Genomic DNA, 115,343 nt, shown 5'->3' with positions numbered 1-115,343 from the left:
TGTAGCGCCATCTAATAAGTGGAGCAAGCAGTACGTGAAATTATCTCAGTTTAGATTGCAGTAAAAAAACAGCAAATTGATAGGCAAAATAATGAAACCCGTTCTAGACTTAATTTGAACTGTTAAGTTCGACAAAGGCAAACTCAGCGAAAGCTGATGACGCAAAGCTATCGGTCTAAGGGAGCACTCCTATGATTGCGAAGCTGCCACGATAACAGGTCGGGGGCTATGTAGGCTGCTTCGAAACCATCTCACGAATATAAGAATCATGGGACTTTGGAGCAGCCTTTATTTTAGCAATTCACCCTTACGCTTTTTTCGCCGTTTCGATGTATGCGTCAATCTGTGCTTCGAGTAAATTCAGAGGAAGTGAACCGTTTTTCAAAATTTGAAAGTGGAACTCTCTAATATCAAACTCAGCTCCTAACGCTTGCTCTGTCTTTTTACGTAAGCGCTTAATAGTTAACTCACCAATTTTGTATGATAACGCTTGGCCAGGCCACGAAATATAACGATCTGTTTCAGTTTTAATATTGTGTAGCGACAGCGCAGAGTTATCCTGCATAAAGGTCATTGCGCGCTCACGACTCCAACCAAACATATGCATACCTGTGTCGACAACTAAACGTGCCGCACGCCACATTTCATAGGTTAAACGGCCAAAATCACTGTAGGCATCTTGGTAAAAACCCATTTCTTTGCCGAGGTATTCAGAGTATAAGCCCCACCCCTCGCCAAATGCTGAAATATAGTGACTACGACGATAACCCGGCACATTTTCTAGTTCTTTATTGAGTGATATTTGTAAATGGTGACCCGGCACAGCTTCGTGCAATGTTAATGCTTCTAACACATAAAGCGGACGCTTATCTAAGCCATATGTATTTACCCAATAATACCCGGGCGCAGTGTCTTTATTCGCACCGACATAACGACCCGTTGTATATTTAGGCGCGATTGAGTCTGGTACTGGCGCTACACCATACGGTGTGCGAGGTAGCAGTTTAAAAAACTTAGGTAACTGCGCATCTGCTTTTTTCGCTATAAACGACGCTTCTTTTAATAGTTGCTCAGCCGATTTAGCGTAAAACTGCGGATCAGTTCGTAAAAATTGCACAAATTCAGCAAAACTGCCGGTAAAACCAGTTTTCGCAATTACTTGCTGCATTTCATCTCGAATCCGCTTCACCTCAGCTAAACCCAACTGGTGTACCTGCTCGGCGGTCATATCAGTTGTGGTGTAATGCTTAACACGATTTTGATAAAACTCACTGCCATTCGGCGTGGTTGAAATACCAATTTCGGCACGTGCATTCGGCGCATATTCGGTTTCAAAGAACGATAAATAGCTTTGGTACGATGGAATCACGCTGTTGCTTATAATCGATTGCGCTTGCGTTTTAAGTTTTGCAAAATCAGCGTCAGAAATGTGCTCTGGCTTGTTTTTAAATGGCTTATAGAACTCCGACTGTTCTGGGCTTTTTACAATAAACGCATTAATTGAGTCCTCATAACCTAACAGCACTGGTTTTGGCTGAGTTAGCCCTATCGCAATCCCCTTTTTCATCCACGCTATATTCTGCTCAAAATAACGCGGTACACCTGCAAGACGTTTTAAGTAAAGCTGATAATCTTCAACGGTTTTAAAGCTGCTGCGCGACACCATAAATGACAATGCAGAGTGAAAACCAAACTCAGAGGTTAACGGCATGTAGTGTGCATTAAAGTCATACTCATCTACCGAGTTTTGCACTTGAGAAAATATAATCGCGTGGTTAATCCGGTTTTGCTCATCCAACGCGCTCACATCAACAGCGTTTAATCGCGCTAAAAACGCAACATTCTTGGCATGATTATTAGCTAGAAACTCAGGTGATAAATCTGGTAAAAAATAACCGTTAACACCTTCTTTTTGTTGATACGGGTCAACACTTTTACGATATGCCACAATGTCATTCGCAACACTTTCAAAGACACTCACGCTCTGCGCTTGCACACTCGTTGAAGTAGCTGCGGTGATATCTTGAGTAGATTGGCAACCTACCAATAAAGTACTAGATAATGTTAACGCAACTAGGGATAAATTGAACGGTTTCATAAATAATAACCAAAATAGAAAATTGACCCAGCATACGCAAATTCAATTTTTAATCTCAACTTATTTGCGACCAAGTAAGTAAATAATTGCAAAAAATCATAAATTACTTAATTCAAAAACACTTAAACCCAATAAAATCAAAACAGTAAATACAGCAATCATACATTTTTTTCATATTTCACTGAAATCACATCGTGTCACCGGTTAAATTTAAGCTAAATAAAAGGGAGTTTTTTTAATAATTAATAGACTTTTCCTATTCCCAAAAGATAAAAATTGTTTTCTAATTACTTTGGACTTCAATGGATGAAGGTTGCTAGTAATTTAGGGTGAATATTTAAGCAGTAATTAACCACTGAGGTTGGGGTTTTATGAAGTACCATGATTCCATGGCACAGGCGCAGCAAAAAATGACGGAGGTTTGCTGGTTTTTAGAAAGGTATAACTTACCACCAATTCCGATCAACTATCATACGATCTATAGCTATATCTCAAAATCTCATGATGCGCTGTGCGAAGAAATTGAAGCACTGCTTGCTGCCGACGAAAAATTAGATAGTTACACCCTAGAAAACCTATTTAATCGCTACTTATCTGAACACGATTCAAGCCAAAAGAAGCTTGTTAAAGGTGTGTCAGAAACAATTGATATTATGGATAATTCAGTTGACCAGAGCAGTGATAGCGTAAACAAGTATATTGCCACATTAGATAGCAGTTTAGTTGCCATTGACGATGCAGATATCAGTGAAGCAAAACAGCTTATTGCTGACCTAATTGATGCGAGCTATGAACTAAAAGGTTCGCAACAACACGTGCATGAATCATTATTACAAGCTAGACAAGAGCTTAAAAATTGCCAGCAGCAACTGCAACAAATTGAAAAGCATCGCCATGTTGACCCACTAACCGGCCTATATAAAGAAACCTACATGGTGGATAAAGCTGCGGTTTGGGTAGAGCAAGGTAAATCCTTGTGTGCTATAGCCATTGATATTGATGACTTTAATGACTTTAATGAGAAGTATGGTCAAGCGGTAGGCGATGTTGTCATTGGTAAAGTCGCCAAAAAAATTCGTTCGTACGTGCAAGACAGTGGTCTGCCCGTGCGTACTAAAGGCAAAGAGTTTATGATTTTACTGCCTGACGTTAGCGTACAAACAGCAAAAGAAATTGCAGAACGCATGCGCTCTGGTGTAGAAAAGCTAAAATTTATAAGCTCTCGCAGTGGTAAGCGCTTACCAACACTAACCGTTTCGTTAGGTATTAGCGAGATGAAAGAAAAAGAGCAAGATCTTAAGCAGCTAACTGCAGGCGCCAGACACTCTGTCGCAAGAGCCAAACTTCAAGGTAAAAATAACGTATTTTTTAATACGCATTAGGTTTTATGGCGATAAGGCTATTTAACCTAAAATCGGCGTAAAATTTAATACAATTGTTACCCAATCGCGTGAGGTAGTGCGAGCTTAAAGCCCTGAAAGCCATCGCTACCTAACTGCTGCGCCCATTTGACCTGTTCTTCAGATTCAAGCTGCTCGCATACCACAACAACACCCAAACTGTGCGCTAATTTAATAATATTCTCAAGAAAGTACCAAGAATCTTGTTTTTGTTCTAACTCACGAATAAAGCTACCATCGAGCTTAACAATATCAACTGGCCACTTCCGCAATGCGAATAATGTATTGTCTCCGGTACCAAAGTGGTCAATCGCTACTTTAGAACCCAATTTATGTAACTTAGAAATAACCTGCGGCGCGAGCTGACTTTGCGACAACATTTGTTCATCGAACTCCCAAATTATAGAAGCAAAAAAGTCTGCAAACTGATGCGCCTGTCCAATCAACCAAGTATAGAAGGTATCGTCTAAGATACTGTGGACCGACACATTAATACTCACAGGCAAATCCAGCTGCCCTTTTACATACCAACTTCTAATCAAATTAAAAATACGCTTATCGAGTTCGCCACTTGCTGAAAATTGCTCGGCTTTTGATTGCAGTAATAAAGTAGGGATCACTTCGTCCTGGTGGGTGATTTTCGTGAGCACTTCTGAAAACATTAAACTAACTTGGTCTGACATCATTACGCTATGTTGCGATAAGCCCAGTGTTGATTCACTAATCGCCATTAAAACACGCTCACGTGTCGCTAGCATATCTGATACTTTTTTAATATGTTGAGACGGTTCATATAGATGATATTTTCTGCGTTCTTTCGCAGCAATTAAAACGGCTTCATCTGCCGCTTTCATAACCTTCGACATTGCCTCACCGCTTTGCCACAACACAGCGCCTACTAATACTTCTTTCTTTTGCTGGTATTGCCCTTGCAAACGAGCCAAGTGCGACGCCATGTCACTCAAAACTTTAACTAGCTCATCTCGCGTAACATGCTGTAACACACACGCAAATTCATTGTCGTTTAAGCGAAAAATTCGTGCATTAACACCTTGCTTTGAATGTGTTTGCAAGGTGTATATCACATCTTCTAAAAAGGACCGCGCTACCGAAAACCCCTCTTTACGACGAACCGTTTCCCACTCACTTAAGCGCACTAATATTAGTGCTCCGCTTTGGTTTTTCTCATCACTTAGCAATTGATCAAATTGCGCGCAAAACAAACGGCGATTACCAAGTTGCGTAAGTTCATCTCTGTATAACGCGTTTTTAGCATGTCCCAAGCGCTGAGTTAGCTCGTTGACTAGCTCTTTTACTTGATTTGTCATGCGATTGTGGCTCGACATTAACGCGTTCATTTCAGCCACACTTTGTATCTCAGGTGCCTCGGTAAACTCTTTATTTGCAAGTTTATTGGTGTGTTGATGCAAAGCATCGATCGGGGCTTTAAGCGCGCGAATTGCAATATGTAAAATAAACCAAGCAAAACAGATGAAAAAAGCAAATACCGCACACACATCTTTAAATGAGTCATAGATATAGTTATTCGCGGGCGAAGACTGTAGCTGCAATTGCACCATGTACTCTTGCTCTGCAAGTGCGAAACTTTGTTGAAATAATGGACTAGAAACAGACAGGTAATTTGCAAGCCACTTTGGCATAGTCGAGGGCTGTGTAACACGCTTTTCAATTAAAGTTTTATCAAGGTGCTGCACTCTAATATAAGCATATTGATGTAAACGGCTAAACTGCGAAACATGCTCCGTCAATAACTGGTGATTAGCATTTGCAGACTGCGAAATACTTTGCACTAACGTTAACCCCAACAATTCAGTTTGCTCAGCGAGCTGATGCTTCATAAATGCCTTGCTATTGCTCACGGTAAAACTGGTAATCACAATAAAAAGTGAGACCATAATGAAAGCAACAATCACATTAAAATAGGTTTTCAGGGTCATCGATTGTTTTGACTAATTTTTATTCCATTATTCCAGTTTAGTGTGAGATCAATAAAAGTGCCCAATTTAAGCACTAAGGCACGCTGATGATTGTCATTTGTTATTCCATTCGAGTAAACTATGGGCGTTAATAATCATAGGATTGAAAATGAAACCACACGACGAGCAAACTGACTTTGGTTACAAATCTGTTGCACGAGAAGAAAAGCAGGGCCTAGTCGCCGATGTATTCCATTCTGTTGCAACTAAATATGATGTAATGAACGATTTAATGTCGTTTGGTATTCACCGTTTATGGAAACGCCACACAATTGCTTGCTCGGGCGCCCGCGCTGGCCAAACAATTCTTGACTTAGCCGGTGGCACAGGTGATTTAACGGCACGTTTTAGCGATATCGTTGGCCCTGAGGGGCAAGTAGTATTAGGCGATATTAACGACTCAATGCTTAAAGTCGGTCGCGAAAAACTACGTAATTTAGGTAAAGTAGGTAACATTGAATACGTACAAATGAACGCCGAAGCGTTACCATTCCCAGACAACACCTTTGACCTTATTACAATTGCGTTTGGCCTTCGCAACGTAACCGATAAAGGTAAAGCTCTGGCGTCAATGCAGCGTGTATTAAAGCCAGGTGGTCGTTTACTGGTGTTAGAGTTTTCAAAACCTATTCACCAACCACTGAGTAAAGCCTACGATTTCTACTCGTTTAACCTGTTACCGAATATGGGCAAGTTAGTTGCGAATGACGCTGAATCATATCGTTATTTAGCGGAATCAATTCGCATGCACCCAGATCAAGAAACGCTCAAGCAAATGATGGAAGATGTGGGTTTTGAAATGACTAGCTACGAAAACCTAACTGGTGGCATTGTGGCACTTCATAAAGGGTTTAAATTCTAAGCTTATGGTGTCGAGCCTAATTTCTGCCGCAATAGAACAACTGCTTAATCAACTAATCAAGCTTGATGGGCAGTTTGTCTCTGGGTTACATGCAGCTACGCGAAAACAGCTTACCATTGATGTTACCGATATTTCGTTGTTTATTACGCTGTTATTTGATGGTCAACGCTTTCATGCTTTACCAAAAGGCGATAGCCAAAGCGACTGCCTCATTCGCGCAGATTTAAGTACCTTGCTTGAACTCAAGCAACCAGAAAAAGTAACCCAACTAATTCGCAGCGGTAAACTCGACCTTGAAGGTGATTTAAATCTTGCCCAACAATATAGCAAGGCATTTAACGCGCTGAACATCGACTGGGCTGATAATTTGTCATCGTATTTAGGTGATGGCCCGGCATACACGCTAGTTAATGGCATTAAACACGCGGTTAGTAACGCAAAAAAACAAAGTGCGGTATCACAGACAACGTTTACCAGCTTACTGCAAGACGAGTTAAAAGTGTCTATTCACCCACTGGAAGCGCAATTATTTAAACAGCAGTGTCGCTCATTACAGCAAGGCTTAGCGCAATTAGAGCAGCGCGTAGATAAGCTTTGTAACGCAATTTAAGGGCTCAATTAGTGCATTTTTCACGTGCTTATAAAATTATTAAAACCTTTCTTAACTATGGTTTAGATGAACTAATTCCGGCACACCTGTTTCCTTGGTATGGCAAACTCGCGCGCAGTTGTTTTTTTTGGCTTGGCAATAAACATAAAGATAAAAGTGTCGGTCAGCGTTTGCGTTTAGCCCTTGAGTCATTGGGGCCTGTATGGGTTAAATTTGGCCAAATGCTATCAACTCGCCGTGATCTATTACCCCCTGATATCGCGAAAGAACTTAGTTTATTACAAGATAATGTCGCACCATTTGACGGCAACAAAGCTAAGCAGCTAATTGAACAAGCACTAGAACTCGATGATATTCATCAGCTATTTGAACAGTTTGAACAAACACCGCTAGCTTCCGCATCTATTGCACAAGTTCATACTGCACAACTAAAACACGCAGGCGAGCTACACGAAGTTGTGATTAAAGTTATTCGTCCTGACATTGAAGACGCTATTTACTCTGATCTCAAGCTAATGGCACAACTGGCCAAATTAGTTAGTCAATTTATGCCAGATGGCAAACGGTTACGCCCTGTCGAAGTCATTAACGAGTATCGCAAAACCCTGTTAGATGAACTCGACTTACAGCGTGAAGGTGCTAATGCAATTCAGCTTAAACGTAATTTTGAAGATTCAGATAGTCTTTATATTCCGTACGTTTATAGCGATTTAAGCCGCAAAAACGTGCTTGTTATGGAACGCATATATGGCATTCCGGTATCAGATCTTGAAGCACTAGAAGCACAAAACACCAACCTACAGCTGCTTGCCGAACGCGGTGTTGAAGTCTTCTTTACTCAGGTATTCCGCGACAGCTTTTTTCATGCTGATATGCACCCTGGTAATATTTTTGTATCGCGAGAGCACCCTGAAAACCCAATGTATATTGGTATAGACTGCGGTATCGTCGGTACGCTCAATAAAGAAGATAAACGCTATCTAGCGGAAAACTTTATTGCATTCTTTAACCGCGACTATCGCAAAGTTGCAGAGCTTCATGTTGATTCAGGTTGGGTGCCAGCCGATACAAGTGTTGAAGAGTTTGAGTTTGCAATTCGCACAGTATGCGAACCTATATTCCAAAAACCACTAGCCGAAATATCATTTGGCCAAGTGCTGGTAAACCTGTTTAATACCGCTAGACGCTTTAATATGGAAGTACAGCCGCAGCTTGTGTTACTGCAAAAAACCTTACTTTATATTGAAGGGCTGGGCCGTCAGCTTTATCCGCAACTTGATCTTTGGAAAACCGCTAAACCATTCTTAGAAGAATGGGTAAAACAGCAAATTGGCCCGAAAGCGGTATTATCACAAATTAAAGAAAATCTGCCATTTTGGGGTGAAAAACTGCCTGAAATGCCAGATTTACTCTACAAAGCACTTAAACAACACTCTAATTCGAGTGCAAACGTCACAATACAACAATCTAATCGTGCTATAGTCTGGGCAATATTTGCCATGACATTCACATTAACTGGCACAGTATTTTTTGTTACTAACTTCATTATTCCTGCTGCTGCACTGTTTACGGCTGCAACAGTGAGCGCTTGGCGAGCTTTGCGACATTCAAGCAATCATTAGGTATAATTTAACCATCTACTGATTTGGAGAACATATTATGGGTATTGGTGGTATTAGCATTTGGCAGCTACTTATTATCTTGGCAATTATCGTATTACTGTTTGGTACTAAAAAACTGCGCGGTATTGGTAGTGATTTGGGTGGCGCTGTTAAAGGGTTTAAAAAAGCAGTTTCAGATGAAGACAAACAATCTGACGCAATTCAAAACAAAAGCGAAAGCGATAAAGTTACCGACAGCGAAAAAAAGCACGATAAGGTTTAAATAATGGGCTTTTGGGAGCTATTTGTTGTTTTAGTTGTAGGCCTAATTGTACTCGGCCCTGAACGCTTACCTACTGCGGTACGCTCAGTAGCGCGCTGGATAAAAACGGTCAAACAAATGGCAACAAATGTACAAGCTGAAATTAATGAAGAACTGCGCGTTCATGAATTGCACCAAAACTTAAAGAAAGCAGAACAACAAGGTATGGATAACCTGTCGCCAGAGCTAAAACGCTCGGTTACTGAACTTTCAGAAGCGGCGCAATCGGTAACTCACAGTTACAAAAATACCGAAAAAAATACAGAGCAAGCGCAGAACAGCAATAATGACCAACAACCAAAGTAACGCTGAACCAGCGCCAACCTTTATTAGTCACCTAGTAGAATTACGCAACCGACTAATGCGAGCACTCGCATCCATTTTGTTAATATTTTTAGCATTGGTTTATTTTGCTAATGATATTTATGAATTCGTTGCGACACCGCTTATTTCGCACTTACCCGAAAATGCGAGCATGATTGCAACCGATGTTACGGCGCCGTTTTTTGCGCCATTCAAACTCACATTATTCGCTGCGTTGTTTTTAGCCTTCCCGTTTATTTTGCATCAAATTTGGGGGTTTATTGCGCCCGGCTTGTATCAAAATGAAAAGCGCGCGCTAATTCCAGTTCTGGCAGCCTCAGTAATTTTATTTTATGGCGGCATTGCCTTTTGTTATTACCTTGTAATGCCAATTGTACTGGGATTCTTCACTGGCATTGGTCCTGAAGTAATGACCATTACACCCGATATCAGCAGTTATTTAAGCTTTGTCTTAAAGCTATTCTTCGCGTTTGGTATTGCGTTTGAAATTCCTGTCGCAATTATGCTGCTGTGTTGGAGCGGCGCGACAACTAAAGAAAAACTAAAAGAAAAGCGACCTTATGTTGTCGTTGGCGCATTTGTTATTGCGATGTTCTTAACGCCACCAGATGTTTTATCACAAACATTGTTGGCTATTCCCATGCTAGCCCTTTTTGAGTTAGGCTTATTGCTAGCAGGATTTTATCAAAAGAACACAGACCCTGAAGAGGCTAAAAACTAAAATGAAAAAGTTATCTATTGTTTTATTCTCACTACTTACTTTGCCGCTAAGTGCGCAAGAAATTAATACACAGGCATTAAAAGCATGTAGTTTTATCGAAAATGATTTTCAGCGCTTGCAGTGTTATGACCAAGTTGTTGCAGGAAAAGAGCTTACAGCAGCAAAAGCGAACAACAATAAAAAAGCTAAGCCTGACTCAAAACGTACATCAACTAACAACGAAAACCAGGCCAAACCGAAAAAAGACAACTTTGGCCTTGAACACAAAAAGCTTGATAAAGAAACAGATGAAATTACTTCGGTTGTGGTTAGCGTTAAGAAAAAACCACATGGCGAACTTATGGTGACGTTAGAGAATGGTCATGTTTGGCATCAAACAGGTACAGAATACTTCTCAGTTAAAGAAGGCGAGACTGTTATCATTTCTCGAGGTCTTTTTAATTCATTTACGATGAAAGTTGAGGGTAGAAACAGAGGCATTAAAGTAAAACGTAAATAGTCGTATGCGTTACTTTGATATCGGTGTAAACCTCAGCAGCGAGCAATTTGCCAAAGACAGAGCAGATGTAATTCGCCGTGCCCAATCGGCAGGCATTGAGGATATGCTACTAATTGGTTCAAACATTCATGATAGCCGCCAAGCTATTGCGCTCGCCCACACCTTTAATCTAACAGCCAGTGCGGGCATTCACCCGCATGATGCGAAAACAGCACAAGGCAATTATTGCGAAACCATCGCGTCACTGGCAAGTGATAACGCCGTAGTTGCAATTGGTGAGTGCGGCCTCGATTATAATCGAGACTTTTCACCACGCGACAAACAGCGCGAAGTATTTGCCGCGCAAGTAGCACTGGCAAATAAACTTAATAAACCGCTTTATATGCATCAGCGTGACGCGCACCAAGACTTTTTAGCAATAGTAAAAGAAGCTAAAGTGCCTGGCGTTGTGCATTGTTTTACTGACAGTGAGCAAGCTCTAGAGGCTTACTTAGAACTCGGTTTTTATATTGGCATCACGGGTTGGCTATGCGATGAACGCCGCGGAGATACGTTGCGTCAATTATTGCCACAAATTCCGCTCGACAAGCTGTTGTTTGAAACCGATGCACCGTATTTGTTACCACGCAATATTAAACCTAAGCCAAAATCTCGCCGCTGTGAACCAATGCATATTACACATGTTGTTGTCCAAGCCGCTGAGTTGTATGAGTTACCTGTAGAAGAAGTCGCTGATGCAGCATTTAACAATGCGCATAAACTCTTTGCTTTGGAAGTGAATGCATGCGACTGATCTTGTTTATTTGCCTGTTATTCTCATGTGCACTGCAAGCAAATACCTTAAATACTAAATTAAACGGATACACGCAGTTAGTATTTGACTACAGCCTAGTACCAAGTGACTCTCCTGAGAAAATCCCAGTAAATACCTGGCAACGTGTTGAATCAGGGCAAGTCAATCTTGGCTTGGGTAATTCACCTGTTTGGCTGAAATTTAAGATAAATAATAATACACAGATACAGCAAGAGCTCTTTTTGTTTAACGCATTTGTTCATATCGATAAGCTCACGTTATATCAAAAAGGCAACAACTTAGCGCAAACCCAGCTTACACTTGGTGATAGCATGCCGATTAAAACGCGCTATTTAAAAGATGCTGATCAGATATTTAAACTCAGCCTGTCACCAAATACACACTATGAATATTATATAAAAGCTGAAACAGCAGGTGTAATGAAGCTTAACTTATCGCTTTGGCAGCACGATAAGTACATTGAGAAGAAAGCCAAGTTCAACCTCATTATGGGGCTGATATTAGGAGTGATGTTTGCATCATCGCTGATTTTATCTGTGCTGTTTTTAATTACTAAAAAGCAAAGCTTTGCTCTTGCGGCAGTGTTTAATATTTGCGTTTGGTTTTTATTTGCGTGGTTACTCGGCTATGTTTATCGCTATATTTCTGACCAAAGCTTTTGGTTAATTCATACCATTGTTCCGGCGTTAACAATCTTTGTACTCGTCCCACTAAACATTCTTACCGAACGAATTTTAGGGCTACATAGCCTCGCTAAGCCACACGTTGCCTGTTTGCGCATTACGCTAGGGATCAGCTTAGCTTTAGTAGTTATAACACCTTTTTTAAGCTACACCATCGCGCTTACTGTAGCGGTTATTTTTGCGCTTATTCATGTACTTATTTTGTTACTGGTAACCGGCATTCGCGCGCAGAAAAAAGACACCAAGGCACAATTACTTGTAGTGTGCATTTTACCGCTGCTAATCACCCTTTTGTATAAAGGCGCATTGCTCTTTTCTTACAGCATCTACTTTAGCCAACTTATGGTAGTGTTTGGTGTAAGTTATCTGATTAGCTGTATAGCCCTAACCCTGATTGCAATTAGCCAATATATTCAACAGCGCGATATTAAAGTCAGTCAGCAACAAAAACGCCTTGCAGAAGCGGAAGCTAACGAAGCCATTCAGAGTGAAACAATTCGCTTACAAGAATTACACCAAGAAGAATTGGAAAGTAAAATACAACAGCGCACCTTTGAGCTAGAAGTGACCCTTAGAGAACTACAAGAAAAGAACCTTGAGCTCGAAGAACTAAATACACTTGATGCATTAACTGGGCTGCGTAATCGCCGTCATTTTGATAAGAAAATCACCATGGAGTTTCGTCGCTCTCGTCGTGAGCAAACACCTTTGGCTGTAGTGATGTTGGATATCGACCATTTCAAACCAATCAATGACGAATATGGTCATTTAGCGGGTGATGAAGCGATTAAGTATGTTGCAGCGAGTATCAAAGGGGCATTGCGTCGTCCATCGGATATCGCATGTCGCTATGGCGGTGAAGAGTTTGCCCTAATTTTACCAAATACCGATAGCCAAGGTGCTAAGTTAGTATCTGAAACCATTCGTCAAAATATTGCAAAACATGCGATAAAAACCAGCTCTGGTGATGTAAAACTGACTATTAGCGCCGGCATATTTAGCAAGACTGCGGATACAAGCTTAGATCCAAATCAATATACCGACTGGGCAGATAAGGCACTCTATAGCGCCAAGCAGCAAGGTCGTAATCGTGTTTTTATTGCCGATTCAACCCAGTCACCCAAAGACCCCGAGGAGTTATAATGGCCCAATCAGGTTTAGATTTATTCCCATATTCACGCATGCGTCGTATGCGTAAAGACCCTTTTTCACGCAAATTAATGCAAGAAAACGTACTTACAACGGCCGATTTAATTTATCCAGTATTTGTATTAGAGGGTAAAAGTCGTCGTGAAAAAATTGATTCTATGCCAGGAATTGAACGCCTTTCGATAGATTTACTTATTGAAGAGGCAAAAGAACTTGCGGCACTTGGTGTACCTGCGATCGCAATCTTTCCAGTGACACCAGCAGATAAAAAATCACTTGAAGCAGAAGAAGCGTACAACCCTGAAGGTCTTGCACAGCGTACCGTTAAAGCACTCAAGCAAGCAGTGCCAGAAATGGGCGTCATTACTGATGTTGCACTCGACCCATTTACGGTACACGGTCAAGACGGCATTATTGATGAAGACGGTTACGTACTTAACGACATCACAACAGACATTCTAGTTAAGCAAGCACTATCTCACTCCGAGGCTGGAGCAGATGTTGTTGCCCCATCAGACATGATGGACGGCCGCATTGGTGCGATTCGTGAAGCATTAGAAGATGCCGGTTTTATCAACACGCGCATTATGGCTTATTCGGCAAAATATGCTTCGAGCTACTATGGTCCATTTAGAGATGCCGTCGGTTCTGCCGGTAATTTAAAAGGTGCTGACAAAAAGACCTATCAAATGGATCCTGCCAATTCAGACGAGGCGCTACGCGAAGTCGCATTAGATCTGCAAGAAGGTGCAGACATGGTGATGGTAAAACCTGGCATGCCTTACCTTGACGTGGTACGCCGCGTAAAAGATGAATTTGGCGTACCAACCTTTGCATACCAAGTAAGCGGTGAATACGCAATGCACATGGCGGCAATCGAAAATGGTTGGTTAGCCGAGAAACCAATCGTTATGGAGTCATTACTTGCTTTTAAACGCGCTGGCGCCGATGGTATTTTGACTTACTTCGCTAAAAAAGCTGCGATTTGGTTAAACGAGAAAGACTGAAATAAAACATGAAAAAAGAGCGCCAGCGCTCTTTTTTCATTCTAATGCAGTAATAGAATTGCACCATAGCAGAGTATCGCAAGTACAAGGCCTGCGCCTGCGCGCTGCAAGTAAACCAATTTCATTTCTCGCTTAATCCAATAAAAATACATAAACTGCAAAAAACAGGTTGCCGTTGCGCCAAAACAGGCAAATAGGCATAAATAAATCACTTGCAACATCACTGTCTCAGCTCAAAATAAAAATTTATATCTAATAACTATAATGGCTAATCGACACTAAACACAACGTTTTTAATTAAACCCCTTGTTTTTGCTTGCTTAAACCAAAATCAAAGTCGATATATAACTAAAAAGAATATAGCTAGATTTAAAGTTATTTTTTTCTTTCCATGCTCTTCTCTATGCTCCATGCTAAATCTTTGCCTGTAATGCAATCAGCCTGATAACACAGCGCAAAATTATCGCTTTCTTAGGGGACAACTCGTGGACTATTTTCCAATTTTTACCAAGCTTGAAAATAAGCCTGTATTAATTGTTGGTGGTGGTGATGTAGCGCATCGCAAATGCCAAGCTATGCTGCAAGCTAACGCCAGCATTACCCTTGTTGCACCCGAATTTTGCGCTGAATTAATCGCACTTAACAATGCCAATAAAGTAATTCTCATTCAGGATTACTTTTCAGAACAACATATTACCAACCAGAGCTTAGTGATTGCGGCGACAGATCTTGAATCCGTTAACAAAGCTGTATTTGATGCCGCAGAAGCAAAGAATATTTTCGTAAATGTGGTTGATGACCAACCTAAGTGCAGCTTTATTTTTCCATCAATTGTCGATCGCAGCCCTATTACGATTGCGATTTCGAGCGCAGGCAAAGCGCCGGTGCTTGCGCGTCGCTTACGTGAAAAGCTTGAAACCATAATTCCACAACATATCGGCCCATTGGCGCAGCTTGCAGGTAACTTTCGCGATAAAGTGAAAAGCCAACTAGATAGTTTTAGCAAACGTCGCATGTTTTGGGAAAAAGCATTTACTTCAGATGCCGTAGCACAAGTAGCTAAAGGTGATCTTGCTGCTGCAGAACAAACCTTTGAAAACATCTTAGCTGGTGACAACCAGTTAAGCGGCGAAGTGTTTGTGGTTGGTGCGGGCCCTGGTGATCCTGAGCTTTTAACGATTAAAGCACTGCAAGCAATGCAAACTGCAGATGTTATCGTATACGACTATTTAGTGTCTGACGAAATTATGGCACTGGTGCGTAAAGACGCAGAGCTGGTGTGTGTTGGTAAACGCTTAGGTAATCACAGCGTGCCGCAAGATGAAATCAACCAAATCTTGGTTGAGCTTGCTAAGCAAGGTAAAAAAGTATGCCGTTTAAAAGGCGGTGACCCGTTTATCTATGGTCGCGGCGGTGAAGAAGTACAAGAGCTGGCAAAGCACCATATTGCGTTTCAAATTGTACCAGGCATTACTGCCGCAGCAGGCTGCTCGGCATATGCGGGTATTCCGCTAACGCACCGCGATCATGCACAGGCAATTCAATTTGTCACAGGCCATTGTAAAAAAGATGGTCAAGAACTTGATTGGCAATCTCTGGCAAAAGCAAATCAAACTCTCGCTGTTTACATGGGTGTGATAAAATCGCCGCATATTCAAGCAAAATTGCTTGAATATGGGCGCGCACCCGAGACACCTGTTGCAATTATTGAAAATGGCACACGTAAAGAACAACGTGTTGTAACAGGTGAACTCAATGACTTGGCTGATTTAATCGCAAGAGAGCAAATTAAGTCACCAGCATTATTAATTATTGGTGAAGTTGCCAACCTAAGCAAAGAGCTTGCTTGGTTTGGTAATTCACAACAGCCACATTTGTCGAGCAGCCAGCTGCTCACCAATGCGGCATAAAGAATTTAGAATTAACTTTACGTTTTAGGACAAAATCATGGCATTAACCCATCTTCAGCAACTCGAAGCTGAAAGTATTCAAATTATCCGCGAGGTTGCGGCTGAGTTTGAAAACCCTGTGATGCTTTACTCAATTGGTAAAGACTCATCGGTGTTATTGCACTTAGCGCGCAAGGCTTTTTACCCAGGCAAAATTCCTTTTCCACTGCTGCATGTAGATACTGATTGGAAATTTCGCGAAATGATCGAGTTTCGTGACCGCTTAGCAAAAGAATACGATTTTGAACTAATTGTGCATAAAAACCCTGAAGGGATTGCTATGGGTGTTGGCCCATTTACCCATGGTTCATCTAAGCATACTGACATTATGAAGACTCAAGGCTTAAAGCAAGCGCTTGATAAGTATGGCTTTGATGCGGCATTTGGTGGTGCACGTCGTGATGAAGAAAAATCACGTGCAAAAGAGCGTGTATATTCGTTCCGTGATAAGAACCACCGCTGGGACCCGAAGAACCAACGTCCAGAGCTGTGGAGCAACTATAACGGCCAAGTAAACCCTGGTGAAAGCATTCGTGTATTCCCACTATCAAACTGGACTGAGCTTGATATTTGGCAGTATATCTATCAAGAAAACATCGAAATTGTGCCACTTTACTTATCGGACAAGCGCCCTGTTGTTGAACGCGATGGTTTACTTATCATGGTTGATGACGAACGCATGCCATTACGTGAAGGCGAAGAGCCAGAACTACGCTCTGTACGTTTCCGTACCTTAGGCTGTTACCCACTAACAGGTGCTGTTGAGTCTGAAGCAAATACCTTAACCGGCATCATTGAAGAAATGTTGTTATCAACATCATCTGAACGAGAGGGCCGTGCAATTGACCACGATTCGTCTGGTTCTATGGAAAAGAAAAAACGTGAGGGCTATTTCTAATGTCGACAGCAAATGAAGTAAGAGAATTAGGTATTGAGCAGTACCTATCACGTCAACAAGACAAAAGCTTATTACGTTTATTAACCTGCGGTAGCGTTGATGACGGTAAATCAACACTAATTGGCCGTTTGTTACACGATAGCCATCAAATTTATGAAGATCAGCTAGCAGCACTTCATAAAGATAACGAAAAAGTAGGTAATGCGGGTGAAGAACTAGACCTTGCACTGCTCGTCGATGGCCTGCAAGCAGAGCGCGAGCAAGGTATCACAATTGACGTTGCTTACCGTTATTTCTCAACCAATAAGCGCAAGTTTATTATTGCTGATACACCGGGACACGAACAGTACACGCGCAACATGGTAACAGGTGCATCTACGGCTGATTTAGCAATTATTCTGGTAGACGCCCGTTACGGTGTGCAAGTGCAAACTAAGCGTCATAGCTTTATTTGTGACTCATTAGGCATCAAGCAGTTTGTGGTTGCGATCAACAAAATGGATATCGTGGATTTTGATGAAGCCGTTTACAACAAAATTCAGCAAGACTATTTAGCGTTTGCTGAGCAACTTAATGTTGAAGACATTCGTTTTATTCCAATGTCTGCCTTAAAAGGTGATAACGTAGTTACACGCTCCGAAAAAACACCTTATTACACCGGCGCACCATTACTTGAGTTACTTGAAGACTCGCCTGCGGCAGCGGCTAATACCGAGTTTGAAGCGCGTTTACCAGTACAACTAGTTACACGCCCCAACCTCAATTTCCGAGGCTTCCAAGGCACTTTAGTAGCCGGTGCATTAACAGTAGGCGCAGCAGTTAAAGCACTACCTTCAGGTAAAGCTTCAACGGTAAAAGAAATCGTAACCTTTGATGGCAATTTAGAGCGCGCGGAAGCTGGACAAGCTATCACTTTAACACTTAACGATGAAATTGATATCAGTCGTGGTGATGTAATTGTACCAGCAAATAGTACGGCTAAAATTTCAAACCGTCTGCAAGCAAAATTAGTATGGATGCACGAAGCACCGTTAGTGTTAGGCAAAGAATACAATGTTAAGTTGGCAACCAAGAAAACAACTGCGAAAGTAGTTGCGATTGACCACACTATCGACGTAAACACCCTAGCACACGGTCAGGCAGACACCTTACAGCTGAACGAAATCGCGATTGTTACTATTGAAATCGATGAGCAAGTGCTCGCTGATGCCTATGTAGCAAACCGTGAAACAGGCTCATTTATCTTAATCGATCGTCTGTCAAACTTAACCGTTGCGGCTGGCATGATTGAACAAGTACTTGACAGTGCCGATGCACAACAAGCACCATCTAACTTCAGTGCCTTTGAAGTAGAGTTTAATGCGCTTGTGCGTAAACACTTCCCTCACTGGCAAGCAATTGATATTTCAAAGCTATAAGTATGTATCAACAAGTCAGCCTTAGTCTTATTATGATTGTTTTAGTCGCGTGTCTATTTGGCACGCGACTAAAGCCTGCGTGGGCTTTTGCTGGCGCGATTAGTGTAAGTTATTTAGCCGGTCTTATTGATTTAGAAGGCGTGCTTATTAACTTCACTAATCCTTCCTTAATCACACTCATATTGTTGATTTTGATAAGTATTGGCATCGAAAAAACGGCATTTGTTCGTAAACTGTCAACTTCCTTAGCAAAAGGAAGCTTATCAAAATCAGTAACAAAACTAGGTTTATCAACTGCCTTTTTATCTTCATTCACTAATAACACTGCTGTAGTTGCAAGCCTCATCTCTGCGGTGAAAGAAAATAAAACGCATGCACCATCCAAGTTGTTATTACCTTTGTCGTATACCGCGATTCTCGGGGGCACACTCACTTTAATTGGCACATCGACCAATCTCATTGTCAATGGTTTTGCTGTGGACGCTGGCATGGCACCGCTTGGCTTTTTTGACTTCACCTTGGTTGGTCTGGCGGTTTTAAGTGCCGGATTAATTGCAATTTTGCTGCTATTAAAGTTTTTACCCAATTATCAAGAAGCCGACGATGAAGTCACGCCGTTTTACCTCGAAGGCAAAGTAAAGGCGAGTTCTAAATTAATTGGCAAAACGGTTGAAGAGAACGGTTTACGTGAATTAAAAGATATTTTCTTAGCCGAGATTATACGTGGTGAAAAGCGTATTGCCGCAGTAACACCAAAACAAGTAATTAAAGCTGGCGATATTTTATTATTTTCTGGCGATTTAAAATCAGTGCCTTTATTAAAACAATTTGATGGTTTAGAGGTTATCCACGATAAACACGAAATGGCTGTTGAACACTTTGTTGAAGTAGTTATCAGTCACAGTAGTTCATTAGTAGGTCAAACGCTCAAAGATGCGAATTTTCGTAAAGAATTTAAAGCTGCGGTAGTCGCGATCCGTCGCGGCCATAGTCGGTTAGAAGGTAGCTTTGCCAATATTCAATTACAAGCTGGCGACAGCCTTATTTTAGCGCCGAGCAGCGATTTCCAATCAAACAAAAAACTTAAGCGCGAATTTGTTTATATCTCAGGCCTCGACTTGCAGAGTCACCTTGATGAAAAACAGTCTCACTGTGTATTCGCGGGTTTTATTGCAGTAATTGGCCTGAGTATTTTTGATGTTGTGCCACTTGTTAAAGGTTTAATCGTTTTACTAATTGCCTTTATGTTATGGGGTGTCGTCTCAGTCAGCGAGGTAAAGCGTCGATTTCCTCTGGAACTGTTTGTCATAGTTGGTAGCGCAATTGGCCTTGCTAAATTGATGATCGATACCGGTGTGGCAACGCAAATCTCGGAGTTTGTGTTAAGTCTAGTTGGTCAGTTTGGTCCCTACACCGCACTTGTGGTTATTTTCTTTTTGACCTTACTTTGTACAGAATTAATTACTAATAACGCGGCAGCTGCACTCTCATTCCCTATCGCCTATTCATTAGCGATTGGCTTTGGCGTCAGCCCTCTACCCTTTATTATGGCGGTAGCATTTGGTGCATCTGCCAGCTTTATTTCGCCATTTGGCTATCAAACCAACCTGATGGTGTATAGCGCAGGCAATTACCAGATAAAAGATTACATCAAAGTGGGTGTGCCCATGTCGTTAGTATATTCAATTACTGCGTTGATCTTTATACCTATTGTTTTTCCATTTTAATTAACGGATTGTAGAACCCATTATGAGTGACGAAAATATCGTTTGGCACAACTACCATGTTGAAAAATCAGCTCGCGTAGCGCAAAAAGGCCATAAGCCATGCATTTTATGGTTCACAGGTCTTTCAGGCTCAGGCAAAAGCACCGTTGCTAACGCCCTTGAAACGGCACTTCATGAAATGGGAGTACACACATATTTGCTCGATGGCGACAATGTGCGTCATGGTCTTTGTGGTGATTTAGGATTTAGCGATGAAGATCGCCAAGAAAACATTCGCCGCGTGGGTGAAGTTGCTAAGTTAATGGTCGATGCAGGGCTTGTAGTACTGAGTGCGTTTATCTCACCATTTCAGGCCGAACGCAAAATGGTACGTGAGCTAGTAGATGACGGTGAGTTTATTGAAGTATTCCTAGATACCCCGTTAGCAGTGTGTGAAACGCGTGATCCGAAAGGTCTATACAAAAAAGCGCGTGCAGGTGAGATTAAAAACTTCACCGGTATCGATTCAACCTATGAAGCATCACAATCACCTGAAATATCACTGGATACAGGCGCAAATACAGTTGCTGATTCAGTTAACCAAATCATTGCTGCTTTGAAGCAACGCCAAATCATCTAAGTTACTTTTTCTCGACTTGTTGTAGCAAGTCGAGAAACTTCTTCTCTACAAAGTCTTTTTCTTTTACTAGATGTGTTAATCGCTCTTCTGCTTGCAGTAATTTTTGCTGTAATTTTTTCGCTTCACCTGCATCAGTATTATCCGCACCTTGCGCCATTAATTGCTGAATAACTTGATCTTGCTCGGCCATTTGCTTTTTGTATTGCTGTAGCGCTCTTTTTAAATTGTTGTTTTCGTCACTACTAGAAGTTGTGGAGGCGTTTGATGTTAATTGCACATATTCTCGTTCTAACTGTTCAAACTGCTCGCTAATTTTTTTGTTTTCCTTGGTTAAACGCTCAACTGTGTCGTATTGAGAGTAAAGTTTTTCACGGGTAATTCTGAGTTTTTTCACACTGGAGTCTAAATCACCTTTCAGCTTATGAATTAATTTATGGGCTTTTTTTAAACGCGCATTCAAATCATCCATAGACGCCTTTTCTTCTTTGCTTATATGATCAGACGTGGAAGCTTTGATATTGGCAAGTTGACTCTCAAGCCCTTGTTGCACTCGAATTAACGCATCGAGTGTATCACGGTTTTCTGCGCTGTAATTAAGCGCCATCTCGATTGAATCTTGATATTCTGCGATCAATTTATCGTCAATATGCGAGCCATTGCCACCCGCTTGATAGGCGAATTTTCTAAACTCTCGAAGGATCAACCATAAAATAACAAACCAACCCAAAAGAATAAGCAAACCTAGGTCGAGTGCTAATATTTCCAAAACTTTGAATGAGGTTAAACCTGGGATATTCATAACTTCTCCAGTAAGACAGTGAGTTAAGTATAGTCTTGATTATTTTTTGCGACTATACTGAATAAATTATCTACAACTACAGATGTTAATTTTGAGAATACTTGTTGTAGACGATAGCAAAGCGACCCTTGAAATTGTAAGACGCTCGCTTGAAGGTTTTGGTTATCGTCACCTTTCAATAAAAAAAACAAATAATCCGATTGATGCCCTTTCCATCATTGGGCAGTGGCAACCTCATATTTTACTGACTGATTGGAATATGCCCGAGCTCAGCGGAATTGCTTTAATTAAGGCGATTCGTAAAAAGCAGCTAAAAACGCAAATCGGTATGATCACTACCATCGACGATGCAAAGCAACTCGAACAAGCGCAAAAGGCGGGGGCTGACTTTGTACTCAGCAAACCATTTGATGACCAGGAGCTTTACGAAAAACTATTGCCTTTGGTGCAAGGCGCGGAGCAAAGCGAAATTATACTCGACGAGATAGAAGAGCTCTCAGAGGGATTGGCACTGCCTAATCTAGCTCAACTCGAAAAAAGCTTAGTAAAGCTCACCTCAAACGAGCTAACAATTAACACTATCAAAGCACAAGTATTTGATGAATCTAAGCTGCCCTGTATTATGGCGGTGTTTGAAGACTGTGAAACACAAAAAATACGTTCCGTGACATTACTCGATATTTATGCCGCGTGTACCTTGGCAAAAAGCAACCCAAACGTAACAAATGGACATATTCAACGCGTTATTAAAACCAAACGCCCAAGTAAGTATGTGATGGAAACCAGTCAACAGATACTGCAAAAGGTCGCTGTGGCATTTCTTGATCACCAAAGCCGAAAAAGTTTACGCTTAAAAAATACTAACTTTATCGACCAATCCTTTCCCAAATTAGAAAATCTCTACAAGACGCCCGCTAATAGGCGGCTTGATATCTCGATACAAATTCCCCCTTTGGCTCAGGGGCGAGTCACTATCATAGGCTTCTAAACCGCTAGAAAAACAAAAAGGGCGCCGTAAGGCGCCCTTCTACATATCGAATCAGCGGATTAGAACATCCAAGATGTTGGATTCTCGATTGGCTCGTTTTTGTCCAGCGCTTTAAGCCCTTTAACACAACGTACAATTAGCCAAACAAGGTAAAATAGAATGATTGCGAAACCGATTACAACAACAGAAAGAATTGTTCCAATCACAACATACAATAAACCAATCCAGAACGTACGGATTTGATACTGATAATGTGTTTGTAGCCATTCTGGTGCATCTTTTTTATTAACATATGCCATGATCACGCCGATCAAACCTGTAATACCTAAAATAATGCTCGCTAGGTAAAGTACATAGTTAATCTTAGCGCCATTTTTTGCCGACGCATCTTGCTTTTCGTTAGTTTCAACTACCTGGTCAGTCACCTTTTATCTCCTTATGATGAACTTATTTGTTGCCAGAATGCTTAATTTACAAGCATCTGAAATTATTGCAATAAGAGAATCACTGGGCGGAGCTGTTAAGATAAAAAACTATCTGAAAAACAGTAAACTATAAATATACTGCTTACTTGTATTGATATACAGACCGACTCATAATTTAGATTTATTGCAACAACTAAAAACAACACAACAACCTGCCTCAGTCTTAACTTAAATCAAGCTTGCCTTGTAAGTGCTCACATCAGAAAAATTTATTTATCAAATCAACAGCGCGTATTAACCCAAATGGTCTTTTTTATGCTTGTTCTCGCTATACATGTGTAACAAATTGTTTGTTATGACTCAGCACTAAAAAATTAACCTTTTTGCTCCTTTTTACATTTTTAACTAAATAACCTAAGACAGTCGGATTGATTTAAATGGCGAACGGAATTTAATTGCAAAATAAGCAATAATATTAATGTGAATACCTGTGTTTTACTATGCAACTTGTTAATCGAACACTTTTTAAACAGAAAATTCCTACATACTTGGTTACAGCGCATCATAATTTTCAAACACTCTTATGAAAATTTTAAGTTACCTTTTCAGTGCACTTTACCCAACGCCACATTAAAGGACACGAAAATGAAAACACTATTAATTACAGCAGGAATCGCACTACTCTCATTAACTAGCGCACCATCTTCAGCACATAACAAGCAAGTAGTTACAACAGACTCTTCTGCAGACTCAAGCCTTTGCGCTGCAATTATTAAAGATAAACCAGTGGTTATTACAAAACGCTTAAAGCAAGCGAGATTACGTAAACATCAAGCTAAAGAGGTGCTATTTTGTAATGGTCTTTCGCTTTCTGAATTTGCACAAAAGCACAATTCATACAAAGCAATTGCGCACTTAAGACTTGAGCCAAGCCAAGAACAACTTGCAAACAACAATATTGTAAAATAAATGTTAAAAAGCTTCTTGCTTTTGTAAAGCAACATAACTAATCTTAGTTATGACATCCCAATCCAATAACTAAAAGGCGAGCAATTAATGTTTGCCTTTTGCTTTTTTAGCCACCGTTAAGATAGCATAGCTAAATACAGCTTACAGAAGTCTTGATATGCTTGATTTAAATACCCTTTACATTGTTAGTGGCGTTGTTCTATTACTCTCGTGGTTTATTAGTTTTCAAGTTTGGCGAGAAAATAAAAGCGTCGATGGGGCGTTTACTAATCTGCTTTTACCGAGCTTAATGTTACTGGCTCTGTTTAGTTACTCTCTTTATTTATATCGCGTTATCGATATTAAAGCGGGTATTGCAAGTTTAATCATTCTTAGTTGCTCGATATTAAGTATTCATTGCCTACAGCGTTTTTTTGCGATTAACAGTATCGCGATAAAACTATTTAACCTGGTGACTGTCTGCTGCATCATCATGTTTTCTTGGTATACCTATGGCGAATCAAATGCACACAATCGGTTACTAATATTTAACCTTCAGCGGTTTCTTGAAGGCGTTATGATCCTTTGGATTATGTTCACAATGGATACGTCAAATCACCGCTTCTCTAAACATATCTATTTATGCCACGCGCTTATTTTCATAACCGTATACCCAATTCGTACTTACTATCTTATGCCGCTAGGCACACCCGAATTATTTAAACATGAATGGTTTGCGATAGGTGCTATGGTTACGGGCATTGTCAGCCCATTACTTTACGCACTAGGTATGGCCTATTTATGCAGTGAACGAAAAGCTCTTCACTTTTCAGTCCTAAAAGATAAAGCCCAGCAAGATGCGGAGCTACGTGGTTTATTCTTAAGTACCATGAGCCATGAAATAAGAACCCCACTTAACGGCATTATGGGTAGTGCTCAATTAATTTTAAACCAATCACCTAGCGCCAAAGTGAAACCTTATTGCGAAGCAATCATCAATTCATCAGAATCACTCAACTTACTAATTGGCAAAGTACTTGATTACGCACGTTTAGAACAAAATGCTGAAACAGGAACAGAGGAAGACATAGAGCTAACACCTTGGTTAGAAAATTTATGTTTATTATATCGCCCTCTCGCCCAACAAAAACGCATAGATTTCAAACTCAACAATAACTTACCGAAAAAAGCGTGCTATTACTTTGACCAACAAAGCGTGCGCCAAGTACTGATTAATTTACTCGGTAACGCGATTAAATTTACCGACACAGGCCAAGTTACACTGTCGGTTGAAGTTCTTTCTAAAGCGCCTCTAGAGCATATAGTAAGATTTACCGTAACAGATTCAGGCCCAGGCATTGCAGCATCAGAAATTGAACAATTAAAAGAACCTTATGTACAAAGTGATGCTGGAAAAATCAAAGGTGGAACTGGCTTAGGATTAGCAATAAGTGAGCGATTACTTAATAAAATGCAGAGCGAGCTCAATATTGAAAGTGCACTCGATTTAGGTAGCCGTTTTAGTTTTGATATTCGCTTTAGTCTTGGTGAGCTAAGCCTTGTTGAACAAACCAAAGAAAAAGCCGATACACTAACTGGGTTATCTGTATTACTAGTTGAAGATCTTCCGTTAAATCAAAAGCTCGCAATTGAGTTTATGGCGATGGATCAACACCAAGTCACACTGGCAAGTTCCGGCGAAGAAGCAATTCAAATACTACAACAACAAGCATTTGACCTAGTGTTACTCGATATGAATTTACCTGATTTCTCAGGTCAGGAGGTTGTAAAGAAACTAAACGACATTGACCATATCAATTCTCACACGCCAATTTTAGCGTTTACCGCTAGCTTAAGCCCGGACGAGGTAAAAGAGTATTTAACGCTCGGCATCAAAGATATTGTCGGCAAGCCAATTAAACTCGAAAAGCTGCGCCAAGCCATTTTTAACTCGCAACAACAGTCTTTTTCGCAAACCAGCCAGAATGTCGAAGACATATTATTTGATGCAAGCGCAGCACAAAGCCTGAGTGCATCTTTTGCACAAGAAGAGTTTAACGCCATTTACGATGAATTTATTATGTCGCTACGCGACAAACTGGCACGCTGCGAAACCGGTTTTGAAAAGCAAACTGATGAAACAATTCGCACCTTACATCGCTTAGCAAGTACAGCATTGCAACTAGGCTTTAACCGTTTCGGATTGGCACTAAAACAAAGTGAACGAGACTTACTAAATAACAAGTTAGTATTTGATAACGAGTATCTAAAACAGCTTTGGCAACAAAGCCTAACAAGTTATTTAAAATATGCACGTGAGCAACTATAAACAGTAAAATCATTTAAGTTCAAAGAGTTAAAATTACTTAAATATAAAATAGATATAAAAACGAGCAATAAAGAGTTGCGTGTTCGTCACGGCTTCGCCACGCTAGGCATCGACTAATAACCATATAAGAAAATGTTATGACTCAATCTTGGTTTGCTGTTTCTGCACTTATCAGCATCGCCTTTTCAGGCGCACTCAGTGCGTCCACGCTATACAACGATGGCCCTTATCTGTTTTATAACAATAATAAAGTTGAACGCATTGATATCGTTGCCAATAAAAAAACGGTGTCAGAGTACAATGGCCCACTCACAATAACGCCAATCTTCAACGCAAATCACATCGACAACTTTCAGGGCGTCGAAAAGATTGCGGCAATCAGTGATATCCATGGGCAGTTTGATATTTTCAAAACCTTATTAGTGAATAACAAGGTTATCGATCAATCTCTAAATTGGTCTTTCGGTAAAGGGCATTTGGTGATTACCGGTGATATTTTTGACCGTGGCGACACAGTTACTGAAGCACTGTGGTTAGTTTATAAATTAGAACAACAGGCATTAGCGGCGGGCGGAAAGCTTCATTACCTGCTAGGTAATCACGAATACATGGTACTACGTGATGATCAACGATATTTGCACCCGAAATATGTGCATTCAGTATCGCACTTTAATAACGACTTACGTCAGCAATACAGTAACAACAGCGTATTAGGCCGCTGGCTGCGCAGCAAGTCGACGATCATTAATATCAATGGTTTTATTTTTCTACACGGCGGCATTCACCAAGACTTCTTAGACCTTAAACTGAGCTTAGAGCAAGCTAATAGTGAGTTTCGTAAAACTATTGGTTTAGGCAAAAAAGCGTTAAAAGAAAACCCAACGTGGCTAACACTACATGGCAGTAACGGCCCTATTTGGTACCGCGGCTACTTTAGAGATGACACGCTCAACGCTACACAAGTCGATGCCGTTTTATCACAACTTAATGCTAAAAAGGTTATTGTAGGTCATACCTCAATGCCAACCATTGAAACACGCTTTGACAGCAAAATCATCGCGATTGATAGCTCAATCAAGCGAGGAGAAAAAGGCGAAATATTACTTTGGCAAAATGGCGAATTCAAACGTGGTTTAATGTCGGGCGAGCAAAAGCCATTGCAATAAGCTTGCGCGAATCTATAAATATGGCAAGATGTTAAGTCATCCCAAGCCTTAAGGCTTTTTATTTGAGTTCAGGTATTTACAAACATACTCAAGTGTTAAGAGTGGCAAAATGAATTTAGCGAACACCAACAAAACAAAAAAATGGCTCACACTATCCAGCACTTTGTTGCTAGCGCTAAATTCATCATTTTTAACAGCCAGTGAGGACAATGACTTATTTAGCCTCTCATTAGAACAACTGCTCAATGTCGAGGTCTCTTCTGCGTCTCTAACAAAAGAGACACTGAGTGAGGCGCCTGTTCCGGTCACCGTAATTACCGCAAATATGATTTCGCAATCAGGTGCTCGCAACATTAAAGATTTGCTCGTCACCTATGTACCAAACATCACCCATGTTGAAGATCAAAATGAACCTAACATTGCAGCTCGCGGGGTATTTACGTCTTCACAACAAAAAATATTATTCTTGATTGATGGCCACAGGCTAAACAGCCGAAGCTACTCAATGGCATCACCCGACTACGCCATTAGCCTCGACAAAATAAAACAAATAGAAGTGCTAAGAGGGCCGTCGAGTTCAATTTATGGCAATGTGGCACTCACAGCCACCGTTAATATCATTTTAAAATCAGCTACAGAGCTCGAAAACTCCAAACTAGCTGTAACTGTCGGGAATCAAGGGCATAAACAAGCCAGTGTAACCTATGATAAACAAGGTGATAGCTGGGATTTACTGGCATGGGCACAAGTGTTTTCTGCAGAAGGTGAAACACACGCAATCTCCCCACAAGACAATTACTCACCCAACCCGATTGTTGATGCAGAAGCGAACCTAGGAGCTTATCAAGACATCAATACATATGATATTGGCGCTAAACTTAACTACCAAGATTGGCGCATTTTCGCCAACACTAGACGCTCACATTATGTTGAACCCTTTACAACGGGCGGCCTTAGTGGCGAAGGTTATGTGTATGACAAAATCCGTAAATACCAAGGTACGGGACCAGGCTTTAGTTACACCGCATCACACTTCAATGTAAATCACAGCGATACTTTATTTGATTGGCAGTGGCATCAAGAGCTTTATTTTGATCAAAATGAAGTAGATACGGTTGTGGTAACACAGCCAACAACCAATAATGCCCTTCGCGTTTATTGGCAGGAACGCTCTTCAGGGCTACTAACTCACCTCAGTAAACGTATTGGTAAATGGGATTATTTGGTCGGTTTACAGCTAGATCATATGAAAGTAACCGATTCTGATTTCAAAGCATCGCTAAATGGTGAAGATTACCTTCCGGCTGATCAGCAAACACCACTGTTAAAAGAAAGCAGCGAATCGATTTATTCAGTATTTGCACAAGTTAAATACAGATTGTCAGAACGTTGGCTGGCAAACGCAGGTGCAAGGTACGATCAAAAAAATCGGATTGGCAGCGATAATATTGACGATTTTAGCCCACGTTTGGCGATTATTTACCAAGGGGAAAACGGCTATAATTTTAAAGCGTCTTATGCCACTTCGTTTGTCGACGCAACCTATTGGAACCGCTTTAGTACATTAAGCTCATTTCGTGGCGCGCAAACACTTAAACCCGAAAAGCTCGCCTCATTACAACTAACACCTAGCATAAAGCTACCTGAACATCAGTTTTATGGCGCCGTTAATGTATTTTACAATCAGCTCGATGACTTTATCTTTCGCGATAATTACGCTGGTGCAAATGAGCCTAATTATTCTAATGCCGGTGACTTAACCACTTGGGGTGTAGAGTTAGAATCTCGTATTACCAAGCGTAATATTACATGGCATGCCACTTTGGGTTATCAAGCGGTTATTGACTCTGAACGCTTTGCCACGAGCGGTGATGATATTAATAATGTACCTAGCATCACGGCAAACTTAGTTACCAGCTGGCCAATTTTTGAAGATGCAAATGCAAGCCTCACTGTGCGCTACATTGGTGAGCAAACATCACCCATTCATATTATTTCGAATGGCCAAGAAATTAGCGATCCTTATCCAAATCAAGGTGCTAATTTTAATGCGCCTAATTATAAAGTCGATGACGTTATATTACTCAACGCAGCCCTTGATTATCAGTTAAGTAACAGCTTAAACCTAGCATTAACTGCGCATAACTTACTGGATGCCGAGTATCAGCAAGGGGGCACAACATTACACCCATACCCACAGGCAGGACGCAATGTTCGGGCAACATTGAGTTATGAGTTTTAGCTCACCAAAATTTAGATGATAGCCATTAGCCACCATCAGATACACTGCCCGACGCCGCAATAGCTGCTGTTGTCGCTGCCGTGGTTGCTGCAATAGCTGCATTACCCGCAACCGTTCCGCTTACAGACGCTGCGTGATTACCGACATCGATAATACATGTGCCGTAACCCAAGCCTTTTAGCGAATTAGTCCATATCTGTTCGCCTGTAGCTTTATCTAAACAAAATAAATGGCCAGAGGAAGATGCGTACACCTTGGTATTATCGCTACTTACTACAGTGATTACTCCTGATTTTAACTTTTTACGCCAAAGCTCACTGCCATCGTCTTTATTAATTGCAACAACATTTCCATTAATACCCAAAATAAGATAATTCATAAACCCTCCTTTTAGTGTCAATACCAGCTTGCGCGATTTCATTGAAAAAGCAAAGACCATTCAACACTGCCATTCCCCACTCATCATTAAATCTGTTATTTCATGTTAAAAAACGTTAGATTGAAGCCTGTTAAACAGGAGATGCAATTATGGAACAGTTTGATATTACGATAATAATTGGCTTAGCCGTCGTATTTATTATTTTAGCCCTAGGGGTAAAAATGGTGCCGCAAGGCTACACCTATACGGTAGAGCGTTTTGGTAAATACACCCGAACTTTACCGCCAGGCCTACAGTTAATTATCCCATTGGTAGATACCATTGGCCGTAAACAAAATATGATGGAACAAGTACTTGATGTACCACCACAAGTAGTCATTTCATCAGACAACGCACAAGTTACTACCGATGCAGTATGTTTCTATCAAGTACTTGACCCAGTTAAAGCATCGTATGAAGTAAATGACTTAGAACGCGCTATGCGTAACCTAGTAATGACCAACATCCGTGCAGTACTTGGTTCGATGGAGCTTGATGAAATGCTTTCGAACCGCGATCGGATTAATGGTTCACTGCTGGTAAAGGTAGATGAAGCAACCGATCCTTGGGGTGTAAAAGTAACCCGAATCGAAATCAAAGATATAGCACCACCAATGGACTTAGTGGATGCCATGGCTCGTCAGATGAAAGCCGAACGTGAAAAGCGTGCCAATATTTTAGAAGCTGAAGGTGAGCGTGAAGCAGCAATTAAGGTTGCCGAAGGTCAAAAACAAGCTGAAATTTTAAAAGCCGAAGGTCAATTAGAAGCAGCTAAACGCGAAGCTGAAGCACGTGAACGTTTAGCGGCAGCAGAAGCCGAAGCAACTCGCTTAGTGTCTGATTCAATTCAAAATGGTGACTCGCGTGCAATTAATTATTTCATCGCACAAAAGTACATGGAATCACTAGGTAAATTAGCCGAATCAGATAACAACAAGGTAATGATGATCCCACTAGAAGCAAGCAATATGCTCGGCTCGATTGCTGGTGTTGCTGAAATTGCAAAAGAAGCGTTTGGCAAGAAATAAACATTACAAACATGTATACTTAACAACAGCACAGCTTGCCGCTGTGCTGTGTTTTAGGAGCAGTTATGATTTCGGAACTATTAAATAATTTAGAACCATGGCACTGGTTATCACTCGGCTTATTGCTGCTTGGTGCCGAAGCATTAGGTGCATCTGGTTTTTTACTCGGTACGGCCATTGCTGCTTTTTTGCTTGCGATTATTAACGCGTTATTTGCAGAACTAAGCTGGCAAACACAAATTGTTTTGTTTGCACTGTCTGCGCTTGGCTTTTCTATCGCATACTGGAAATACTTTAAAGAATTTAACAACCGTTCTGACCACGGCCCACTGAATCAACGCGCAGCCAGCCTGATAGGCCGCGAACTGGTAGTTGAGCACGACTTAAGCGGTGGACATGGCCGTATTCAAATAGGCGATACGTTTTGGAAAGTGACATTTGAAGGTCAGATAAATAAAGGCAGCCGTATCAAGGTTGTCGATGCTGATAGCATGTGCCTGCAAATTACTACAATTAACTAAACTAACCTGCACTCGGGATAAATTACATTTCGTGAACAAAATACGATTGGCAAAATTTATTGCCGATGCTGGCGTGTGTTCAAGACGCCAAGCTTCTCGCTTAATTGACGATAAATGCGTGCTCGTCAATGGTCGCCCAGCAAATCATATTGACCATGTTGATGCCAGTGATGTTATTGAGGTCAACGGTCAGCAGATTAAACCGGTTACAACAAAGTCCTATTACGCGATCTATAAGCCGATTGGCGTTGACTGCAAGCTTATTGAGAGCGATCCCACTAGCCTAGTGCATTTACTGCCAAAACAAATCAGGCTGTTTCCAATCGGACGCTTAGATAAAGATTCTCACGGCTTATTACTGCTTACAAATGACGGAGAGCTGTGCCAACAACTCAATCATCCTGACTTTGATAAAGAAAAAGAGTATATCGTCACCACGAGTAAACCTATTACCGATGAGTTTTGTCAGCAAATGATGAGTGGCGTGCCTGTAAAAGGCGTTATTACCCGCCGCTGTGAAGTTGAGCAAATCAGCGAAACGCAATTTCGTATTATATTAACGCAAGGGCTAAACCGTCAGATCCGCCGCATGACAAAATATTGTGGTAATTATGTGATTGATTTAAAGAGAGTAAGAATAGCAAGTTTATCTCTTGCCGAGCTTAATCTTACACCCGGCAAGTACTGTGAAATAGCAAAAGCCCAAATTACTTCCTGAATCGAACATACATATAAAGACTTGCTATCAAACCACCCGGTAGTAACGCTTTTTCCATACCATTCATCGCTAGATAAGCCATAGTGCCAATAAAAAATACTGTCGTTACAATTACGTCTAAGTATTCCCAAGAAAGCTCTAAAAATTTATTGGTATTCATAACAATTCCTTGCTGTTGTGCTAAACCAAATCAGGGGTTGATTCAAACATTAATAAAAAAGAGTAAGCTTTATATAAGCTGGGTGTAGCTTAGATTTTTTGACCGAAAAAACTTTGATCTAGAATAAAAAAATAGACGAGCTAAGAAAAAATAAGCCGCAAAACTTGCGGCAAATCAACAATAGCATTGTGTGGAAAATATGTAGCAATGAGCGAGCTACAAAACAGAGTATAAAACAGTTATAAAAACCTGCCTGCGACATAATGTCGCACTTTTAATGAATTTTTTTCACATCCATGGCAATTCACCGACCTAGCCTAGCAATACCTGTTAATATGCTATTTTGTTGATTAAGGTACTTATTAATGCTTTGGGTCTTCTTTACTGTGTTAGCAGCATTTATGCAAACGTTTCGCAATGGCCTGCAAAGTAAGTTAAGTAAAGATGTCAGCACGCTCGGTGTAACCTCAGCGCGTTTTTTATTTGCCACTCCGATAGCGCTTACCTACCTTGTTTTGCTCTATCAATTTGAGCCAATCGCCTACCCCGAGTTTAACCGTCAGTTCATAAGTTATGTTGCCATTGCTGCAGGCATGCAAATCCTTGCGACAGCACTTATGGTGGTTTTATTTAAACAACAAAATTTCGCAATTGGTGCTGGGCTGGCAAAAAGTGAGGCGCTTGTTGCCGCTATTTTAGGTGCATTATTTTTTGGTAGTGCACTTACACCGCTCGGTTGGTTTGGCGTGTTGATTGGCGCTTTGGCAGTATTTGTTTTAAGTGGATTAAAGTTCAATCAAGGCTTTCAATTAAAAACCGTGCTGATTGGTTTGGGCTGCGGCAGCGCATTTGCTTTAACCTCTCTTTCAGTACGTGAAGCCAGTATTGCCCTTGATTTACCATTCCCACACAGTGCTGCATGGGTATTACTCTGGGTATTAACACTGCAAAGTATCATTTTAATTGCGCACATTGCGATAAAAGAAAGGCATACATTTAGCAAATTAAAACAGCACTTGCCCACCACATTCGCCATTAGTGTAACGAGTTGTATTGGTTCAATCGGCTGGTTTAGTGCAATGAGTTTACAGTACGTCGCGTATGTTAAAACGCTGGGGCAAATAGAAGTACTGTTTACTATTTTACTTGCGATATTTTGGCTAAAACAAAAACCAAGCAAAAATGAGTTGCTCGGTTTAATACTCATTGCACTCGCTGCTATTTTAGTAATGTGGCAATAGCAAGTTAGAGGGCAGCTAAATCAATAAGCTAAATAACCAATTTTTCGCCAGCAGATAAACCCGAGATAATAATCACCAGATTATTATCAAGCTGCTGACCTAAACGCACAAATCGCTCGCTTACTTGATTGTTTTCCAATACCGACACTTTTGATAACTGACCAAATTGCTGAATATATCGCTTATCAATTGCGATAACATCGCGTGTGGCCTTATCAATACCCACCTTGGCATACATCCCAGGCATCAAACCCGAACCATCAAGATTATCACCCGCTAAATCGAGTTTAACTTCAAAGCTGCGAGCTGCGCTGTCAGCAAGCGGCACAATTTCACTGATCCGCGCAGTTCTTACTTGCTGCAATGCCGATAGTTCCACTTGCAACGCTTGACCTAAGGCTAGGGTTACCGCTTGGCTTTCAGGAATATAACTACTAATTTGAATACTGCTCGGATTGTAAAGCGCTACAACGGCTTGCCCCGGATTCACTAAATCCCCCGGTTCAACCATACGATCAACCACTTTACCTGCTATCGGTGCTATGATCTTGCTGTAAGCTAGCGTTACATTAGCTTGATCACGCTGCTGCTCGTAACTTAGTTTGGTTGCTCGTAATTGATCAAATGTAGACTGCACAGAATCCAGATCATTAACAGAGATCAACCCCTGCTCACGAAGCGCCTTATTACGTTTTAGTTGTAAAGACGCTTGCGTTAACTGAGCCGAAACGGCTTCAACCTGCGCTTCAATTTGACGCACTTGCGCTTTGAGATCTTGGTTGTCTAACTCAGCAATCACATCACCTGCTTGCACCATATCGCCAGCACGAACATTTACTGAGGTCACATTTGCTAAAATACGACTCGCTACTTGTGTGTTTTGCTTTGCAATAAGGTTGGCTGGCAACCAAAGCCTATCGGTATAAGCGTAGGGTTCAATAGTGATAGTTTGCACATTTTGTAATTGAGGCGATGCTGTACTCGGCGCAATTTTGTCGCTGAAACCACCCGCCATCATAATGATCATTGCCACTAACGCGAGAATCGCAACAACCGGAATTAATAACGTTTTTTTTGTCATGATTTATTGCTCCTGAGCGTCTTGCGCACTGTTTTTTGTGTCGTCGAAAACCAGATAGTAAACGGCGGGCACAATGATCAAACTGAATAAGGTAGAGGAAATAATGCCAAAGATAATCGCGAGCGCTAAACCACTAAATACGGGGTCAAGAATAATCACTAAATTACCAAGTAATGTGGTACCAGCGGTGAGCAATACTGGGCGCATGCGCACACTGCCTGCCATTAATAGCGCTTCTTTTATCGCAGCACCTTGTGCACGTGCAGCACTTATAAATTCAACCAAAATAAGTGAATTGCGAACCACAATACCGGCCAACGCTATCATGCCAATCATCGCAGTTGCGGTAAACAAAACAGGTTCAGGGCTCGCTGCAATCTCTCGCTCACCAAACTGATTCATTAACCAAAAGCCCGGCATAATACCAATTACAGTCAGCGGAATAGCCGACATAATAATACCCGACAACGCATAAGAACCGGTTTGTAAGCGTAAAATAAAGAAGATCCCCGTGAGCGCAAAAGCAAACGCGATACCCATATCTCTAAATACGCGCGCGGTTATTCTTAGCTCGCCTTCACCACTCCACGTAAGCCAGGTGCCTTGTGGAATTGACCATAACTCACCACCACCGTTATTAAGATAATGACGTTCTTGCCAAGCAACATGGCTTGTTTGCTGATCGTTAAGTTGTTCACGTTGATCAGCATTAATATCTGCGACTACTTCCGCAGGCGCGCGGCCATTTAACTCGGCGGTGACATAAATCACTGACTGTAAGTCTTTACGATAAATAGGCTGAGTAACGTTCAACGTTTGGTACTGGCCTAATTCACTTAAGGCAACTAATGGTTGCGGCGCAGCTTCTAAACCAAGCCCTAAATCGGTTTGCGCAATGCCCTCTCGGCCACGAATATACAGACCATCAAGCTCACTAGCTTGGTTGCGCGTTTGATAAGGTATGCGTAATTTTATTGCCAGCGGCTCAGCTTCATATTGATTGGCGATACTGCCAGCCTCTACGCCGAATCCTGCAATCATTAATGTGCGTTTAATATCTTCCGTTGCGATACCAGAAAGTGCGGCTTTTTCTTTATCTACCACAAAACGATTAATCTGTTGCTTTGCCTGCATTGTGGTATCAACCTCCACTACATGTGGCTCACTTGCCAAACGCACCGCGATATTGCGTGCCGCTAATTGTTGCTGTTCGAGTGCAACAAATGGGTCACGGTATACCTCGGCAACTAACGTTGATAACACCGGTGGGCCAGGTGGTACTTCAACAACTTTTACATTCACGCCATCTTTATTAAATGGCGCAAGTAATTCTCGTAAGCGTAAGACGACACCATGAGATTGATGTTCTCGTTCACTTTTATCTACCAGCAATACGCGTATTTCCGCGAGATTTTCTCTCGTACGCATATAGTATTGGCGAACCATGCCGTTGAAGTCGATTGCACTGGGCTCACCGACATAAACGGCAACCGCTTTAACTTCCGCAACACGCTTAACTTGTTGGGCAATTTCGCCAGAGAGCGCTGCACTTTGCTCTAGACTGGCTGACTCAGGTAAGTCGATAAGTATTTGCACTTCATTTTTATTATCGAAAGGCAACAATTTGAGCGGCACAGTGCGAAAAACAGGTAGTAATGCACTGGCAATGAAAAGCCCCAGCGTTAGCCATAACGCTGTTTTAGCACGCGATTTCGACGCTAGAATTGGCGTTAAAATTTTATGGTATAGGTCGCCACTATTACTGCTTTCTTGTTGTTTAGTAGAATCTTTAAGTAATTTACTTGCTAACCAAGGAGTGACGAATAACGCAACCAAAGTAGACACAATCACACTAACTGGCACATTAAACGCCATCGGTGCCATATAAGGCCCCATCATGCCGGTAATAAAGGCCATTGGCACAAACGCCAAAACAATGGTTACGGTAGACATAATTAGAGCTGGGCGAATTTCGCTCATAGCGGCCACTATCTGACTCGTTTTACCGTCGCCTTTTAGCATAAAACGTTTAATGTTATCGATGCCGGTAATTGGGTCATCTACCAGTAAACCCAGTGATAAAATCAGCGCAAATAAGGTGACTCGGTTAATGGTGTAACCAAAGGCCATGTCCAAAATAAGTGTTAAGCCATAACAAATCGGCACAGCTAAACCAACAACAATGGCAGGTCGCCAACCTAAAAAGACACCGATAAATACCACCACGGTAAATACTGCGAATGCTAATGACGAAACAAGGTTATTAACTTTTTCATTTGCCGTTTCGCCATAGTTTCTCAGTACTGCAACATTGACATGTTTGGGTATCAGCTGCCCTTTTAACGCATTAATACTTTCTAGTACTTTGTTGGCAAGGTTAACAGCATTGCTGCCTGCTTGTTTCGCAATACTAATCGTCACCATAGGGTGATCGGCTGAATTGGCACTTGCCTCGCTATACCACTGATAACTTGTTGCTTCGCTTGGTCCATCTTGAATTGTTGCAACATCCGATAAATACACGGGCTTACCATTTATTACGTTAACTACTAAATGATTTAATTCATCGCTTTGTCTAAATACATCACCCACCTCAAGCACTACAGATTCACTATTCGATACCTGCACACCAACCGCTGCTAATTGGTTTGACACATTAATCGCGTTATAAACATCCATTACGGTTGTATTAAATGCAGCAAGATTAGTGGTATTTAAGTAAACTTGCATGCTGCGCTGGCGACCACCAATAACCTTTACTTCAGAGGTATCGTCTATCGCTTGTAAGTGAGTTGAAACTTCTTGTGCAATGCGGCGTAATTCATAATCATCATAAAGTTGCGGCTGCTCACTCCATAAGCCGAGCATCATAATAGCTACATCATCAACTTCAATTGGCTTTACTTGCCAATTCGCCACTATATTCGGCATAGAATTTTGATTGGCATACAATTTATTGTAAGTGTTTAAAATCGCTTTTTCGCGGTCTTCGCCTACATAAAAGCGTAACGTAACGGTTGTTCCACCGGTTTGTGTTACTGAGTAAACATGTTCAACACCTGGCACTTGCGCCAACAGTTTTTCAAGGGGAATAGTTACTTGTCGTTCCACTTGATTGGCATTGATATTTGGCACCGATACCAGAATATCCAACATAGGTACCACTATCTGTGGTTCTTCTTCTCGCGCGGTGAATTTAAGCGCTAACACGCCACTTAACAAAGCGAAAATAAAAATCACCAGTGGAACACGCCCTTGCAGTGAACTTGCTACTAAACGATCAATCGGGTGTGATGTACTCATGACACCGTCCTTGCTATTCAGGCTGACAAAACATATCGTAAAGCGCGCTTAACATGGCGCTCACTCGCGGATCGACGATACGATAATAAATAGTCTGCGCTTCACGACGCGTCTCTACTAAGCCCGAGTTACGTAAACTCGCTAAATGCTGTGACAATGCAGATTGCGCCAATGGTACAGCTTGGTTCAACTCGCTAACACTTAGCTCACCTTGATTTAATGTACACAAGATCATTAAACGATTTTTGTTTGCCATCAATTTTAAAAACTGCTCGGCTTCTGCTGCATTTTCAAGCATTTTGTCCATATCTAAATTCATAGGCGTCAATTCTTTATTCTCAAATTTGAGCAAAGTATAAGCTGTTATATTAGAAAAGTCTAATATTAAAATTTACTAATTTAGGTTTTTCTAATATATTTAAATGCAACTCCACTTTTAAGTAGGTTATTCGAATGAAAGTAAATGATGCACTACGATTAATTGCCGGTGTGATGCTGATAGTGTCACTGTTACTAACGCACTTTGTGCACCCCAACTGGATCTTTTTCACGCTATTTATCGCTGTTAATTTATTACAGTCAGCGTTTACTAAGTGGTGCCCAATGATGACGATACTTCGTAAATTTGGCTTGGAGGATTGACCGTGCTGAAAACTATTCCAGATCTTATTAAACTTGCATCTGAACATGTAGTAAAAATGGATGCTGCACAAGCAAAAAGTGAAATTGCCAAGAACAATGGCTTACTTATTGATGTGCGTGAACCCGCTGAGCACGCAATTAAAAATGCAGTAGGTGCTATTAATATTCCCCGTGGCGTGCTCGAAATGAAGTTGGTTGAAATTGAAAAAGACGCAGAACGCCCAATTTACTTGCATTGTGCAACGGGCGGACGTGCTACTTTAGCGGCAGAACAACTGCAACGTATTGGTTATAACAAGGTAACAGTGATCAGCTGCAAAGCTGAAAATGTATGTGATACCTTTTGCTAAAGCACAAAAAAGGCTTCCGATTGGAAGCCTTAATTTAGCTGATAAGGTACGGCTTTAATTACGCTTGGTTAGGTACAATTTGTACTTCAACACGGCGGTTTTTGGCTTTACCAGAAGCGGTTTCATTGCTCGCAACTGGACGCATTTCACCGTAGCCAACAACAGATAAACGCGCTTGCATAATTGACTGGTTAACTAAGTATTGCTGCACACTGCGTGCTCGACGCTCTGATAACGTTTGGTTATAGCTTTCGCTACCGCTGCTATCAGTATGCCCTTCAATGCTCAAAAACGTTTTATCATAATGGCTCAATACATTCGCAATTGAGTTTAAGGTGTCGTGAAATTGCGGCGTAATGGTTGATTGATTGCTCGCAAAAGTGATATTTGATGGCATCACTAAGCGTAAGTTATCGCCTTCCCTGACTACTTCAACACCTGAACCTGAAAGCTGCTCACGCATTTCTGCTTCTTGACGATCCATGTAATCACCAATCGCGGCACCTGCAATAGCACCTACAGCAGCACCAATCACCGCGCGTTTATTTTTGTGGTTAGAGGTAGATTTACCGATTACTGCACCAGTTACAGCACCTATCATCGCACCTTTTTCCGCATTGGTTGTAGCACAACCTGACGCTGCAACAGCCGCAGCCAAAATAGAAACACTCAGTAATTTACGTGACGAGAAGTAAGTCATTGTCTCTCTCTTTATCTTTGGAGTTTTATAAAAATGTAGTGTGGTATGTCTGAATAAACGCTGAATTGCGAAGTTATTTCACATCAACTGGTGGTAAGTCATACAGATCAACGATTTGTGACAACTCTCCACTTTTTGCTAATTCCTGTAGGGCAACTTGCACTTGCTCGATCAACTTCTGCTTTTCTGAACGCTTTGAAGCCACTGCGTAACCGAGAATCGGCTCATCATGGCGGTAGGTTAGTTTTTTAAGCCTGTGTGAAGGCTGGTTTAAGACACTCAACGAATGGTCAGCGGTTTGCTCAACAGCAATAACCACATCTAAACGACCTTTCAAAAGTAAATCCATCGCTACTTTTTCACTTTGCACCGCGATTTTCATTAACTTTTGGTCATTGTCAAAACGAGCAAAATGCGCAGCACCGCGCACAATACCAATACGCTTTCCGTAAAGGTCACCAAATGTATTAACCACTGTTTTGCTTTCGGTTTGTGCATAAAATACAAATGGTGAGTTCAATACCATGTAGGCCGGTTCAAGAAATGCCATATCACGTTGACGTTCTAGCGTTTTGATAAACGCCCCACCAATATCGGCTTGGCCTGATTTAATTAACTGAACACAGCGCGAAATAGGACATGGAATAAGCTGTAAAGATACATTAAGCTGCTTAGAAATGCGCATCATAATGTCGATTAATAAACCTCGGGGGCGGGTTTCACCTTGGGTGTAACTGTATGGAGGTGCATGGTCAACAGCAACCACCAAACGACTGCTAGCAGAGCTTGGCGCTGCCATTAGAAGCGAAACAAAGATGATAAAAGGTGCTACGTATTTTATTTTCACAATTCTGCCTTAACTACAGAGTGGCAAAAAATCCTTGTTCTGCGGTTGCATACCTAGAGTCTATTGTAATTTAAGCAATTATATTGCGCTACACACTGCCCAATAAAACCAAATAAAACAACAAATTTTAATAGACCTTCGTGATTCTAGCCAAAAAGCCACCCCAAAAAAACCCTAGGCTACAATATTTAAACAAATGTAAATACTTATTAATCTATCAGTAGTACAACGGTATAGCTGTATTTGGCGCGGATTAAAACAAAACTTAGCGCTCAGTTCAGCAACTATTATTAATTATGGCATAGCCCTATAAGCAATCAATTATTGCCATTTATTTTAAAAAGCTATATTTTGCAAACAGTTTTTCCCTCACATTAGGTGACACTTGCATTGGCTGACAAAACATAAAGTAGTTATAGGTATAAACTTACTGCTGTTTTCACTTATTCTTCTTGTCAGTTTTATCTGGGAGTTTGGCCCATTGCGTGTTGAGGGTGTTGATTCTGAACGCCTTACTCACTACACCATACACATTATTTTGCTACCACTGCTGATTATCTATCTGCCACTAAAACTTATTAGGCAAAGATCAAACAGTGGCAAAAAAGCCTATTTTGCGGGTTTAATTTTATGCGTATTAGCAGGTCTTGCCAGCGCGACTTACACGCATACAGCTTCTGTGCCTGGTAGCTTTTTATTTAAAATAGAAGGTGGCACAAAGCAAGTAACCGACCCCGATTATGATCATACGGGCGAAAATAACTCTTATATGACCTTCACTATTAGCACCAGTATTAAGGGGTACGACAAACCACTTGCTCCGGCATATTTTTACGTTGAAGCGTTTCTACACAGCATTTTTTACTGCTTTTACATGCTGTGTTATCTGCAAGCTTACGGCATTATGCATAAGCACAAATTAAAAGAAAAACTAAAGCAGCAACAACTCGATGTGCTGCAATATCAACTTAACCCACACTTTTTATTTAATTCATTAAATAGCATTCGCGGGATGCTGTACGAGGACGTTAGCGAAGCTAAAAAGCTGTTACTAGAGTTCCGCCAGCTGTTTAAGCACCATTTCGATAATAAACAACACTGTATTGCTCTTAAACAAGAGCTGTTGCTTTGTCGCCATTACTTAAAGCTTGAAAAAGTGCGCTTTGAAGAGCGCCTCAATGTCGACTTAAAGGTGCCTAGCGAATGTGAAATTATGCTTGTGCCAAGTATGAGTATATTTACCTTGATCGAAAATGCGATTAAACATGGCATCGGGCAAATTCCTTCAGGCGGTACCATCGCCATTTCGGTTGCCAAGCAAGATAAAAAACTGTCAATCACCGTAAGTAATCCAATTAATAAAACCGCACGTCAAGCTGATGGCACTCGCACTGGGTTAGCTAATCTTGAAGCGCGCTTAGCATTACTTTATCGTGATAATTTCACAATTAATTCAGAACGCAGTGATGACCAGTTCAGCGTTGAATTACAGATCCCGTTGAAAAAGGACAAGGCAGGTGAATAAGTCGTACGATTATTACGTTGCACAAGGCATTATCACGGTATTAATCTTGTTTTTCCCGTTAGTTGCAGTGACTTTTTTTGCGCCAGAAAAACTATTTAAATATGCTCACGAATGGTTGCTGTATACCCTTTTATTGGTATCTGTTTGGCACTTTGTTACCCGCAGCTTTATCAAGCGCATGCTGCAGAAGCAGCGGTTTTATCGTGCGTTAGTGGTATTGAGTGCAGTAATTATTACGGTCGCTATTTTATATTTGCCAAGCACTTTGCTTAGTTATATTTGGTATATCGAGGCCAGTGACAGACAGCAGTTAGTAAAATTACTCACCAAATTTAACCTATTTTTAAGCCTTGTTTGGACTATTGGTTATGTCAGTGCACAGGCCATTCGAGAAAAAGCCAGTATCGAAAAACGCATTAAAAGCCATTCACTTAAAATGCTATCGCAGCAAGTTCAACCCGCATTTCTCTATCAATGTTTAGACAACATAGAAGCGTTAATGGATAAAGATGCCGATAAGGCAAGCGAGTCTATTACCGATTTAGCTGAGCTGCTGCGTTACAAACTACAAGCCGGAAAACAAGATCTAGTTGAATTACAACAAGAGCTAAGTGCATTATCATATATGCAACGGCTAGCGAATGCAGGCGATTTAACGGTAAAGGTCGCGCCAGAATTAGCACAGCAATCGGTCACTGTGCCGCCATTGTTAGTCTACAACTTGCTGTATATGCTAAATTTGAAAGTATCTCAACCGCTGCACGTAAACGTTACATTTGAACAGCAAAATTGTGTTGTGAGCGTTACAGGCTTTAGTTATCAACCACGCCTTATTATTTCGCGAATTAAAAGCCACTACATTGAATTTTTTGCCAGCCAACAAGCGAGCATTCAATATCACAATAAGGTATTAAGCCTGATTATTAGCCTGTAAGCTGGCCTGTAACGTGCTGATAAGGGCGTAAACCAAACATGTTTAAACTTGCTAGCAAGTGATCCATAATATCGGCTTGTAAGTGCTCATATGGGATCCAGCGCTTATCTGCACTAAAACAATAAAGCTCTACCGGTAAACCTTCTGCGCTCGGCGCAAGCTCGCGTACCATTAAAGTTAAATTATGATTAAGCGCCTCATGCTGGCGCAAATACTCTTCTGCATAAGCGCGGAATAACTTCACATTACTCTGTGCTTTTGCGTTATCTAACTCTTCATTGCTGAGCACTTGGGTGATAAATTCATTACTTTTCAGGGTTTCTAAGAAGTCACTATCGATAAGACGAATACTATTAAGGTCAAGGTGAATTGCACGCTTAATGCGTCTGCCGCCAGACTCTTGCATGCCGCGCCAGTTTTTAAATGACTGAGAAATAAGAGCATAGGTTGGCACAGTAGTAATGGTTTTATCCCAGTTACGTACTTTAACCGTATTTAACCCTAACTCTTCAATTTCACCGTCAGCTCCGTATTGGTCAAACTGGATCCAATCGCCATCTTTTACTAGTCGGTTTGCGGCAATTTGAATGCTCGCAACAAACCCCAAAATAGTATCTTTAAATACCAATAATAGCACCGCCGCTAGCGCACCAAAGCCCGATAGAATATAAGCCGGAGATTCGTCAATTAACACACTAATGATGAGAATAGACGTTACGATAAAGGTAATAAGCTTAGCTACTTGGATAATGCCCAAGATTGGCACTTCTTTCGCAAAACTCAGCTGATTATATGCAGCCCCTGCAATGCTAATAACCGAGCTAAAAATAAAGCCACTGTAGATAATGGCAATAATTTGGCCAATTGAGCGGTAAAACACCTCGCCTTCATCACCAGGTAAGTAAAAATAACGAAAGCCAGATACAAACACCACACTACATATAAACCCCGCTAGGCGCCTATTAAGTTTGCTAAATAGCGGCTTAAGTTGACCTAATCGATGTGGCGAAATATAAACGGTTAGTTTTTCAAAGCCCGGTAATACCAAGCAGCGTGCAACATAATAAATAATGACTAGCAGCAATACGCCAGAGCAAATAGAAAGCACTTGTGGCAGCCAATCTAAATGTGGAAATGCCTCTTTAACCCAAAGGGATATTAGCTTTTCTACCTTGCTCATATAAATCCTTTTTAACTCGAATGCGCTGGTTTAATCGTTGGTAACTGCTCGTTTTCTTGCATTAAACTAATTTGCAGATCTTTATCTTGCCAAATTACATTTAGTTTTTGTTGAAACTCAACCCTAAACTCTCGGTCATGCTGATAATTACCAATTAGCTCTGCAGAGATGGGTTGTACTTTTATATCGACATGTATTTTAGTGAGCTTGCCAAACAGCATATCTTTACAAATTGTCTCGGATGTTCCGTGATACACAATACTGGTATTTAACAAGCCATCCATTTTTTCACCAAGTACTTCAAGGGCAAAGGCAATGCCCCCAGCTTTAGGTTTAAGTAAATATTTAAATGGACTGCGCTGCTTTTTGTGTTTCGCTTCGGTGTAGCGTGAGCCTTCAACAAAATTAATAATGGTTGTAGGGTTTAATCTAAAATGACGACAAGCGCGTTTAGTACGCTCTACATCCATGCCTTTAAGTTTTGGGTTTTTAGCCACTTTAGCTTTGCTTACGCGCTTCATAAACGGCATGTCCATGGCCCATGCGCCAGCACCAACAAAAGGCACCCATTTTAATTCATCTTTTAAAAAGAACTTAGGTGCAGGTAAACGCCCTAAGCCACTCAATACCATAATATCAAGCCAGCTTTGGTGGTTTGCGATAAGCAAATACCACGCTTTCTCGTCGAGCTCACCTTCAATGTCAACTTGCCAGTTGTCACACGCCAACCACACGCCTAAATAGTTGCCCTTGCACCAGGCCGCGTAAGCAATGTGTAAAATATCTCGGATAATTTGTAGTGGTAATACAATTTTAAGTAAACCAATAACAAAAATAACACCGCCCCACAGTACGACGTTACCGACTAAAATGGTAAAAATAATCGGTGCTAACAGCACTCCTGGCAGGAATCTCGATAACATTAGAACTCCTCAGTTTGCTGTTGTTTTAGCTCAACAAGCTGCTGATCTTTACCTTGCCAAAGCGCATTTAATTCGTTTTGAAATTGCACCCGAAACTCTGAGTCACTCGAGTAATTACCTACCCAGCTTGCTGAAACAGGCTTTACCTCAATGTGCACACGAATCTCTGGCACTTTACCCGCTAAGTAATCAAAGAAGCTTGGTGTGCCGTTTGGATAGCAAATAGTCACATCAACAAGTTTATTAAGTTGTTCGCCCATTGCTTCCATTACAAACGCAACACCACCCGCTTTAGGTTTTAGCAAGTTATCAAACTGGCTTTTTTGGCGTGTATGCTTATCTTTTGTAAAGCGCGTACCTTCTACAAAATTCACAATGCTTACAGGAACATGCTTGAACTTTGCACACGCTTTTTTGGTCGTTTCCATATCTTTGGTGCGCAGTGATGGGTTCTTTTTTAGCTGACTTTTACTCGCGCGCTTCATAAATGGAAAATCAAGCGCCCACCAAGCTAAACCCAAAAATGGCACGTAAATAAGCTCTTTTTTCAAAAAAAAGTTTAAAAATGGAATTTTCTTATGCAGAACGCGCTGCATCACTAAAATATCAACCCAAGATTGATGGTTGGCAACCACTAGGTACCAATCTTTATAGGTAAAATCGTGATCGCCCGTTACCACCATTTTAGTTGGCGTGAAAATGTATTGAATAATACTGTTAGTACCAACCCAACGACTCGCGCACCACTTAGCAACGGCACTCCACATTGCTTGCCATGGCTTGATCGGTAAAAGTTTTAATACCCCAGAAATAAAAATTGGCACAAACCAAAATAAGGTATTAACGGTATAAAACAGTAGTGAAATAACGGCTCTTATATAATACAACATCACGCAACTTATCGAATTTACTGGATGAACAAGCTAAAAAAGGCCATATTTTAGCCTTTTTTCACTCAGCAATAAATAGCCTAACCAACAGGTCAGTCTTCGAAGTAAGTGTAACCACTTAAGCCTGCGGCCAATTCATCGAAATACGCTTGCTGGGTGTCGCTTGATAAATTGCTCGCAGCAAGGCGACTTTGATAGTTCGCTTTTAATGCGCCCTCATTGTAATGCACGTATTTCAGTACATCTTCAACGCTATCGCCTTTCAGCGCATTAGTGGTAGTAAAGCCGTCTTCGGTTAGCTCGATATGCACTGAATCTGTATCACCAAATAAGTTATGTAGGTCACCTAAAATCTCTTGGTACGCGCCAACCATAAACATTGCTAGGTGATACTGTTCACCCGGACGGTAAGGCGGAATCGGTAAACTTGCTTCAACACCTGCACCATCAACGTATTCACGAATTTGACCATCCGAATCACAAGTAATATCTTGAATAATTGCACGCTGTGAACATGACTCATCGAGGCGCTCAATTGGCATAACCGGGAACAGCTGCTCAATACCCCATACATCTGGCAATGATTGGAATAAAGAGAAGTTAACAAAGAGTTTATCTGCTAACTTTTCATTTAAATCATCAATTACTTCTCGGTGTGAACGGGCGCTGGCATTAAGCTGGCCTCGTACTGCACGCAAAATATCAAAATACAAGGTTTCAATCTGTGACCAATCGGTCATCGATAATAAACCGTGTACATATTGTTCATGCGCTTCACTGAACAAGTGCATTGCATCGTGATAAATTTCAAGCGCTAGGCGCGGTGTTAAACGCTGTTTGGCTTGCCACATTTCTTGTAATACTTGCGGCGAATTATCTGAAAGTACAATATCGCTGTGTAACTTTGGCGCTTCTTCAACATCGATCACATCGGTAATCAATACTGCGTGGTGCGCCGTAAGTGCGCGCCCTGATTCAGTAATAATATCTGGCTGCGGTAAGTTAAGTGCTTCGCAGGTATCGGCAAAGGTATTCACTACGTTACGTGCATATTCGGCAACCGTGTAGTTCATTGAACATGAATTACGCGAGCCTGAACCTTCATAATCCACACCTAGGCCACCACCCACGTCAATGGTTTTTAGAGCTACGCCCATTTGGCACAACTCTGCGTAATGGCGCGCACATTCTTTTAAGGCGCGATGAATATCACGAATATTGGCAATTTGAGAGCCAATATGAAAATGCACTAAATTTAATAAATGCCCTTTGCCCGCTTTGTTTAAGCGTTCGATTGCACTTAGTACCTGACTAGCAGTTAAGCCAAACTTCCCTTTTTCACCACCGGTATTTTGCCACTTGCCTTTGCCTACTGAATTTAAGCGAATGCGAATACCAATTCCCGGCTCGATACCTAACTTTTCAATTTCTTGCAGCAGTACATCAAGCTCCGAAAGTTTCTCAACCACAATATTTACATCGTGTCCCATTGCTTGGCCAATACACGCTAAACGTAAAAATTCACTGTCTTTGTAGCCATTACATACAATGCGAATAGGCTTATCCGCTACACCCAAAATAGCCATTAGTTCAGGTTTAGAACCTGCCTCTAACCCTACTTTATTACTTTGGTGGGCGAGTAACTTTTTAACTACAGATGATTGCTGATTCACTTTAATCGGGTAGACACAGGTGTAATTACCTTGGTAATTACGATTACTTTTAGCATCAGAAAATGCATTAACTAGCGTATCAACACGCGATTGCAAAATATCGGTAAAACGCACAAGCACAGGTAACGTTAACCCCTGCTCTTTAAATTGCTCTGTTAAGGTTGCCAGCGAAACACCCTGTTTGCTGTGATCTTTATCTGGAAATGCTACCACTTCACCTTGCTCATTAATATCAAAGTAGCCTTCACTCCAATGAGCGATATTGTATGTTTCACGTGCGTTAGTTATAGCCAATGTAAGGTCTTCATAAAGTCAGATAGTTAGCGATATTTTAATTTGCTTTTTACACACTAGCCATAAAAATTAATTTGTTCGGCTATAATTTTATTTTCTAATTGAGTAACACGCATTTCGCTGGCAAAATTGCCGCAATTTTTAAACACATAAATGGTAAGTGAAAACTACTATGTCTAATTTAGATGCTAATACTTGGTTCACTGAAATAAGTGATCGTGATGGCAGTGCTTTTTCACTGCGCATTAATAAAAAACTAGAGTCAAAACAATCGCCTTTTCAACTTGTTGAAATGTACGAAACAACAGACTTTGGTAATTTAATGATTATTGATGGCTGTACTATGGTAAGTACACGCGAGAACTTTTTCTATCATGAAATGATGAGCCATCCTGCGCTGTTTTCACACCCTGCACCAAAAAATGTTGTGATCATTGGCGGTGGTGATTGCGGCACATTACGTGAAGTACTAAAACACCCGGACATCGAAACCGTTCATCAAATTGATATTGATGAAGTAGTAACTGAAATGTCGTTAAAGTACTTCCCTGAATTATGTGAATCAAACGATGACCCACGCGCATCGGTAATGTTTGATGATGGCATTAAATTTATGGCTGAAGCAGCGCCAGAATCAATTGATGTCATTATTGTTGATGGCACCGATCCAGTAGGCCCAGGCGAGGGGTTATTTAACCATGCATTTTATACTAGCTGTTTAAAAGCATTGCGTACTGGCGGCATTTTGATTCAACAAAGCGAATCACCATTAATGCACCAACAATTACTGCGTGAAACCCGCGCAGCAATGTTAGACGTTGGTTTTGCCGATTTACAAACACTGCCATTCCCGCAACCAATTTATCCATCGGGTTTATGGTCAGCAACGATGGCGCGCAAAGGCGAAAACTTCACAGCGTTTAGAGTACAAGATGTTGAAAATGCAGCATTTGACACTGAATACTACAACGTAGGTATTCATCAAGGCGCACTAGCAACACCCAACTTCTTAAAGCGTGCATTAGCTAAGTAAGCGTTACAGAGGCGATAACTTCATTCGTGTTCGCCTCTATCTTTTATTAAAACCGATACAATTCCCTGTTACTTCTGCAGTTATTGTTTACAATACATACACGGCTTCACTAGCGAAATTCGTAATGAAATATTTATTCCTGCTCTGTCTCGTCTTGCCTTTAAAAATGCTTGCACACGTTAAGTTTGACCAATCTTATCAACAAGCTCCTCAAAGCCAAGGAGTTGCCCAACTAGCATCGCAAAACAATGCAAGTAACCTTAAAATTAAAGAATTATTAGATGATGACGCTCCGTTTACAGGGCTTTATCTTAGAGTTGAAGGCAAAAAAAGCTTAGACAGTGATTATTTCGATAAAAGAGTTGGGATAGACTTCGAAATTTTTGAAAACGGTTACTACGAATCTTATCGAGAAAACTTAAAAAAGCGCCAAGAAAGTCAGCTAGAGAACTTACAACAGCAAAACAATATTCAACTTAAAGCCCTCGATGCAACATTTCATCGCCTAAATTTGATGAAAAACCTAGTTAATCGTAAGTTACAACGAAAACAAACGGCACTTCTATACGCTTTAAAAGAAAACAACAAACGTCAGCTTGAACAATCCTTAATTACAAAATCGCAATTCTCTGAGATTGAACTCGCATTAAAGCAATCTATTTTATTAGAGCAATATACACAGAAGGCCGCTATCGAAAAAATACCTGAAGACTGGTTAATATGGCTCAATAATATTGAAAATCTAGAACTAAAAGCTTCCTCTAAACTCATCGAGATGGCGCTAGAACGTTCAGTAGATGCAAAGATACAAGACCTAATGATCGCGCGCTCAGATAATCACCCTGGTTATCTTGATAACCTTAAAGTAAAAGTATTTTACGAACAACGAGACGACAGCAGACTCAATGTAGATAAAGAATCAGTGATAGGTTTACAAGCTCGCATACCTATCGATTTTAATACCTCTCGCGACGAACTCGTAACACTGAAAAAAAATAGCTATCGCCTGCAGAAACGAGTGATTACAGAACGTTTAATGCAAAAAGTTGATAGCTTAAAAAACCAGTTTTTCTATCAGCAAAGTAAATTACAACATTTACTAAACCAGCACCAAGCGCTTGAAGTTCAAAGGCTAGAAGCTGTGCAGCAGCTCCAGGTTGATTTAACGGGGTTACGTTATACACCTGAAAATACACTCAACCGCTTAGCGCTTGAAAAAGTAAAGTCACAACAAGCAATACTTTTAGCACGTCTGGATAATTTAGCGCTGCTTAAACACATACAAAGTACTGTAGGATCATCACAATTAGATCAACTTTTGCAATAACGGTTCATCTCTTTTATTGATCTACTTTGTTGCCAGGCCCATCAGGTGGCGCCCAATGCGCATCGTTAGGCGTGCGATACACCGCTGGCCAAGGATGCTGCTCAGGAAGCGTAAAATAAACCTTAGAGACACGATTATGGTGGCTGTAACCACCATGGAAGTTAATATCAACCGCTGTGTTCAAATTGCTTATCTGGTTATAACTAGCGCCCCACTGAAAAACAATGTGGCGAATTCCAGATACGGTGAAGCTAGTCAACTGACAATGGTGCGAGCGCGCCAAGCGCACATAAGCGCGGCCGCCAACGCCTTTATTCCACGCATTTTTAATGCGTGCATTATCAACAACACACGCCAAACTATCATCTATTTTTAACGGATGATTGCCAGCATCAAACAAATTGATGCTTTCCATCGTGATGCGGTCTGTCCACTTTAAGCTAACTAAGTTTACGAGATGATTGTTATGTACGTTTTCGTACTTATAAGCCACATCTGTGATATTTTGCTGCGGTACGTTGTAGCGCACTGTTAAGCCTGAGAGATGAGTATTAGACACCATATCTAACGGATAAATTTGAATTTTACTGCTATCCAATAACACCTCGTCCAGCGGATAGGCTAAAGTCACAGTATTACCCTCAATACTCTCTATTCGATTAATTTGCCGCCTTAGTTTCGGGTATTTTTTTGCCCACTTAATACTATTAATCTGATGGAGAAATTGCACATCATTCTCCATGGTAAATAATAGGCCTTGCCCAATCTTTAAGCGCCCGACGCTTTCGCTATTAAAGCTTAAACGCGCTAAATTTTTTATCGACTTCAGTGAATCTAACTGACGACCACCAACAATATTAATCACGCTACGCTCTTTTTCGTCGGCTGAAAATTCAGCTACTAACTGACTGTTATTTCCTGAAATTGTGATATTAGATTGTGTAATCAGTAACGGCTTAGCAAGGTTAATCGTGCCGCTTGGCAACACTAATGTTTGTCCCTGCTGCAATTGCAAAATAGCATTTTGTAATGCATCCGTGTCATCGCGATGATCATTCGCGGTAACACCAAAATCACTTGCTTGCAGTACATTTGACGGAACTTGTGAGGTAAGCGCCCAAGCTTGAGGCAAACTAATTAATTTATAAGCATACGCCATAAATGCAAAAAACACGGTAAAGGAAAGTAGGTACAAAAATGTTGGTAAGTAAGGCGCAAACCAATGCTTTATCATCACGCGGTTGTGATCCGCCTTTTGCACTTCGCTCCCTTTGGACCATGATTGCTCGCCCAAATGGTAAAACGCTTTAATTTTAATAAATGCGCCAACCCACTGGTTATAAAGCATTAGTGGAATAGTAAGCAGGCTTACAGGGTGACCACGATAGGCGATAACCATCATCTGAGTCGTTCTTACGATTAATACCCAAGCGAGGTAAAACGGTAAGTAAAAAATACTTTTACTAATCGCAAGGCAAATCGCCCCAACCAACCCCACCAGTGAGGTCCACATCGACAAACGCTGATCGAGTACCGCAAACCAAATAAATACCCCAATTTTTTTCCAACCCAGTTGCAGCGTGCGATTGTTATTTCTTAACGTATTACCATACCAGCGAAACGGTAAGTTAACGCTCAAATTAAGAAACGAAGCGTCACGGCTCTCGAGTGAGTAAACCAGTACATCGGGTAAATACAGCATATTCCAGCCGTCTTTCAATAACATAAACCAACTGGTTTTATCATCCCCCATTAAAAATCGAAACGTGCCATGCGCCCAGTGGCTGACCACATCATTTTCCATTTTTCCGATGAACTCTTCCGTACAAATCGCTTTGGTACGAAACATCGAAAACCGCCCAGTCAGCGTCAATACCTTATTAGATAGCGCGTGCGATTGAAATAGCACATGGCGTTGGCCAAACTTCAAGTTAAACCAGTCTTTATACCATTTAGACTGAGTATTAATGTAGGCTAATTCGTTGGTCGTAAGCGCGCCCAAATCATTGAAACAGCTGAAAAATGGTAAAGTGTTACGCAAAGTCTCAGCTTCAAGGTAACTATCGCCATCCATAAAAATAGTGACGCTATTAGCTTCTTCATTATAACGCCTAGTTACGGCACGTAAGGCATGCCCCATTGCAATGCGTTTGCCTTCACTTTGCCTTTGGAAAACAAGCTCGGCTTTAGTGTGAGCTGGGTGAGCCTGAAAGGTTTGCGCTATTATCGCATCGTCTTCATCTGAGCCTGTTGCAACAATTAATGTCGCAGTACATGGCACATCAGACAAGTTTGAAAGAATAGATTGAAACGTCTCAATTGATACCCATGCTTCTTCTTTGTATGAGGGAATAACAAAAAAGATATGCTCAGGAAATTTATCTTGCTCAGATAATTGGTCTACTTGCCTTTTTAGCTTGGGATAATAGTAGTGACCATAAATAAATGCGCGTACATAATTGATGAGTTGCCAGCCATATCGCCACATGGCAAACGCACCCACCACAATAATTGCCTCGCCTTTAATCTCAGCAATATGCGGCAATAACAGCGCGATTAAAACAAATGCGATTGATAGATAAAATAATGCAGGCCATACAAGTGAAATCAGTCCTTCTCTACGCCCATAACGCTGTAACATTAAAACATCTCAAAAGTATCAACCCAAACTTTTGCCCGGGTAAATGGTGGTAACGAAACAGCGCTGTCAAAAGACAATTTCACAATGCCTTGGTTTGTATTTTTAGGGTAAAAATCTGCTAGGTCCATGGGGATAGACTGACGCCCGAAAGATACTATATGAGCGTTAAGTTCGGTCTTTGTTTTTGGGATATACACCCTAGCACTTTGCCCTAATTTAAGAGATAACATTTGCTCATTAGGTACAACAATTATTAAAAATGGCGTTTGTTTGGTTTCAACAATTGCAACCACATCATTTTCAGTTACATTAGCTCCGGTGTTGAAAGGCGTATTTACTAAACGACCTGCGACAAGGCTAGTAACAGGTCTTTTGTGTTGCATTTCTAATAAACTAAGCTCTTGCTGTGCGATCAACAATTGCTCAGTAATGCGCTGAGACGAAAGCAAGTTGCTTTTTGATAACGCTTGCTCGGTCTCTAATTTAACACGCTCAATCCTTTGCTGTTCTTTTCGTAAGCTGACTAATGATTGTAACCAGCGATTTTCAATATAATCATAGTCTTTTTGGGTAAGCACATTGTCTTTCAATAATAAGCGCGCTCGTTCTAGGCTTGCTAAGTGCCTGCTTTCTTGTTGCTTTAGCGGCGCGAGCAGCCCTTGCTCTATCGCTATCGACTCAGGTGCTTCATTTAAAAGTGCTTGTTTACTACTTTTTAAAACAGTGATTTTGTTATTTAGTTTTGCCAATTCAGTAGTAATATCAGGATCAATAATGGTTGCAATAACATCATTTTCTTCGACCGATGCCCCTTCTTTTAGATACATCGACTCTAATACACCTGACTTACTAGCTTTTACAACATAGGTATTACCGAGCACGACCCCTGTGCTCTTGACTTCATACTTTATTTTGTAAAAAAGAGATAACCCCAATACCAATAAGAAGAGCACCGCAAACGACAAAACTAGCTTACTACGAAAGCTAAATTGACGCGTAAGTGCAAGAGTATTAGCGTCGCTGAGGTTGAGCGCTGTATTTATTGGACTTGAGACGACCGGAGCCGTAGCGATTGCTACTAGATCTTCAACATTTTCCAACTTTCCTTCAATAACTTGCTCTATGTAGTGACGCAATAAACGCTTGTGTTTATGGCTTAAGTTATCAAACGCAAAGCCAATGTTACCATTAACCGTATTTTTGCAAATGAGCGTCACACTGATCGCCAGTGTCGAGTCAGTAATTGGAAAAATTATTCTTGCTGGAATTTTTTGGTCAACTTCTAATTCAAGTGGACATTCTAGAATTCCAATTCCATCTACAGACCAATCTTTACTTTCGTATACGTGTTTATCTATCTCCACTAGTAATGGAACAGAGATACGATGTGCTTTACGTTTGGAATTTTTTTCTGAAACAATATGAGCCAAAATGGACCCTCAGCAAGAGTTACATCAACACGCTAATTTTAACACACAACTACCGACTGAAATGATCTTCAATCAAAAATATTAAAAGTAGAACAGCAAACTCAAAAAAATGAATACGTTTGCAAGCGCTGGTGTGATTTTTCGCAAGCTTTTACTCTTGATGCTCCCACATTGACAACAAGTGAAACAAGATGAAAAAAGCGCTTTTACTGCTTATGCTTGCGCCGTGCCTGCAAGCAAAAACTGTTACTGTAAGTTCGCCGAATCAGCAAATTAAAGTAGTTGTATCCGATGAGCAAGAACTACCGAGCTACCAAGTAATTTTCAACGATCAAACACTGATTAGTCCATCCAGTCTTGGTTTTGATTTTCGCCAGCACCCAAGTCTTGGCCATAACGCAAAAATCAGCAATTCGGCTATTTCCTCACATAATGAAACATGGCAACAACCTTGGGGGGAGCGCCAGTCAGTTCAAGATAATCACAACAAACTCGCGTTAACCTTTTCACAAGCTGACACCACGTTTAACATCACATTTAAAGTATTTGATGATGGCATTGGTTTTCGATACGAACTACCCACTAAACAAGGCTATCTTGGTGCAGAAATCAGCAAAGAACTGACACAGTTTAACCTTACCGAGTCACACGCGACACAATCTTGGTGGATCCCTGCACGTGAATGGAATCGCTATGAATATGTTTACAACAAAACACCACTTAATTTAGCGCGTCATGTTCATACACCAATAACCCTTAAGCGCGACGACAATATTCACCTTAGCATTCATGAAGCCGCGCTCGTTGATTTTGCTGCGATGACGTTAAAGCAAGGCCGCGATGGACAATTTAGTGCCGACTTAACTCCTTGGAGCGATGGCACATTAGTCAAAACAAACGATGGATTTACCACACCATGGCGTACTATTCAGATCAGCGACTCGGCAGTTGGCCTTGCTAATTCAGACTTAATTTTAAACCTCAATGAGCCAAATAAATTAGGGAATGTTGATTGGGTCGAGCCAAGCAAATACGTAGGTATTTGGTGGGGCATGCATATTGGCGAAAATACTTGGGGCAGCGGTGATAAACACGGAGCCACAACCCAGCTAACCAAAGAATACATCGATTTCGCTGCCGAAAATGACTTTAAAGGTGTATTGGTTGAAGGTTGGAATATTGGCTGGGATGGAGACTGGTTCCACAATGGAGATGTATTTAATTTTACCCAAGCATATCCTGACTTTAACTTTGCCGAGCTAGCAGCTTATGGCAAAGCCAAAGGCGTGGCAATTGTTGGTCATCATGAAACATCTGGCAATGTAAGTAACTATGCAAACCAAATGCAAGATGCCTTTGCACTTTACCAAACACACGGTGTTAGCCAAGTTAAAACCGGCTACGTTGCCGATGGCGGCAATATCAAACGAATCGACGAAAAAGGCCAAGTAAAGCGCGAGTGGCATGACGGCCAATTTATGGTAAATGAATACTTAGCCAACGTAACACTTGCTGCCAAACATAAAATTAGCATCAATACCCATGAACCTATTAAAGACACAGGTTTACGCCGTACTTATCCAAATTGGATTTCTCGTGAAGGCGCACGCGGACAAGAATACAATGCGTGGGGTACGCCGCCTAATCCGCCAAGTCATGTACCTACCTTAGCGTTCACCCGCATGCTGTCTGGGCCAATGGATTTTACGCCAGGTATTTTTGATTTATCGTTTAATGGTTTGGGCAGCGACACTAATCGACCGCAAACCACGCTAGCGAAACAGTTAGCCTTATATGTAGTGCTCTACAGCCCGATTCAAATGGCAGCCGATTTACCGCGTAATTACCGCGCAAAACCAGAAGCATTCCAGTTTATCAAAGATGTACCGACAGACTGGAATCAAAGTAGCGCAATTGCTGGCGAAGTAGGTGAATACATTGTATTTGCACGACAAGATAAGCATTCTGATGATTGGTACTTAGGTGCAGTAACTGATGAAAATGCACGCAGCGAAAAAATTAAACTTAACTTTCTCGAACCAAATCGCAAATACATTGCCCAAGTGTATAGCGATGGCGAAAACGCTAATTGGGTCGACAAACCATACGAAATGGCGATCTACAACAAAACCGTAACGCAAAATGACGAACTTGTCCTGAAAATGGCGGCGGGCGGTGGCGTAGCAATTCGCTTTAAAGCGCTTTAATACTTGCTCATGCCAAATGGCATACCAAAGCCCTAACAAATGTTAGGGCTTTTCTTTTGCCTAATTTTAACTAAGCTTAAGTGATCGCAAAGTAAGTTGTGTGTTTTTAATACACACTTACTCAATAATAATAAGACGAAAGAGAGACCGAATGAAAAAACTATTTGTTATAGCCATCTGTTTGTTGCTGCAAACATTCGCTAACCAAGCTCAAGCATTAGACGAAAAACTGAAAATTTTTGAGCCTTATTTAGGCACATGGGAGTCTACTTTTAGTAATGGCGCCGTTGATGTAAGCCACTGGGAAAGCGCACTAAATGGCACAACATTACGCACCCTACACTCAATTAATGACGGTGCATACGGTGGTGAGTCGCTAATTTTTTGGGATAACAAAAAGCAAAAACTGGTGTTTTTCTACTTCACTACGGCGGGATTTTATACTCAAGGCGAACTAGAAATAACGGCAGAAAATGAGTTTATCGCATATGAGAATGTCACGGGCAATAAAGATGGCATTACCAAAGTAAAATCTTCAAGCCGCTTAAGCGACGGTAAAATAGTGGTAAGCACTAGCTACTTCAAACAAGGTGAGTGGACTAAACCTGAATCTCGCAGTTATAGCCGCAGTACAAAAACAGTAAAATTCAAATAAATTAGACATAAAAAAGCCGACTTTGCAAAAAGCGAAGTCGGCCAAATAACCTAAGGGAAATAGTTCGTTCAGCAGCGAAGTATTTGAAATTAGTATACGGCCAGTAAGTTTCACTTTTATTACAAAGAGGGTAACCAGAATATAAAATTTTATGCTTTTTTTAGAAAAACCACTGCACAAAAAGCCCCCAACCCTGTAACCAGTTCAGAAACAAAAAAATTATTCAATATTTTTAAATACAATAAAACTATATAAATCAAAAGATTAAAACCACCCCACCAAAAACCTTTAAAAATAATGAGAATTATTCTCAAAAAGGTATTGACAGTTTTTTAGATCTAATTGATAATCAATCTCAACAAGGAAGCAGTACACGCACTCACTCTTCTTTGTGTTTCTCGACCCTAGTAGCTTTTTAGGCTACGGCTGCTAGCAGCAGCGCTTCGCGCCCCTGAAGCTAAGTTGCTAGTAGCCAATTTATACGAATTACTTGCTACATTGCTCATATCGGTGACGGTAGATATGAAACCAAAAGGCCTCATAACGAGGCCTTTTTTATTTTTATTAGATGCAGTTTATTTGTTACAACATTAATGAGAATTATTATCAAAAAGTATTTGACAGCCATTAAGATCTAATTGATAATCAATCTCAACAAAGAAGCATAACTCGCACTCACACTTCTTTGTGTTTCTCGACCTTAGTAGCTTTTTATACTTAATTAACAAGCTACGGCTGCTAGCAGCAGCGCTTCACGCCCCTGAAGTTAAGTTGCTAGTAGCCAATTTATACGAATTACTTGCTACATTGCTCATATCGGTGACGGTAGATATGAAACCAAAAGGCCTCACAACGAGGTCTTTTTTATTTGTATCCCAACTGTTCAATAATGAAATCAGCCTCAATTAAACTGCCCGCTTCACGCAATTTACTTATGGCAAATGCACGATAGCCAGCGCTATTCATAACACTTTCAAAGTCGGCAACAAACTTTTCACCAACATCTGATTTTGCACACGCTAAATAACCTTTTACTGCTTGCTGGGCTTCCGTTAACGCATAAATAAAATAGTCTTTACCAATATTGGCATCGGGCTGACGGCTTTTGAATACCGATGAATATTCAATAATGCCATCGAGTTTGCCCTGTTTGAGCATCACTTCTAAACGTTCAGCTTTATAACTTCCAGCGCCAACATACAACAGCTCAGAATTTTGCGTAATTAACTCATCGAGCTTTTCGCCATAGTTGCGTCCTTTTACAACGCCAATATTAAGACCAAACGATAATGCCGTTGTTAATGATAGCGACGGATACGTACCAATATCACGGTTTAAAATAAGGCGATTAGGTGCATAAGCAATTAACGGTTGGCTTGCAAATACGGCAAGTTTTGCTCTTTTGGGTGTGTAGGTTTTGTTATAAACACAGGTGTTACTTTGTTTTTCAATTAATCGCCACTCTCGTTCGCGACTAGTTTGCTGAAATGTAACTTGGTAGTCATTTTTAAGCTCATCGGTAACGTAATAAACTAGCTGTGATACAAGATCTGCTTTGCGAATGCCCGCTTCTGGCAATAAATCTGTCGCAAAATAAATTTCTTGTTTTGCTGAGCAAGCAAAGCTAACTAAAAAAAGAATTGGCAAACAATTAGATAGGTAACGCACTACGTATTCACTACAGTTAAACACTATTTTAACTGTAGTGAATAATTACTCTAAATCCAAGCTTAACGGCGATTTTTACGGGCGCGAGCACGACGTTGTTTTTTCTCTTCTTCACGTGCCTGCTTTTTAGCTTCGGCTTTGGCGCGTAATTCAGCTACCATAACCTCTTCTTCTTCACGCATCTCTGGCGTTTCCATCGAAATACGGCCAATTACGGCATCGCGCAGTTCATTGATCAGAATTTCAGACATTTTGTGAGTATCAACTTGGTTGCCTGAACGAATGCAGCCACGTTTACGCCCTGCTTGTTCAATAAACTCCCAGTCTTGTTCTGGTAATTCATCCATTTTATAACGTGATTTTAATAACGCTGGATAGGCCGACAATAAATACTCAGCAGTGTAACTCGCCACTTCTTCATAGTTAATCGCGGTATCACGAATCGCACCGGTTGCCGCTAAACGGTAACCTGAATTTTCGTTTTCAACTTTTGGCCATAACATTCCTGGCGTGTCGTACAACATAATGCCATCTTCTAAACGGATCTTTTGCTGCGCCTTAGTTACCGCTGGTTCATTACCTGTTTTAGCCACAATGCGGCCAGCTAATGTATTGATAAGTGTTGATTTTCCAACATTTGGAATGCCCATAATCATGGCTTTAATTTGCTTATCTGCGCCTACTTTGTGGGGTACTAACTTTTTGCAGAGGTCGTTGATTAAATGCACTTCGCTCGATTTATTGTTATCAAGCGGTAAGGTTTTAACACCCGCTTCACGCTCAAGATACGTCATCCACGCTTTGGTCATTTCAGGGTCGGCAAGGTCAGCTTTATTTAAGATTTTAATCACGGGTTTATCACCACGCAGGTCGCCAACCATAGGGTTTTCACTACTGTAAGGAATACGCGCATCCAGCACTTCAATAATCACGTCCATTTGCGGCATGATTTCTTTTATCTCATTGCGCGCCTTATTCATATGACCAGGAAACCACTGAATCGCCATTTATTTTCTCCAAAGCATGAAAGTACGCGTATTTTAACTATATTCAGTTACAATAGCAGTAACCTTTCTTACATTAATAGAAATTATGGCGTTAAAGTCACAAGTACATAAGCTATCGCTTAACCTAAGCGACATGGATAGACACCACTACGGTGATTACAGTCTAACAATTGCTCAACACCCATCAGAAAACGACCACCGTTTAATGATCCGCATTTTAGCATTTGCATTAAATGCTTCAGATACGTTGAGCTTTACTAAAGGATTGTGCGCTGACGATGAGCCTGAAATTTGGCAAAAGTCATTAAGCGACGAAATCGAAACTTGGATCGATCTTGGTTTACCTGACGAAAAACGCCTGAAAAAAGCCTGCAACCAGTCAAAACAAGCCATTTTATATACCTATGGCGACGGCGACCAGAAAGTGTGGCTTGAAAAGCACCAAGGTAAGTTTTTCCAGCACACCAACTTACGCGTGTTTAGCCTTCCATTTGAGCAGTCTCAACAACTTATTCCATTAGCAGCAAGACATATGCAGTTGTCTGTTACTGTGCAAGATGGTCAAGTTTGGGTCAGCAACGATACCGATTCAATTCTTATCGAGCCGATCACCATTTTATAAGTGAAAGTAGTATGGCGATAAAAAAAGTAGTTATTTTACACGGCCTGTATATGTCGGGGTTTGTTATGCTGCCGCTCAGTAAACGCATCACAAAACTTGGCTTTGATACCCTGAATTTAAGTTATCAAAGCTTATCGCCAAATACTGCAACTATTTTTCAGCAAATCGATAGCTTTATTGACGGTGAAAATACCGCGTTTGTTTGCCACTCTATGGGGGGGTTAATTGCGCGCGCCTACCTTGAAGCAAATAGCCAACACGCAGCAAGTGTAAAAAAAGTCATCACATTAGGTACCCCTCACAAAGGCGCCACACTTGCCAAACACATGAAAGATAAGGGCTTTGACTTATTTTTAAAAAATAGTGTTGAGTTTCTTTTATCTGAAAACCACGATTGGCCATTTAGCGCCAAGCTTTACAGCATTGCAGGTGATCTGCCACTTGGTTTAATGCCGCTCATTAAGAAAAACAGTGAATCTGACGGCACTGTATTGCTTGATGAAACTAAACTCAAAGGTATGGCAGAGCACAAAGTCTTTCATTTAAGTCACACCAGCCTCATTTATTCCCGCAAAGTAATGGATTACATTGAGTCCATTTTGTCATCACAAAAACAGAATACAGCAATCGACTTTAAGTGATTTATTCAATTAAAAACTTGTCTGATAATAAACCCATCGAAACAAATTAAACATATTAAATACATTGAATATGAGGTGGGTTATGAAAAACGTTTCAATTATTGGATTAGACAAAGCGATTACAAACAACTTAGTTGCTGAACTAAATACCTTACTTAGCAGTTACCAAATTCAGTACATGAATGCCCGTGGTTTTCACTGGAATATTAAAGGCGAAAACTTCTTCGAGTTGCACGCAAAATTTGAAGAAATCTACAACGATTTACTGTTGAAAGTCGATGAAATCGCTGAGCGAATTTTAACGTTAGGTGGTGAACCGCTACACGGTTTTTCAGACTACCTTGCCAACAGCAAGATCACTGAAGCAAAGAACATTAGCGCGGGGCGCGAAGCAATTAGTAACCTACTAACTGGCTTTAGCGAGTTAATTGCAACACAGCGCTCATTGCTAACATTAGCCGGTGACGCCGAGGATGAAGGTACCGCCTCACTAATGAGTGATTATATTAAAGAGCAAGAGAAACTAGTTTGGATGTTAAACGCTTACTTAAACTAAGTTAAATTGTTTTCGAATTAGTACGAAAAAAGGCAGCTAACGCTGCCTTTGTCGCAAGTAAAGTAAAACTAATTGGGACAAGTTTAATGACCTGAATCTTCGTCATGAGATGCAGCATACTTATACGCTGCAAATGCAATGATAAATAGTAGCAAAGGTACAGGCGCTGCAATAATGCCAAACGAACTTGAGTTAGCAATGCTTGCACCAGCTAAGTGACCCACAACAGTAACAACTAATGCCAATACTGCTATAACCGTAACGATAATTTCTGATTTTTGCACATTTCTCATAACGAAATTCCTTCTTAAACTATCCAACTTATCGGTGATAAATCGGTTTCTGGAATTAAGTATGCGCCCGTTTTGAGATTGAGAATTGACTTAAATCAAGTTTATTTCCTAACCAATTACCAGCCGATGCGAAACTTGATTTAGCTCAAAAATTCAACCGAATCAGAAATAATTGGCAGTAAATATGCTTAAAAAAAGAGGCCGAAGCCTCTTTTTAATTTTAGCGTTCTGAAATCGCCCACCCTAACATTTGTTTAAAGCTTGGCTCTTTACCATACATCACCATGCCCATTTTAAATAAGCGTCCAGCCACACCACGCATATAAATGCACAATGCCAGCGTCAGTACCAGTGACAAAATAGGTTGCCAAATTGCCACATCAACTAACGCCATTTTAACAGGCATTACAGCAAACGCCGTAAGTGGGAAGTAACTTAAAAACGTCATAACCCAACCACTGGGACTATCCATTAATACAAACGCTAAAATCATTGGTACAAGCGGGATCATCATAAACGACGACTTGCCACTGTGGTTTGGATCATCAATCGCAGCTGCAATTGCCGCCATAAATGCCGTTGAAAAATAAAGCCCTAGCAATGCAAACGCCAATACCCAAGGCAACAAGTACCAATCAATAAACGACAAGTCGAGTGCTTGCCCTTGAATAATCACCTGCAAAAATGCAACGCCCAATAATACTGAAATAACAGTACTTAACATGGCTTTTAATGCCAGTAACACTTGCCCTAGAATTTTACCGTCGACCCAAGTTTGTGCACTCATTGTGGCGTAGAGTTGTTCTGTTACACGCTGCTGCTTTTCACCCGTAATCGAGACAAACACCTGTGCAAACGACATAAAAATACCAACCGATAACAACACTAAAACACCTATTGCTGTAGCGCTTGAATGACTTTCTTCACTTTTGATATTTTGGTCTAAATACACAGCTGAAACTGAAATTGGGTTATTAATCAATGCTAATTGCTGCGCCGAAAGCGAAAGTTTATCACTGACTTTTTCGACATAGTGCTGTTTTAGCGCATTTTGCAAAGTCTGTTGCCACGCCATTTTGCCTTTGCTAATAAACTCAATGTTTACAGGGCTTACGGCTTCATCAATGAGTAACACAGCATCAAATTCTTGCGCCTCAAGGGCAGAGGTAAGCTTTTCTTTATCGTCTTGTGTTTGCGTAAACACATAACCGTCCAAGGTCATGTCAAAAGCACTATTAGCCGAAACTGCAATACGATAATCAATGCTAGTAAAACTTGACGCACTTTGCCAAAAAAACACGACCACAGCGATAACCAGCATAATTAACTTGCTAATAAGCTCCTGCTTCCATTTGAAAAAGTGCATAAATTCCCATTTAGCAACTTGTGTTACTTGGTTATTCATCACTACTCTCCTCAGTTAACGCATGCTTTTGGTGCGATTCAATTGCTTTTAAGTACATTTGGTGTAAATCCATGGTACGGCTTGATAAATGCTCTACTTGACCTAACTTAGGCAGAATTGCTAACGCATCATTTAGCTGTGCTTTATCATTTAACGTAACAATCAAGGTATTCGCTTTATTTAGGCGGTAGTTAATGTCGCCAAAATGCGTTTGCAGCGCTTCGGCATTTAATTCACCGCTAAAGCTCACTTCAAGTTCTAACGCACCACCAATTTGTTCTCTAATCGCACTAAGTGAACCATATAAAACAGCTTCGCCTTTGTTCATTAACATCATTCTGTCAGCCATTTTTTCTACCATCGCCATTTGGTGGGCACTTAAAATAACCGTCATTCCCTGTTGCTTTAACTCTGCTAAAAACAATACAACTTTTTCTTGGTTAATCGGGTCAAGTCCAGAGAATGGCTCATCCAAAATAACAATTTCAGGGCTGTGTAAAATTGCGGTGATCAGCTGAACTTTTTGCTGGTTGCCTTTTGAAAGTGATTTAAGTGGTTCATTTTCGCGGCCTAGTAAATCAAATCGCTTTAGCCAGTAATCAATATTTTGTTTTGCTTGTTGTTTACTTACACCATGCAGCGCAGCAAAGTAATGAAGGTTTTGCAGTAAGGTTTTTTCGCCATAGAGTCCGCGGTCTTCTGGCAAGTAGCCCAGCTTATTCGCTGGAATTTCACTAAAGTAGCTACCATCTAATTGAATTGATATTTTCCCGCTATCAGGTTTTGTAAAACCTACTAACATACGTACGAGCGATGATTTACCTGCGCCGTTAGGCCCTAATAAGGCAAAAATTTCGCCTTTATTTACCGCAAAGCTTAACTGATTAACCGCTTTAGTTGAGGCGTACTGCTTACTTACCTCTTCCACACGGATCATTGCCTGTGTCATTGTTTTTCCCGCTTTTTCTTATTGTTTGCAATATTTTACGGGTAAACAAAGGGATAAACAGATCGCTCGTCATTTTATATTGCCACTTATCATTAAAATACAGATGATTCGTTGCTGGTAATTTGATGATAAGCTTGGCATCATTAGCCCTCGATATTTCGTGGGCTGTGATATATGGACAATCTTAAAAACTTGCTAGCAGACTCAGAGCTATTGCTAAATGCGGTTGGTGAAGGCATTTATGGCTTTGATTTAGAAGGAAAAGCTGTATTTATAAACCCTGCAGCAGAACGCATGACAGGCTGGCAAGCCGGCGAGCTACTCGGCGAAAAAATTCATCAGTATCACCATCATAGCCACGCCGATGGCAGCCCATACCCAGCGCATGAATGTAATATTTATGCCACCATGCAAGACGGCCAAGAGCGCAGTATTAGCCACGAAGTATTTTGGCGCAAAGATGGCTCAAGCTTTCCAGTAGAATACACTTCGACTCCCGTTTATAAAAATGGCGAAATAGTTGGTGCTGTTGCTATCTTCCGCGATGTAACTAAGCAGCAAGAAAGTGATCGCGCACTGCGTGAAGCGCTAGCCCAAGTGCAAGCCTTATCTGAACAATTACAAGCAGAAAATACTTATCTTCAAAGTGAGATCGACGAAAACTGGAGCGACTCTGGCTTAGTAGGACAAAGCCCGCGATTTAAGCAGTTGCTTGAGCAAGTAAGTTTAGTCAGTAAAACCGACAGCACTGTTCTGATCTTAGGTGAAAACGGCACAGGTAAAGAGCTGATAGCCCGTAATATTCATCGCTTAAGCAAACGCTGCCACAATACTTTGGTTAAAGTAAATTGCGCGGCTTTTACACCTAGTTTGTTAGAAAGTGAGCTGTTCGGTCATGAAAAAGGTGCATTTACTGGCGCTACCGAAAGACGTAAAGGGCGCTTTGAACTGGCAGACAAAGGCACCTTATTTTTAGACGAAGTTGGCGAGCTGAGCCTTGAAGCACAGAGCAAATTGCTGCGTGTACTGCAAGAACAAGAATTTGAACGCGTTGGTGGTAACCAAACGATTAAGGTTGATATTCGCGTTATCGCAGCAACGAACAAAGACCTATTAAAAATGGTTCAGCAAGGCGAGTTTCGCATGGATTTATATTATCGCCTGAACGTGTTTCCCCTTACTATGCCAGCCCTCAGAGAGCGCTTAGATGATTTACCTTTGCTTTGTCATAATATTATTTCGGAGCTTGCTCGCAAATTGAGTAAACCAATCAAAGGCATCAGCAAGGCCAGTTTAAAGCGCCTTGCAACCTATCATTGGCCTGGCAATATTCGTGAACTGCAAAACGTACTCGAACGCGAAGTCATCTTAAGTCAGAGTTCGCTGATTCAAATCAAGCAAGATTTTCAAGCCAATTTAGATGCCAGTAACTTTGCACAACTTACGCTAGCAGAAATGGAACGCTCTTACATAGAGCAAGTGCTTGAACAATGCTCAGGTAAGATAGGCGGGAGCAATGGCGCAGCCAAACTACTCGACCTACCTGAAAGCACCTTGCGCTCAAAAATGAAAAAGCTCGGTATTACACGAATATAAAATGACGTTTTTAGCTGTTTTTATCATAAAAAGAACAGCTAAAATCCACGATATATCGCGGACACGCTAAATAACGCGGCTTAGATAAAAACTAAAAACAATAATTAATCTTATATTTCATAAGGTTACAATAACTTCTTTTTGGCATAGTATTTGTTAAGCACTAGATAAGCGCAATGCTCTATCTACTGTCGAGAAATATTATGAAGTTTGATATCAAAGAAGAAGATCTGATCATTAAGCCCTACAAAACTGAGGGGCCAATTTACGTCAGGTCACAAAAAGGTAAATACCAAAAGTTACGCCGCTATATTGGCTGGGCATTGATGTTGGCATTTATCTTAATCCCTTTTATTCCTTACCAAGGTCAGCAAGCCATATTACTCGATATCGGCGCGCAGCAGTTTCGCTTTTTTAATACCACCTTATTCCCGCAAGATTTCACCTTGCTAGCATGGATATTTATGGCGGGTGCATTTGCACTATTTTTTGTTACCACCTGGCTCGGTCGAGTTTGGTGTGGTTACACCTGCCCGCAAACGGTATGGATGATGATGTTTATTTGGGTTGAAGAAAAAGTGGAAGGCAACCGCAATAAGCGCATTAAGCTTGATAAATCATCCATGTCATTTGAAAAATTTCGCAAAAAAGGCCTCAAGCATTTAGCTTGGCTGAGTATTTCATTTTTAACTGCTACCACCTTTCTTAGCTACTTTGTTCCTGTTAAAGAGTTATATAGCAATTTAGTAACCTTAGATTGGTCTGGCTTGATTTGGTTTTGGGTAGGTCTATTTGCCGTGTGTACTTACGGTAACGCAGGTTTCTTAAGAGAGAAAATGTGTATTTACATGTGCCCGTATTCTCGCTTTCAAGCAGTAATGTTCGACAAAGATACGTATGTCGTTGCCTACGATGAAAAACGTGGTGAATCACGCGGTCGCCGCAAACGTAAAGATGATCCGAAACAACTTGGTTTAGGTGATTGTGTTGACTGTAACCTATGCGTTGAAGTGTGTCCTGCCGGTATTGATATTCGTAACGGCATGCAATACGAGTGCATTAACTGTGGCGCATGTATTGATGCTTGTGACGAAACCATGGAAAAGTTTAATTACCAAAAAGGTTTAATTAGTTACACCAGTGAACACCAACTAGCTGGCCAAAAGACCGATAAATTCCGTTTAAAGCTCGTAGGTTATGGATTTTTTACTGGCTTAGTAATCATCACTATGCTGATTTGGATGAATTTACGCGTACCTATTGAAACCAGTATTCTACGTGACCGAAATGCGCTTTATCGCGTGAATTACGAAGGGTTAACTGAGAACACCTACACGCTAAGAATTACCAATAAAACGCAAAATACCCTGAATTACACGCTAACACTGCTCGAAGACTCACGTTTTGTACTAAGCGCACCACAAAACATTGTTATTCCAGCTGGTGAAATGAGCCAGTTCCCAGTCACGATTACGGCTGATGGCTATGATTTAAAACAAAAAGTGACGGATGTTCGCTTTAAAGTTCAAGCTATTGAGCAACCGGATATCCAAATCATTAAACAGTCTAAGTTTTATAAACCCTAAGCTGTAAAATCAATTTATAGCTAAGTTCCCTAGCACGCAAGGCTCAATCTAATTGAGCCTTTTTTCTTTACAATGGCTCAAACGCGATCAATAATCATTATCATTAAGTTGATAGGTTAGGTATTTTAATATGAGCTGGCAATCCACAATGATTAAAGGCAATGAGTGTTTTGATTCACATAATTGGCTAGAGGCGGAACGTTACTATAATCGCGCTATTGAGCTGGTTGATTTGCTATGGCAACAAAAAATTAGCAACTTAGAAGCGATGCAAGCTTGGGTATGCGGTTATCAGAACCTCGCTGCCACCTACGAACAACAAGGCCAGTTAGAACGTGCACTGCAATGTTTATTGCACGCCCATTATCGCGTGTTGCAGCAAGCCAACAATAAAGCAGTCTCTGAGCATGCGCAAAGCCATGCCTTACAAATGTCCTCAGTCACGTTTAAAAGCATTTCGACATTTAAAGGAAAACATGCAAATTACACGCGCTGTATGGATGTGCTCGACCATGTGTGTGCCGCACCCGCAGATATTAAAAACGCAAAATTAAAAACTGCGTTAGTGCACTAGTTAGGAGAATGGTATGTCTAATCTATACATCAAAATCATAGCAATATGTTTATTGCTACCACATAGCCTAATGGCACATACAGGGCATGATCATAGCCCATTGTTTGACCTGTTCATTCACCTAGCATGGATAACACCAACGGTATTACTGTTTGTTTTTGTCAGTTACAAGATAAAAATGCGTAACCTTGCTAAGGAGGAAAGATGAAAAAAGCAGCAAGCTTGAATAGGGCTCTAACTCAGCTCGATAAACTATTTAAATTTGAAGTTGTTACGGCAAATTGCGACGCATCGCTTAAAACAGAGAACACAAAAAATGTTCGGGTTAAGCATAAATAAAGTAACGGGCAGCAGCATGTCGCCCGCGATAATGCCCAATAACTATGTGCTATTACATAGCTTTGGCAGTATGAAACATTTAAAAAAAGGGCAAATAGTTAAAGTCGCACACCCTATTTTTGGCGCGATAATTCAACGCATTGCCTATCAAGATAAAAATGGCCTTTATTGGCTAGCTGGTGACGACCCTAACAGTTTGGCCTGCTGCCAAATAGGACCGATTAGCGCCGAGCAAATCATCGGCGTAATGATTTGCAACCTGCGCTAAGTAGCTACAAGATTACGCATCAATAAATTTCTTTCACAACAAAAGGACTGCAAAACTCAACAGACTCTAATGCCGAGTATTGACCAAGTTTTGCAAGTTAAATTCTAGCGGTTGCTGCGCCGACACAGAAAAACGCGAAAAATCGATTTGTTCAAACTCTTGTTCACGTAATAGTTTGCCAAACGGCGCTCGAGCTGGTGAGTCCGAGGACTCAAAAATTGCGATTTGCTGACTCATAGCGCCCGCGTTTTCTGGGTAAAGGTGATTATCATGCAGCATCAATAATGCTTTTGCGCCTAACGTTACATGCCCACCAAAAGACACATCGGTCGCATATCCTTTATCGTGAACATCCCAATTAATGCCGCCAATAATGACCTTATCTGATTGCTTTAGCTTATTTACCGCTGCAATCGCACCAAACGCCATTGCATCATTTGCCGACCAAATAATGTCAGCGGGATGCTTTGACAATACGCCATAGGTTTTTTTGTAAGCTTTCGACTCCGACCAATTGGCAACCGTTGAGTCTATTAAACTCACATGAGGGTGTTTTTTTAAGGCGCGCTGCAAACCAAAGCGACGCTCCTCTGCCGCCGGTGTATTGTAATCACCAAGCAGTGCATACATAGTAAGCTGCTGTTTTTTAAACTTACCAGCGCGTTTAATTAATGCCTGTGCAAGCTGTTCACCAACCTCTTTATTGTTCGGCGATAAGCACCCTATTACTTTACTCGTGATCGCCTGTGGCAGCGATGCCTGCTGTGAACGGCTAAATTTATTAAGCAGCAAAAACACTTTAATCTCGGTGCCAACAAGCTGCTCTAGCATTTGCGGTAACATTTGCTTTTCGTTTACGAGAATTAAGTAATCGGGCTTTAGCGCTATCGCGTCGCTAACCATTTTTTTCATCAGAATATGATTGCGTTCAGCATGCAATGATACGAGATCGATATTGAGGTCGTTTGCAGCGGCAACCATAAAGTGATTCACGTTTGGCCAAAAGTCGCCAGAATCATTATCTGTGGCATAACCCGGGTTAATAAAAACAACCTTCATATGGGAATTGGCACTAGCAAATACTGACCACATCAGCAGCATTAAAAACAACCAAACACGCACGACACTATTCACTTTCACACAACACCTTACTACATCTAGATGGCTATAAGTATATAACTTAAACAAAAATATAGCTGCATGTTCTCAACTAATCAGAGCAGAACATCAAATCGGTAATGGTTTTTACCGTAAAGTGTTAAACTTACTAAATATAGCAGCCGTTCTATACTAAAACCTTGGTAAATAGAGATGCTTGATTGGATATTTTCACACTTTTCAGTGCCCACCGACAGCCTACTGATTTATGGTAGCTACAACCCTTGGTTGGTAACTCTTTCAATTTTAATTGCTATTTTTGCATCATTCATGGGGTTGCAAGTCGCGTCACAAGTGACAAAAACGCATTCAACAGCAAGACGCCACACCATGCTAGCAATTGGCAGCATTGCGTTAGGCGGAGGTATTTGGAGCATGCACTTTATCGGCATGCTCGCATTCGATCTATGTACACGCGTTGAATACAATGGAGCAATTACCTTTCTTTCGATGCTGCCAGGTATTTTTGCTTCCTGGGTCGCGCTAAATTTTATAAATAGCCACCGCAAAGGCTTTATCCCGCTGCTAATTGGTGGTGTGCTTGTCGGTGCAGGCATCGGCACCATGCATTATACCGGTATGGCAGCGATGGAAATGGCACCTTTGCTCCGCTACGAACCTTGGGTATTTGGTTTATCAATTGTGGTTGCTGTGTCACTGGCTATGTTGTCGTTATGGGTTAATTTTGGTCTTGCGGTTTTTAGCACACAAGGTAAGTCCTTGCCTTACGCCAAAGTGTGGTCGAGCATTATTATGGGCTGCGCTATTACTGGTATGCACTACACCGGCATGGCAGCGGCGCGTTTTGTTAGGCCTCCAGGCCTTGAACTCAGTGAACAAACATCGGAAATTTCAATTTATCTTGCATTGGGTATTTCAATTACCACAGCCGTAATCATTTGCTTAGTGCTGGGCCTTAATATGCTTTATCGCTACAAAGATATCTCAGTCAAAGCAGCCGAGAGCGAGCGCCGTATTCGTGCCATGATGGATACCGCTGTTGATGGTATCGTAAGCATTGATCGTAGTGGCACTGTACTCAGTATCAACCAAGCGACAGAGGAATTACTTGGCTGGTCTACAGATGAAATTATCGGAAAAAATGTTAACGTGCTCGTACCTACACCCTACCACGACAATCACGATGATTACATTTCCCGCTACCTTTCTACTGGGCAAGCAAATATTATTGGAAAAGGGCGGGAGGTTAAAGCCCGCCATAAAAGCGGTGAGCTTGTCGCAATACGTCTTGCAATTGGTCATGTAAAGCTTTCTACCAATGACTTTTTCGTCGCCTTTATCAGTGATATCCGCCCGCGCCTGCGCATGGAAAAAGCGCTAAGAGAAAACGAAGAAAAATTCCGCTCGCTGATCACCAATATTCCAGGCATCGCCTATCGTTGTAAAAATACACCTGAGTGGCCAATGATGTATATCAGTAATGCTGTACAAAGCATTACTGGCTATCACGCAGCCGACTTTTTAATGCCAAATCCCAAACGCAGCTTTTCTGATTTGTTTCATCCTGACGACAAAGAGCGCATTTTTGCCAGTATTCCAGAGCAAGGAGCGTTCAGCTTAGAGTACCGCATAATTAACCGTGATGGAGAAGTTCGCTGGGTGATGGAGCAAGGCACACATGCCAGTAATGAAAGTACGCAAGATTCTTGGTTAGATGGCTTTATTATGGATATTACTGAGCGCAAACAAATGGAGCAAGCGCTGGTGAATGCGAAAGAGAGCGCTGAACAAGCAGCCGCTGCCAGAGCTAGCTTTATGGCCAATATGAGTCATGAGATTCGCACTCCCATGAATGCCATTATTGGCTTTAGCGACATTTTACTGGAAAGCGATTTGCAGCAAGAGCAGCAGCGTCATCTAACAACAATTAATAACTCAGCTAAATCTTTGCTGCATCTACTCAATGATATTTTAGATAGTGCCAAACTCGATAAAGGAAAACTTGAGCTCGAGATTCGAGATTTCTCACTTGTTCAAGAAGTCGATGAAGTTGTTTCCACGCTGTGGTTGCAGGCGCGTAACAAAGGCATTGCACTCAATTTAAATCTCGATCCTAAATTAAAAGCCAGCTACTTGGGTTCGCCAGAACGCATTCGCCAAGTGCTTACGAACTTAGTTAACAATGCCATTAAATTTACCCAGCAAGGTAGTGTCACACTAACCGTAAAGCCAACCAAAGATAACCAAGTGTCCTTTGCTATCGAAGATACGGGTATTGGCATGACAGAATCACAGTTACAACATGTGTTTGATGCGTTTACTCAAGCTGACTCATCGATGAGTCGCCGCTTTGGTGGTACCGGACTTGGTACAACAATAAGCAAACAGTTAGTAGAGTTAATGGGCGGAGAAATTAGTGCCACCAGCACACTCGATAAAGGTTCATTGTTCTATTTCACCTTACCATTGGCGGCGAGTACCACAGCTAACATCAAACCTCTTGCGGCACCGTCTGATGAGGTAAAACTGCCACCGTTAACCATTTTAATCGTCGATGATATTCAGCAAAATATCGAGTTACTATCGGTGCTACTGTCGCGAGAAGGGCATACAGTAATAACCGCACGCGACGGCAAGCAAGCGTTAATTCGTATGGCATCGGATGACGCCATTGACCTTGCAATTATGGATATTCAAATGCCAGTAATGGATGGTTTAACCGCTGCAACCAAAAGACGAGCGACCGAGCAACAACAAAACTTAACTCGACTTCCTATCATTGCCTTTACTGCCAGTGTGTTAGAGGCCGATAAACAAGCCGCCGAGAATGCGGGTATGGATGGTTTTGCCAACAAACCCGTTGATAAAAACGCGCTATTTAATGAAATCAGCCGAGTGCTTGGGTTAAATAACTCAATCACGCACGTAAATGGTAACAATAACCATGATAAATTAATTGATGACAAAAAAGGCATTGCGCTATGGGGCAGCAAAACGGCTTATTATCACGAGCTGTCACGTTTTATTTCAGAGCAACAAAGTGCTGTTGAACTGTTATCAACTCATTATAAACAGCAACAATGGCCCGAATTATTGCAAATCGCACATGGTTTAAAAGGCGTGTGTGGCAACCTTTCTCTTACCCAACTCATGCGTAAAGTTGAACTGCTCGAATCGATTATTTGCAGTCATCCTGAACAAGGTGAGACAATATTGCAGCAAATTGACACCGTCTTCAATCAAGTGAAGCAAAAAGTCTTGGCCGAGCAGAATGAAGCGCTCATTGAACAAGATAACAAGCACATCCAACCACAGTTATTAAACGTATTGCACAGCTTGAAACATCACGCAGAGCATAACGAGATTGATGAGCAGGCACTATCACAATTACTCGCCTTACAAGACGAGCACTACCATAATGAAATTATGGCCATTAGTAATGCAATTAACGACTTTGACTTCGCGCTCGGCTGTGAAGCCATTGAGCATTTATTAAATAAGCTGACATGAGGTATCTCAATGCAAGATAACACACCCCTGATTTTAGTTGTTGATGATGAGCCAGCTAATTTACGAGTACTCAATCAAATACTCAACCAAGACTACCGTATTGCCTTTGCTAAAAGTGGTGAAGAAGCGCTGCGTTTGGCCTGTAGCCAACAACCACAACTTATTTTATTAGATATTATGATGCCTGATATGACAGGGTTTGACGTCTGTCAGCAACTGAAAGCCAATACGCTAACACAGAATATTCCGGTTATTTTTGTCACTGCATTATCAGAAGAAGCCGACGAAACAAAAGGCTTTGAAATTGGCGCTGTTGACTACATCACCAAGCCGGTATCACCTGCCATTGTTAGAGCCAGAGTTGCAACCCACTTATCGCTAGTCAATGCTGAAGAGCTAAGAGAAACGCGGCTGCAAATCATTCAACGCTTAGGTCGCGCATCCGAATTTAAAGACAACGAAACTGGCATGCATGTTATGCGCATGAGCCACTTCGCTAAAATTATTGCGTTAGCCTATGGCTTTTCAGAGCAGCGAGCCGACTTGCTGCTACACACAGCCCCCATGCACGATTTAGGCAAAATCGGCATTCCCGATCACATCATGCTAAAACCCGGCAAACTCTCCGAAGAAGAGTTCGCGATTATGAAAAAACACCCTGAAATAGGTGTTGAAATACTCGGTGATGACGATTCAGAGCTCATCGCGTTAGCAAAAACAGTGGCATTGACCCACCATGAGAAATGGGATGGCAGCGGCTACCCTAAAGGCCTTAAGGGCGAAGAAATTCCAATTGAAGGGCGCATTGTTGCACTGGCAGATGTATTTGATGCATTAACCAGTAAACGTCCCTACAAAGAAGCGTGGAGCATTGAAAAAACTATGGCTTTTTTACACGAGCAAAAAGGTAAGCATTTTGAGCCTAAGTTGGTTGATTTATTTAGCCAGGAGCTCGATAAAATCCTCGCTATTAAAGACAAGTATCAAGACGAATAACGCTACAACATAAAAAAGGCTGAACTTAAGTTCAGCCTTTTCGTTATTTAACCTGAAATCAGATTACGTAAAGCTTATTCTTCAAAATACAACTTTTCGCGTTTTTTCTTACCTACTTCATTCATCGTTGCGGTATCGAATAAACGACCGTTAATCATAGTGTGCGTTACTTTATCAGTATCGCGAATATTTTCTAACGGGTTGCCATCGATCACCATTAAGTCGGCAAGCTTACCTACTTCAAGTGAACCGATGTGTTTATCTAAACCAAAGTGCGTTGCAGGGTCGATAGTTGCAGTGCGGATCACCTCAAGTGGTGCCATGCCACCTTGCGCGAACATCCACATTTCCCAGTGTGCCGCTAAGCCTTCACGTTGACCGTGAGCACCAATGTTTACTAGTACATCTAAGTCTTGTAATTCTTTCGAAACACGGGCGTTATTCACGTGATTATAATGATGATCAGGCGCTTTAACGCGGCGCATAGAGCGCGGTAGAAGCTTGTTCTTAGGTACGTATTTCGACAGAATTGGATGCGACCACACATCTGTTTTATCGTACCAGTAGTTTTCACCCCAAATACCACCATAGGCAACACCTAACGTTGGTGTATAACCTACTTTAGTTTGGCTCCACAGCTGCTTAATATCATCATAAATATTCGCCACTGGTAGTGAGTGCTCAACACCCGTGTGGCCATCCACCACCATGGTTAAGTTATGCTGCAGTAATGAGCCGCCTTCTGGCACTACCATCATGCCTAGTTCACGTGCAGCTTGCACAACTTGTTGACGCTGATTACGACGAGGCTGGTTGTACGATTTAACACTAATCGCACCCACTTTTTGTAGACGCTCAATATGGAATTTCGCATCGTCTAGGCTATCAACATGACTTGTGTAACCAGGCATGTTCGCACCATATAAAATCGTACCAGTTGAGAAAATACGCGGCGCGACAATTTTACCGGCTTTTTGCATTTCGCTGGCTGCGAATACTTCAGTTGTGTCATTTGATGGATCGTGAATTGTCGTTACACCAAATGCCAAGCCTGCTAGGTTTTCCCAGTTTTGCTGAGGAATAATTTCATTTGAACCTTGCGAACCGTGCGCGTGTGCATCAACAAGACCCGGCATAATGGTTTTGCCGTTCATCTCAATAATTAATGCATCACTTGGTACGTTCACATCTGCCACAGAGCCAACCGCTTTAATGTGCTTACCATCCGTTACGATTACGCCATTTTCAATGACTTCATCACCTTTCATGGTAATGATGCGTGCGCCAGTCAGTGCAATTACACCTTTTGGTGCATCCATTTTTTGTTTAAAGCCAATGTTTTGGCCGTTTTCAACTTTAAACGACTTTGACTCATCTTTGGCAATATCAAACACACCGTTTAAGTCAGCATGGTAAAGCTCTGGACCTAGCGACCAGTAAAGCTTATCAGCTGACGTATTCCAGCTAATGTTTTCACCAGCGCGAACGGATAACTGCTCAACCGGGAACTGACTATCTTTCGGACCGATATTAATGGTTTTGCCGCGCTCCACAAATGGCGTCACAAATACTTTAAAACGCTCAGCAAACGCTAAGTACTTGCCATCCGGCGATACACGGAATTCAGTCGCATGTTTTGCTTCGTATAGTTTGCGCTCTTTTTTGCTGGCTAGTTCAACCACAGAAAGCGATGGTTTTGGCCATGCTTGCATTACATAAATACGGTCGTTCTCAGCACCAAATTGCGGTTGAATGCCATGCTTGGTAATAAATTCTTCGTCACCGCCACGGCTGCTTACAGCATAGATACCCGGTTTTACCGAGTAACTTGGATCTAGAATCGCACCGCCTTTAATTTTACGGTACACCACAGTATCGCCATCTGGACTAAAGGTTGGTTCAACGTATTTACCTTTAGTTTCAACAATGTCCTTGCCGCGGCCTGAACGTGCTGACACCACACGAATAGTGCCCTGCTCGTTATCATCCCAAGTTACGTACACTATCTTCTTACCATCGCGAGAAAACGACGGGAAGAACTCAAAGTGGTCGCTTTGTTTAGTTAAGCGTCTTACTTTACCCGACTCTAAATCACGCTTGTAAATATGACCCATAGCTTCAAAAATCGCAGTTTCACCATCTGGCGAAACTTGCACATTGCGTAGCATTTTTACGTCAAATTCTTTGGTATCAAGATTTTGTGCAACACGTAATGCCGTTTGTAGCTTTTTGCTAGTTTCCACTTCAAAAGGAATGTCGCTTACTTTCTTGCTTTCAACATCCAGCTTGTGAAGTTTACCGCCCGCCCAGAAGATCAGCTCTTCATTGTCAGGGGTCCAAGCGATGGTCGTATAAACACCGTGAATTGCCCATGTTTCCTGCATATCACGCTCAAGCGCACCATATAGCTTTGTGTGTTCCCCCGTAGCAAAGTCATATACATAAAGGCTTGATTGGAAATCATCACGTTTTACGTAAGCAAGCTTTTTGCCATCAGGTGATGGTGTTGGGCGAATTGCGCCACCCATGCCTTCAATAATGGTTTCAATTTCACCAGTTTCACGGTCATAGCGTTTAATTTTATAAATGCCCGCAACTGAATCTTTTGAGTAGTGAAACGTTTTACCTGGTGTCGCGTCTTGTGAGAAATAAACATAGCGACCATCAGGTGAAAATGCTGGTTCACCTAAATCTTTTTGGTCATTTGCACGCTTAGTTAGCTGTACACCTTTGCCGCCTGCTTTGTGGTAAAGCCATACTTCACCAGCGCCAAGTGAACGTGTGCCCGTAAAGTGTTTACGCGCAGCGATAAAGTCACCATCAGGGCTCCATACAGGGCTATTTAATAAACGGAATGTTTCGTTGGTTACCGCAACTTGGTTTGAACCATCAATGTTCATTAGCCAAATATTGTCGCCGCCACCTTGGTCTGACGTAAACGCGATTTTTTTGCCATCTGGGCTAAAACGCGGCTGCATTTGCCAAGGAATATCTGACGTTAGCTTAGTTGCTTTACCGCCTGAAATTGGCATTGTGTAAATATCACCAAGTAGATCAAATGCCAGTGTTTTTCCATCTGGGCTTACATCTACGTTCATCCAAGTACCTTGTTGCACTTTGATGTTGGCATCTAAAAATTCACCTTGTGGCGCTTCAACTTGCCACTCTTTTTTCTCTTCTTTTTTCGCTTCTTCTGCGCCTGCCTGTGAGCACAACGCTAAGCTCACTGCCATCGCAAGTGAGGTCTTTAATATTTGCTTCATCTCGGAGTCTTCTAGTTGTCACGTTTATTCTGTAACGAATTGAAACAAAATCGTGATTAATTAGCTAGTTTGCTTGAGTTAAAACCACCTAAAAAATCGATTAAAAATTTAGCAGTTGGCTAAATAGAAATATTTTGCAACAAGTTACAACGCAAAATGCTTAAACAATCAACAGTTTTATGTTTAGCTTGTACCGATAATTTACCTTTAGGGACTAAACATGAAAACCTTACTTAACCTAGCGATTAGTGCAGCAATTGCGACCGCATCTATCACTGTCGCACATGCGACAACGCTACAAGACACAGTAAAAAGCGAATTACGCAGCGATAAAAATAAAGCACGTGATGAATTTCGTAACCCACAACAAACGCTAAATTTCTTTGGTTTAAGCAAAGATATGAATGTGGTAGAAATTTGGCCAGGCGGCGGTTGGTACACCGAAATTATTGCGCCTATGGTAGCTGAAAAAGGTAAATTTGTTGCAGCGCATTTTCCGTCAGGTACAGATATTGGTTACTTCAATAAACATTTACCCAAGTATCAGGCAAAAATTAAAAACACACCGGCACTCAGCAAAACTGAAATCACCGAATTTCACCCTAAATTTAGCCCAGAATTGGCCCCTGCTGGCAGTGCCGACATGGTGCTAACTTTCCGTAACTTACATAATTTTTATATGACTAGCGACGAGATGATGCAATCAACACTTGATGCTGCATTTAAAGCGCTTAAACCTGGCGGTGTGTTAGGTGTCGTTGATCATAAATTACCTGAAAACCTAGACACAGAAGCCTTTCGCCAATCGGGTTACATTAAACAAAGTGTAGTTGAAGCTGCCGCTAAAAAAGCAGGCTTTAAATTAGTTGCCAGTTCGGGCGTGAATGCCAACCCGCTTGATCAAGCACAGTACGAAAAAGGCGTATGGACATTACCACCAACACTTGCACTAGGTGATAAAGACAAAGCTAAGTACCTTGCTATTGGTGAAAGTAACCGTTTCACGCTTAAGTTTGTAAAACCTAAGCTATAAACAGATAAGTAAAACAGGCACAGTGTGCCTGCTTTTTTATATTAGAATTGATAACTTACCGTAATTTTGTAGTTACGTCCTAGTTCACCTGCATCTGTTGCATTACTGGCTGGTGCACGTAAATAGCGTTCGTTGGTAATATTATCCACCCCTACAACAACGCCTACCCCTGAAAGCACACCTTCGCCTTGATAGCTCGCATTTAAATTATAAAGTTGGTATGAATCAGTGCCCCAACCTCGGTCTAAATAGGCTTCTTGCAAGCGTTTTTGCTCAGCATATGCAAGCATCTGCACACCCACATTCAGGCTATCAAGCACTTGATAATTTAGATTAAGCGTGAGTTTATCTGCAGGTGCTTCTGTGTAGGCTTGTTTGTCATTTTCAATGGTACCTAAAAAGAAGTTAGGTACGCCGTACGCATCCATTTCAATTGTGGAATACCCTAAATACGCATCAAATTTACTAAGCGAGTAATGCAGCTCTAATTCAACACCGCTGCTTTCAAGTTTGCCGATATTCTTCGCGCTGTAATCTCGGTGCGTGGCAACCGGCACACCATTGCTAGGGTTAGGGCCAGGTGAACCTAACTGCTTATTGCCATTTTCGTCAACGTAATACATAAACGGTACGTTATCGATAAAGTTTTCGATATCGTTATTGAAATACATAGCTTTAACAGTGAACACATCGGCAAAAGCAACGTTAGACCAATCTAAGCCAAAGCCCACTTCAATATTTTCTGATAGCTCTGGCTTTAAGTCAGGCTGCGGTTCTTGATAGCAAATTTTGCCGCCAATGTGGCAGCGCCACTCATCTTTTTTATACAGTTCTTGTACTGAAGGTGCGCGAAATGCCTCTGCATATTTGGCATAAAAATTAAGGAAATCAGTCGCTTTATAGGTTATACCTAATTCACTAGATAACTCGCCGCTATCGCTATTATCGTAGTCATCAAATGTGTTACTACTGCGATCGAAGACATCATAGCGCAACCCCGCTGTGGTCAGTAATGTATCGTTTAAAAAGCTGGCTTGGTCAATTGCCGCAAATGAGAAATTAGTTGAATCACTTTTACCGTAGAACGTTGAGCTGACACCTTCTTCAAACTCATTTTGTTCAAATTCTTCGTATTCAAAATTGAACTCAAGCGCTAATTTGTGATTAATCACGCCTTCAAATTCAGATAAGTTAGCAATCCTTAAGCCTGTGCGTGTGTTGCTGCCATCGCTTAATTTATCGAACGCTATTTTATTACCACGATTTACAATGTACCCCATGGTTACTTCATCGTAACTTTTCTTTGAGAACACCGCCTGCACATCTAAATCGATAAGCGGTGAGGTTGGCTGATAGGTATAACTACTCATTAATTCAATGTAGTCATTTTTATAGTCTTCAGACAATGTAGGATAACGCAGTGCTAAATCTAAACGCTGCCCATAAGGCTGATTAAGCGATTCGGTTTCACTCCAATCTAATTTGGTTTGTAAACTATGATCTGGTGCAAAATACCACGTGTTTTTAATTGTTGCGTTGGTTCTAGCTGAGTCATTACTGATTTTTTCCAACTTGGCTAACTCGCCAACTTCGTCGCCTTTATCGTCGCTTGGTACAACATCAATATCTGAAAATTCAACATAAGAGGCATGCAAAACCGTGTCTGTTTGCGCAGTTAATGCAAATAAAGAACCGCTAAAACTATTCGAGTCAGACACAGATTGGTGCATTACCTGAGCGCGAGCGCCAAAACCTTCTTCACCATTTAAGTAATCGCTTGCATCTTTAGTGACCAAACGAATACTACCACCTACTGCGCCAGAACCTACGGTTAACGAATCTGCGCCACGCAGTACCTGAACTTGCTTTAATTGGGCTGGATCTATACCTAAGCTATTAATAGTTGCAATATTGCTGCCGCCATCTGATTCTGTTTTGCGTTTCACATTATCAATTGATACAAAAATACGTTCGCCATATAAACCACGAATCGCTGGTTGACCTGAAAGTGGCGTTACACTGCCAGCCATATCAACACCCGGTAACTCTTTCAAAATATTGCTTAGTTCAGCTTCTTGGTTACGCTTAATGTGTTCGTCGTTAACTTGTGAGATTGATGCCGCGGCATCATGCTTTGCTACTGTTAGCTTGTGACCAAATACTGAAATCGTTTCAATATCTTGCTCACCTGCTGATTTTTCATTGTTATTTTGGGATTGTGCATTAAACGCTGTGGTAGATAAGCCTAAAATAATGGCTGTTGAAACTAGCGTACGAGAGAAGTTCATTTACATTTTCCTTAACGATAATTATTCGCACTCGCATTAAGGTTAAAGTATATGCTCTAGGCTTTCAATATCTAAGATTACTAAAAAAACATTTAAAATCAGTATTTAACAAAAGATTAATAAGTATTTAATTAAAAAAGAACTGGTGAAATTAAGACAATAATACGATTTTATACTGAGTTTTATTATTACGCTTACACTGTTTTAACTAATTGCAATGCAGGTTAAAATATCCGCCGTTTTTACAATTCAGTATGATTTAGGTACTCATGTTTAAACGTGAGTTTAATCGGCACAGGGAGTGGGTTTATTTAACGCTAACCATATTGGATTGTTATCGATGTGAAAAAAGGAAATTAATTTAATGGCATTAACCACTGTTATTCTTGCTGCGGGTAAAGGTACTCGTATGCGTTCAAAACTACCAAAAGTCCTACACCCTGTTGCAAATAAACCTATGGTGCAACACGTTATTGATAACGCATTATCGCTTGGCGCTAAAACCACAAATTTAGTGTATGGCCATGGTGGTGAATTACTTCAAGAACACCTAGCACACAACGATGTGAACTGGGTTTTACAAGCAGAACAATTAGGTACTGGTCATGCGGTTGCACAAGCGAAAGAGCATATTGCCAATGACGATACCGTATTAATCCTATACGGTGATGTACCACTTACAAAAAAATCAACATTAGAAGCACTGCTTGAGGTAACACCAAGTAAAGGCCTCGCTATTTTAACCGTCAACTTAGATGATCCGTCGGGCTATGGCCGCATTGAGCGTAAAAATGGCAATATTGTGGGTATTGTTGAGCAAAAAGATGCCAACCCAGACCAACTAAAAATCACTGAAATCAACTCAGGTATTATGGCGGTTAACGGCGGTTTGTTACGTGATTGGCTCGGCCGCTTATCAAATAACAATGCGCAAGGCGAATATTACCTAACAGATATTGTTGCTATGGCGCACGCTGATGGCGTTGAAATTACCTCTGCCCAACCAAGCGATTTAATGGAAGTTGAAGGTGCTAATAATCGCGTGCAGCTAGCTGCATTAGAGCGCGCTTATCAAGCGTGGCAAGCTGAAGATTTAATGCTAAATGGCGCAAGCTTGGCTGATCCTGCGCGTATTGATGTACGCGGTGAAGTCACCACAGGTCAAGACGTACAAATTGATGTTAACGTAGTATTTGAAGGCAAAGTAGTACTTGGTGACGATGTTGTTATTGGCCCGAACTGCGTGCTAAAAGACTGCGAAATTGGCGATGGCGTGGTGATTAAAGCTAACTCTATTGTTGAAGAGGCAAAAGTTGCTGCTAAATGTACACTTGGCCCATTTGCACGCCTTCGTCCAGGTGCCATTATGGAAGAAGACTCGCACATTGGTAACTTTGTCGAAATGAAAAAGACCCGCTTAGGCAAAGGCTCTAAAGCGAATCATTTAACGTACCTTGGCGATACGGAAGTAGGCGAAAAAGTGAATATTGGCGCCGGCACCATTACCTGTAATTACGATGGTGTAAATAAATCTAAAACCATTATAGGCGATAACGCGTTTATTGGCTCAAACAGCTCGCTGGTAGCGCCTGTTGAAATTGGTCAAACAGCCACAATTGGCGCAGGCTCAGTTGTTACAGCTAATGTTGCAGAGCAGCAACTAGCGGTATCACGTGCAAAGCAACGCAACATTGATGGTTGGCAGCGCCCTGTTAAGAAAAGCTAACAGCAACACTATTGAAAAAGCCGCTATTTAGCGGCTTTTTTTGTTTCTACGGATGTGGTTTTTACAATTGGTTTTGATTCAACAATTGCTGGACACACTTCAACTTCTTGCGTATCACCTTTGCCATTACTGATATAACAGTTTTCGAGTATTGAGCAGTAACAAACCTCAGCTTTTACTTTAAAGCGTTTTTTATCAAGAATCTGCCAAAATTTCTCGTTGTACTTGGTTTTTTCAAGCGCTAAAAGACTAATTGAGCCTCCCGGTGGCACAAGTGCGTTTTGCGCAAACGAGGTGGTGATCCAACCAAATTCTCTAAAGAAATTAACCTTCGGGGACTTTTTTTGCAGTTCTTGCAGCGCCGTTTCATAGGCCTTAATGTCAAAACAACATGCAGTGATAAAGTCATAAACATCGTAATACTCTTTACCTTGGTAGGTATACTTCAAATATTTAACAAGAGCAGGCCCTGCGCCAGAGTTTTTTAAGGTAAAGGTAATCTCTTGGCTGCGTTTTTCCATATTCGCATTACCAGAAACAAACTGCATCCAAGGCCAAGTTGCCGCTTTTACCTGCTTTTCTGCCGCATTGGCTTGTAAAAAAGTGGCATAAAATGAGGCTGCTGAAATAATAATGGCGCATAGCGCCAAAAATAGATTCACCTTATCTTGCGAAAAGTGAAGTTTGGATTGCTTTTTTTCCTTCATAGCATCTTGTTGTTTTTATTAACGCTTTACGCACTATAAATAAATCATTAAGCAACTACAACAAAGCCATATTGGCAATTGTTACTAGATGTTCAGCAATAATCTTCAACGAACCACATAACGGCCATAAAATAAGCGCTTGCGATCTGTTAAGTTTCAATTAAAATACTGTATCTTTCGAAACGAAATTTATTAGAAAAATGACGAAACGTAACACCCAACAAAGGCGCCATACTATTTTGCAGCAAGTTAATGAACTTGGTGAGGTCAGTGTAGAACAACTCGCTGAGCAGTTTGCAACGTCAGAAGTTACGATTCGAAAAGATCTTACCGCACTTGAACAAAGCGGCCTGCTGTTGCGCCGTTATGGTGGTGCAATGGCATTACCACAAGAGATCGTTGCAAATAGCGACGAAAAGCTCGATCCAATTCGCAAAATGCAAATAGCAAAAGCCGCAGCAGATCTAATTAAAGATCATAACCGCATTATTATTGATAGCGGTCGTACCACCGCGGCAATGATCCCAGAGCTTTCACACAAGCGTGGTTTAGTAGTTATGACCAACGCCATAAATGTAGCTAACCGATTGCTTTCATTAGAAAATGAGCCAACTTTATTAATGCCTGGTGGCACCTGGGATCCACACTCTGAATCTTTTCAGGGACAAGTTGCCGAGCAAGTTGTGCGCTCATACGACTTCGATCAACTATTTATTGGTGCCGATGGCATTGATATTGATAGAGGTACTACTACATTCAATGAATTGATCGGTTTGAGTCGCGTTATGGCTGATTCAGCAAGAGAAGTAATTGTGCTTGTTGAATCAAACAAAATTGGTAAGAAGATACCGAATTTAGAAATACCGTGGCAGCAAGTAAATTATTTAGTAACGGATGATGGCTTAGACGACAACACTAAGCAGGCAATTGAACAACATCAGGTTACTGTTATTTGCGCCAAATAACGCATTTGCAGGTTCCGACAACAAACCTGTAACCCATTTAACGCTCACATACCGTGCAATTTAAGGAGATTATTATGTGTGGCATTGTTGGCGCTGTGGCAGAACGCCCAGTTAACCGAATTTTAATTGAAGGCCTAAAGCGCCTTGAATACCGTGGCTACGACTCAGCAGGTGTAGCATTAGGCAACAACGACAAAACACTTAACACTGTAAAAGCAGTTGGCAAAGTTGCTAATCTCGATGCAGCACTTACTGATGCAGATGTAAAAGGCACAACAGGAATTGCGCATACTCGCTGGGCAACCCATGGTAGCGTGACTGAAGCCAACGCTCACCCACACATTTCGAGTCAGCAGCTTGCGCTTGTGCACAACGGTATTATTGAAAACCACGAAAAATTGCGCACACAACTGCGTGGTGATGGTTACGAGTTTTTATCAGACACCGATACAGAAGTAATGGTGCATAAAATCCACCAGCTTCGTCAAAGTCATGACTCGTTACTAGCATCTGTACAAGCAGCGGTAAAAGAGTTTGAAGGTGCTTACGGCACGGTCGTTTTCGATAAAGAAAACTCAAATGAAATTATTGTGGCTCGCTCTGGTAGCCCACTTGTGATTGGCTTAGGCTTAGGCGAAAACTTTATTGCTTCTGACCAATTAGCGTTACTACCTGTAACACGCAGCTTTATCTTTTTAGAAGAAGGCGACGTTGCCCGTATTACTCGTGATTCAGTTGAAATCTTCGACATCGATGGCAACGCTGTTGAACGCGATGTAGTTGAATCTAACATCACACAAGATGCCTCAGGCAAAGGCGAATACCGCCACTATATGCTCAAAGAAATCTACGAGCAGCCTGTTGCGGTTCGCAATACGCTAGAAGCGCGTATTGATGGCGATAAAGTTGCAGTTGACGCATTTGGCGATATAGCATCGGATATTTTCAAGCAAGTTAAGCATGTGCAGATTATTGCCTGCGGTACCTCATACCACTCAGGTATGGTTGCACGCTACTGGTTAGAGCAGTATGCCGGTGTTAGCTGTAACGTTGAAATTGCTTCTGAATTCCGCTATCGCAAATCGTTTGTTCATGAAAACAGCCTACTTGTAACCATTTCACAATCAGGTGAAACAGCCGATACCTTAGCTGCACTTCGCTTAGCTAAAGAGCAAGGTTACATGAGCTCAATGACGATTTGTAATGTGCCTGGCAGCTCGCTAGTGCGCGAATCAGATATTGCGTTTATGACGAAAGCAGGTGCTGAAATTGGCGTTGCATCAACAAAAGCCTTTACCACTCAGCTTGTTGGCTTACTTATGCTCGTTGCATCAATTGCCCAAGAAAAAGGCCTTGAGCATGCTGAAATTGTTAACGCTATTAAAACGTTACCAAACAAGCTTGAAGAGTCACTGTCTCTTGCTGAAGGCATTGAAGACCTAGCAGAAGAGTTTGCAGATAAACATCACGCACTTTTCTTAGGCCGCGGCGATCAGTATCCAATCGCAATGGAAGGTGCACTTAAGCTAAAAGAAATCTCATATATTCACGCCGAAGCGTATGCAGCAGGTGAGTTAAAGCATGGTCCATTGGCACTGATTGATGCCGATATGCCAATCATTGTTGTTGCACCTAATAACGAGCTACTGGAAAAGCTAAAATCAAACGTTGAAGAAGTACGTGCACGCGGCGGTATTATTTATGTATTCGCAGATAAAGCATCTGAATTTGTCTCAGATGACACAATGCGTGTTATTAACGTCAATCAAGTTGACGATGTACTGGCACCAATTGTGTACACCATTCCACTGCAATTACTGTCTTACTATGTAGCGGTAATTAAAGGTACCGATGTAGACCAACCACGTAACCTGGCAAAATCAGTTACAGTTGAGTAAGCATTTTTACATTTAGAAAGGCGCATTAGCGCCTTTTTTGTTACCACTTTTATGCAGTATTAAAACGTCACAATTGTAGAAACGGCTTCTTCTTTGGCTGTTTGAATTGACAGTTTTATTTCTCGATTTTGCCAATCGATATCAAGCATGCCGTAGTTGCTGCCTGACTTATTAATCAAATGACGATTACCCGTTGTTAGCGAGCTAATATTGTTACTCACAACGCCAACTTTACCGGTTGGAATTACAGCGCCGCTTGGTGCGCAGTTACCCCAAGCGCCTTCAATGCCTTTTCCGTTTTCATCCACTTCGGTATAGCACCAAGGTTTGTCGTGATCACGTGTAATACACCCTTGGTATTCAACCAGCGCATATTTGTAAGGTAATTTACATTGTTTTGAATAGTCACCGTTGCCTTGCAAATCGGCATAAATCGGCAAGCGTAGCGGGTTTTCAATATGATACGGCCAATTTTGACCAAAGCCTGATGCCGTCACTTCGTATACGGTAACGGGTGCACCAAATTCTGTACTGGCTGGTATCTCTTTTTGTAACAATTCACCCCAGTGCTGATCGCCCGATAAGAAAATCACCGCTTTCGTCTTGCCTGAATTTACCGACTTTTGCACAAGCCTTAATAACTTTTCTCGCTGAGCGGGCATTTCAGCCCATGATTCGTAACTAGTGCCAGACATCGCTTCTTCATTCAAATTGGCAATAGCTTGATTAAACTGGTTGCCATTTCCGTAAGCACAGTAGCTATTTAAGCTTCTTCCTTTGTGAAGCGGTGGTAATACTTGAATACCGCTGGCAATAATTTTAATTTCGCTCGGCTTATTGAGCTCAGCTTCAAGCCACTGCCATTGTTGTTCGCCCAAGATAGTGCTGTTATCACCTTCGCAGGTGCCATAGTTACTAAAAGTAGGAGAACGGAAATATCGCGCATCAAGTGTGATCACATGAGTTTGCTCACCACTTGGTCCGAGCAATTTAGCTTCGTAAATACCTGCTTGACCATTAAGTCTCGGATCCGATGCTTCAACATCAAAGTGACGTAAATATTCTTGCTGGCTTTCTGCACGTTTTTGATAATATTTACCATCATTGTTGCGCCCAAAATCATGATCATCCCATGTTGCCATAACTGGAATGTTGGCTTTTAAAAACTGCTGATAATCAAGGTTGCGCTTTTTATCATCGTATTTCTGACGCATTAAGGCCATGTTTGTGGTATCGGCATAAATGTTATCGCCTAACCATAAAAATAGGTCAGGTTGATGACCTATCAAACGCGCTAATGCTGCTGGCATATCCCCTTTGGTTTTAAAGCAGCTACCTAATGCTACTCTGTCTAAACGCTTGCTTTGCTGTGGTTGTGTATGAGTTAACAGCGGTTCAGGCGCTGGCGCGTCACATTCTTCCCAGTCACCTTCAGCAACATAACACCATGGCGATGAATGATTGCGAGTGGTACAGCCATAGAATTTTTCACCTTGATAACTAGACGGTGCTAAACACGTTTTACCTGAAACGGCTTTAAACTCAGGAATAGACTCAGTACGCACATTGCCCCAACTATCACCGTCTTTCGATGTTTTTAAATAACACCACTGGCTACCGCTATTATTTTTGTCGGTTGTACCTTGGTATTTTGCCAGCGCATAGTCAAAGGCAGTTTTACATTCTTGATAATGAACTTCGGGTGCTGCAAATAGTGCGCTAGGCAGCAATAAGCTTAATAGAATTACTCTTTTCATTGTTATATTTTCTCAGTTGTGAATTGGCGCATCCGATGCGTAATAGTCCCTTGAGAAAATATACCGTTCCGATATTGAGAACTGACTACAGTTAAGTGTCACATTTGCGGCAAGAAAATGACAATAAACATGTGGCTGCCGTAACTTTGCAGCCGCACTGTATTTTGCGCTTTGATCAAGCTATTAGATATACGCTTTAAAACTGTGTATTAGTTCATCTGTATATCTAAAATCCAAGGCTCCAAACGTTTGCCCCAATTAACCGTCACGCTATAGTCTGGCTTTGTTTGTCCTCGTGATGTTTTTAGGTTTGCCAAAGTTTCTACGAAATGAGCAGGTACATTAATTCTGTTCACCAATAGCGCACGCAAATGCAAAGAGTGATCTTTGCTGTAATCATTAAAATAGGGTTTTGCATTTCCTTTTACGATAACGATATTGCTTTGCGCTGCATACTTAGTTGCAAGTGTTTTATAGTCTTGTGCCGCTTCTAAAAAGAACAAACGACTATTGCGATGCAACTCTTGTTGATATGCCTCAGAGGCTCGCTCTTTGGCGTATTTGAGCTGTTCATCATTAGTATCCAACTCAAAACGAGCAAGCGCTTTTTCATAATAACTCTGCGCATTTGCTAATGACTTTTGATATTGCTCGCCATTGTATTCAAGCGCAAAAAATAACGTACGTTCCTGCGCCCAGCCATCTTCAGAGACTTCAAGTTCAGTAAACCCTAACGCTATTAACTGCTGCTTGGTCAGGTTTATACTGCGGTTGTTGTAATAAGCGAGCTCATCTTTTTTGTTTGCCAATGCACGCCAAGAAATTGAAAGCCCTACGCCCGAGTTTTCTTTTTCAAAACCAGATAAGTATGGCAAGCGCGCTTCTCGTTCAGATAAAACTAGCTGAGCCGTTGGCTCACCAGAGCGATTATAAAAAACACCACCTAAAATAAAAATATTGGTAAAAACAATTAACGCGATACCGCAAATTAAGTATTTTTTCATGCGCTTGCCCTCGTGTGTTTGGCTAACTTACGAATTCGCTTAAATACCAATAATGCAAGCAGCGCACATAACCCAAGCACAAAGAAAAATAGATACTTAGGCATCCAATCCCACCACCAATCAAAGAACTTGGTGTAAAGAAACAGCACAAAAAATACATTGCCAGTTTGCACAACGCCCGACCACTCTTTACGAATTCCAAGCCAAATCGCCGCAACACTTAACGCAAACCCAGCAACTTGATACACGCCTTCAACAAGGTCATCATCATAATTGAAATAACTTACGCCACCCCAGTTTGACAAAATAAGCACAACTAAAAACAGTATGATCAGAGACAAAATACGATACATTGCAGCAAAGCCACTAAATGCACGCTGATTGATAAAATGCGGGACTAAAAACAGTAATATACTCGGCACAATAAAGTTTTCAGGGCGCTCACCAAAACTGATCCAATACATGCCACTCCATGCGCCCACCTTCATTGCAATAAAGCTGCACACATTCACAATTGCAAAAAACAGCAATACTCGCGCGTTAACAGCATACGCCAAAATAAAGGCGAGTCCGGCCCAAATCAAAAACGCATTAGGCGACGGGGTTAAATTAAAAATCTGCCCAAGCAGCATTACGTTAAGTACGAACCCCGCAAACGCAACTAAACCCGCTATTTTGGCAAAATAACCGTGGGATTCATTTTCAGCTAACTTTATCGCACCACAGAACAATGCAATGGGCGTAGTAACCAAGATACCCACTTGCACACTTGTGCTTAAGTAGCCCCAAAATTGATAAAACAAAAAGAATAAACTCACTGCCATTGCCAAAGCACCAAACAGCGAAGCGATTTTCATACCTAATGTTAGGTGCTTAGACTGAGCTGTCGTATCAACGTCAAATTGCTTGGCTAACTGGGTGAGAAGCTGCTGATGATACTGAGAAACAGCCTGTTGCTGATCAACTGGCAAAGTGATCACGCCAGCATGTTGTAATTGTGCCAGTTCAGATTCAAAGGCGTGTATCTGATCCACCCTCTGCTGAGCATCCGCTTGATTTAGTTGAGATTCATCCATGTAAAAGCCCAATCACGTTATGTACGTATTATATTGGCTCAACTGGTAGCTAAAAAACAAGCAATATAGTACCAATTTGATATTAGCTTGGGTGTACAGGTTTATTTATATGCGAAGAGTAGAGAAAGGTTAGAAAGAAAAGAAAGCGCACTATCGTGCGCTTTCTTTAAACTATTTAATTGATAGCGTTAAACTTATTGGGCAGTGATCACTTAACATATCTTTGTAATCTAGCTCGCCTTGCTTACCAAACGCGTCTACTTTTTGAGAGCCATCAACAATCCACTGAGTTGAAATTGGGCCGGTAATAATGTGATCGATTGGTGCTTTGTATTTAGGGTGGCAACTTTTTAAGTTTTGCATACTGCTTAACAAAATACGTTCGCCGTCTTCTTTGCTTAGCTCTTGCCAAAAACGATTATCTTGATCAACCAAGCGGTGATTAAAATCACCCAGTACAACAAACGCTTGCTTGTTTTCAACCCGCTCGTTAACCCACTTTTCTAAAATAGGCCCTTGCTGCTGATAAGTAGTACAGGCTTTTTTAGTATCTTTACGATAGTCGCTAACAAAGCAACCGCTTTTCATATGCACATTCAGTAGTTCTAGCTGGCCATTATTAAGACTAATTGAGGTACCGTAGCGTAACCCTGGGTTATCAAGGGCAAGTGTTTTAAAGTCATCTTGAGCGATGAAGTTAATACCTTTTTTAACAACAAATGCAGTGCGCTGCGGCGTTGAAAACAAACCATCGTGACCACGGCACTCATACGCCTCGTTATCGGCACGACTTGAAACCACATACTGCCACTGTGATTCAGGGAAAACGCGCTTAAGCGCTTTTTCTGACTGCACTTCTTGCAGTGCGACTATGTCAGCATTTAAGGTTGCGGCATAACTTGCAAGCGCTTGGTAATCAGCTTGGCTACGTGGCTTACAGCCTTTACCTACCTCGTCAGCTAAATGCTCAATATTCCAGCTCACTAATTTTAAATTAGCAGTATCACTTGCTACAACACTCGGCGATGACACCTGTTCTTGTTGCTGACAGCCTAGTAATGCTGCCACTGCTGCCAGTGCAATAAGAGATTTTTTCATGTGTGTGTTCATATTGTGAAAAAGAATTTCAGTATATCAAGGCAAATAACTAAATCACATGAAGTTTGCGATAAGATGACGTTAGTTTACCTAGAACTATATGAAATTTACTGATTTGCTAAATGATCACGCATTGGTTATCTTGTTTTCTGCATTAAATTAAGTTCCCTTTTACAAGGATGCCTTATGAATTTATCTCCTTCTGTTACCGTTAAGCATACTGATTCAGGACTAGAGTACCTATCAGTTGAATCGAGCTTTTGCAGCGCTAAAATTTTTCTCCAAGGCGCGCAACTTACCGAATTTACGCCAAAAGGCAAAAAGCCTTTAATTTGGGTATCGCAAGATGAAGACTATCAAGTCGGCAAAGGCGTTCGCGGTGGTATTCCTATTTGTTGGCCTTGGTTTGGCATGAGTGCTAATGACGGTTGGCCGCAACACGGATTTGCCCGCACTATGCTTTGGCGCGCAGAAGAAGTGATAGAAAACGACAATAATATTGTTGTGAGTTTTTCATTGCCGATGGGCCAAGTAAATCCAGAATACTGGCCACATCAATCGAGTTTAAAAGTCGTATTCACGCTGAGCGATAGTTTGCACATCGCGCTGGTAAACACGAATACTGGCAATGCGGCATTTGAGTTAACACAAGCACTGCATACCTATTTCCCTACCCCTGAAATTGAAAACACCACAGTCGATGGCCTGCAAGGTGCTAACTATATTGAGTTTGGTGAAGGCCCATTTGCACAAAATGACATTGTCAATTTTGCCCGTGAAACCGATATGGTTTATCAAAACACACCTTTGGTTCAAACCATTAATACGCCTGACGGTATTATTGAAGTTGGCCGTGAAAATTCAAGTTCGTGTGTGCTGTGGAATCCGTGGGTTGAAAAATCAAAGCGCCTTAGTAACTTTCGCGATGACGAGTTCCATACCATGCTGTGTTTAGAAGCCGCTAACGTGATGGATGACAAAGTGACACTGCAACCTGGCGAAAGCCATTCGTTAATTCATACTGTGCGCTGGCTTTAATCACGCTATATTGCCGAAAATCATAAAAACTCAGCATTTGCTGAGTTTTTTGCTTTAATAGGCAAAGATTATAAAAACAAAGAGACATCACGTGTTTAGCAACCATCAAATTTCCGAACAAACACTACCTGATTTTACCCAAGCAGACTTTAAACCTCTGGATAAACTGGCAAGCAAAGAAGCACTGATTGGCACCTTTGTATTTTTAATACCAGCAAGTATCGCTGTTGTGATCTTTCTTTATTTTTTATCGCCAGTTGAAAATATCATAACCGCATTGGTTGCAAGTGCATTAGTATTGATAAACTTATACGTCGCTTGGTTTACCAAGCGTAGCGTCGCAATGACATCTATCGCACTAAGAGAACACGATCTACTATTAAAACGCGGAGTGTTTTGGCAGCGCACCATCGCCATACCTTTTAATCGTGTTCAACATATTGAAACCCACCGTAATCCTATTGAACGCAAGCTAAAACTCGCCACGTTAAAATTGTTTACCGCTGGCGGTGCAGGCGCTGATCTCGAAATTCATGGTCTAAGCCAAGAGCGCGCCAGTAAACTAAGACAATTTATCTTGGCAAACACCGCAAGTGAGCGTCACGACGATGAGTAATAGCAATACAGCCACTTGGCAAAAGCTGTCGCCAATTGCGATTATTTATTTTGTGCTGCACTTTATCGTACGTTTTGTAAAAGACGGACTCATTAATATTGCGCCAGCCTTTGCTATTTGGGTCACCCAAGTTGAGAATAAACTGTTTTGGTTTGCTTCGGGTGCCAGCGTATTAGCATTGATTTTAGTGACTTACGCGACCCTTTATTACTTTAATTTTCGCTACAAAGTTACCGACCATGAAATTATTTTACGTAAAGGTGTATTTAAAAAAGAGCGCGTCACACTTAACTTTGCCAAAGTACAAAACGTTAATTTAGCAATACCATTTTATTTTTCACCATTTTCAGCCGTGAACTGTCACTTTGATGCTGCAGGCTCAGCCCAGCAAGAAGTTGTGTTACCGGGAGTATCGGATCGCTACGCAAATATGTTGCGCGACCAAATATTTAATTACCAAGCCAAGCCAGAGCAAACCGAGCAACAAGACGAATCGCTACAAGATGCGCAGTCGCCCGATTTAACATTAGCGAATTTTGAAGTGGCAAAGTTTGGCTTAATGTCTGGCATGATGTTTTTAGTATTGGCAGCACTTGCGCCTTTCACTGAGCAAATTACTGACTATATTAAACAAGACTTTGCCGCGCCGCTTACACAGTTTTTTAATAATCTTGTGACCAATAATGAATATGCCGAGATGGCCGCGGGTGCCACCATTATTCTAAGCGGTATTGCCTTGTTTGTATTCGCATCGGTACTGGGCGCAGTTATTCGCTTTTACAACTATGAACTTAGCTTAGAAAACAACAAAATAAAGCGTATTTCAGGATTATTTGAACGCCATCAAATGTCGCTAAGCGTTAGTAAAATTCAGTCAATTGAAGTCAAACAAAACTGGATTGCAAAGCTGCTGAAACGCTACACCATTAACTGCAAACAAATTAATAACAGCCATGCAAATACGGTAAAAAAAGGACAGTCGTTAATTGTGCCTGTACTGACAAAGAGCCAAGTGAACGATGTAATGAATTTATGCTGGGATAAACAGTTAGACATTACCAATGTGCCATTTCAGCCAATCGCCATTAACTACTTTTACAAGACTTTCGTGCTTTATTGGCTTCTGCCTATTTCCATCATTAGTGCCTTTTTGTTTAAACCACTACTTGATGGCGCGTGGCCAGTATTAATTGCACCATTATTACTGGGTGTGGTTTTGAGCTTTTTACGCTACAAGCGCTTTGGCTTTTACTTTGACGGAGAGCAAGTATTCACGCGAAAAGGGCTGATTGGCGTAAGTTATAAAGTGTTTAAAGGCTTTAAAATTCAACAAATCGCTACTACACAAACACCACCTATGCGCAAACAACAGCTTAGTTCATTGCGCTTTCAGTTAGCGAGTGGTGGCATTAGCGTGCCCTATTTACCACAAAGTGATGTAAATGACGTTATGAACAGGCTAGTGCTGCTGGCAGAAACATCGAAAAAGCGCTGGATGTAACCATCAATAATTAAGATTAACCGCTTATCACTATTATTTTTTTTAGTTTTATGCGTGCAGTAAGCTAGCTCGCATAAAATTAAAGGAACAAATAATATGAAAAAGTCGCTACTCTCATTGATGGTTGCCGCAAGCTTTGCAACCTCAGCCAACGATAACTGGCAAACCATTGAAACTGAAAACTTTAAAGTTCATTTCCCGAAAGCTTACCAAAGCTGGGCTACATCAGCTGCCAACGAGCTCGAGGTTGTTCGCGAAAAAGTAAAAGAGCAGCAAAATCGTGTATTAGAAAAACAAGTTGATGTAATTGTTTTCGACCCTTATAACCAGTCAAACGGTTTTGCTATTCCAAGCAGTGTTGACCCTATGATGGCATTTTTTGCCACACCACCGCAGTCAGATACGGTTATTTCAAATAGTTCGGGCTGGCAGCAACTACTCGTATTGCATGAATACGTACACTTAGTGCATTTAGCACAGCCAACACGCAGTGAGTGGCGCCAAAAGCTACGTAACTTCTCAAGTGCCTATGATATTGCTCACAACCCGACTCCGCGCTGGGCAGCTGAAGGCTATGCAACACTGCTTGAATCGCAAATGACTGGCCGCGGCCGTTTACACGATAACTATGTTGAATCGCTCATCACGCAATTTGCTAAAGAAGGAAGTTTGCCAAGTTATAGCCAGCTAAGCGAAGAGGATGGTGGCTATATGGCAGGTTCTATGGCGTATCTCGTTGGTGTGCGTTTTTTACAATGGCTTGAACATAACTACAGCAAAGAGCAATTAGATGCAGTATGGACACGTATGCAAGCGGTTAAAAAACGTGACTTCGATAGTGCATTTACCGGCGTATTTCTTGAAAAGCCAAGTAAATTGTATCGCCGCTTTGTTGCTGAATATACCCATAAAGCACTAACACAAGAAGCGAATCAAACCGCACTTAAAACGAAACGCTGGTTCGATCTCAGTTACATTCAAACAGCGCCGAGCCTGTCACCAGATGAAGACAAAATTGCCATTGTTAGTAAAGACAAAGAAGGCAATACCAAGCTCACAATTTATGCAACAGAAGAAAATGCTGACGCCATTAAAGAGTTTGAAGAAGCGCAAAAAGAGCTGCTAGAAGACGACGCAAAAGACATTGCAAATAGCAAACCCACCAGCTTTAAAAAAGAAACAAAAGAAACCCTTAACTCTATTAATCGCAAAGGTATTTTAAACCCAGTTTGGCGTGATAATAGTACCCTTGTATACGGTGCATTTAGCGTTGCTAACAACGAAATGAATACACTGCACCAAGATCTCTTTAGCTGGAACAGCGAGACTGGTGAGACCAAACAACTTACTCAGTTTGCTAATGTACGCCGCTTTACCTTAGCTGACAGCAATACTGCTTATGCCGAGCGTGTTGAATATGGCTACTCACAGCTGGTAAAAATTGATTTAACGTCGGGTGAAATGAGCGATTTAACCCAGCCATCACTACAAACAGTGTACGACTTCCCGCAATACCAAAATAACAAGCTGGCTTATCTTAAAACGGAGCTAAACCAAAATTGGGCGCTATGGGTAAAAGATTTAACATCAAATAACGATGTAAGTGTGCCAATGCCAAAGGGCTACCAATTTTTGTCATATCCTAAATGGTGCGAAAATGGCGAAAGTATTTACTATGTTGCAGGGGTAAATGGTCAAACTAATCTTTATCGTTATACCTTTGCATCAGATAAGTTAGAGCAGCTAAGCGCTGGGCAGCAAGTTATGCAATACCCAATGCCAAGCAAACAGCATGGTTTACTGTATTTAGCGGTTAATTCTGAAGGCCCTGATATTTACCAATTAAGTGACAATGCAAGTGTAACTGAAGTAACAGAGCGCGCATTATCACCAAAAGCCGCAACCGATAAAGCAGAGCAGCCAAGCTTACCGCCAGCTAAGATTTATCAGCAAACGCCTGGCGCACAGCGCGATTATTCTCCATCAAATCAAACAATGTCGTTTACACTTGCTGAGCAATACAATAGTGCCAGTACTGCACTGTTACACGTGGGTGTAAAAGGTAAAGATCTGCTCAATAAGTTGAGTTGGCAATTTGGTGGCGCAATCGACAATAAAAATGCTTTAAACGGTGCTTATTTAGACGTGAAATATCAACTCGATAAATGGCAATTTTTAGCACACGCATTTGATTATAAACTTAAAGCCGCAAATCAATATCAACACCCTGATGTCTTAGCTGCTGAGGAAGACGCTACCGGAGCCTATCTGCAGGCCAGTTACCCTTATCGCAACGGGGCATTTAAATTGAATAGTCATCTTGCTTATGGCTACAAAGATATTGGTGATAGCCATAACCAATGGCTTGCTCTCGGCGCGAATCAAATTTGGCAACGTGATTGGCAAACATTTGCGATTGGTCAAACTGCATCTGCACGTATCTACAGTGGTGATAGCTCACATGGCAGTTGGCAAGGCTTTGATGCAAACGTAGCGCTATTCGGTAAAGCTTGGAATATGCCACTTTACGTTGATTACCAAACAAAACAACGTGATGACATGCTAATGAATATTGGTGGCTTCGCGTCCAGTTTAATTAAGCCAGAAGCACAAGCTGATCGCTCACTCATTAATGAACTACCGTTTTATACCGCATTAAGTGATGATTATCAGCGCTTTGGGGCTGGGGTTGCGTTTAAGCAAAATACACCATGGCTTTATGTATCGCAGCATGAACTCAATAATAGCGAACTTGCCACTAGCTACGGAATTAAGTTAAATAGCCAATTCGACTTTGCCGTCGCACCTTCTGTATTAAATGATATTAATATTGATTTTGGCATTGCCAAAATTGAAGGCGATACCATTCAAGATGAGGTACGGGGCTGGATTGGTCTATGGTATAGCCTGTAACAACAGACTAGAAAAGTAAAAAGAGAGGCTTAGCTAAGCCTCTCTCTTTTAATTATTGTGCCGGCATTTCTGCCAATCCCCAACGCATATCTAACTGCTTTTTATCTGCGTCGGTACATGTGCCGCCCGTTTCATGCAAACAAATAGTCAAAGTATCTCGCTCAAACTGCTCAAGCGACATTTGCATTGATTTACCCGCTAACGTGAAATAAGCAATACCATTATCAAGATAGTAGGCAGTTTCTTCATAATCACCATTAGCGTAATTTATACTTAACGCATTGTTATATGCGCTGGCGTCTTCGCCTAACTGTGTTTGATCAAAGTGGTATTCGTTAACAGAGCCACTATTGAGATGCTCAACCAAATACAAGTTTTGCAACAAACCATACTCAAATTTGTCATAGCCCAATGTTTCTTTCTTCTCTAATTTAAGCAACGTACTTACACCATATGCGCGCGAGCCTGTATTAGTAAACCCAGAAACTGTTTGCATAACATGATAAGAGTTATCGTTTGCTGCAAACAAACGATAAGATTCTTGACGATTTAATCGACAACGACCACCATCGGTAGAGCGACATAATTCAAGCGTTTCGTTATCAAGATAGGTTTCTAGGTGTAGAACTCCATTTTCGTCCACTCGCGCGATATGACTGTCCATATCAACACCGTTACGGGCAATGTTATCTTGATAAATAATTAATTCATTCGTAACGGATACTCTATCAGCATATGTAAGTTTGTAATGGCCATAGACGTCGTTTAAATTAAACCCCGAATTAGTTTGCTGCTTAAACATCATGCCATTACGGGCAAATTGTTGACTGCCATTTGTTACATCAGCAACAAATGCATAGCCAAAATTGTTTTTGTAAACAATGTAATAAGTGAAACGTATTTCGCTGTCACCACTTCCCGAAATCAGCTCTAAGTTTCCATTACTTAGCTGCCATTTCACTGTATCACTATAAAAGTCGGAACTAGGTACCTCTATTGTCGCTGAGCCATCAGCCATTAACGTTGCAATCGCGGGCTCTGAGTAAACGGCATTCGGAGGAGTAAATACATCGTCAATCACCCAGACACCTGGAATATCCGCAGCCATTAATTTATCAACGTCTTGTTTATCTGTTAGTCCACCAAATTCTGATTGCTGATAGTACTCGGTTACCACATTGCCATTATCATCAACACGGCGGAATTCTTCGTTCATCATGCCATGTTTCGTTTTATCTCGCGAAAACACATTATAAAATTCAGAGGTAAGAATTTGCTCATCAACCACTTCTGGTCGGCCATCTACAGCATATAAGTCATTCCTTAGTGTAATCGGAGTGTTATAAACAAGTTTAAGATTACCGAGTTCATTTATCTGCCACGTAAGCCCTGTACTATTACCATTCTCCAGAACAATACTGCCTGTACCATTTGGGTTAAGTGTTAGGTGGCGCCCGACACTACGTGTAATAATAGTCGGCGAAAATACCAACTGCTTAGTGCTATCTATTTGGGGGAATTTCGCAATATCAGTAGTAAAAATTGCCTGCGCACTTTCAGATGCCTCAAGCGCATATACATCATGCATACGCGTTTCAAATTCTCGCACAATATTTTCATTTGTTAGTAACTGCTCCATCGTAGTAATACCTGTTGGTAAGGCAAAAGCGGACCCTGAATTTCCTCCTAACAGCATGTCAATCATAGTGGCTCGCAATGTGACAATTTCAAAACTGATATTTTCATAGTTAGCCGTTACATGTTCAGATGTTGTTAAACTATCTTTACTATCAAACATATAAAACAGGGCTGTAGAGAAGCTACTTACGTTAACCGCAAAATACTCGTCATCCGTTAACACATTATCGCTGCCAGCAAGTTGTTTAAGGTCGCCTAAAGTAACTAACTGCGCAACAAGATTAAACTCAGGAAAAAATACCGAATTACTGGGTGCTGATAACTTAACCAAATGCGCGTCATAGCTTTCATCGAGTTCAACGGGCAAGCTAAATTCACCATTACTATTTGTTGTTGCTGTTAATGTTTGATCACCAACCGTTAAATTTACGGCTGAATTAGCCCCCTTATTAACGCGGCCTTTCAAAGTAAATACTTGAGTTTGCGCACCTGCTTTTACTAGCAGCTGATGCTGTGCAGTCGCAACTGCGCCATCATCGTCGGTTACCATAACGGCAATAACAACTTGCTGATCTTCATCGATATCTGTTGTGGTGACTTTTACTTGTGCTTTATCGGTATCGCTTAACGTGACCCCTTCACCGCCAACTAGTTGCCATAAATAACTGACAATTTCGCCATCGTTATCACTGGCGGTGGCGGTAAGATTAAGCTCGCTCTGCTCATCGACTTCAGTAACCCCATTAATTACCACATTCGGCGCTTGGTTATTTACGTTATCGACAATTGTAAGTGTGTGTTCATCGCGCGCGGTGGCGCCATCATTATCGGTTACTGTAACGCTAATGGTGATTTGGGTATCACTATCTACGTCTGGCAACGTTAGATCGACAGAGGCTTGATCACTATTGTTTAAAGTAACGTTCTCACCCGATGTAATAGACCACGCATATTTGCTGATCGAGCCATCGCTATCGCTAGCCGCTGCATTGAGTGTAATAATACTCGCCTCCTGCGCGCTGTTGTCACCATTAATGGTTACAGACGGGACACGATTACCTTGATCGGGATTGGGTGATTTATCATCATTGGAAGAGCTGCCACAGCCAGATAAAAATATAGATAGAGCTGTACTGCAGGCTAGAAAACGAAAAGAGGGAGCTGTTAACTTCATTGAATATCCTTATTGCTGAGGAATCACAAACACCCAATGTTTATGGCCTGCATGTAATTCCTTTTACATGTTTAAAGGTATTTTCACTGCGCCAACATGTGGCGCAACGTGTTCAGACTGTACCAAATATAGTGTCAGACTAAAACCATATGCACAGTATCAATTGTTTAAAAACGTAATCAAAGCGCTTTTTCTATCGCTTGCTTTAATTCATCACTTTGTGGTTTTACACGAGAGCCAAAATGCGTGATTGTTTGACGGTCTTTACTGACCAAATACTTATTAAAGTTCCAACTTGGCGAGCGCGTTTTATTCGCTAAATGTTTAAATATAGGATTAGCATCACTGCCTTTTACATCACTCGTTGCCATCATATTGAACGTCACACCGTAATTGATAAAACACATTTCTGCGGTGTCTTTCTCATCATTTTCCTCTTGAAAGAAGCTATCAGATGGAAAACCCAACACAACTAAACCTTGTTCTTTGTATTCTTTATGAAGCGCTTCAAGTTGTTCAAATTGAGGTGTAAAGCCGCAGTTACTTGCAGTATTCACAATCAATAGTGGCTTATCTTTAAACTGGCATAAATTGATGCTTTCTTTAGAGCGTAGTTTGCGGACATCTTGATTAGTAAAGTCATTACACTCGTTAGCCGAAACTGAAAATGCAAACAGAGATGGCGCGAGCAAAGAGGTTAAAATAATATTTTTTAAACGTTTCATAAGTGATTCCAGTTATTTTAATATATTAGGGTCTGATGACCTTTCGAGTTCGTTTTTTCAGCTGCCGCAAGGCTCGTTTTTGTCATTGTTGCTTGATGTCCGTTTAGATTACTAGGCTATACATTAAGCGCCTTAACAAAAACATGCTCAAACCGAGCATTGGAGCAACAAAGATCGTCAGACATCAAGTATACGGTTATTTTTGCTTTTAAGATCGAACAAAATTTGAATTATTTTGCACATTTACACTTGGCTCACTTAACATCGACTAGCTTAACTGGCAACTTACTTGGCGACTTTGTGAAAGGTAGTCAGCTTAGTTTTCTGCCGGTAGAGTTAGAGGTAGGAATACGTTTACATCGTGGCATCGATAGCTTTACAGACGCTCACCCTGTGTGCCAACAATTTAAAAGTGAGTTTAAAGAAATACGTCGTTATGCTGGTGTCGGGCTGGATATTTTATTTGATCATTTACTGGCAAAACAGCTAGATACTAAGTATCAAACTTTGTGCACCTCCTTCTATCAAGTTTTGCAAGCTGAGCTTGCTCTGTACGGAGCAACTTTGCCCGAAAAATACCAAACCAAAACGTCGCGTATTATTAACGAAAACTGGTTTGCTTGTTACAGTCATCAGCAAGGTATTGAACTCGCCCTGCATAACACAGGAAAACGATTCAGAAATGCCGTTCCACTCGAAATATTAATGGATTGGTACAATGATAACTCTGATCGCATAGAGTCAAACTTTCAAATGCTTTACCACGATACCACTCTGTTTGCTCTAGGCAAACGAGACGAGCTTATTGCTCGCCTAAACTGATTGTAATGCGAGTATCGCTGCTTTTGTCGTTGCCAATCATCTCATCATACGCTGTTTGAAAATGCAGACTTGCACTGGTAAACCCTAGCGACTTTAAACACGTTTCAGCTTCAAACATCGAGTTAAAAACCATGATTTTATCTTGCTCATCAGAAAGGGAATAAAAATTTCCGTCTTCATCTTCTGCGCCAACTAAATAATGATTGGCATCAGCATAGCCAAAAATGGTTGGGGTAAGTAAATGTCTTTCTATTTGATTTTTAAACTCATCTTTACGCATAACAATTACCTTGTTGGGTGACTTTTTAAGCAATACGGGAAAACTGCAATATTCGTTCAAACTTTTTTGAAGCCATTACGTATTACTAATGAAGGAGTTAAAAATATGAAGAATACTGTTTACTACGATGCACAATGTCCGCTTTGCAGCAAAGAAATTGCTCTTTGGCGCAAGCTATCTGGCGAGCGGTTTGAATTTAAAGATGTCCATTCGCAAAACTTTCCTCGGCAACAACGAACCAATATGCTGAAGTTATTGCACTTGCGAGACGAAAAAGGCTCATGGCATATCGGGTTGAACGCAAACTTTAAACTGTGGCGCTCACACCCGATTGGCTGGGTCAGTTATTGTTTTTCAATTCCTGGCATTTATTGGCTGGTGAATCATTTTTATAATGTTTGGGCTGAGCGTCGTTATGAAAAACGTTATGGCTGTGAGCAGTGTCAACTTTAAAACAGCGCTCGACCGCAACCTGAGAACGCTTTGCCGTTAAACTGACCGCGTACGCTGGAAGCAAACTTTTGACCAGACATAGAGTCGCTACATGGCTTATTAATAATTTCAAATAATAGCGTGTTTTGATTTTCAGTCAGTTCAAACAAGCTGCTGTGTTTGCTTTCTATTGGCTTTTGATAAGGTAGGACAGTCTCAAACTGGCCGTAGTTAGTAAAATATTTAACGTGAACATTTGGTGTTATTTCAATTAACCAACCCGGCTCATTGCCAACTGCGCGAAAGCTAACACCACGAAACTTTGCGTCTTGCCAAATAGCTTCTTGGCGGTTGTTAACACAGTTTTTATAAAGTGTTTGCTGGTAATTCACCATCGCATTGTCACCCTTTAACCAAACGTAATCCGCTGCTTTTTGGTATTTCGCACCCGATGCCGTTCTGGTTGGCTCAAGTGCAAGCGTTTGCTGAGGCAAAAACGCCCATAAAGTTTGCCCTTCTAATCGTGAGACAAAGCTCAAATCATTTTCGCACTCAAACATCATGGTAACAGCCTTTGTTGATGTTTCCGTTTGTGCACTTTCACTCTTTGACACAGACCCAACTGAATTACATGCACAGAGCATCACTAGGCTCAAAAGCAAAAAAACATGTCTTAACATCTTGATTCCTTTTACAGAGAAAAACACTATAGTTGTAAAAAAGTTATACCAATATATTTAACAGAAGTTGGATTAACTCTGCGTGAATTATAATTGAAGGAATAAAAAATGGCAGGAGCAAGCTTACTCACCCTCATAGATGATATCGCGACTTTGCTCGACGATATTGCGGTAATGAGCAAGGTAGCAGCAAAAAAAACCGCAGGTGTATTAGGTGACGACCTTGCCTTAAATGCACAACAAGTTTCTGGCGTAAAAGCCGATCGCGAGTTACCCGTTGTGTGGGCGGTCGCCAAAGGTTCCTTTGTAAATAAGTTAATATTAGTGCCATTAGCGTTACTTATCTCAGCTTTTGCACCGTTTTTAATAACGCCACTATTAATGCTTGGCGGCTTATTTTTGTGTTATGAAGGCTGTGAAAAAGTACTTGCTCCTTGGCTTCATGGTAAACATGCCGAGCAAAAAGAGCAGCAGATAGATATTCACGACAAACATTACGAGCAACAAAAAATCAAAGGCGCAATTCGCACCGATTTTATTCTCTCTGCCGAAATTATTGTTATTTCATTAGGCACAGTTGCAAACGAAAGTTTTACCTCACAGCTATCGGTATTGAGCGTTATCGCAATACTTATGACCATAGGTGTGTATGGCTTAGTAGCGTTAATTGTGAAAATTGACGACGCAGGACTGCTATTAATAGAACAACCTCATGTTTGGCAACAGACCATTGGCCGCGGGCTGCTTTCTTTCGCCCCGTATTTAATGAAATTACTGGCAATTGTCGGCACGCTTGCAATGTTTTTAGTTGGTGGCGGTATTCTTGTTCATGGCAGTGACTTTTTACACCATCTTGTAGATGATCTCACTTTAGCAATCAATCAGTTACTTAATACCGACCTAAGCTTTTTATTACCTACATTGTTTAATGCCATTATTGGTTTTGTCGCCGGTACAATTGTAGTGGCTGCTACACTTTTGTTTAGTAAAGCGAAGAAGCAACTTCGCAACGCATAAAAAGATGAACTAGATCATTTAACACTTAATTAGCGCTAGCTGTTAGCAACAAAATAGCTGACAATAGCGCTTGGTATAAACGGATTTAAATTATGGTGCTAAGATCAGGAGATCGTTACAACCATAAGTCTTCAAGGAACCAAGTCCACTCATGTTCTTAGAGCATATGAGTGAGCTTATTGATCGAGAGTGTAACTCTCCCTCCTCAATTGTTCTGGGATTACTTTTATACCTATTCACTTAAGTAGCTGATCATCCTAGCGGACTAAATATCATGCTAACTGCGTTAGAATTTATCGATGTAGAACAACTGCATAAGAAAAATTCCGCCCTGTTACCATTTCATTTATCCAGCGCTACCCCTGATTACATACTTTACAGAATTGGTATTATATTTGGAGAAAAGTATGACCTTAAACACCCACTTAGATTTAACAGCCGCGGCAAAAATTACCCTACAGTGCATAGACTTAACCAGCTTAACTGGCTCGGAAAGCGATGACGAAATCCGTGCCCTTTGCCAGCAAGCAAACAATAGCGCTGGCCATACTGCAGCCATTTGCATTTACCCGCAATACATCGAATTTGCTAACAAACAGCTCAATTCAGATGTAAAAATTGCAACTGTAACCAACTTTCCACATGGCGACAAAAACATTGATAAAGCCGTGTCAGAGACCAAGCAAGCTGTAAGCTTAGGTGCCGATGAAGTGGATGTTGTATTTCCTTACCGCGCACTTATTGACGGCGACGAAACGCTTGGATTTGAACTTGTAAAACAATGCAAAGTAGCCTGTGGCGACACTGTTTTATTAAAAGTGATCATTGAATCTGGCGAACTAAAAAGCGACGAGCTTATTGCGAGTGCATCACGCATTGCAATTGATGCAGGCGCCGATTTTATTAAAACAAGTACAGGTAAAGTGCCCGTAAATGCCACATTAAATGCGGCAAAAATCATGTTAGAAACAATTAAAGCAAGTGGCAAACAAGTTGGCTTTAAAGCCGCTGGCGGTGTACGCACAGTGACAGATGCCAAACAATACATTGAACTTGCCGCCAGTATTTTTGATCTTGATTGGGTTAACCCTGCAAACTTCCGTTTTGGCGCATCAGGCTTATTAGGTGATGTAAAAACCGTATTGCAAATCAATACCGCAACAGATTCAACACAAGGAGACTATTAATGGTCTCATTTGATCAAATTGAATTTGCAGCTACGCCGCACCTCAATGCAAAACAAAATGACTTTGCCGACACCATTTTACTACCGGGCGATCCGCTGCGTGCCAAATATATTGCCGAGCATTTTCTTGATGATGCTGTGTTAGTCAACGATGTACGTAATATGCTCGGCTACACCGGCTATTTTCAAGGTAAGCGAATTTCGGTTATGGGCTCTGGCATGGGCATCCCAAGTTGCTCAATTTACGCAAAAGAACTGATCACAGAGTATGGTGTAAAAAACCTGATCCGCGTAGGCAGTTGTGGCGCGGTATCAAATCAAGTAGCACTACGAGACATCGTTATTGCCATGGGTGCCTGTACTGACTCAAAAGTTAATCGCATGCGCTTTAAAGGCCACGACTTTGCCGCAATTGCTGATTTTGACTTGCTGAACGTTTGTTTAGCACAAGCGAGTAAAACACAGTTACCAGTGAAGGTAGGCAATGTGTTTTCATCTGACCTATTCTATACACCGCAACCAGAAATGTTCGAGCTAATGGATAAAATGGGCATTTTAGGTGTCGAAATGGAAGCCGCGGGCCTCTACGGTGTTGCCGCAGAGTTCGGTGCAAATGCGTTAACCATTTTAACGGTTTCGGATCATATTACGCACGATACTCACCTTAGTAGTGAAGAAAGACAAACTTCCTTTGCTGAAATGATTACCTTGGCGTTACAAACAACCGCCAATTTATGATTAAATACAGGGCTTACAAGGGTCAAATGACCCTAAGCCCTTACTTATTTGTGGATCAATGAAGAAACTTATCGACTTTTTTGCGACTAAAAACCTCATGCTGTGGGCACTGATTGGCGGTGTCATTTTCGGTCTTATTTTTGGTGAACGGTTGGCGTTTTTACAGCCAGTTGGCAATGGCTTTATTAAGCTAATGCAAATCACAATTTTCCCATATATTGTGGTTTCGCTGGTTGTTGGTCTTGGTAAGTTCGAACCCGATCAAGTACGCTCTATTTTGCTTAAAGCGGCAACCGTCATGCTATCGTTATGGGGGATTGGCCTATTTGTTATTTGGTGTTTTGCTTTTACATTACCTAAGCACGATGCTGGGACCTTCTTTTCTACCGCGCTAATTTCCGCCAAGCAAGAAATCGATTTTGTAGCTCGTTATATCCCATCTAACCCTTTTGCATCAATGGCTGAAGGCAATGTGCCCGCGTTAGTAATTTTTTGTATTGCTTTGGGCATGGCGTTAATGGGCAATGTGCGTAAAAGCAGTTTACTCAATATATTAGATGTTGTTGGTGAAGGGCTTTCTGTTATTTCAAAGAAAATCGTTAAGATTTTTCCGATTGGTATTTTTGCTATTACCGCAAGTTCAGCAGGCACTATGAGTGTTGACCAGCTTAGTACGTTGCAAGTGTATCTTGTGTTGGTAATTTTACTTGGCCTGTTTCTGATGTTTGTTTTGCTACCTATGCTGGTCGCGGCGCTGACACCAGTGAAATATCATGAGCTAATTGATGTTGCACGCAATGCGTTAATCGCTGCATTTACCACAGGTAATGTATTTATTACCTTACCCGTGATCACTGAAGGCATTAAAAGCTATATGCATAAAAACAATATTGCCGATGCCAATTCAGATCACATTGCAGAAGTGCTAGTGCCAATTGCCTTTACGTTCCCGAGCTTAGGTAAGCTAACCACGCTCATTTTTGTATTATTTGCGGCATGGCTTACAGGCCACGAAGCAGCTCTTGCTGATGTACCAAATATTACCATCAGTGCATTGTTCAGCTACTTTGCCAATGTACATATCGCAATTCCATACATGCTGGAAACCGTGCGCGTGCCAGCTGATACCTATCAGCTGTATTTGGCAATGTCGGTGATCAGCGCCAAATTTGTATCTCCAACTACTGTGGTTTATATCGTAGCTGTCACTTTTTTAAGTATTTTCTATGTGCGCAAGCAACTGAGTTATAAGCGTGCAAAAAGCATTTTATATTTCTCATTAATTGGAGGGTTATTACCTGCCTGCATGCTCGCGGCCTACACAGTTAACTCACAACTCTTAAAAAGCTCACATGCCGCGGATGATATTATTGCCAACATGGTGGTAAGTGACAAAGTGCCTGAGCATGTACTAAATCATGTGCCAAAGGCGTATGAAGATGGCAAGTTATCGCTTACCAATATCAGTGTAATTAAAAAGCGTAATTTACTGCGCGTTGGTTACATTGCTGACAACGTACCATTTAGCTATTTTAATCACAACAATGAGCTCGTTGGCTTTGATATTAGCTTGGCACATAAACTTGCCGAAGACTTGGGCGTACAGGTGGAGTTTATTCCATTTAAAAAGCCACAACTGGTGGAATACCTCAATAAAGGGTACTTTGATATTGCCATGTCGGGGCTGGAAATTAACCTAGATGATATCGAAAAGGTCTTATTTACCGATCCGGTGCTTGAGCTCAAGCTTGCCTTAGTGACCCTTGACCATCGTATTAAAGAGTTTCAAACCTTAGAAGCCCTGCAAGCTCATGAATCCCTCAACTTTGCCACCATAGAATACCAAGCGTTACTCGGTAAAGAATTTGAACGCAACAAACATTATACGCTCACTAATATTGCTAGCTATCGTGATTTTTTTGCCAACCCAGATAAGTACGATGCCTTGTTAATTAGTGCTGAAGCAGGCTTTGCGTGGACCATGTTTTATCCTGACTTTGGCGTTGTCGTTCCCGAGGGTTCAAAAGCGAAATACCCGACCGGATTTGCGGTTGCTAAACGTCACGATGACTTGGCAAATTACCTTAACTCGTGGCTCGATATTCGCCGTGCTAGTGGCAGAGTGCAAGAAGTTTACGACTATTGGATTTTAGGTAAAGGCAGTAAACCCTACGTGCGTCGCTGGTCTGTTATTGATGATATAATTCTTGAGAAATCAGATATTAAAGACTAGTTTATATATTAATTGCACTGATTTTATGAACAATCGCATAATAAGTAAAATTGGTATAACAACAATAAAACGCGTTTAGGACAGCCATGAATATTACCATTATGGGTAGCATTGCCCTTGCAGTATTCGCCATGATTTTTCTCTATGTGCGGGGTGAGAACTTTAAGCGCCAAGCAAGGCAGCTATCCAGTTCACTTGATGGGGCTAACCGCGAAACAAAATACCTAAGTGAAATCGTTATTGAGCTGGCGAAAGAAGAACAAAAACTACTGCGCGAACGCTTTATTAAAGTACAGCGTTTAGGCTCACCTAAAGTTGAACTGTTACGCTTTAGTGGATTACTTGTCGAAGCATCTGAAAGTGTGATTAGCGATTCAGCATTAGGCCATAAATCGGTGCAACAAGCCTTCAAACATTATGTAGCCAATTACACCCCTGTTGCTTTTGAAGAGTTTAATAGCTTTATTTTGCAACAAGACACACAGATCAGACAGCTTTGGACAAAAAACAATATCCACAGCTATCTCGATTTGTGTAAAGCGTGTATTGAAGATTTAGAGCGCGCTAGCTAATCTACTCGATTATTGACACAAATCTTGCTCATCACACAGCTGCTGCGCTTTGCTATGTCCTTGCTTAGCCGACAACGTTAACCAGTGCCCAGCTTGTACCCTGTTTTTATCTGTTCCTTCACCGGCTAAATACATTTTCGCTAGATTATACTGTCCCCAACTATCGCCTTGCTCTGCGGCTTCACTAAAATATTCAAATGCTGTCAAAAAATCCTTTTCCTGATAGGCGGCAATGCCCTCTTGATTTGCTTTATTCAATTTAAAGCCTGCATATAAAGGCTTTGGATTGCTCGGCATTACAACAAAACCACCGAACAGTTTTAAATCTTTAGGTCGGTAAGCTGCATAGATGGTGTTATCGTCGTAAAAATCTTTTATTTGTTGCTGGCTAAAAGTCTGACTGTCACTAAAAAAGTAGCCCTTTTGCACAAAATTGTCACTGCGCGCCGATAGTTTAAGGTCGCGCTCACGACTGTAGTTATAGCGACTTAGTTTTAAGGTGACAGTATCATTTTCAGTTGCAACCACTTTAGCCGCGACAACTCGCTTTTGATAATATTCCTCTTTTAAAAACTTACTGTAATCAATAAAAAAGAAGTCATTTATCTGCGGTTGGTTAACGATGTTTATTTCAATATTGCGAGCCTGAGTATGCTGCAGCCAAAGCCAGTTCAACATCAATATGATTAATACCGTACCAATAAATTTGGTTAATACGTGAAATATCTGCACTTTCGAATATTGACTATTTTTAGGCTCATTTTTAGCGCTACAATTGGCGCAATACGAAGCGCGATCTAACGCAAATGGAAATAAGGGAATTAAGCCAAAACGAACAAACTTTAATTGTGTATGTGCTGTAACCGCGACTTGGTGACATTGACTACATTGAATATATTGCGGGTGTTCAAATGCTTGGTTTTTTATATTAAAAAATAGCATGTACAGTCCGTTGATTTGGTTAATTTACGTTCTGTTTTACTGTAACTAGGCAAACAAAACAACCACTAAAATATTTTCTTACAACTAACAACTGTATAAAGAACATGTATTTACAAAATATTAACAGCGATACTTAATTCTCTTTGGCTAATAAAATAAAAAGGCTCTCAAATGAGAGCCTTAATTGCTTAGGAATAATTAAAGTGGGTTAAAAGAAACCTAAAGGACTATCGCTATAGCTTACCAACAAGTTTTTAGTATTTTGATAGTGTTCAAGCATCATTTTATGAGTTTCACGACCTACACCTGATTTTTTGTAACCACCAAATGCCGCATGCGCGGGGTAATGATGATAACAGTTAGTCCAAACACGTCCTGCTTCAATTCCACGTCCCATACGATACGCAAGGTTCATATTTTTAGTCCAAAGTCCTGCACCTAAACCAAACTCAGTGTCGTTAGCAATTGCTAGCGCCTCAGCTTCGTCTTTAAAAGTTGCAACACTGACAACAGGACCAAAAATCTCATCACGGAAAATACGCATTTGGTTGTTACCTTTAAACAAGGTTGGTTGAATATAATATCCGCCACCTAACTCTTCAGATACTTGCTCGACACCACCACCCGTTAAGAGTTCTGCGCCCTCGTCCTTACCAATCGCTAGGTAACTAAGTATTTTATCAAACTGTTCTTGCGATGCTTGCGCACCAACCATAGTATCTGTATCAAGCGGATTACCGCGCTTAATTTGTTTAGTGCGATCAATAACACGCGCAATAAACTCATCATAAATATCTTCCTGCACCAAGAGACGAGATGGACACGTACACACTTCACCTTGGTTGAAAAACGCCAACACAGCCCCTTCAACACACTTGCTAATATATTCTTCATCTTGCTGCATAATGTCTGAAAAGTATATATTCGGTGACTTACCGCCAAGTTCAACGGTGGATGGAATGATATTTTCTGCGGCGCATTTTAAAATATGCGCACCAACTGGCGTCGATCCCGTAAACGCAATTTTTGCAATACGTGTACTGGTTGCAAGTGCTTGGCCTGCTTCCGCGCCAAAACCATTAACCACATTCAATACACCTGCTGGTAGTAAATCACCGATGACTTCCATCAGCTTAAGAATTGATACAGGAGTTTGCTCCGCTGGTTTTAAGATAACGCAATTACCTGCCACAAGTGCTGGCGCTAATTTCCAAGCGGCCATTAATAATGGAAAGTTCCATGGGATAATTTGACCAACAACGCCTAAAGGCTCATGAAAGTGATACGCTACCGTACCATTGTCTATTTCACCAATTGAGCCTTCCTGTGCGCGAATACAGCCAGCATAATAGCGGAAGTGATCAACACACAATGGTAGGTCAGCTGCAAGTGTTTCGCGTACTGCTTTACCATTATCCCATGTTTCTGCAACCGCCAACATTTCAAGATTCTGCTCAATACGGTCGGCTATTTTTAATAGCAAGTTACTACGTTCTGTTACCGATGTTTGTGCCCATGCATCTTTTGCCTTATGCGCTGCGTCGAGGGCTAATTCAATATCTTTACCGTTAGAGCGAGCTATACGACAAATGACTTCTCCTGTTACCGGTGTTGTATTGTCGAAATACTTGCCGTCAACAGGAGCAACCCACTCACCACCAATATAGTTTTCATACTGCTCATTAAACTGTACTTTGGCATCTGCATGCCCTGGATTTGCGTAAATCATTTTGTTTCCTTTATGTGTGTTGTTATTAGAAGCTTTCTTCAACTTGAATATGTGCTCCCTCAGATTAGTACTTCAAAATAATTGTTGCTTGACTCTGCATCCAAATAACTTGACTGAGAGTGCACAATTTAGCCATTATGAATCTCTACAAGTTTGGAGGAACAGGTATGTTGTTACAGGAAAAACGCAGTAAAGTTAGCACCTTAATTGATAATCGAGCTGCTTTTAATAGCGACCATGTACAACTATGCGTTTACGATACCTATCAAGCTTGTGAGCGCATTCCATTTCATGCTGAACAGTTAATGTTTTGCGCTATGCATACCGGTAAAAAAGTAATGCATCATCACAGCCTGCAACGAGGACAAGAATTTTTACCGGGACAAAGCTTTATAATTGCCGGAGGTGAACACGTTGAAATTGATTTTCCTGAGGCACATTTAAACGCCCCAACATCATGCCTAACCATTGAAGTTGACAGTAAAAAAGTGCAGGAAGTAGCAGAGAGAATGCGCCTAGAGCAAGCCTATTACAATGAGCAAAGCGCCACTCTGCAGTTGAGCAATAACCCGTTTACTCAACAGCTTTATCAACGATTAGTTGACACCTTTAGCGAAAACCAGCAAGACCGAGAAGTGCTGATCGACCTTGGTATTAGTGAGTTGCTCGTACGCATGCTGCAAGATCGCTCGCGCGAATTAGTGTTGCAGCATTGCAATCACAAAATTGGCCATAACGGATTGCAATCGGCCATTAGCTTTATAAAACAAAATTTAACTAAACCAATCTCAATTGAAATGCTATGTAAAAGTGCAGGTATGGGACGCAGTAAGTTATTTTTAGAATTTAAGCGCCAATTAGGCTGCACACCACAATCCTTTATTGTTGAACAAAAGCTAACAGCGGCTGCGGCAAAACTTAAACAAGGAACTGCGGTTACTCAGGTATGCTATGACTACGGATTTAGCGAATTAAGCTACTTTAGCCGCCGATTTAAAAAAACATTTGGCTGCAGCCCAAGAACCTACCAAAACCAAACAGTTTAAATTTTTTCATCTATTAATTACTTAAATAGATTGAAAAAACACCGCAGCCCTGTATCATAGCCCGCGATTTTATAACACGGAATGAAAAGGAAATTTCAATGTTAAAAAAAGCACTTCTTGCTGCTTCTTCAGCTCTAGCTCTAACTGCATGTATGTCTGGTACTGGTCCTGCTCTTAAAAGCTCTGTAACACAAGGTGTTGCGGGTGTTGAAGCACGTCTACCATATGCTAACTACACGAACTACTTTGGTTATGTTGACGCATCTGTAAAACCAGAAGGTAAATACAAAAACAAAGACGCTTACTACCTATACGCTTGGGTACCAGCGGCAGTAGATGAAATTGGTGTATCTATGGTTTCACCAGCAACATCAACACCTTCTGATAGCGACTTCGTAAACGTAAACTACACAAATAACTTCGAAAATGATTCTAAAACATATTTCGATACTTACATTGTGTTAGATCGCATGGATATCATCGACCCAGCGAAAATCAAAAACGGCGGTAAGTCACTACAAACTCTGACTTACAATGACGACAGCAGCGAACTACCTCAGAATCCAGGTGGTCAGAGCTACAACTCTCTACTTCGTCAAACTTCAGATATCAACAACCCAACAAAAGCTCTTGTTCGTGGTGTATATCGCATCTCTTTCACTTCATTCCGCTCAGCGGTTGAAGGTTCTTTTGAAGCTACTGTTGGTACAAACGTACCAGGCGTTAAAATTGCAGCTTCTTTAGATGAACTACATAACCTAGTAAACGAAGGTTAATTAGTTTCGAGCTCGACCCTATACCAATCGGTATAAGTCGAGCTCACTTTCCTTTTATCCTGTTTGTTACCCTTTTATCATTCTTCCTCTTTCTTAATTCCGTATTCCCCTTACTCTAGCCACAAGCAAAACAGGAGTAAGAAAATGATTATTACCAATACCGAACAAGTCGCTAACTATCAAATTACGCAATCTCTAGGCTTAGTAACAGGTAATGTTGTACGCTCTAAACACGTAGGCCGTGACATTATGGCAAGTCTTAAAACTATCGTTGGTGGCGAGATTAGAGGCTACACGGAAATGATGACCGATGCCCGATCAGTCGCTCAAGCACGAATGACAGAAGAAGCCCAGCGCTTAGGTGCAGACGCCGTGATTAATGTACGCTTTACCACAAGCGCAGTTGCCGCAGGCATGTCGGAGATCCTCGCTTACGGCACAGCTGTCAAAATCTCTAGATAATGAGTTATTTCAGCTAGAAATGTCAGTTATTGACGAGATAAATTTTTTACACATGCCAAGCAGTGCTTTAATTTATTTACAACAAAATAAATGGCACTGCTTATGACACACTTCACCACTCCCGACCTATACGACGAATATTCTGACCAACTTCAAGTGGCTAGCGCAGGGTTACTTCACTTTGGTAATGTTTCTACGTTCGCAGGCCAAGCAATCACCATCCAATGTCCAAATGATAACTCCAAGGTAGGTGAGTTACTCAAAAGCAACGGTGACGGTAAGGTATTAGTCGTCGACGCCAATAACGCTCAACAATTCGCTTTTTTAGGCGATAATCTTGCCAAGTTCGCCATCGAAAATAATTGGCAAGGCATTATTGTAAACGGCTGTGTGCGTGATGTTGAAATTTTAGAACACATGTCTTTAGCAATTATGGCTAGAGGCTGCGTACCACGAAAAACACAAAAACGAGGTTTAGGCGAACAAGTAAGAGCCGTCAGCTTTCTAGACGTCACTATTCATAATGGCGATTGGATTTATGGCGATCGCAATGGATTATTAGTAAGTAAATCACAACTGATTGAATTGGGATAATCGCTTCGAGCTAAGGGTTCGAACCAAAGCCTCACTTCACACACCATAAAGCAAAAAACCCCGCAAACTATTTATATGAGGTTTTAATTTGTTTTGTGCAATGGAAGGTAGTCGGGATTACAAAATACATCCCTATATTTTGCCCTACGGGCACACTGCGTATGGTCAAAAGTGTTCCTGACCTTTCTCGTAGGTAAGAGTATCGAACTAAGGGTTCGAACCAAAGCCTCGCTTCACAAGCCATAAAGCAAAAAACCCCGCAACAAGTTGCAGGGTTTTTTGCTTTATACATGGCGGAGAAGGAGGGATTCGAACCCTCGATAGGGCTACAAACCCTATACTCCCTTAGCAGGGGAGCGCCTTCGGCCACTCGGCCACCTCTCCAGCGCAAATACATTTAAAATGGCGGAGAGATAGGGATTTGAACCCTAGATAGGCTATTAACCTATGCCGGTTTTCAAGACCGGTGCTTTCAACCACTCAGCCATCTCTCCATGCGCAAAATAATACTCAGCCAACCTTAAACTGTAAATAGCAAAAAGTTTGTTTGCTCAAATAAACATCAAAAAATTAACATTTTTATTAAAAAAAGCAATTTTCACACCTTTATCATCAATATTTACCATCAATCCCCAAACATTACCGCTAATCATCTTGCCGAACTCAACCTTTTAAAAATTCGTAATATAGAACCCAACAAAACGATTTAACTTCACCGCCATGAGGAATGAGAAATGAATAAACTAATTACAGCAACTATCGCAGCAGCAAGCATTTTATCTTTCAACGCAGCCGCTAAAGTAACACCATCAGATAATAGCCTATCGTCAAAAATCTGCGCCGCAGCGGCAAATGAGCAAGATGGTAAATTACGTCGCTTACTTAAGCAGGAAAACAAAAACGTACGTAAGGCTGCTGAAAATATTTTATGTAACGGCAAATCACTTGAAGCGTTTGCGCAAGACATCA

98 protein-coding genes, 2 tRNA genes and 1 riboswitch are annotated in these 115,343 nt (G+C 41.2%); of the genes, 62 read left to right on the top strand and 38 right to left on the bottom strand.

The window, feature by feature from the left end; genetic code table 11:
- Positions 1–126: 126 nt before the first annotated feature.
- Positions 127–211: riboswitch (cyclic di-GMP riboswitch) on the top strand.
- Between the two features lie 96 nt (positions 212–307).
- Positions 308–2,098, bottom strand: coding sequence for a DUF885 family protein (locus tag ACHSBP_RS15475; RefSeq protein WP_010561487.1), 1,791 nt, complete (start codon positions 2,096–2,098; stop codon positions 308–310).
- Between the two features lie 371 nt (positions 2,099–2,469).
- Between ACHSBP_RS15475 and ACHSBP_RS15470 the strand changes: the two genes are divergently transcribed.
- The gene (locus ACHSBP_RS15470; RefSeq protein ID WP_010561486.1) at positions 2,470–3,480 is read left to right on the top strand and encodes a diguanylate cyclase domain-containing protein; all 1,011 of its coding nucleotides are present in this window, start codon (positions 2,470–2,472) and stop codon (positions 3,478–3,480) included.
- 56 nt (positions 3,481–3,536) lie between these two features.
- Here ACHSBP_RS15470 and ACHSBP_RS15465 read toward each other — a convergent pair whose 3' ends face one another.
- Entirely contained in the window at positions 3,537–5,357 is a 1,821-nt protein-coding gene (locus tag ACHSBP_RS15465) for an EAL domain-containing protein (RefSeq protein ID WP_158523450.1), read from the bottom strand.
- Positions 5,358–5,604: 247 nt separating this feature from the next.
- Between ACHSBP_RS15465 and ubiE the strand changes: the two genes are divergently transcribed.
- The 15 genes from ubiE to cysC all read left to right on the top strand — a co-directional run bounded on the left by ubiE (position 5,605) and on the right by cysC (position 20,698).
- Entirely contained in the window at positions 5,605–6,357 is a 753-nt protein-coding gene (gene ubiE, locus ACHSBP_RS15460; protein ID WP_395389526.1) for a bifunctional demethylmenaquinone methyltransferase/2-methoxy-6-polyprenyl-1,4-benzoquinol methylase UbiE, read from the top strand.
- 7 nt (positions 6,358–6,364) lie between these two features.
- The gene (locus tag ACHSBP_RS15455; RefSeq protein ID WP_158523451.1) at positions 6,365–6,967 is read left to right on the top strand and encodes an SCP2 domain-containing protein; all 603 of its coding nucleotides are present in this window, start codon (positions 6,365–6,367) and stop codon (positions 6,965–6,967) included.
- A gap of 11 nt (positions 6,968–6,978) precedes the next feature.
- Positions 6,979–8,589 carry a ubiquinone biosynthesis regulatory protein kinase UbiB gene (gene ubiB / locus ACHSBP_RS15450; RefSeq protein ID WP_395389525.1) on the top strand — a complete coding sequence of 537 codons (1,611 nt, stop codon included), beginning with the start codon at positions 6,979–6,981 and terminating at the stop codon, positions 8,587–8,589.
- A 37-nt stretch (positions 8,590–8,626) separates the two neighbouring features.
- Positions 8,627–8,851 (top strand): Sec-independent protein translocase subunit TatA, encoded by a 225-nt coding sequence (gene tatA, locus ACHSBP_RS15445; protein WP_010561481.1) that lies wholly within the window; start codon positions 8,627–8,629, stop codon positions 8,849–8,851.
- Between the two features lie 3 nt (positions 8,852–8,854).
- A complete protein-coding gene (tatB, locus tag ACHSBP_RS15440; protein ID WP_010561480.1) occupies positions 8,855–9,196 on the top strand; it encodes a Sec-independent protein translocase protein TatB in 342 nt (113 codons plus the stop codon).
- Positions 9,177–9,935 (top strand): twin-arginine translocase subunit TatC, encoded by a 759-nt coding sequence (tatC, locus tag ACHSBP_RS15435; RefSeq protein ID WP_010561479.1) that lies wholly within the window; start codon positions 9,177–9,179, stop codon positions 9,933–9,935. The genes tatB and tatC overlap by 20 nt, the downstream gene beginning before the upstream one ends.
- Position 9,936: 1 nt before the next feature.
- Entirely contained in the window at positions 9,937–10,434 is a 498-nt protein-coding gene (locus ACHSBP_RS15430) for a type VI secretion system-associated protein TagO (protein ID WP_010561478.1), read from the top strand.
- Positions 10,435–10,438: 4 nt separating this feature from the next.
- Positions 10,439–11,227 carry a TatD family hydrolase gene (locus tag ACHSBP_RS15425; protein ID WP_010561477.1) on the top strand — a complete coding sequence of 263 codons (789 nt, stop codon included), beginning with the start codon at positions 10,439–10,441 and terminating at the stop codon, positions 11,225–11,227.
- Positions 11,218–13,074 carry a diguanylate cyclase domain-containing protein gene (locus tag ACHSBP_RS15420; RefSeq protein ID WP_395389523.1) on the top strand — a complete coding sequence of 619 codons (1,857 nt, stop codon included), beginning with the start codon at positions 11,218–11,220 and terminating at the stop codon, positions 13,072–13,074. Before ACHSBP_RS15425 ends, ACHSBP_RS15420 begins: the two co-directional genes overlap by 10 nt.
- A complete protein-coding gene (gene hemB / locus ACHSBP_RS15415) occupies positions 13,074–14,087 on the top strand; it encodes a porphobilinogen synthase (RefSeq protein ID WP_010561475.1) in 1,014 nt (337 codons plus the stop codon). Before ACHSBP_RS15420 ends, hemB begins: the two co-directional genes overlap by 1 nt.
- A gap of 485 nt (positions 14,088–14,572) precedes the next feature.
- A complete protein-coding gene (gene cysG, locus ACHSBP_RS15410) occupies positions 14,573–15,997 on the top strand; it encodes a siroheme synthase CysG (RefSeq protein ID WP_010561474.1) in 1,425 nt (474 codons plus the stop codon).
- Between the two features lie 37 nt (positions 15,998–16,034).
- Positions 16,035–16,934: a sulfate adenylyltransferase subunit CysD gene (gene cysD / locus ACHSBP_RS15405; RefSeq protein WP_010561473.1), complete on the top strand. Its 900-nt coding sequence runs from the start codon at positions 16,035–16,037 to the stop codon at positions 16,932–16,934.
- The gene (gene cysN / locus ACHSBP_RS15400) at positions 16,934–18,352 is read left to right on the top strand and encodes a sulfate adenylyltransferase subunit CysN (RefSeq protein ID WP_010561472.1); all 1,419 of its coding nucleotides are present in this window, start codon (positions 16,934–16,936) and stop codon (positions 18,350–18,352) included. The genes cysD and cysN overlap by 1 nt, the downstream gene beginning before the upstream one ends.
- A 2-nt stretch (positions 18,353–18,354) precedes the next feature.
- Positions 18,355–20,079, top strand: a complete 1,725-nt coding sequence (locus ACHSBP_RS15395; RefSeq protein WP_010561471.1) for an SLC13 family permease — start codon at positions 18,355–18,357, stop codon at positions 20,077–20,079.
- Between the two features lie 22 nt (positions 20,080–20,101).
- Positions 20,102–20,698, top strand: a complete 597-nt coding sequence (gene cysC / locus ACHSBP_RS15390) for an adenylyl-sulfate kinase (RefSeq protein WP_010561470.1) — start codon at positions 20,102–20,104, stop codon at positions 20,696–20,698.
- 1 nt (position 20,699) lies between these two features.
- On the opposite strand, the gene ACHSBP_RS15385 is transcribed toward cysC, so the two are convergent.
- Positions 20,700–21,497, bottom strand: a complete 798-nt coding sequence (locus tag ACHSBP_RS15385) for a hypothetical protein (protein WP_010561469.1) — start codon at positions 21,495–21,497, stop codon at positions 20,700–20,702.
- A gap of 82 nt (positions 21,498–21,579) precedes the next feature.
- Between ACHSBP_RS15385 and ACHSBP_RS15380 the strand changes: the two genes are divergently transcribed.
- Positions 21,580–22,485, top strand: a complete 906-nt coding sequence (locus ACHSBP_RS15380) for a response regulator (protein WP_010561468.1) — start codon at positions 21,580–21,582, stop codon at positions 22,483–22,485.
- A 59-nt stretch (positions 22,486–22,544) separates the two neighbouring features.
- Here ACHSBP_RS15380 and ACHSBP_RS15375 read toward each other — a convergent pair whose 3' ends face one another.
- Positions 22,545–22,910 (bottom strand): DUF4870 domain-containing protein, encoded by a 366-nt coding sequence (locus ACHSBP_RS15375; RefSeq protein WP_010561467.1) that lies wholly within the window; start codon positions 22,908–22,910, stop codon positions 22,545–22,547.
- Positions 22,911–23,555: 645 nt separating this feature from the next.
- Between ACHSBP_RS15375 and ACHSBP_RS15370 the strand changes: the two genes are divergently transcribed.
- The 4 genes from ACHSBP_RS15370 to ACHSBP_RS15355 all read left to right on the top strand — a co-directional run bounded on the left by ACHSBP_RS15370 (position 23,556) and on the right by ACHSBP_RS15355 (position 29,595).
- The gene (locus ACHSBP_RS15370) at positions 23,556–23,879 is read left to right on the top strand and encodes a DUF3718 domain-containing protein (protein WP_100914362.1); all 324 of its coding nucleotides are present in this window, start codon (positions 23,556–23,558) and stop codon (positions 23,877–23,879) included.
- Positions 23,880–24,036: 157 nt separating this feature from the next.
- Entirely contained in the window at positions 24,037–26,187 is a 2,151-nt protein-coding gene (locus ACHSBP_RS15365) for a response regulator (RefSeq protein WP_395389521.1), read from the top strand.
- 137 nt (positions 26,188–26,324) lie between these two features.
- Positions 26,325–27,353, top strand: a complete 1,029-nt coding sequence (locus tag ACHSBP_RS15360) for a metallophosphoesterase (RefSeq protein WP_395389519.1) — start codon at positions 26,325–26,327, stop codon at positions 27,351–27,353.
- Between the two features lie 109 nt (positions 27,354–27,462).
- Positions 27,463–29,595, top strand: a complete 2,133-nt coding sequence (locus ACHSBP_RS15355) for a TonB-dependent siderophore receptor (protein WP_010561463.1) — start codon at positions 27,463–27,465, stop codon at positions 29,593–29,595.
- Between the two features lie 25 nt (positions 29,596–29,620).
- On the opposite strand, the gene ACHSBP_RS15350 is transcribed toward ACHSBP_RS15355, so the two are convergent.
- Positions 29,621–29,974 carry a PQQ-binding-like beta-propeller repeat protein gene (locus ACHSBP_RS15350; RefSeq protein WP_010561462.1) on the bottom strand — a complete coding sequence of 118 codons (354 nt, stop codon included), beginning with the start codon at positions 29,972–29,974 and terminating at the stop codon, positions 29,621–29,623.
- A 149-nt stretch (positions 29,975–30,123) separates the two neighbouring features.
- On the opposite strand from ACHSBP_RS15350, the gene ACHSBP_RS15345 reads away from it, so the two are divergent.
- The 3 genes from ACHSBP_RS15345 (at position 30,124) to ACHSBP_RS15335 (ending at position 32,280) form a co-directional block, all read left to right on the top strand.
- Positions 30,124–31,041: an SPFH domain-containing protein gene (locus tag ACHSBP_RS15345; RefSeq protein ID WP_010561461.1), complete on the top strand. Its 918-nt coding sequence runs from the start codon at positions 30,124–30,126 to the stop codon at positions 31,039–31,041.
- A gap of 65 nt (positions 31,042–31,106) precedes the next feature.
- A complete protein-coding gene (locus ACHSBP_RS15340) occupies positions 31,107–31,562 on the top strand; it encodes an NfeD family protein (protein WP_010561460.1) in 456 nt (151 codons plus the stop codon).
- Positions 31,563–31,593: 31 nt separating this feature from the next.
- A complete protein-coding gene (locus ACHSBP_RS15335; protein WP_040641425.1) occupies positions 31,594–32,280 on the top strand; it encodes a pseudouridine synthase in 687 nt (228 codons plus the stop codon).
- Here the strand turns inward: ACHSBP_RS15335 and ACHSBP_RS15330 are convergent.
- Positions 32,270–32,440, bottom strand: a complete 171-nt coding sequence (locus ACHSBP_RS15330; protein WP_157813518.1) for a hypothetical protein — start codon at positions 32,438–32,440, stop codon at positions 32,270–32,272. The two genes, ACHSBP_RS15335 and ACHSBP_RS15330, sit on opposite strands and share 11 nt — an antisense overlap.
- Before the next feature lie 365 nt (positions 32,441–32,805).
- Between ACHSBP_RS15330 and ACHSBP_RS15325 the strand changes: the two genes are divergently transcribed.
- Positions 32,806–33,681 carry a DMT family transporter gene (locus ACHSBP_RS15325; RefSeq protein WP_010561458.1) on the top strand — a complete coding sequence of 292 codons (876 nt, stop codon included), beginning with the start codon at positions 32,806–32,808 and terminating at the stop codon, positions 33,679–33,681.
- Positions 33,682–33,709: 28 nt separating this feature from the next.
- Here the strand turns inward: ACHSBP_RS15325 and ACHSBP_RS15320 are convergent, their stop codons facing one another.
- The 3 genes from ACHSBP_RS15320 to ACHSBP_RS15310 are packed head-to-tail and all read right to left on the bottom strand — an operon-like array spanning position 33,710 to position 38,384.
- Positions 33,710–34,762: an efflux RND transporter periplasmic adaptor subunit gene (locus ACHSBP_RS15320; RefSeq protein ID WP_010561457.1), complete on the bottom strand. Its 1,053-nt coding sequence runs from the start codon at positions 34,760–34,762 to the stop codon at positions 33,710–33,712.
- A 3-nt stretch (positions 34,763–34,765) separates the two neighbouring features.
- Entirely contained in the window at positions 34,766–38,065 is a 3,300-nt protein-coding gene (locus ACHSBP_RS15315) for an efflux RND transporter permease subunit (RefSeq protein WP_010561456.1), read from the bottom strand.
- Between the two features lie 13 nt (positions 38,066–38,078).
- The gene (locus ACHSBP_RS15310) at positions 38,079–38,384 is read right to left on the bottom strand and encodes a metalloregulator ArsR/SmtB family transcription factor (RefSeq protein WP_010561455.1); all 306 of its coding nucleotides are present in this window, start codon (positions 38,382–38,384) and stop codon (positions 38,079–38,081) included.
- Between the two features lie 134 nt (positions 38,385–38,518).
- On the opposite strand from ACHSBP_RS15310, the gene ACHSBP_RS15305 reads away from it, so the two are divergent.
- Complete coding sequence (locus ACHSBP_RS15305) at positions 38,519–38,707, top strand: DUF2892 domain-containing protein (protein WP_010561454.1); 189 nt, start codon at positions 38,519–38,521, stop codon at positions 38,705–38,707.
- A gap of 2 nt (positions 38,708–38,709) precedes the next feature.
- Positions 38,710–39,057, top strand: a complete 348-nt coding sequence (locus ACHSBP_RS15300; protein ID WP_010561453.1) for a rhodanese-like domain-containing protein — start codon at positions 38,710–38,712, stop codon at positions 39,055–39,057.
- A gap of 58 nt (positions 39,058–39,115) precedes the next feature.
- On the opposite strand, the gene ACHSBP_RS15295 is transcribed toward ACHSBP_RS15300, so the two are convergent.
- Both ACHSBP_RS15295 and ACHSBP_RS15290 read right to left on the bottom strand, forming a co-directional pair.
- A complete protein-coding gene (locus ACHSBP_RS15295; RefSeq protein WP_010561452.1) occupies positions 39,116–39,757 on the bottom strand; it encodes an OmpA family protein in 642 nt (213 codons plus the stop codon).
- 73 nt (positions 39,758–39,830) lie between these two features.
- Positions 39,831–40,604 carry an ABC transporter substrate-binding protein gene (locus tag ACHSBP_RS15290; RefSeq protein ID WP_010561451.1) on the bottom strand — a complete coding sequence of 258 codons (774 nt, stop codon included), beginning with the start codon at positions 40,602–40,604 and terminating at the stop codon, positions 39,831–39,833.
- A 385-nt stretch (positions 40,605–40,989) separates the two neighbouring features.
- Here ACHSBP_RS15290 and ACHSBP_RS15285 point away from each other — a divergent pair, with 385 nt between their 5' ends.
- Together ACHSBP_RS15285 and ACHSBP_RS15280 are read left to right on the top strand one after the other, a co-directional pair.
- On the top strand, positions 40,990–42,129 hold the full coding sequence (locus tag ACHSBP_RS15285) for a sensor histidine kinase (RefSeq protein ID WP_010561450.1): 1,140 nt from the start codon (positions 40,990–40,992) through the stop codon (positions 42,127–42,129).
- Positions 42,122–43,063 (top strand): histidine kinase, encoded by a 942-nt coding sequence (locus ACHSBP_RS15280; protein WP_010561449.1) that lies wholly within the window; start codon positions 42,122–42,124, stop codon positions 43,061–43,063. The genes ACHSBP_RS15285 and ACHSBP_RS15280 overlap by 8 nt, the downstream gene beginning before the upstream one ends.
- Here ACHSBP_RS15280 and ACHSBP_RS15275 read toward each other — a convergent pair.
- From ACHSBP_RS15275 to speA, 4 genes are all read right to left on the bottom strand, one after another.
- On the bottom strand, positions 43,053–44,243 hold the full coding sequence (locus ACHSBP_RS15275; protein ID WP_010561448.1) for a mechanosensitive ion channel family protein: 1,191 nt from the start codon (positions 44,241–44,243) through the stop codon (positions 43,053–43,055). The genes ACHSBP_RS15280 and ACHSBP_RS15275 overlap by 11 nt on opposite strands.
- Before the next feature lie 11 nt (positions 44,244–44,254).
- Positions 44,255–45,166, bottom strand: a complete 912-nt coding sequence (locus ACHSBP_RS15270; RefSeq protein WP_105173119.1) for an acyltransferase — start codon at positions 45,164–45,166, stop codon at positions 44,255–44,257.
- The gene (locus tag ACHSBP_RS15265; RefSeq protein ID WP_040641467.1) at positions 45,166–46,053 is read right to left on the bottom strand and encodes an acyltransferase; all 888 of its coding nucleotides are present in this window, start codon (positions 46,051–46,053) and stop codon (positions 45,166–45,168) included. Before ACHSBP_RS15265 ends, ACHSBP_RS15270 begins: the two co-directional genes overlap by 1 nt.
- Before the next feature lie 95 nt (positions 46,054–46,148).
- Positions 46,149–48,023 (bottom strand): biosynthetic arginine decarboxylase, encoded by a 1,875-nt coding sequence (speA, locus tag ACHSBP_RS15260; protein WP_395389515.1) that lies wholly within the window; start codon positions 48,021–48,023, stop codon positions 46,149–46,151.
- A 172-nt stretch (positions 48,024–48,195) separates the two neighbouring features.
- Here speA and speE point away from each other — a divergent pair, with 172 nt between their 5' ends.
- The gene (gene speE / locus ACHSBP_RS15255) at positions 48,196–49,056 is read left to right on the top strand and encodes a polyamine aminopropyltransferase (protein WP_010561444.1); all 861 of its coding nucleotides are present in this window, start codon (positions 48,196–48,198) and stop codon (positions 49,054–49,056) included.
- A 124-nt stretch (positions 49,057–49,180) separates the two neighbouring features.
- Positions 49,181–50,383 carry a hypothetical protein gene (locus tag ACHSBP_RS15250; RefSeq protein WP_395389513.1) on the top strand — a complete coding sequence of 401 codons (1,203 nt, stop codon included), beginning with the start codon at positions 49,181–49,183 and terminating at the stop codon, positions 50,381–50,383.
- A gap of 13 nt (positions 50,384–50,396) precedes the next feature.
- Here the strand turns inward: ACHSBP_RS15250 and ACHSBP_RS15245 are convergent, their stop codons facing one another.
- Complete coding sequence (locus ACHSBP_RS15245; RefSeq protein ID WP_395389511.1) at positions 50,397–53,024, bottom strand: glycosyltransferase; 2,628 nt, start codon at positions 53,022–53,024, stop codon at positions 50,397–50,399.
- A complete protein-coding gene (locus ACHSBP_RS15240; RefSeq protein ID WP_395389509.1) occupies positions 53,024–54,454 on the bottom strand; it encodes a hypothetical protein in 1,431 nt (476 codons plus the stop codon). The genes ACHSBP_RS15245 and ACHSBP_RS15240 overlap by 1 nt, the downstream gene beginning before the upstream one ends.
- A 191-nt stretch (positions 54,455–54,645) precedes the next feature.
- On the opposite strand from ACHSBP_RS15240, the gene ACHSBP_RS15235 reads away from it, so the two are divergent.
- Both ACHSBP_RS15235 and ACHSBP_RS15230 read left to right on the top strand, forming a co-directional pair.
- Positions 54,646–56,661, top strand: a complete 2,016-nt coding sequence (locus tag ACHSBP_RS15235) for a glycoside hydrolase family 97 protein (RefSeq protein WP_010561440.1) — start codon at positions 54,646–54,648, stop codon at positions 56,659–56,661.
- A gap of 151 nt (positions 56,662–56,812) precedes the next feature.
- On the top strand, positions 56,813–57,316 hold the full coding sequence (locus ACHSBP_RS15230; protein ID WP_395389507.1) for a hypothetical protein: 504 nt from the start codon (positions 56,813–56,815) through the stop codon (positions 57,314–57,316).
- Positions 57,317–58,180: 864 nt separating this feature from the next.
- Here the strand turns inward: ACHSBP_RS15230 and ACHSBP_RS15225 are convergent.
- Both ACHSBP_RS15225 and ylqF read right to left on the bottom strand, forming a co-directional pair.
- On the bottom strand, positions 58,181–58,984 hold the full coding sequence (locus ACHSBP_RS15225; protein ID WP_395389505.1) for an ABC transporter substrate-binding protein: 804 nt from the start codon (positions 58,982–58,984) through the stop codon (positions 58,181–58,183).
- Positions 58,985–59,046: 62 nt separating this feature from the next.
- On the bottom strand, positions 59,047–59,991 hold the full coding sequence (gene ylqF, locus ACHSBP_RS15220) for a ribosome biogenesis GTPase YlqF (RefSeq protein WP_010561437.1): 945 nt from the start codon (positions 59,989–59,991) through the stop codon (positions 59,047–59,049).
- 85 nt (positions 59,992–60,076) lie between these two features.
- Here ylqF and ACHSBP_RS15215 point away from each other — a divergent pair, with 85 nt between their 5' ends.
- The 3 genes from ACHSBP_RS15215 to ACHSBP_RS15205 all read left to right on the top strand — a co-directional run bounded on the left by ACHSBP_RS15215 (position 60,077) and on the right by ACHSBP_RS15205 (position 61,810).
- The gene (locus tag ACHSBP_RS15215; RefSeq protein WP_010561436.1) at positions 60,077–60,613 is read left to right on the top strand and encodes a YaeQ family protein; all 537 of its coding nucleotides are present in this window, start codon (positions 60,077–60,079) and stop codon (positions 60,611–60,613) included.
- A gap of 11 nt (positions 60,614–60,624) precedes the next feature.
- Entirely contained in the window at positions 60,625–61,254 is a 630-nt protein-coding gene (locus ACHSBP_RS15210) for an alpha/beta hydrolase (RefSeq protein ID WP_138631644.1), read from the top strand.
- Positions 61,255–61,336: 82 nt separating this feature from the next.
- Positions 61,337–61,810 (top strand): Dps family protein, encoded by a 474-nt coding sequence (locus ACHSBP_RS15205; protein WP_395389503.1) that lies wholly within the window; start codon positions 61,337–61,339, stop codon positions 61,808–61,810.
- An 83-nt stretch (positions 61,811–61,893) separates the two neighbouring features.
- Here the strand turns inward: ACHSBP_RS15205 and ACHSBP_RS15200 are convergent, their stop codons facing one another.
- The 3 genes from ACHSBP_RS15200 to ACHSBP_RS15190 form a co-directional block, all read right to left on the bottom strand.
- Positions 61,894–62,103, bottom strand: a complete 210-nt coding sequence (locus ACHSBP_RS15200) for a hypothetical protein (protein ID WP_010561433.1) — start codon at positions 62,101–62,103, stop codon at positions 61,894–61,896.
- A 220-nt stretch (positions 62,104–62,323) separates the two neighbouring features.
- Positions 62,324–63,508, bottom strand: a complete 1,185-nt coding sequence (locus ACHSBP_RS15195) for an ABC transporter permease (protein ID WP_395389502.1) — start codon at positions 63,506–63,508, stop codon at positions 62,324–62,326.
- Positions 63,501–64,457: an ABC transporter ATP-binding protein gene (locus ACHSBP_RS15190; protein ID WP_395389501.1), complete on the bottom strand. Its 957-nt coding sequence runs from the start codon at positions 64,455–64,457 to the stop codon at positions 63,501–63,503. The genes ACHSBP_RS15195 and ACHSBP_RS15190 overlap by 8 nt, the downstream gene beginning before the upstream one ends.
- A gap of 174 nt (positions 64,458–64,631) precedes the next feature.
- Between ACHSBP_RS15190 and ACHSBP_RS15185 the strand changes: the two genes are divergently transcribed.
- The 4 genes from ACHSBP_RS15185 to sodX all read left to right on the top strand — a co-directional run bounded on the left by ACHSBP_RS15185 (position 64,632) and on the right by sodX (position 68,820).
- Entirely contained in the window at positions 64,632–66,053 is a 1,422-nt protein-coding gene (locus ACHSBP_RS15185) for a sigma-54 interaction domain-containing protein (RefSeq protein ID WP_395389500.1), read from the top strand.
- A gap of 203 nt (positions 66,054–66,256) precedes the next feature.
- Complete coding sequence (gene ccoG / locus ACHSBP_RS15180; protein WP_395389498.1) at positions 66,257–67,639, top strand: cytochrome c oxidase accessory protein CcoG; 1,383 nt, start codon at positions 66,257–66,259, stop codon at positions 67,637–67,639.
- A gap of 130 nt (positions 67,640–67,769) precedes the next feature.
- Positions 67,770–68,213 (top strand): hypothetical protein, encoded by a 444-nt coding sequence (locus ACHSBP_RS15175; protein WP_395389496.1) that lies wholly within the window; start codon positions 67,770–67,772, stop codon positions 68,211–68,213.
- Positions 68,214–68,529: 316 nt separating this feature from the next.
- Entirely contained in the window at positions 68,530–68,820 is a 291-nt protein-coding gene (gene sodX / locus ACHSBP_RS15170) for a nickel-type superoxide dismutase maturation protease (protein WP_395389493.1), read from the top strand.
- Between the two features lie 66 nt (positions 68,821–68,886).
- Here sodX and ACHSBP_RS15165 read toward each other — a convergent pair whose 3' ends face one another.
- Positions 68,887–69,960: an ABC transporter substrate-binding protein gene (locus ACHSBP_RS15165; RefSeq protein WP_395389491.1), complete on the bottom strand. Its 1,074-nt coding sequence runs from the start codon at positions 69,958–69,960 to the stop codon at positions 68,887–68,889.
- Between the two features lie 171 nt (positions 69,961–70,131).
- On the opposite strand from ACHSBP_RS15165, the gene ACHSBP_RS15160 reads away from it, so the two are divergent.
- Positions 70,132–73,449 (top strand): MHYT domain-containing protein, encoded by a 3,318-nt coding sequence (locus ACHSBP_RS15160; protein WP_395389489.1) that lies wholly within the window; start codon positions 70,132–70,134, stop codon positions 73,447–73,449.
- 9 nt (positions 73,450–73,458) lie between these two features.
- A complete protein-coding gene (locus ACHSBP_RS15155; protein ID WP_395389487.1) occupies positions 73,459–74,445 on the top strand; it encodes an HD domain-containing phosphohydrolase in 987 nt (328 codons plus the stop codon).
- A 74-nt stretch (positions 74,446–74,519) separates the two neighbouring features.
- On the opposite strand, the gene ACHSBP_RS15150 is transcribed toward ACHSBP_RS15155, so the two are convergent.
- The gene (locus tag ACHSBP_RS15150) at positions 74,520–77,708 is read right to left on the bottom strand and encodes an amidohydrolase family protein (RefSeq protein WP_100914388.1); all 3,189 of its coding nucleotides are present in this window, start codon (positions 77,706–77,708) and stop codon (positions 74,520–74,522) included.
- Between the two features lie 220 nt (positions 77,709–77,928).
- Here ACHSBP_RS15150 and ACHSBP_RS15145 point away from each other — a divergent pair, with 220 nt between their 5' ends.
- Positions 77,929–78,741, top strand: coding sequence for a class I SAM-dependent methyltransferase (locus ACHSBP_RS15145; RefSeq protein WP_395389483.1), 813 nt, complete (start codon positions 77,929–77,931; stop codon positions 78,739–78,741).
- A 41-nt stretch (positions 78,742–78,782) separates the two neighbouring features.
- Here ACHSBP_RS15145 and ACHSBP_RS15140 read toward each other — a convergent pair whose 3' ends face one another.
- A complete protein-coding gene (locus ACHSBP_RS15140; RefSeq protein ID WP_395389481.1) occupies positions 78,783–81,029 on the bottom strand; it encodes a TonB-dependent receptor domain-containing protein in 2,247 nt (748 codons plus the stop codon).
- A 364-nt stretch (positions 81,030–81,393) separates the two neighbouring features.
- On the opposite strand from ACHSBP_RS15140, the gene glmU reads away from it, so the two are divergent.
- Positions 81,394–82,755: a bifunctional UDP-N-acetylglucosamine diphosphorylase/glucosamine-1-phosphate N-acetyltransferase GlmU gene (glmU, locus tag ACHSBP_RS15135; RefSeq protein ID WP_395389478.1), complete on the top strand. Its 1,362-nt coding sequence runs from the start codon at positions 81,394–81,396 to the stop codon at positions 82,753–82,755.
- A gap of 23 nt (positions 82,756–82,778) precedes the next feature.
- Here the strand turns inward: glmU and ACHSBP_RS15130 are convergent, their stop codons facing one another.
- Complete coding sequence (locus ACHSBP_RS15130; RefSeq protein ID WP_138631666.1) at positions 82,779–83,462, bottom strand: hypothetical protein; 684 nt, start codon at positions 83,460–83,462, stop codon at positions 82,779–82,781.
- Positions 83,463–83,662: 200 nt separating this feature from the next.
- Here ACHSBP_RS15130 and ACHSBP_RS15125 point away from each other — a divergent pair, with 200 nt between their 5' ends.
- Together ACHSBP_RS15125 and glmS are read left to right on the top strand one after the other, a co-directional pair.
- Positions 83,663–84,427: a DeoR/GlpR family DNA-binding transcription regulator gene (locus ACHSBP_RS15125; protein ID WP_105173103.1), complete on the top strand. Its 765-nt coding sequence runs from the start codon at positions 83,663–83,665 to the stop codon at positions 84,425–84,427.
- A gap of 74 nt (positions 84,428–84,501) precedes the next feature.
- A complete protein-coding gene (gene glmS / locus ACHSBP_RS15120; protein ID WP_395389475.1) occupies positions 84,502–86,325 on the top strand; it encodes a glutamine--fructose-6-phosphate transaminase (isomerizing) in 1,824 nt (607 codons plus the stop codon).
- A gap of 59 nt (positions 86,326–86,384) precedes the next feature.
- On the opposite strand, the gene ACHSBP_RS15115 is transcribed toward glmS, so the two are convergent.
- The 4 genes from ACHSBP_RS15115 to ACHSBP_RS15100 form a co-directional block, all read right to left on the bottom strand.
- Positions 86,385–88,082: an alkaline phosphatase D family protein gene (locus ACHSBP_RS15115; protein ID WP_395389472.1), complete on the bottom strand. Its 1,698-nt coding sequence runs from the start codon at positions 88,080–88,082 to the stop codon at positions 86,385–86,387.
- Positions 88,083–88,291: 209 nt separating this feature from the next.
- Positions 88,292–89,086: a DUF4824 family protein gene (locus tag ACHSBP_RS15110; protein ID WP_395389470.1), complete on the bottom strand. Its 795-nt coding sequence runs from the start codon at positions 89,084–89,086 to the stop codon at positions 88,292–88,294.
- Positions 89,083–90,162 (bottom strand): DUF2157 domain-containing protein, encoded by a 1,080-nt coding sequence (locus tag ACHSBP_RS15105; protein ID WP_395389468.1) that lies wholly within the window; start codon positions 90,160–90,162, stop codon positions 89,083–89,085. Before ACHSBP_RS15105 ends, ACHSBP_RS15110 begins: the two co-directional genes overlap by 4 nt.
- Positions 90,163–90,333: 171 nt before the next feature.
- Positions 90,334–91,260 carry an endonuclease/exonuclease/phosphatase family protein gene (locus ACHSBP_RS15100; protein ID WP_395389466.1) on the bottom strand — a complete coding sequence of 309 codons (927 nt, stop codon included), beginning with the start codon at positions 91,258–91,260 and terminating at the stop codon, positions 90,334–90,336.
- 186 nt (positions 91,261–91,446) lie between these two features.
- Here ACHSBP_RS15100 and ACHSBP_RS15095 point away from each other — a divergent pair, with 186 nt between their 5' ends.
- From ACHSBP_RS15095 to ACHSBP_RS15080, 4 genes are all read left to right on the top strand, one after another.
- Positions 91,447–92,298: a D-hexose-6-phosphate mutarotase gene (locus tag ACHSBP_RS15095; protein WP_395389464.1), complete on the top strand. Its 852-nt coding sequence runs from the start codon at positions 91,447–91,449 to the stop codon at positions 92,296–92,298.
- A 91-nt stretch (positions 92,299–92,389) separates the two neighbouring features.
- On the top strand, positions 92,390–92,914 hold the full coding sequence (locus tag ACHSBP_RS15090; RefSeq protein WP_100914401.1) for a PH domain-containing protein: 525 nt from the start codon (positions 92,390–92,392) through the stop codon (positions 92,912–92,914).
- Entirely contained in the window at positions 92,907–94,415 is a 1,509-nt protein-coding gene (locus tag ACHSBP_RS15085) for a PH domain-containing protein (RefSeq protein WP_395389462.1), read from the top strand. The genes ACHSBP_RS15090 and ACHSBP_RS15085 overlap by 8 nt, the downstream gene beginning before the upstream one ends.
- 96 nt (positions 94,416–94,511) lie before the next feature.
- The gene (locus ACHSBP_RS15080; RefSeq protein ID WP_395389460.1) at positions 94,512–97,328 is read left to right on the top strand and encodes a TolB family protein; all 2,817 of its coding nucleotides are present in this window, start codon (positions 94,512–94,514) and stop codon (positions 97,326–97,328) included.
- Between the two features lie 52 nt (positions 97,329–97,380).
- On the opposite strand, the gene ACHSBP_RS15075 is transcribed toward ACHSBP_RS15080, so the two are convergent.
- Both ACHSBP_RS15075 and ACHSBP_RS15070 read right to left on the bottom strand, forming a co-directional pair.
- Positions 97,381–100,140 (bottom strand): PKD domain-containing protein, encoded by a 2,760-nt coding sequence (locus ACHSBP_RS15075; RefSeq protein ID WP_395389458.1) that lies wholly within the window; start codon positions 100,138–100,140, stop codon positions 97,381–97,383.
- Positions 100,141–100,319: 179 nt separating this feature from the next.
- On the bottom strand, positions 100,320–100,865 hold the full coding sequence (locus ACHSBP_RS15070) for a glutathione peroxidase (RefSeq protein ID WP_010561405.1): 546 nt from the start codon (positions 100,863–100,865) through the stop codon (positions 100,320–100,322).
- A gap of 249 nt (positions 100,866–101,114) precedes the next feature.
- Here ACHSBP_RS15070 and ACHSBP_RS15065 point away from each other — a divergent pair, with 249 nt between their 5' ends.
- The gene (locus ACHSBP_RS15065; RefSeq protein ID WP_395389456.1) at positions 101,115–101,687 is read left to right on the top strand and encodes an ACP phosphodiesterase; all 573 of its coding nucleotides are present in this window, start codon (positions 101,115–101,117) and stop codon (positions 101,685–101,687) included.
- Here ACHSBP_RS15065 and ACHSBP_RS15060 read toward each other — a convergent pair.
- Positions 101,668–101,967, bottom strand: coding sequence for a DUF6482 family protein (locus ACHSBP_RS15060; RefSeq protein ID WP_100914406.1), 300 nt, complete (start codon positions 101,965–101,967; stop codon positions 101,668–101,670). The two genes, ACHSBP_RS15065 and ACHSBP_RS15060, sit on opposite strands and share 20 nt — an antisense overlap.
- A 105-nt stretch (positions 101,968–102,072) precedes the next feature.
- On the opposite strand from ACHSBP_RS15060, the gene ACHSBP_RS15055 reads away from it, so the two are divergent.
- A complete protein-coding gene (locus ACHSBP_RS15055) occupies positions 102,073–102,420 on the top strand; it encodes a thiol-disulfide oxidoreductase DCC family protein (RefSeq protein ID WP_395389452.1) in 348 nt (115 codons plus the stop codon).
- Here the strand turns inward: ACHSBP_RS15055 and ACHSBP_RS15050 are convergent.
- The gene (locus ACHSBP_RS15050; protein ID WP_395389450.1) at positions 102,417–103,079 is read right to left on the bottom strand and encodes a COG3650 family protein; all 663 of its coding nucleotides are present in this window, start codon (positions 103,077–103,079) and stop codon (positions 102,417–102,419) included. The genes ACHSBP_RS15055 and ACHSBP_RS15050 overlap by 4 nt on opposite strands.
- 108 nt (positions 103,080–103,187) lie before the next feature.
- On the opposite strand from ACHSBP_RS15050, the gene ACHSBP_RS15045 reads away from it, so the two are divergent.
- The 5 genes from ACHSBP_RS15045 (at position 103,188) to ACHSBP_RS15025 (ending at position 108,825) form a co-directional block, all read left to right on the top strand.
- Positions 103,188–104,096 (top strand): DUF808 domain-containing protein, encoded by a 909-nt coding sequence (locus tag ACHSBP_RS15045; RefSeq protein WP_395389448.1) that lies wholly within the window; start codon positions 103,188–103,190, stop codon positions 104,094–104,096.
- Positions 104,097–104,503: 407 nt separating this feature from the next.
- The gene (gene deoC / locus ACHSBP_RS15040; protein ID WP_395389446.1) at positions 104,504–105,283 is read left to right on the top strand and encodes a deoxyribose-phosphate aldolase; all 780 of its coding nucleotides are present in this window, start codon (positions 104,504–104,506) and stop codon (positions 105,281–105,283) included.
- Positions 105,283–106,020, top strand: a complete 738-nt coding sequence (gene deoD / locus ACHSBP_RS15035) for a purine-nucleoside phosphorylase (RefSeq protein ID WP_395389444.1) — start codon at positions 105,283–105,285, stop codon at positions 106,018–106,020. The genes deoC and deoD overlap by 1 nt, the downstream gene beginning before the upstream one ends.
- Before the next feature lie 58 nt (positions 106,021–106,078).
- Entirely contained in the window at positions 106,079–108,253 is a 2,175-nt protein-coding gene (locus ACHSBP_RS15030; protein WP_395389442.1) for a cation:dicarboxylate symporter family transporter, read from the top strand.
- 86 nt (positions 108,254–108,339) lie between these two features.
- On the top strand, positions 108,340–108,825 hold the full coding sequence (locus ACHSBP_RS15025; protein ID WP_395389440.1) for a hypothetical protein: 486 nt from the start codon (positions 108,340–108,342) through the stop codon (positions 108,823–108,825).
- A gap of 9 nt (positions 108,826–108,834) precedes the next feature.
- On the opposite strand, the gene ACHSBP_RS15020 is transcribed toward ACHSBP_RS15025, so the two are convergent.
- A complete protein-coding gene (locus ACHSBP_RS15020) occupies positions 108,835–109,767 on the bottom strand; it encodes a tetratricopeptide repeat protein (protein ID WP_395389438.1) in 933 nt (310 codons plus the stop codon).
- 208 nt (positions 109,768–109,975) lie between these two features.
- Positions 109,976–111,496, bottom strand: coding sequence for an aldehyde dehydrogenase family protein (locus ACHSBP_RS15015; RefSeq protein WP_395389436.1), 1,521 nt, complete (start codon positions 111,494–111,496; stop codon positions 109,976–109,978).
- Positions 111,497–111,663: 167 nt separating this feature from the next.
- On the opposite strand from ACHSBP_RS15015, the gene ACHSBP_RS15010 reads away from it, so the two are divergent.
- From ACHSBP_RS15010 to rraA, 4 genes are all read left to right on the top strand, one after another.
- On the top strand, positions 111,664–112,542 hold the full coding sequence (locus ACHSBP_RS15010; protein ID WP_336435843.1) for a helix-turn-helix domain-containing protein: 879 nt from the start codon (positions 111,664–111,666) through the stop codon (positions 112,540–112,542).
- Positions 112,543–112,640: 98 nt separating this feature from the next.
- Positions 112,641–113,318 (top strand): LipL32 family surface lipoprotein, encoded by a 678-nt coding sequence (locus ACHSBP_RS15005; protein WP_395389434.1) that lies wholly within the window; start codon positions 112,641–112,643, stop codon positions 113,316–113,318.
- 144 nt (positions 113,319–113,462) lie between these two features.
- Positions 113,463–113,780, top strand: coding sequence for a YbjQ family protein (locus tag ACHSBP_RS15000; RefSeq protein ID WP_010561391.1), 318 nt, complete (start codon positions 113,463–113,465; stop codon positions 113,778–113,780).
- 102 nt (positions 113,781–113,882) lie between these two features.
- Entirely contained in the window at positions 113,883–114,374 is a 492-nt protein-coding gene (gene rraA, locus ACHSBP_RS14995; RefSeq protein WP_395389432.1) for a ribonuclease E activity regulator RraA, read from the top strand.
- A gap of 291 nt (positions 114,375–114,665) precedes the next feature.
- On the opposite strand, the gene ACHSBP_RS14990 is transcribed toward rraA, so the two are convergent.
- Both ACHSBP_RS14990 and ACHSBP_RS14985 read right to left on the bottom strand, forming a co-directional pair.
- Positions 114,666–114,758, bottom strand: a tRNA-Ser gene (locus ACHSBP_RS14990).
- A 19-nt stretch (positions 114,759–114,777) separates the two neighbouring features.
- Positions 114,778–114,868 (bottom strand) — tRNA-Ser (locus ACHSBP_RS14985).
- A gap of 240 nt (positions 114,869–115,108) precedes the next feature.
- Between ACHSBP_RS14985 and ACHSBP_RS14980 the strand changes: the two genes are divergently transcribed.
- A partial coding sequence (locus tag ACHSBP_RS14980) for a DUF3718 domain-containing protein (protein ID WP_395389429.1) occupies positions 115,109–115,343 on the top strand: 235 nt, incomplete at its 3' end.

This window comes from Pseudoalteromonas sp. XMcav1-K (assembly GCF_044005875.1).
Lineage (GTDB): Bacteria > Pseudomonadota > Gammaproteobacteria > Enterobacterales > Alteromonadaceae > Pseudoalteromonas > Pseudoalteromonas spongiae.
This window is presented reverse-complemented; position numbering and strand designations above follow the sequence as displayed.

Excerpts from the sequence above, each read along its gene's own strand:
- ACHSBP_RS15000 (WP_010561391.1), top strand. The coding sequence starts at position 113,463 with ATGATTATTACCAATACCGAACAAGTCGCTAACTATCAAATTACGCAA.
- ACHSBP_RS15150 (WP_100914388.1), bottom strand. The coding sequence starts at position 77,708 with ATGAAGCAAATATTAAAGACCTCACTTGCGATGGCAGTGAGCTTAGCG.
- speE (WP_010561444.1), top strand. The coding sequence starts at position 48,196 with ATGTCTAATTTAGATGCTAATACTTGGTTCACTGAAATAAGTGATCGT.
- ACHSBP_RS15320 (WP_010561457.1), bottom strand. The coding sequence starts at position 34,762 with ATGACAAAAAAAACGTTATTAATTCCGGTTGTTGCGATTCTCGCGTTA.
- ACHSBP_RS15350 (WP_010561462.1), bottom strand. The coding sequence starts at position 29,974 with ATGAATTATCTTATTTTGGGTATTAATGGAAATGTTGTTGCAATTAAT.
- ACHSBP_RS15385 (WP_010561469.1), bottom strand. The coding sequence starts at position 21,497 with ATGAATATCCCAGGTTTAACCTCATTCAAAGTTTTGGAAATATTAGCA.
- ACHSBP_RS15085 (WP_395389462.1), top strand. The coding sequence starts at position 92,907 with ATGAGTAATAGCAATACAGCCACTTGGCAAAAGCTGTCGCCAATTGCG.
- deoD (WP_395389444.1), top strand. The coding sequence starts at position 105,283 with ATGGTCTCATTTGATCAAATTGAATTTGCAGCTACGCCGCACCTCAAT.
- ACHSBP_RS15005 (WP_395389434.1), top strand. The coding sequence starts at position 112,641 with ATGTTAAAAAAAGCACTTCTTGCTGCTTCTTCAGCTCTAGCTCTAACT.
- ACHSBP_RS15030 (WP_395389442.1), top strand. The coding sequence starts at position 106,079 with ATGAAGAAACTTATCGACTTTTTTGCGACTAAAAACCTCATGCTGTGG.
- ACHSBP_RS15095 (WP_395389464.1), top strand. The coding sequence starts at position 91,447 with ATGAATTTATCTCCTTCTGTTACCGTTAAGCATACTGATTCAGGACTA.
- ACHSBP_RS15155 (WP_395389487.1), top strand. The coding sequence starts at position 73,459 with ATGCAAGATAACACACCCCTGATTTTAGTTGTTGATGATGAGCCAGCT.
- ACHSBP_RS15230 (WP_395389507.1), top strand. The coding sequence starts at position 56,813 with ATGAAAAAACTATTTGTTATAGCCATCTGTTTGTTGCTGCAAACATTC.
- ACHSBP_RS15110 (WP_395389470.1), bottom strand. The coding sequence starts at position 89,086 with ATGAAAAAATACTTAATTTGCGGTATCGCGTTAATTGTTTTTACCAAT.
- glmU (WP_395389478.1), top strand. The coding sequence starts at position 81,394 with ATGGCATTAACCACTGTTATTCTTGCTGCGGGTAAAGGTACTCGTATG.
- sodX (WP_395389493.1), top strand. The coding sequence starts at position 68,530 with ATGTTCGGGTTAAGCATAAATAAAGTAACGGGCAGCAGCATGTCGCCC.
- ACHSBP_RS15270 (WP_105173119.1), bottom strand. The coding sequence starts at position 45,166 with ATGTTATCGAGATTCCTGCCAGGAGTGCTGTTAGCACCGATTATTTTT.
- ACHSBP_RS15275 (WP_010561448.1), bottom strand. The coding sequence starts at position 44,243 with ATGAGCAAGGTAGAAAAGCTAATATCCCTTTGGGTTAAAGAGGCATTT.
- cysC (WP_010561470.1), top strand. The coding sequence starts at position 20,102 with ATGAGTGACGAAAATATCGTTTGGCACAACTACCATGTTGAAAAATCA.
- ACHSBP_RS15140 (WP_395389481.1), bottom strand. The coding sequence starts at position 81,029 with ATGAACTTCTCTCGTACGCTAGTTTCAACAGCCATTATTTTAGGCTTA.
- ACHSBP_RS15185 (WP_395389500.1), top strand. The coding sequence starts at position 64,632 with ATGGACAATCTTAAAAACTTGCTAGCAGACTCAGAGCTATTGCTAAAT.
- ACHSBP_RS15305 (WP_010561454.1), top strand. The coding sequence starts at position 38,519 with ATGAAAGTAAATGATGCACTACGATTAATTGCCGGTGTGATGCTGATA.
- ACHSBP_RS15075 (WP_395389458.1), bottom strand. The coding sequence starts at position 100,140 with ATGAAGTTAACAGCTCCCTCTTTTCGTTTTCTAGCCTGCAGTACAGCT.
- ACHSBP_RS15370 (WP_100914362.1), top strand. The coding sequence starts at position 23,556 with ATGAAAACACTATTAATTACAGCAGGAATCGCACTACTCTCATTAACT.
- ACHSBP_RS15175 (WP_395389496.1), top strand. The coding sequence starts at position 67,770 with ATGAGCTGGCAATCCACAATGATTAAAGGCAATGAGTGTTTTGATTCA.
- ACHSBP_RS15205 (WP_395389503.1), top strand. The coding sequence starts at position 61,337 with ATGAAAAACGTTTCAATTATTGGATTAGACAAAGCGATTACAAACAAC.
- ACHSBP_RS15070 (WP_010561405.1), bottom strand. The coding sequence starts at position 100,865 with ATGAAACGTTTAAAAAATATTATTTTAACCTCTTTGCTCGCGCCATCT.
- ACHSBP_RS15145 (WP_395389483.1), top strand. The coding sequence starts at position 77,929 with ATGAAAACCTTACTTAACCTAGCGATTAGTGCAGCAATTGCGACCGCA.
- ACHSBP_RS15250 (WP_395389513.1), top strand. The coding sequence starts at position 49,181 with ATGAAATATTTATTCCTGCTCTGTCTCGTCTTGCCTTTAAAAATGCTT.
- ACHSBP_RS15125 (WP_105173103.1), top strand. The coding sequence starts at position 83,663 with ATGACGAAACGTAACACCCAACAAAGGCGCCATACTATTTTGCAGCAA.
- ACHSBP_RS15105 (WP_395389468.1), bottom strand. The coding sequence starts at position 90,162 with ATGGATGAATCTCAACTAAATCAAGCGGATGCTCAGCAGAGGGTGGAT.
- ACHSBP_RS15380 (WP_010561468.1), top strand. The coding sequence starts at position 21,580 with ATGTTAATTTTGAGAATACTTGTTGTAGACGATAGCAAAGCGACCCTT.
- ACHSBP_RS15215 (WP_010561436.1), top strand. The coding sequence starts at position 60,077 with ATGGCGTTAAAGTCACAAGTACATAAGCTATCGCTTAACCTAAGCGAC.
- ACHSBP_RS15235 (WP_010561440.1), top strand. The coding sequence starts at position 54,646 with ATGAAAAAAGCGCTTTTACTGCTTATGCTTGCGCCGTGCCTGCAAGCA.
- ubiE (WP_395389526.1), top strand. The coding sequence starts at position 5,605 with ATGAAACCACACGACGAGCAAACTGACTTTGGTTACAAATCTGTTGCA.
- tatB (WP_010561480.1), top strand. The coding sequence starts at position 8,855 with ATGGGCTTTTGGGAGCTATTTGTTGTTTTAGTTGTAGGCCTAATTGTA.
- glmS (WP_395389475.1), top strand. The coding sequence starts at position 84,502 with ATGTGTGGCATTGTTGGCGCTGTGGCAGAACGCCCAGTTAACCGAATT.
- cysD (WP_010561473.1), top strand. The coding sequence starts at position 16,035 with ATGGCATTAACCCATCTTCAGCAACTCGAAGCTGAAAGTATTCAAATT.
- ACHSBP_RS15475 (WP_010561487.1), bottom strand. The coding sequence starts at position 2,098 with ATGAAACCGTTCAATTTATCCCTAGTTGCGTTAACATTATCTAGTACT.
- ACHSBP_RS15430 (WP_010561478.1), top strand. The coding sequence starts at position 9,937 with ATGAAAAAGTTATCTATTGTTTTATTCTCACTACTTACTTTGCCGCTA.
- tatC (WP_010561479.1), top strand. The coding sequence starts at position 9,177 with ATGACCAACAACCAAAGTAACGCTGAACCAGCGCCAACCTTTATTAGT.
- ACHSBP_RS15340 (WP_010561460.1), top strand. The coding sequence starts at position 31,107 with ATGATTTCGGAACTATTAAATAATTTAGAACCATGGCACTGGTTATCA.
- ACHSBP_RS15045 (WP_395389448.1), top strand. The coding sequence starts at position 103,188 with ATGGCAGGAGCAAGCTTACTCACCCTCATAGATGATATCGCGACTTTG.
- ACHSBP_RS15345 (WP_010561461.1), top strand. The coding sequence starts at position 30,124 with ATGGAACAGTTTGATATTACGATAATAATTGGCTTAGCCGTCGTATTT.
- ylqF (WP_010561437.1), bottom strand. The coding sequence starts at position 59,991 with ATGGCGATTCAGTGGTTTCCTGGTCATATGAATAAGGCGCGCAATGAG.
- hemB (WP_010561475.1), top strand. The coding sequence starts at position 13,074 with ATGGCCCAATCAGGTTTAGATTTATTCCCATATTCACGCATGCGTCGT.
- ccoG (WP_395389498.1), top strand. The coding sequence starts at position 66,257 with ATGAAGTTTGATATCAAAGAAGAAGATCTGATCATTAAGCCCTACAAA.
- ACHSBP_RS15160 (WP_395389489.1), top strand. The coding sequence starts at position 70,132 with ATGCTTGATTGGATATTTTCACACTTTTCAGTGCCCACCGACAGCCTA.
- ACHSBP_RS15055 (WP_395389452.1), top strand. The coding sequence starts at position 102,073 with ATGAAGAATACTGTTTACTACGATGCACAATGTCCGCTTTGCAGCAAA.
- ACHSBP_RS15195 (WP_395389502.1), bottom strand. The coding sequence starts at position 63,508 with ATGAATAACCAAGTAACACAAGTTGCTAAATGGGAATTTATGCACTTT.
- ACHSBP_RS15315 (WP_010561456.1), bottom strand. The coding sequence starts at position 38,065 with ATGAGTACATCACACCCGATTGATCGTTTAGTAGCAAGTTCACTGCAA.
- ACHSBP_RS15425 (WP_010561477.1), top strand. The coding sequence starts at position 10,439 with ATGCGTTACTTTGATATCGGTGTAAACCTCAGCAGCGAGCAATTTGCC.
- ACHSBP_RS15365 (WP_395389521.1), top strand. The coding sequence starts at position 24,037 with ATGCTTGATTTAAATACCCTTTACATTGTTAGTGGCGTTGTTCTATTA.
- ACHSBP_RS15100 (WP_395389466.1), bottom strand. The coding sequence starts at position 91,260 with ATGAAAAAATCTCTTATTGCACTGGCAGCAGTGGCAGCATTACTAGGC.
- ACHSBP_RS15330 (WP_157813518.1), bottom strand. The coding sequence starts at position 32,440 with ATGAATACCAATAAATTTTTAGAGCTTTCTTGGGAATACTTAGACGTA.
- ACHSBP_RS15050 (WP_395389450.1), bottom strand. The coding sequence starts at position 103,079 with ATGTTAAGACATGTTTTTTTGCTTTTGAGCCTAGTGATGCTCTGTGCA.
- ACHSBP_RS15015 (WP_395389436.1), bottom strand. The coding sequence starts at position 111,496 with ATGATTTACGCAAATCCAGGGCATGCAGATGCCAAAGTACAGTTTAAT.
- ACHSBP_RS15420 (WP_395389523.1), top strand. The coding sequence starts at position 11,218 with ATGCGACTGATCTTGTTTATTTGCCTGTTATTCTCATGTGCACTGCAA.
- tatA (WP_010561481.1), top strand. The coding sequence starts at position 8,627 with ATGGGTATTGGTGGTATTAGCATTTGGCAGCTACTTATTATCTTGGCA.
- rraA (WP_395389432.1), top strand. The coding sequence starts at position 113,883 with ATGACACACTTCACCACTCCCGACCTATACGACGAATATTCTGACCAA.
- deoC (WP_395389446.1), top strand. The coding sequence starts at position 104,504 with ATGACCTTAAACACCCACTTAGATTTAACAGCCGCGGCAAAAATTACC.
- ACHSBP_RS15010 (WP_336435843.1), top strand. The coding sequence starts at position 111,664 with ATGTTGTTACAGGAAAAACGCAGTAAAGTTAGCACCTTAATTGATAAT.
- ACHSBP_RS15310 (WP_010561455.1), bottom strand. The coding sequence starts at position 38,384 with ATGAATTTAGATATGGACAAAATGCTTGAAAATGCAGCAGAAGCCGAG.
- ACHSBP_RS15200 (WP_010561433.1), bottom strand. The coding sequence starts at position 62,103 with ATGAGAAATGTGCAAAAATCAGAAATTATCGTTACGGTTATAGCAGTA.
- ACHSBP_RS15080 (WP_395389460.1), top strand. The coding sequence starts at position 94,512 with ATGAAAAAGTCGCTACTCTCATTGATGGTTGCCGCAAGCTTTGCAACC.
- ACHSBP_RS15325 (WP_010561458.1), top strand. The coding sequence starts at position 32,806 with ATGCTTTGGGTCTTCTTTACTGTGTTAGCAGCATTTATGCAAACGTTT.
- ACHSBP_RS15130 (WP_138631666.1), bottom strand. The coding sequence starts at position 83,462 with ATGAAGGAAAAAAAGCAATCCAAACTTCACTTTTCGCAAGATAAGGTG.
- ACHSBP_RS15210 (WP_138631644.1), top strand. The coding sequence starts at position 60,625 with ATGGCGATAAAAAAAGTAGTTATTTTACACGGCCTGTATATGTCGGGG.
- ACHSBP_RS15025 (WP_395389440.1), top strand. The coding sequence starts at position 108,340 with ATGAATATTACCATTATGGGTAGCATTGCCCTTGCAGTATTCGCCATG.
- ACHSBP_RS15245 (WP_395389511.1), bottom strand. The coding sequence starts at position 53,024 with ATGTTACAGCGTTATGGGCGTAGAGAAGGACTGATTTCACTTGTATGG.
- ACHSBP_RS15295 (WP_010561452.1), bottom strand. The coding sequence starts at position 39,757 with ATGACTTACTTCTCGTCACGTAAATTACTGAGTGTTTCTATTTTGGCT.
- ACHSBP_RS15465 (WP_158523450.1), bottom strand. The coding sequence starts at position 5,357 with ATGAAGCATCAGCTCGCTGAGCAAACTGAATTGTTGGGGTTAACGTTA.
- ACHSBP_RS15020 (WP_395389438.1), bottom strand. The coding sequence starts at position 109,767 with ATGCTATTTTTTAATATAAAAAACCAAGCATTTGAACACCCGCAATAT.
- ACHSBP_RS15470 (WP_010561486.1), top strand. The coding sequence starts at position 2,470 with ATGAAGTACCATGATTCCATGGCACAGGCGCAGCAAAAAATGACGGAG.
- cysN (WP_010561472.1), top strand. The coding sequence starts at position 16,934 with ATGTCGACAGCAAATGAAGTAAGAGAATTAGGTATTGAGCAGTACCTA.
- ACHSBP_RS15355 (WP_010561463.1), top strand. The coding sequence starts at position 27,463 with ATGAATTTAGCGAACACCAACAAAACAAAAAAATGGCTCACACTATCC.
- ACHSBP_RS15190 (WP_395389501.1), bottom strand. The coding sequence starts at position 64,457 with ATGACACAGGCAATGATCCGTGTGGAAGAGGTAAGTAAGCAGTACGCC.
- ACHSBP_RS15115 (WP_395389472.1), bottom strand. The coding sequence starts at position 88,082 with ATGAAAAGAGTAATTCTATTAAGCTTATTGCTGCCTAGCGCACTATTT.
- ACHSBP_RS15395 (WP_010561471.1), top strand. The coding sequence starts at position 18,355 with ATGTATCAACAAGTCAGCCTTAGTCTTATTATGATTGTTTTAGTCGCG.
- ACHSBP_RS15060 (WP_100914406.1), bottom strand. The coding sequence starts at position 101,967 with ATGCGTAAAGATGAGTTTAAAAATCAAATAGAAAGACATTTACTTACC.
- ACHSBP_RS15360 (WP_395389519.1), top strand. The coding sequence starts at position 26,325 with ATGACTCAATCTTGGTTTGCTGTTTCTGCACTTATCAGCATCGCCTTT.